At 72.3% G+C, this 113061-nt stretch carries 111 protein-coding genes, 2 tRNA genes and 3 pseudogenes (2 of these 116 only partly in view); 73 read left to right on the top strand and 43 right to left on the bottom strand.

Going from position 1 to position 113061, the window contains the following annotated elements; translation table 11 throughout:
* A protein-coding gene (locus tag AB0C02_RS00830; protein WP_203990634.1) for a DUF3117 domain-containing protein crosses the window boundary here: on the top strand, positions 1–55 show its 3' portion. 113 nt of this gene lie to the left of the window's left edge; 55 of the gene's 168 nt are visible here — the last part of the coding sequence; its start codon lies off the left edge, out of view; its stop codon occupies positions 53–55.
* Between the two features lie 144 nt (positions 56–199).
* Entirely contained in the window at positions 200–1660 is a 1461-nt protein-coding gene (locus tag AB0C02_RS00825; protein ID WP_357539701.1) for a leucyl aminopeptidase, read from the top strand.
* A gap of 67 nt (positions 1661–1727) precedes the next feature.
* Here the strand turns inward: AB0C02_RS00825 and AB0C02_RS00820 are convergent, their stop codons facing one another.
* Complete coding sequence (locus AB0C02_RS00820; protein ID WP_357540960.1) at positions 1728–2378, bottom strand: O-methyltransferase; 651 nt, start codon at positions 2376–2378, stop codon at positions 1728–1730.
* A gap of 227 nt (positions 2379–2605) precedes the next feature.
* Between AB0C02_RS00820 and AB0C02_RS00815 the strand changes: the two genes are divergently transcribed.
* Positions 2606–3901, top strand: coding sequence for a trypsin-like peptidase domain-containing protein (locus AB0C02_RS00815; protein ID WP_357539699.1), 1296 nt, complete (start codon positions 2606–2608; stop codon positions 3899–3901).
* 71 nt (positions 3902–3972) lie between these two features.
* Entirely contained in the window at positions 3973–4401 is a 429-nt protein-coding gene (locus AB0C02_RS00810; RefSeq protein ID WP_357539697.1) for a preprotein translocase subunit TatB, read from the top strand.
* Between the two features lie 15 nt (positions 4402–4416).
* On the opposite strand, the gene AB0C02_RS00805 is transcribed toward AB0C02_RS00810, so the two are convergent.
* Complete coding sequence (locus tag AB0C02_RS00805; protein ID WP_357539695.1) at positions 4417–5562, bottom strand: Mrp/NBP35 family ATP-binding protein; 1146 nt, start codon at positions 5560–5562, stop codon at positions 4417–4419.
* 125 nt (positions 5563–5687) lie between these two features.
* Here AB0C02_RS00805 and AB0C02_RS00800 point away from each other — a divergent pair, with 125 nt between their 5' ends.
* Entirely contained in the window at positions 5688–6557 is an 870-nt protein-coding gene (locus AB0C02_RS00800; RefSeq protein ID WP_357539693.1) for a PhzF family phenazine biosynthesis protein, read from the top strand.
* Positions 6558–6579: 22 nt separating this feature from the next.
* On the top strand, positions 6580–7095 hold the full coding sequence (locus tag AB0C02_RS00795) for a hypothetical protein (protein ID WP_357539691.1): 516 nt from the start codon (positions 6580–6582) through the stop codon (positions 7093–7095).
* Positions 7096–7098: 3 nt separating this feature from the next.
* On the opposite strand, the gene AB0C02_RS00790 is transcribed toward AB0C02_RS00795, so the two are convergent.
* Positions 7099–7803, bottom strand: coding sequence for an HAD family hydrolase (locus tag AB0C02_RS00790; protein WP_357539689.1), 705 nt, complete (start codon positions 7801–7803; stop codon positions 7099–7101).
* 108 nt (positions 7804–7911) lie between these two features.
* Here AB0C02_RS00790 and AB0C02_RS00785 point away from each other — a divergent pair, with 108 nt between their 5' ends.
* Together AB0C02_RS00785 and AB0C02_RS00780 are read left to right on the top strand one after the other, a co-directional pair.
* Entirely contained in the window at positions 7912–8865 is a 954-nt protein-coding gene (locus tag AB0C02_RS00785; protein WP_357539687.1) for a DMT family transporter, read from the top strand.
* Between the two features lie 77 nt (positions 8866–8942).
* Positions 8943–11126: an APC family permease gene (locus AB0C02_RS00780; RefSeq protein WP_357539685.1), complete on the top strand. Its 2184-nt coding sequence runs from the start codon at positions 8943–8945 to the stop codon at positions 11124–11126.
* A 3-nt stretch (positions 11127–11129) separates the two neighbouring features.
* Here AB0C02_RS00780 and AB0C02_RS00775 read toward each other — a convergent pair whose 3' ends face one another.
* A complete protein-coding gene (locus AB0C02_RS00775) occupies positions 11130–11429 on the bottom strand; it encodes a hypothetical protein (protein WP_357539683.1) in 300 nt (99 codons plus the stop codon).
* Positions 11430–11749: 320 nt separating this feature from the next.
* Positions 11750–12577 carry an SDR family NAD(P)-dependent oxidoreductase gene (locus tag AB0C02_RS00770; RefSeq protein ID WP_357540958.1) on the bottom strand — a complete coding sequence of 276 codons (828 nt, stop codon included), beginning with the start codon at positions 12575–12577 and terminating at the stop codon, positions 11750–11752.
* Positions 12578–12652: 75 nt separating this feature from the next.
* On the opposite strand from AB0C02_RS00770, the gene AB0C02_RS00765 reads away from it, so the two are divergent.
* Complete coding sequence (locus AB0C02_RS00765; RefSeq protein WP_357539681.1) at positions 12653–13609, top strand: CoA ester lyase; 957 nt, start codon at positions 12653–12655, stop codon at positions 13607–13609.
* A gap of 46 nt (positions 13610–13655) precedes the next feature.
* Here the strand turns inward: AB0C02_RS00765 and AB0C02_RS00760 are convergent, their stop codons facing one another.
* Positions 13656–14210: a DUF4190 domain-containing protein gene (locus AB0C02_RS00760; protein WP_357539679.1), complete on the bottom strand. Its 555-nt coding sequence runs from the start codon at positions 14208–14210 to the stop codon at positions 13656–13658.
* A gap of 117 nt (positions 14211–14327) precedes the next feature.
* On the opposite strand from AB0C02_RS00760, the gene AB0C02_RS00755 reads away from it, so the two are divergent.
* Positions 14328–15221: an SDR family NAD(P)-dependent oxidoreductase gene (locus tag AB0C02_RS00755; protein WP_357539677.1), complete on the top strand. Its 894-nt coding sequence runs from the start codon at positions 14328–14330 to the stop codon at positions 15219–15221.
* A 3-nt stretch (positions 15222–15224) separates the two neighbouring features.
* On the opposite strand, the gene AB0C02_RS00750 is transcribed toward AB0C02_RS00755, so the two are convergent.
* Positions 15225–15632, bottom strand: a complete 408-nt coding sequence (locus tag AB0C02_RS00750) for a DUF4190 domain-containing protein (RefSeq protein ID WP_357539675.1) — start codon at positions 15630–15632, stop codon at positions 15225–15227.
* Positions 15633–15810: 178 nt separating this feature from the next.
* On the opposite strand from AB0C02_RS00750, the gene AB0C02_RS00745 reads away from it, so the two are divergent.
* Positions 15811–17007, top strand: coding sequence for an acyl-CoA dehydrogenase family protein (locus AB0C02_RS00745; protein ID WP_357539673.1), 1197 nt, complete (start codon positions 15811–15813; stop codon positions 17005–17007).
* Positions 17008–17019: 12 nt separating this feature from the next.
* On the opposite strand, the gene AB0C02_RS00740 is transcribed toward AB0C02_RS00745, so the two are convergent.
* Positions 17020–17772: a hypothetical protein gene (locus tag AB0C02_RS00740; RefSeq protein ID WP_357539671.1), complete on the bottom strand. Its 753-nt coding sequence runs from the start codon at positions 17770–17772 to the stop codon at positions 17020–17022.
* Between the two features lie 36 nt (positions 17773–17808).
* The gene (locus AB0C02_RS00735; RefSeq protein ID WP_357539669.1) at positions 17809–18216 is read right to left on the bottom strand and encodes a CoA-binding protein; all 408 of its coding nucleotides are present in this window, start codon (positions 18214–18216) and stop codon (positions 17809–17811) included.
* A gap of 60 nt (positions 18217–18276) precedes the next feature.
* On the opposite strand from AB0C02_RS00735, the gene AB0C02_RS00730 reads away from it, so the two are divergent.
* Positions 18277–18663, top strand: coding sequence for a DUF393 domain-containing protein (locus tag AB0C02_RS00730; RefSeq protein WP_357539667.1), 387 nt, complete (start codon positions 18277–18279; stop codon positions 18661–18663).
* Positions 18664–18713: 50 nt separating this feature from the next.
* Here AB0C02_RS00730 and trxA read toward each other — a convergent pair whose 3' ends face one another.
* Positions 18714–19076 (bottom strand): thioredoxin, encoded by a 363-nt coding sequence (trxA, locus tag AB0C02_RS00725; protein ID WP_357539665.1) that lies wholly within the window; start codon positions 19074–19076, stop codon positions 18714–18716.
* Between the two features lie 548 nt (positions 19077–19624).
* Here trxA and AB0C02_RS00720 point away from each other — a divergent pair.
* From AB0C02_RS00720 to AB0C02_RS00675, 10 genes are all read left to right on the top strand, one after another.
* Positions 19625–20140 carry a MaoC family dehydratase gene (locus AB0C02_RS00720; protein WP_357539663.1) on the top strand — a complete coding sequence of 172 codons (516 nt, stop codon included), beginning with the start codon at positions 19625–19627 and terminating at the stop codon, positions 20138–20140.
* A gap of 79 nt (positions 20141–20219) precedes the next feature.
* Complete coding sequence (locus AB0C02_RS00715; RefSeq protein WP_357539661.1) at positions 20220–20711, top strand: hypothetical protein; 492 nt, start codon at positions 20220–20222, stop codon at positions 20709–20711.
* Between the two features lie 49 nt (positions 20712–20760).
* The gene (locus tag AB0C02_RS00710) at positions 20761–21384 is read left to right on the top strand and encodes an RNA methyltransferase (protein ID WP_357539659.1); all 624 of its coding nucleotides are present in this window, start codon (positions 20761–20763) and stop codon (positions 21382–21384) included.
* Positions 21385–21652: 268 nt separating this feature from the next.
* Positions 21653–21811 carry a hypothetical protein gene (locus tag AB0C02_RS00705; protein WP_357539657.1) on the top strand — a complete coding sequence of 53 codons (159 nt, stop codon included), beginning with the start codon at positions 21653–21655 and terminating at the stop codon, positions 21809–21811.
* A 6-nt stretch (positions 21812–21817) separates the two neighbouring features.
* Positions 21818–22693 (top strand): PH domain-containing protein, encoded by an 876-nt coding sequence (locus AB0C02_RS00700; RefSeq protein ID WP_357539655.1) that lies wholly within the window; start codon positions 21818–21820, stop codon positions 22691–22693.
* Between the two features lie 105 nt (positions 22694–22798).
* Positions 22799–23485: a SigE family RNA polymerase sigma factor gene (locus AB0C02_RS00695; protein WP_357539653.1), complete on the top strand. Its 687-nt coding sequence runs from the start codon at positions 22799–22801 to the stop codon at positions 23483–23485.
* Positions 23482–24741, top strand: a complete 1260-nt coding sequence (locus tag AB0C02_RS00690) for a hypothetical protein (protein WP_357539651.1) — start codon at positions 23482–23484, stop codon at positions 24739–24741. The genes AB0C02_RS00695 and AB0C02_RS00690 overlap by 4 nt, the downstream gene beginning before the upstream one ends.
* 55 nt (positions 24742–24796) lie before the next feature.
* Positions 24797–25663, top strand: a complete 867-nt coding sequence (locus tag AB0C02_RS00685) for a PHP domain-containing protein (protein ID WP_357539649.1) — start codon at positions 24797–24799, stop codon at positions 25661–25663.
* A 40-nt stretch (positions 25664–25703) separates the two neighbouring features.
* Positions 25704–26318 carry a MarC family protein gene (locus AB0C02_RS00680; RefSeq protein WP_357539647.1) on the top strand — a complete coding sequence of 205 codons (615 nt, stop codon included), beginning with the start codon at positions 25704–25706 and terminating at the stop codon, positions 26316–26318.
* Between the two features lie 143 nt (positions 26319–26461).
* Positions 26462–27307, top strand: a complete 846-nt coding sequence (locus tag AB0C02_RS00675) for a PD-(D/E)XK nuclease family protein (RefSeq protein ID WP_357540956.1) — start codon at positions 26462–26464, stop codon at positions 27305–27307.
* Positions 27308–27344: 37 nt separating this feature from the next.
* Here AB0C02_RS00675 and AB0C02_RS00670 read toward each other — a convergent pair whose 3' ends face one another.
* Positions 27345–28199, bottom strand: a complete 855-nt coding sequence (locus AB0C02_RS00670) for an oxygenase MpaB family protein (RefSeq protein WP_357539645.1) — start codon at positions 28197–28199, stop codon at positions 27345–27347.
* 78 nt (positions 28200–28277) lie between these two features.
* The gene (locus tag AB0C02_RS00665; RefSeq protein ID WP_357539643.1) at positions 28278–28709 is read right to left on the bottom strand and encodes a Fur family transcriptional regulator; all 432 of its coding nucleotides are present in this window, start codon (positions 28707–28709) and stop codon (positions 28278–28280) included.
* Between the two features lie 112 nt (positions 28710–28821).
* On the opposite strand from AB0C02_RS00665, the gene AB0C02_RS00660 reads away from it, so the two are divergent.
* Positions 28822–29304 (top strand): DUF2231 domain-containing protein, encoded by a 483-nt coding sequence (locus AB0C02_RS00660; protein WP_357539641.1) that lies wholly within the window; start codon positions 28822–28824, stop codon positions 29302–29304.
* A gap of 7 nt (positions 29305–29311) precedes the next feature.
* On the opposite strand, the gene AB0C02_RS00655 is transcribed toward AB0C02_RS00660, so the two are convergent.
* Complete coding sequence (locus AB0C02_RS00655; protein ID WP_357539639.1) at positions 29312–29716, bottom strand: hypothetical protein; 405 nt, start codon at positions 29714–29716, stop codon at positions 29312–29314.
* Positions 29717–29863: 147 nt separating this feature from the next.
* Between AB0C02_RS00655 and AB0C02_RS00650 the strand changes: the two genes are divergently transcribed.
* Positions 29864–30040, top strand: coding sequence for a hypothetical protein (locus tag AB0C02_RS00650; protein ID WP_357541043.1), 177 nt, complete (start codon positions 29864–29866; stop codon positions 30038–30040).
* A gap of 180 nt (positions 30041–30220) precedes the next feature.
* Here AB0C02_RS00650 and AB0C02_RS00645 read toward each other — a convergent pair whose 3' ends face one another.
* The 3 genes from AB0C02_RS00645 to AB0C02_RS00635 form a co-directional block, all read right to left on the bottom strand.
* On the bottom strand, positions 30221–30688 hold the full coding sequence (locus AB0C02_RS00645) for a flagellar biosynthesis protein FlgA (protein ID WP_357539637.1): 468 nt from the start codon (positions 30686–30688) through the stop codon (positions 30221–30223).
* A 215-nt stretch (positions 30689–30903) separates the two neighbouring features.
* Positions 30904–31248, bottom strand: coding sequence for an FmdB family zinc ribbon protein (locus AB0C02_RS00640; RefSeq protein ID WP_357539635.1), 345 nt, complete (start codon positions 31246–31248; stop codon positions 30904–30906).
* 97 nt (positions 31249–31345) lie between these two features.
* Complete coding sequence (locus AB0C02_RS00635) at positions 31346–31975, bottom strand: 5-formyltetrahydrofolate cyclo-ligase (protein ID WP_357539633.1); 630 nt, start codon at positions 31973–31975, stop codon at positions 31346–31348.
* 84 nt (positions 31976–32059) lie between these two features.
* Between AB0C02_RS00635 and AB0C02_RS00630 the strand changes: the two genes are divergently transcribed.
* The 6 genes from AB0C02_RS00630 to AB0C02_RS00605 all read left to right on the top strand — a co-directional run bounded on the left by AB0C02_RS00630 (position 32060) and on the right by AB0C02_RS00605 (position 38335).
* Positions 32060–34207, top strand: coding sequence for a diguanylate cyclase (locus AB0C02_RS00630; RefSeq protein WP_357539631.1), 2148 nt, complete (start codon positions 32060–32062; stop codon positions 34205–34207).
* Positions 34208–34216: 9 nt separating this feature from the next.
* Positions 34217–35170, top strand: a complete 954-nt coding sequence (locus AB0C02_RS00625; protein ID WP_357539629.1) for a UTP--glucose-1-phosphate uridylyltransferase — start codon at positions 34217–34219, stop codon at positions 35168–35170.
* The gene (gene glp, locus AB0C02_RS00620) at positions 35167–36480 is read left to right on the top strand and encodes a gephyrin-like molybdotransferase Glp (protein ID WP_357539627.1); all 1314 of its coding nucleotides are present in this window, start codon (positions 35167–35169) and stop codon (positions 36478–36480) included. Before AB0C02_RS00625 ends, glp begins: the two co-directional genes overlap by 4 nt.
* A gap of 32 nt (positions 36481–36512) precedes the next feature.
* Positions 36513–37121 (top strand): GNAT family protein, encoded by a 609-nt coding sequence (locus AB0C02_RS00615; RefSeq protein WP_357540954.1) that lies wholly within the window; start codon positions 36513–36515, stop codon positions 37119–37121.
* Positions 37122–37298: 177 nt separating this feature from the next.
* Positions 37299–38084 (top strand): hypothetical protein, encoded by a 786-nt coding sequence (locus tag AB0C02_RS00610; protein WP_357539626.1) that lies wholly within the window; start codon positions 37299–37301, stop codon positions 38082–38084.
* 177 nt (positions 38085–38261) lie between these two features.
* Positions 38262–38335, top strand: a tRNA-Ala gene (locus tag AB0C02_RS00605).
* A gap of 520 nt (positions 38336–38855) precedes the next feature.
* On the opposite strand, the gene AB0C02_RS00600 is transcribed toward AB0C02_RS00605, so the two are convergent.
* The 3 genes from AB0C02_RS00600 to AB0C02_RS00590 all read right to left on the bottom strand — a co-directional run bounded on the left by AB0C02_RS00600 (position 38856) and on the right by AB0C02_RS00590 (position 42084).
* Entirely contained in the window at positions 38856–40235 is a 1380-nt protein-coding gene (locus AB0C02_RS00600; RefSeq protein ID WP_357539624.1) for a hypothetical protein, read from the bottom strand.
* A 745-nt stretch (positions 40236–40980) separates the two neighbouring features.
* Positions 40981–41436, bottom strand: a complete 456-nt coding sequence (locus tag AB0C02_RS00595; RefSeq protein WP_357539622.1) for a GNAT family N-acetyltransferase — start codon at positions 41434–41436, stop codon at positions 40981–40983.
* Positions 41437–41553: 117 nt separating this feature from the next.
* Entirely contained in the window at positions 41554–42084 is a 531-nt protein-coding gene (locus tag AB0C02_RS00590; RefSeq protein WP_357539620.1) for a hypothetical protein, read from the bottom strand.
* 110 nt (positions 42085–42194) lie between these two features.
* Between AB0C02_RS00590 and AB0C02_RS00585 the strand changes: the two genes are divergently transcribed.
* Complete coding sequence (locus tag AB0C02_RS00585) at positions 42195–43406, top strand: helix-turn-helix transcriptional regulator (RefSeq protein ID WP_357539618.1); 1212 nt, start codon at positions 42195–42197, stop codon at positions 43404–43406.
* Positions 43407–43740: 334 nt separating this feature from the next.
* Positions 43741–43956, top strand: a pseudogene (locus tag AB0C02_RS00580) (hypothetical protein); the annotation flags it as partial.
* 102 nt (positions 43957–44058) lie between these two features.
* On the opposite strand, the gene AB0C02_RS00575 reads toward AB0C02_RS00580, so the two are convergent.
* Positions 44059–44253 carry a general stress protein CsbD gene (locus AB0C02_RS00575; protein WP_357539616.1) on the bottom strand — a complete coding sequence of 65 codons (195 nt, stop codon included), beginning with the start codon at positions 44251–44253 and terminating at the stop codon, positions 44059–44061.
* Positions 44254–44343: 90 nt separating this feature from the next.
* On the bottom strand, positions 44344–45009 hold the full coding sequence (locus AB0C02_RS00570; RefSeq protein ID WP_357539614.1) for a hypothetical protein: 666 nt from the start codon (positions 45007–45009) through the stop codon (positions 44344–44346).
* Positions 45010–45142: 133 nt separating this feature from the next.
* On the opposite strand from AB0C02_RS00570, the gene AB0C02_RS00565 reads away from it, so the two are divergent.
* Complete coding sequence (locus tag AB0C02_RS00565; RefSeq protein WP_357539613.1) at positions 45143–45706, top strand: hypothetical protein; 564 nt, start codon at positions 45143–45145, stop codon at positions 45704–45706.
* A complete protein-coding gene (locus AB0C02_RS00560; RefSeq protein ID WP_357539611.1) occupies positions 45697–45945 on the top strand; it encodes a hypothetical protein in 249 nt (82 codons plus the stop codon). The genes AB0C02_RS00565 and AB0C02_RS00560 overlap by 10 nt, the downstream gene beginning before the upstream one ends.
* Before the next feature lie 7 nt (positions 45946–45952).
* On the opposite strand, the gene AB0C02_RS00555 is transcribed toward AB0C02_RS00560, so the two are convergent.
* Positions 45953–46864, bottom strand: coding sequence for a LysR family transcriptional regulator (locus AB0C02_RS00555; protein WP_357539609.1), 912 nt, complete (start codon positions 46862–46864; stop codon positions 45953–45955).
* Between the two features lie 71 nt (positions 46865–46935).
* On the opposite strand from AB0C02_RS00555, the gene AB0C02_RS00550 reads away from it, so the two are divergent.
* Positions 46936–48105, top strand: a complete 1170-nt coding sequence (locus tag AB0C02_RS00550; RefSeq protein ID WP_357539607.1) for a TDT family transporter — start codon at positions 46936–46938, stop codon at positions 48103–48105.
* Between the two features lie 383 nt (positions 48106–48488).
* Here the strand turns inward: AB0C02_RS00550 and AB0C02_RS00545 are convergent.
* Positions 48489–48617, bottom strand: a pseudogene (locus AB0C02_RS00545) (LysR family transcriptional regulator); the annotation flags it as partial.
* A gap of 48 nt (positions 48618–48665) precedes the next feature.
* On the opposite strand from AB0C02_RS00545, the gene AB0C02_RS00540 reads away from it, so the two are divergent.
* Entirely contained in the window at positions 48666–49418 is a 753-nt protein-coding gene (locus AB0C02_RS00540; RefSeq protein ID WP_357539605.1) for a dihydrodipicolinate synthase family protein, read from the top strand.
* On the opposite strand, the gene AB0C02_RS00535 is transcribed toward AB0C02_RS00540, so the two are convergent.
* The 7 genes from AB0C02_RS00535 to AB0C02_RS00505 form a co-directional block, all read right to left on the bottom strand.
* Positions 49351–50301 (bottom strand): hypothetical protein, encoded by a 951-nt coding sequence (locus AB0C02_RS00535; RefSeq protein ID WP_357539603.1) that lies wholly within the window; start codon positions 50299–50301, stop codon positions 49351–49353. The genes AB0C02_RS00540 and AB0C02_RS00535 overlap by 68 nt on opposite strands.
* Before the next feature lie 71 nt (positions 50302–50372).
* Entirely contained in the window at positions 50373–51029 is a 657-nt protein-coding gene (locus tag AB0C02_RS00530) for a 4'-phosphopantetheinyl transferase superfamily protein (protein WP_357539601.1), read from the bottom strand.
* Positions 51030–51114: 85 nt separating this feature from the next.
* Positions 51115–51888: a peptidase gene (locus AB0C02_RS00525; RefSeq protein WP_357539599.1), complete on the bottom strand. Its 774-nt coding sequence runs from the start codon at positions 51886–51888 to the stop codon at positions 51115–51117.
* A 2-nt stretch (positions 51889–51890) separates the two neighbouring features.
* Complete coding sequence (locus tag AB0C02_RS00520) at positions 51891–53168, bottom strand: VWA domain-containing protein (protein WP_357539597.1); 1278 nt, start codon at positions 53166–53168, stop codon at positions 51891–51893.
* A 33-nt stretch (positions 53169–53201) separates the two neighbouring features.
* Positions 53202–56495 (bottom strand): glycosyltransferase, encoded by a 3294-nt coding sequence (locus tag AB0C02_RS00515; RefSeq protein WP_357539595.1) that lies wholly within the window; start codon positions 56493–56495, stop codon positions 53202–53204.
* Positions 56492–57058, bottom strand: a complete 567-nt coding sequence (locus AB0C02_RS00510) for a hypothetical protein (RefSeq protein ID WP_357539593.1) — start codon at positions 57056–57058, stop codon at positions 56492–56494. Before AB0C02_RS00510 ends, AB0C02_RS00515 begins: the two co-directional genes overlap by 4 nt.
* Before the next feature lie 380 nt (positions 57059–57438).
* Positions 57439–59130, bottom strand: coding sequence for a phospholipid carrier-dependent glycosyltransferase (locus AB0C02_RS00505; RefSeq protein WP_357539591.1), 1692 nt, complete (start codon positions 59128–59130; stop codon positions 57439–57441).
* An 84-nt stretch (positions 59131–59214) separates the two neighbouring features.
* On the opposite strand from AB0C02_RS00505, the gene rsmI reads away from it, so the two are divergent.
* Positions 59215–60063, top strand: a complete 849-nt coding sequence (rsmI, locus tag AB0C02_RS00500) for a 16S rRNA (cytidine(1402)-2'-O)-methyltransferase (RefSeq protein ID WP_357539589.1) — start codon at positions 59215–59217, stop codon at positions 60061–60063.
* 30 nt (positions 60064–60093) lie between these two features.
* On the opposite strand, the gene AB0C02_RS00495 is transcribed toward rsmI, so the two are convergent.
* Positions 60094–60972, bottom strand: a complete 879-nt coding sequence (locus tag AB0C02_RS00495; protein ID WP_357539587.1) for a hypothetical protein — start codon at positions 60970–60972, stop codon at positions 60094–60096.
* A gap of 138 nt (positions 60973–61110) precedes the next feature.
* Between AB0C02_RS00495 and metG the strand changes: the two genes are divergently transcribed.
* The gene (gene metG / locus AB0C02_RS00490; protein ID WP_357539585.1) at positions 61111–62913 is read left to right on the top strand and encodes a methionine--tRNA ligase; all 1803 of its coding nucleotides are present in this window, start codon (positions 61111–61113) and stop codon (positions 62911–62913) included.
* 70 nt (positions 62914–62983) lie between these two features.
* Here the strand turns inward: metG and AB0C02_RS00485 are convergent, their stop codons facing one another.
* The 4 genes from AB0C02_RS00485 to AB0C02_RS00470 form a co-directional block, all read right to left on the bottom strand.
* Positions 62984–63835 (bottom strand): alpha/beta hydrolase, encoded by an 852-nt coding sequence (locus tag AB0C02_RS00485; protein WP_357539583.1) that lies wholly within the window; start codon positions 63833–63835, stop codon positions 62984–62986.
* Between the two features lie 61 nt (positions 63836–63896).
* The gene (locus AB0C02_RS00480) at positions 63897–65120 is read right to left on the bottom strand and encodes a hypothetical protein (protein ID WP_357539582.1); all 1224 of its coding nucleotides are present in this window, start codon (positions 65118–65120) and stop codon (positions 63897–63899) included.
* A 69-nt stretch (positions 65121–65189) separates the two neighbouring features.
* A complete protein-coding gene (locus AB0C02_RS00475; RefSeq protein ID WP_357539580.1) occupies positions 65190–66950 on the bottom strand; it encodes a hypothetical protein in 1761 nt (586 codons plus the stop codon).
* Between the two features lie 16 nt (positions 66951–66966).
* Entirely contained in the window at positions 66967–67674 is a 708-nt protein-coding gene (locus tag AB0C02_RS00470; RefSeq protein WP_357539578.1) for a class I SAM-dependent methyltransferase, read from the bottom strand.
* An 80-nt stretch (positions 67675–67754) separates the two neighbouring features.
* Between AB0C02_RS00470 and AB0C02_RS00465 the strand changes: the two genes are divergently transcribed.
* Complete coding sequence (locus AB0C02_RS00465; protein ID WP_357540952.1) at positions 67755–68654, top strand: TatD family hydrolase; 900 nt, start codon at positions 67755–67757, stop codon at positions 68652–68654.
* A 37-nt stretch (positions 68655–68691) separates the two neighbouring features.
* Here AB0C02_RS00465 and AB0C02_RS00460 read toward each other — a convergent pair whose 3' ends face one another.
* Both AB0C02_RS00460 and AB0C02_RS00455 read right to left on the bottom strand, forming a co-directional pair.
* Positions 68692–69888 (bottom strand): hypothetical protein, encoded by a 1197-nt coding sequence (locus AB0C02_RS00460; protein ID WP_357539576.1) that lies wholly within the window; start codon positions 69886–69888, stop codon positions 68692–68694.
* The gene (locus tag AB0C02_RS00455; protein WP_357539574.1) at positions 69885–70391 is read right to left on the bottom strand and encodes a SigE family RNA polymerase sigma factor; all 507 of its coding nucleotides are present in this window, start codon (positions 70389–70391) and stop codon (positions 69885–69887) included. Before AB0C02_RS00455 ends, AB0C02_RS00460 begins: the two co-directional genes overlap by 4 nt.
* 116 nt (positions 70392–70507) lie before the next feature.
* On the opposite strand from AB0C02_RS00455, the gene rsmA reads away from it, so the two are divergent.
* The 5 genes from rsmA to AB0C02_RS00430 all read left to right on the top strand — a co-directional run bounded on the left by rsmA (position 70508) and on the right by AB0C02_RS00430 (position 75591).
* Positions 70508–71377 (top strand): 16S rRNA (adenine(1518)-N(6)/adenine(1519)-N(6))-dimethyltransferase RsmA, encoded by an 870-nt coding sequence (gene rsmA, locus AB0C02_RS00450; protein WP_357539572.1) that lies wholly within the window; start codon positions 70508–70510, stop codon positions 71375–71377.
* An 84-nt stretch (positions 71378–71461) separates the two neighbouring features.
* Positions 71462–72415 carry a 4-(cytidine 5'-diphospho)-2-C-methyl-D-erythritol kinase gene (locus AB0C02_RS00445; protein WP_357539570.1) on the top strand — a complete coding sequence of 318 codons (954 nt, stop codon included), beginning with the start codon at positions 71462–71464 and terminating at the stop codon, positions 72413–72415.
* A 233-nt stretch (positions 72416–72648) separates the two neighbouring features.
* The gene (locus AB0C02_RS00440; RefSeq protein WP_357539568.1) at positions 72649–74448 is read left to right on the top strand and encodes an ABC-F family ATP-binding cassette domain-containing protein; all 1800 of its coding nucleotides are present in this window, start codon (positions 72649–72651) and stop codon (positions 74446–74448) included.
* 94 nt (positions 74449–74542) lie between these two features.
* Complete coding sequence (locus AB0C02_RS00435) at positions 74543–75001, top strand: DUF4383 domain-containing protein (RefSeq protein WP_357539566.1); 459 nt, start codon at positions 74543–74545, stop codon at positions 74999–75001.
* A gap of 116 nt (positions 75002–75117) precedes the next feature.
* A complete protein-coding gene (locus tag AB0C02_RS00430) occupies positions 75118–75591 on the top strand; it encodes a DUF4383 domain-containing protein (RefSeq protein ID WP_357539564.1) in 474 nt (157 codons plus the stop codon).
* Between the two features lie 29 nt (positions 75592–75620).
* On the opposite strand, the gene AB0C02_RS00425 is transcribed toward AB0C02_RS00430, so the two are convergent.
* Together AB0C02_RS00425 and AB0C02_RS00420 are read right to left on the bottom strand one after the other, a co-directional pair.
* Positions 75621–76307 carry a TetR/AcrR family transcriptional regulator gene (locus AB0C02_RS00425; protein ID WP_357540950.1) on the bottom strand — a complete coding sequence of 229 codons (687 nt, stop codon included), beginning with the start codon at positions 76305–76307 and terminating at the stop codon, positions 75621–75623.
* A gap of 156 nt (positions 76308–76463) precedes the next feature.
* Positions 76464–77438, bottom strand: a complete 975-nt coding sequence (locus AB0C02_RS00420; RefSeq protein WP_357539562.1) for an acyl-CoA desaturase — start codon at positions 77436–77438, stop codon at positions 76464–76466.
* Between the two features lie 281 nt (positions 77439–77719).
* On the opposite strand from AB0C02_RS00420, the gene AB0C02_RS00415 reads away from it, so the two are divergent.
* From AB0C02_RS00415 to AB0C02_RS00320, 20 genes and pseudogenes are all read left to right on the top strand, one after another.
* A complete protein-coding gene (locus tag AB0C02_RS00415; RefSeq protein WP_357539560.1) occupies positions 77720–77977 on the top strand; it encodes a hypothetical protein in 258 nt (85 codons plus the stop codon).
* 72 nt (positions 77978–78049) lie between these two features.
* A tRNA-Gln gene (locus AB0C02_RS00410) sits at positions 78050–78121 on the top strand.
* A 104-nt stretch (positions 78122–78225) separates the two neighbouring features.
* Positions 78226–79758 (top strand): annotated as a pseudogene (gene glmU / locus AB0C02_RS00405) (bifunctional UDP-N-acetylglucosamine diphosphorylase/glucosamine-1-phosphate N-acetyltransferase GlmU); the annotation flags it as partial.
* Between the two features lie 54 nt (positions 79759–79812).
* Positions 79813–80793 carry a ribose-phosphate diphosphokinase gene (locus AB0C02_RS00400; RefSeq protein WP_357540948.1) on the top strand — a complete coding sequence of 327 codons (981 nt, stop codon included), beginning with the start codon at positions 79813–79815 and terminating at the stop codon, positions 80791–80793.
* 286 nt (positions 80794–81079) lie between these two features.
* Positions 81080–81784, top strand: a complete 705-nt coding sequence (locus AB0C02_RS00395) for a 50S ribosomal protein L25/general stress protein Ctc (protein ID WP_357539558.1) — start codon at positions 81080–81082, stop codon at positions 81782–81784.
* A 167-nt stretch (positions 81785–81951) separates the two neighbouring features.
* Positions 81952–82542, top strand: coding sequence for an aminoacyl-tRNA hydrolase (pth, locus tag AB0C02_RS00390; protein ID WP_357539556.1), 591 nt, complete (start codon positions 81952–81954; stop codon positions 82540–82542).
* 99 nt (positions 82543–82641) lie between these two features.
* Positions 82642–83475: an inositol monophosphatase family protein gene (locus AB0C02_RS00385; RefSeq protein WP_357539554.1), complete on the top strand. Its 834-nt coding sequence runs from the start codon at positions 82642–82644 to the stop codon at positions 83473–83475.
* 80 nt (positions 83476–83555) lie between these two features.
* Complete coding sequence (gene cysD, locus AB0C02_RS00380; protein ID WP_357539552.1) at positions 83556–84467, top strand: sulfate adenylyltransferase subunit CysD; 912 nt, start codon at positions 83556–83558, stop codon at positions 84465–84467.
* Complete coding sequence (locus AB0C02_RS00375; protein ID WP_357539550.1) at positions 84467–85783, top strand: GTP-binding protein; 1317 nt, start codon at positions 84467–84469, stop codon at positions 85781–85783. The genes cysD and AB0C02_RS00375 overlap by 1 nt, the downstream gene beginning before the upstream one ends.
* 351 nt (positions 85784–86134) lie before the next feature.
* Positions 86135–86590 carry a hypothetical protein gene (locus tag AB0C02_RS00370; protein ID WP_357539548.1) on the top strand — a complete coding sequence of 152 codons (456 nt, stop codon included), beginning with the start codon at positions 86135–86137 and terminating at the stop codon, positions 86588–86590.
* Entirely contained in the window at positions 86587–87603 is a 1017-nt protein-coding gene (pstC, locus tag AB0C02_RS00365) for a phosphate ABC transporter permease subunit PstC (RefSeq protein WP_357539546.1), read from the top strand. The genes AB0C02_RS00370 and pstC overlap by 4 nt, the downstream gene beginning before the upstream one ends.
* Before the next feature lie 9 nt (positions 87604–87612).
* Complete coding sequence (pstA, locus tag AB0C02_RS00360; protein ID WP_357539544.1) at positions 87613–88854, top strand: phosphate ABC transporter permease PstA; 1242 nt, start codon at positions 87613–87615, stop codon at positions 88852–88854.
* Between the two features lie 8 nt (positions 88855–88862).
* Positions 88863–90494: a phosphate ABC transporter substrate-binding protein PstS gene (locus AB0C02_RS00355; RefSeq protein WP_357539542.1), complete on the top strand. Its 1632-nt coding sequence runs from the start codon at positions 88863–88865 to the stop codon at positions 90492–90494.
* Positions 90491–92944: a hypothetical protein gene (locus AB0C02_RS00350; RefSeq protein WP_357539540.1), complete on the top strand. Its 2454-nt coding sequence runs from the start codon at positions 90491–90493 to the stop codon at positions 92942–92944. The genes AB0C02_RS00355 and AB0C02_RS00350 overlap by 4 nt, the downstream gene beginning before the upstream one ends.
* Positions 92945–93126: 182 nt before the next feature.
* Positions 93127–94233, top strand: a complete 1107-nt coding sequence (locus tag AB0C02_RS00345; RefSeq protein ID WP_357539538.1) for a hypothetical protein — start codon at positions 93127–93129, stop codon at positions 94231–94233.
* Between the two features lie 95 nt (positions 94234–94328).
* Positions 94329–95042 (top strand): hypothetical protein, encoded by a 714-nt coding sequence (locus AB0C02_RS00340; RefSeq protein ID WP_357539537.1) that lies wholly within the window; start codon positions 94329–94331, stop codon positions 95040–95042.
* 142 nt (positions 95043–95184) lie between these two features.
* Positions 95185–96075 carry a sortase gene (locus tag AB0C02_RS00335; RefSeq protein ID WP_357539535.1) on the top strand — a complete coding sequence of 297 codons (891 nt, stop codon included), beginning with the start codon at positions 95185–95187 and terminating at the stop codon, positions 96073–96075.
* Between the two features lie 14 nt (positions 96076–96089).
* Entirely contained in the window at positions 96090–96917 is an 828-nt protein-coding gene (locus tag AB0C02_RS00330; protein WP_357539533.1) for a phosphate ABC transporter ATP-binding protein, read from the top strand.
* Positions 96918–97058: 141 nt separating this feature from the next.
* Complete coding sequence (locus AB0C02_RS00325) at positions 97059–98297, top strand: Ig-like domain-containing protein (RefSeq protein ID WP_357539531.1); 1239 nt, start codon at positions 97059–97061, stop codon at positions 98295–98297.
* A 109-nt stretch (positions 98298–98406) separates the two neighbouring features.
* A complete protein-coding gene (locus AB0C02_RS00320; RefSeq protein WP_357539529.1) occupies positions 98407–99480 on the top strand; it encodes a DUF916 domain-containing protein in 1074 nt (357 codons plus the stop codon).
* A gap of 1 nt (position 99481) precedes the next feature.
* On the opposite strand, the gene galK is transcribed toward AB0C02_RS00320, so the two are convergent.
* Complete coding sequence (gene galK / locus AB0C02_RS00315) at positions 99482–100654, bottom strand: galactokinase (RefSeq protein ID WP_357539527.1); 1173 nt, start codon at positions 100652–100654, stop codon at positions 99482–99484.
* Entirely contained in the window at positions 100651–101634 is a 984-nt protein-coding gene (gene galE, locus AB0C02_RS00310) for a UDP-glucose 4-epimerase GalE (protein ID WP_357539525.1), read from the bottom strand. Before galE ends, galK begins: the two co-directional genes overlap by 4 nt.
* Before the next feature lie 84 nt (positions 101635–101718).
* Here galE and AB0C02_RS00305 point away from each other — a divergent pair, with 84 nt between their 5' ends.
* The 6 genes from AB0C02_RS00305 to AB0C02_RS00280 are packed head-to-tail and all read left to right on the top strand — an operon-like array spanning position 101719 to position 106272.
* Complete coding sequence (locus AB0C02_RS00305; protein WP_357539523.1) at positions 101719–102744, top strand: hemolysin family protein; 1026 nt, start codon at positions 101719–101721, stop codon at positions 102742–102744.
* A gap of 33 nt (positions 102745–102777) precedes the next feature.
* Positions 102778–103803 (top strand): tryptophan--tRNA ligase, encoded by a 1026-nt coding sequence (trpS, locus tag AB0C02_RS00300; RefSeq protein WP_357539521.1) that lies wholly within the window; start codon positions 102778–102780, stop codon positions 103801–103803.
* Between the two features lie 57 nt (positions 103804–103860).
* Positions 103861–104406, top strand: a complete 546-nt coding sequence (locus tag AB0C02_RS00295) for a 2'-5' RNA ligase family protein (RefSeq protein WP_357539519.1) — start codon at positions 103861–103863, stop codon at positions 104404–104406.
* Positions 104407–104464: 58 nt separating this feature from the next.
* Positions 104465–105400 (top strand): YhjD/YihY/BrkB family envelope integrity protein, encoded by a 936-nt coding sequence (locus AB0C02_RS00290; protein WP_357539517.1) that lies wholly within the window; start codon positions 104465–104467, stop codon positions 105398–105400.
* Complete coding sequence (locus tag AB0C02_RS00285; protein ID WP_357539515.1) at positions 105397–105768, top strand: GntR family transcriptional regulator; 372 nt, start codon at positions 105397–105399, stop codon at positions 105766–105768. The genes AB0C02_RS00290 and AB0C02_RS00285 overlap by 4 nt, the downstream gene beginning before the upstream one ends.
* A gap of 60 nt (positions 105769–105828) precedes the next feature.
* On the top strand, positions 105829–106272 hold the full coding sequence (locus tag AB0C02_RS00280) for a hypothetical protein (protein WP_357539513.1): 444 nt from the start codon (positions 105829–105831) through the stop codon (positions 106270–106272).
* 150 nt (positions 106273–106422) lie between these two features.
* Here the strand turns inward: AB0C02_RS00280 and AB0C02_RS00275 are convergent, their stop codons facing one another.
* Both AB0C02_RS00275 and AB0C02_RS00270 read right to left on the bottom strand, forming a co-directional pair.
* A complete protein-coding gene (locus AB0C02_RS00275; RefSeq protein ID WP_357539511.1) occupies positions 106423–108057 on the bottom strand; it encodes a glycoside hydrolase family 13 protein in 1635 nt (544 codons plus the stop codon).
* 138 nt (positions 108058–108195) lie between these two features.
* The gene (locus AB0C02_RS00270) at positions 108196–109269 is read right to left on the bottom strand and encodes a LacI family DNA-binding transcriptional regulator (RefSeq protein ID WP_357539509.1); all 1074 of its coding nucleotides are present in this window, start codon (positions 109267–109269) and stop codon (positions 108196–108198) included.
* A 198-nt stretch (positions 109270–109467) separates the two neighbouring features.
* Here AB0C02_RS00270 and AB0C02_RS00265 point away from each other — a divergent pair, with 198 nt between their 5' ends.
* The 3 genes in view from AB0C02_RS00265 to AB0C02_RS00255 are tightly spaced (each overlapping or abutting the next) and all read left to right on the top strand, a layout consistent with a single transcriptional unit that may run on beyond the window.
* Positions 109468–110718, top strand: a complete 1251-nt coding sequence (locus tag AB0C02_RS00265; protein ID WP_357539507.1) for a maltose ABC transporter substrate-binding protein — start codon at positions 109468–109470, stop codon at positions 110716–110718.
* Positions 110718–112358 carry an ABC transporter permease subunit gene (locus AB0C02_RS00260; protein WP_357539505.1) on the top strand — a complete coding sequence of 547 codons (1641 nt, stop codon included), beginning with the start codon at positions 110718–110720 and terminating at the stop codon, positions 112356–112358. Before AB0C02_RS00265 ends, AB0C02_RS00260 begins: the two co-directional genes overlap by 1 nt.
* A protein-coding gene (locus AB0C02_RS00255; protein ID WP_357539503.1) for a sugar ABC transporter permease crosses the window boundary here: on the top strand, positions 112355–113061 show its 5' portion. 166 nt of this gene lie beyond the right edge of the window; 707 of the gene's 873 nt are visible here — the first part of the coding sequence; its start codon is at positions 112355–112357; its stop codon lies off the right edge, out of view. Before AB0C02_RS00260 ends, AB0C02_RS00255 begins: the two co-directional genes overlap by 4 nt.

Genomic DNA, 113061 nt, shown 5'->3' with positions numbered 1-113061 from the left:
GACTCCCGACGAGGCCACCGCGCTCGGTGACGCGCTGAAGGCGGCCGTCGGCTGATCGAGAAGCGCTCCGCGCGGCGCGCGCCGCGCGAACGGTTCGTCCGTTCCTGAGCCACCGGCTCCGCCGGTGGCTCAGGAACTTCGTGGGCCCAGAGAGCGGCGACTGGTCCCGCTCTGCGAACTTTCGGAGGTGCGGTCCAGCGTGCTGGCCATTCGTCTGGTGAGCGAGCCCGTACGGCTCGACACCCTCGTCCTGCCCGTTCGTCCCGAAGGGCCGGACGCCCCGGCCGCCCTGGTCCCCACCGCCTCGCCGCCCGCCGACGACGTCCGGGCCGAGGCCACCGCGCTCCTGCCCGCCGCCCGGCTGACCGGCGACGCCGGCGAGGTTTGGGCGCAACTGCGCCCCGCCGGTACGCCGTCGCGCCTGGTCCTGCTCGGCGTCGGCGCGGGCGACGAACACGCGTGGCGAAGGGCGGGAGCGGCACTGGCCCGGTCCGCCAAAGATGAGATTTACATCACAGTGGCGCTGCCGGCCGACGGTGACACGGCGCTGCGCGGCCTGGTCGAGGGGCTGCTGCTGGGGTCGTACCGGTTCCGACTGACCGAGGCCGGCGCGGCACCCGCGCTGGCCGAGGTGGACGTCGTGGTGGCCGACCCGGGCGCGCTCGAGGCGACCCTGGCGACGGCCCGGGCCACCGCCGAGATGACCCGACTGGCCCGCGACCTGACCAACACCCCCTCGTCGACCAAGAACCCGGCCTGGTTCGCCGCCCAGGTCGAGGCTGCCACGGCCGCCCACCCGGACCTGCACCTGCGGGTCCGCGAGCCCGAGGAGCTGGCGGCCGAGGGCTTCGGCGGCATCCTCGCCGTCGGTGGCGGCTCGGCCAGCGGCCCCCGCCTCGTCGAGCTGGACTGGCGGCCGGCGGACGCGCGTACCCACGTGGTGCTGGTCGGCAAGGGGATCACCTTCGACACCGGCGGCATCTCCATCAAGCCGGTGCCCGCCATGAAGCTGATGCGCAAGGACATGGCCGGCGCCGCCGCGGTGGTCGCCGCGACCCTGGGCGCCGCCGCGCTGCGGCTGCCGGTGCGGGTCACCACGCTCGCGCCGCTGGCCGAGAACATGGTCAGCGGCTCGGCGTTCCGCCCCGGCGACGTCATCCGCCACTACGGCGGCCTGACCAGCGAAAGCACCAACTCCGACGCCGAGGGGCGGCTGGTGCTCGCCGACGCGATGGCGTACGCGGCGCGCGAGCTGCGGCCCGACCTGCTGGTCGACCTGGCCACCCTCACCGGTGCCAACGCGGTCGCGCTGGGCAAGCGACACGCCGCCCTCTACAGCGACAACGACCAGCTCGCGACCGACCTGCTGACCGCCGTCGAAGCGGCCGGCGAGCACGCCTGGCGGATGCCGCTGCCCACCGACTACGTCGAGTACCTGGGCAGCGAGGTGGCTGATCTGCACAGCTCCCCGGACCGGGGCGCCGGCTCGGTGGTGGCCGCGCTCTACCTCCGCGAGTTCACCGGTGACCTGCGGGAGCGCTGGGTGCATGTGGACATGTCCGCCCCGTCCTGGTCCGAGGACGAGCACGCCGAGCTGACCCGGGGCGCCACCGGCTGGGGCGTACGCGGGCTGCTGCGCTGGCTGGCGACGTTGGGCTGACCGGGCCGGCCGGCGACGACGCCGCGCCGCGACCTGGCGCCGTCGCCCGGCGCCGGCTGGTCAGAGGTCAGCTCCGGACGGCGGCGAGCAGGCCGTGCCCGACCGGCAGCAGGGCGGGGACCCAGTGCTCCGACTCCCGGATCGCCTTGATGGTCTCCCGGACGGTGACCGTGTCCACGTCGCGCGCGGCCGGGTCGCCGATCCGGCCGCCGGCGAAGGCGCCGTTGAGCGCGAGCACCCCGCCGGGCCGCAGCAGCCGCAGCGCGGCCTCCACGCAGGCGGTGAAGCCGGTCGCCTCCGCGTCGACGAAGACCAGGTCGTAGGCGCCGTCCGCGAGCCGCGGCAGCACGTCGAAGGCCCGGCCCGTGATGATCCGGGTACGCCCCGGCGGGAAGCCGGCCTCCACGAAGATGCGCCGGGCGATCCGCTGGTGCTCCACCTCCAGGTCGATGGTGGTGAGCACCCCGTCGGGGCGCATGCCGCGCAGCAGCCAGACACCGCTGACTCCGGTGCCGGTGCCGATCTCCACCACCGCGCGGGCGTTTCCGGCGGCGGCGAGCAGCCGCAACGCGGCCCCGGCCCCGGGCGTCACCGCGTCCACGCCCACCTCGTGGGCGAGACTGCGGGCCGTGCGCAGGACGAGATCTTCGGTGACGTACGCCTCGGCGAACTGGAGCGCCTGGGCCGTCGAGTTGCCGGAACTGGCGACCGTGGCGATGGGGCACCTCCGGGCGGCGGGAGTGGAACTGAGGGGTTGTTGACGTATGAGCCTAGAGGTGGGACCTGACGAGCGCAGCCGCGAGTCGGTTCGAGACGATCACGGCCGGGCAACCCATGACCCCGATTCGGGCATCCGTGCAATCCTGGACGGTGTCCCGGGTGGCACGTTCGGCCGGCTCCGCCGGCCCCGGCGCGGGACCCGCGGGAGGGACTGGGAGGCACGACGTGACCGACGGCTGGGACTGGCGCCGGCCCGGCGGGACCCCGACAGCGGCGGAAGCGCCGGTGCCCGGGAGCCCGTCGCAGGGCACCGGGGGCGACGCGCCCGCACCCTGGTGGTCCGACGCGCTCGCCGACCCGTGGCGCGATCCGTACGCGCCCGCCGCGGTGGTGGTTTCCGCCGCCCCGGCCGACGGTGGCAGCGAACCCGAACCGGTCAGCGATCCGGACGCGCCGGTCCGGCCCTGGCTGCGGCAGGTCGTGCTGGCCTCGCTGATCACGGCCCTGCTCGCCGGCTCGCTCGGCAGCGCCCTGACGTACGCCCTGCTGCGCGGCGGCCCCGGCGTGCCCAGCCTCGGCGCGCAGTCGGCGCAGGCCCCGGCGCTCGCCCAGCGCAAGCCCGAGTCGCTGGCCGGCGTCGCCGAGAAGGTCCTGCCCAGCGTGGTGACCGTCCGGGTGGCCAGCCTGGGTGGCATCAGCGAGGGGTCGGGCTTCGTGGTCAGCACCGAGGGGCACATCGTCACCAACGACCACGTGGTCTCCGGCGGCACCGGCAAGGTCACGGTGATCTTCAACGACGGCAGTTCGGCGTCGGGCACGGTGGTCGGCCAGGACCCGGAGTCGGACCTCGCGGTGATCAAGGCGGCGCGCAGCGGGCTGCGGCCGGTGGAGTTCGGCGACTCGGACGCGCTCGCCGTCGGCGACCCGGTGCTCGCCATCGGTTCGCCGCTCTCGCTGGCGAACACCGTCACCGCCGGCATCGTCAGCGCCCTGGACCGGACCATGCAGGCCAGCGAGCCGGGCGGCCCGACGCGCTACTACGCGGCGATCCAGACCGACGCGGCGGTCAACCACGGCAACTCCGGCGGCCCGCTGGTCGACGGCGCCGGGCGGGTGGTCGGGGTGAACTCCACCATCAAGTCACTGGTCGCCGACGGGCAGGAGGCCGGCAACATCGGGCTCGCCTTCGCCATCCCGATCAACCAGGCCAAGCGGGTCGCCCAGGACATCATCGGCAGCGGCAAGGCCCGGCGTACGGTGATCGGCGTCCAGGTGGGCGGCACCGGCGTGACGGGCGGGGGCGTACGCCTGGGCACCGTCGATCCGTCCGGGCCGGCGGCGGCGGCCGGGCTGCGCACCGGGGACGTGGTGCTCCGGCTCAACGGGCACCCGATGGCCGACCCGACCGATCTGGTGGCATTGGTCCGCAAATACGCCCCGGGCTCGGTGGTGGCGGTGGAGTACCAGCGGGGCACAACCCGGCAGAACACCTCGGTGACCCTCGCCGCAGACGCGAAGTGAGCGGCCCACACCCCTCCCGATCGGCCCCGTGGCGTGCGTAGTCTTGCCGTGACACGGACGAGGAGGCCGGTGTGTTCGAGAACCTCAACTGGTGGGAGATCGGTGCGCTGCTGCTTTTGGCGCTGCTGATCTTCGGGGACCGGCTGCCCAACGTGATCAGCGATGCTCTCCGGATGGTGCGTAACCTGCGCGCCATGGCCCGCAACGCCACCGGCGACCTGAGCCGCGAGCTGGGCACCGACATCCAGCTGGAGGACCTGCACCCGAAGGCGTTCATCCGCAAGCACCTGCTTAGCGAGGAGGACGAGCAGGCCATCCGGAAGCCGCTGCAGAGCATGTACGACGACCTGCGCTCGGACCTCACCGGTGTGCAGGAGGACCTGAAGGGCGTCGCCAAGGCGGCCGACCCGCGTACCAGCGACACCCGCCCGCTCACCGCGACCGGCGGCACCCCGTCTCCCGCCCCCGCGCCCCGCCCCAACTACGACGACGCCACCTGACCCCCCCCGGGGGGGTCAGCGGGCGCTGGGCTTGAGGCCGAGGGGCTTGCCGAGGAGGGACTCGCGGCGGACGGCGAGGCGGTCGGCGACCTGCATCAGGGCCTTGGCGGCGGGGGCGTCCGGCTGGGCCAGCACGATCGGGGTGCCGGCGTCGCCGCCCTCACGGACGCGGGTGTCCAGCGGGATCTGCCCCAGCACCGGCACCTGCGCGCCGATGGTCCGGGTCAGCGACTCGGCGACCGCCTCGCCGCCACCGGCCCCGAAGACCTCCATCCGCGAGCCGTCCGGCAGCTCCAGCCACGACATGTTCTCGATCACGCCGACCACCCGCTGGTGGGTCTGCAGCGAGATCGCGCCGGCCCGCTCGGCCACCTCGGCGGCGGCGGCCTGCGGGGTGGTGACGACCAGGATCTCCGCGTTCGGCAGCAGCTGGGCCACCGAGATCGCGATGTCGCCGGTGCCCGGGGGCAGGTCCAGCAGGAGCACGTCCAGGTCGCCCCAGTAGACGTCGGCGAGGAACTGCTGCAGTGCCCGGTGCAGCATCGGGCCGCGCCAGACCACGGCCGCGTTGCCCGGGGTGAACATGCCGATCGAGATCACCTTCACGCCGTGCGCCTGCGGCGGCATGATCATGTCCTCGACCCGGGTCGGGGCGCCCTCGGCGCCGAGCATCCGGGGCACCGAGTGGCCGTAGATGTCCGCGTCGACCACACCGACCGACAGGCCGCGGGCCGCCAGCGCGGCGGCCAGGTTGACCGTGACGCTCGACTTGCCGACGCCACCCTTGCCGCTGGCGACCGCGTACACCCGGGTGCGGGAGCCGGGCTGCGCGAACGGGATCACCGGCTCGGCGGTAGCGCCGCCGCGCAGCGTGGCCTGCAGCTGCTGGCGCTGCTCCGGGCTCATCACGCCGAACTCGATCTCGACGCCGGCCACGCCGGGCACCGCGCCCACGGCGGCGGTGATGTCGCTACGCAGCTTGTCCTTCAGCGGGCAACCGGCCACGGTGAGCAGCAACTCGACCCGGACGACGCCGTCCTCGCCGATCTCGGCGGAACGGACCATGCCGAGTTCGGTGATCGGCCGACGGATCTCCGGGTCGTTGACGGTGGCCAGGGCGGCCTGTACCGCGTCGGAGATGGTGCTGACGGGTGCTGACATGCCGCAATGCTACGTCGCTGGTCATCGGTGACCGCCGCTGGTGGGGCCGGTGTGAGCGGGTCGTTGGCTCCGACACCGAGGTTCGGCGTGCTCACGGCAGGAGCCCAAGGCCTAGTGTTACCACCATGTCGACCTTGGCCTACGAGATCGTGGACGTCTTCACCGACCGCCCGTTCGCCGGCAACCCGCTGGCCGTGGTGTTCGGCGCGGAAGGGCTCGCCACCGAACAGATGCAGTCGCTCGCGCTGGAGTTCAACCTGTCGGAGACGGTGTTCGTGCTGCCGCCGACCCAGGTCGGTGCGACGTACCGAGCGAGGATCTTCACGCCGGTCGAGGAACTGCCGTTCGCCGGGCACCCGAGTGTGGGCGCCGCAGTGACCGCCAGCCGTCGTGGGATGTTCGAGGCGGGCACGGTCACCCAGGAGTGCGGCGCCGGAGTGCTGCCGATCGAGGTGACCGCGACCGGAGCGACCCTCACCGGCGGAGCGCCCACGCTCGGCCCAGAACTCGACCCGGAGCCGCTGCTGGAGATGGCCGGGCTCGCCGCCGCCGACCACGCCGGCCCGGCACCCCGGGTCGCCGGCTGCGGCCTGGAGTTCCCCTACCTTCCGGTACGCCCCGACGCGGTGGCCCGGGCCAAGGTGAACCCGGTGACGGCCGAGCGGTACGGCGTGGAACACGTCAGCGTCTTCTCCTGGGACGCAGCCACGCACACCGCGCACGCCCGGGTCTTCGTGCCGGGGCTCGGCGTGCCGGAGGACCCGGCGACCGGCTCGGCCGCCCTCGGTCTCGGGGTCTGGCTGGTCGCCAGTGGGCTGCTGCCCGGCGACGGCCGCTCGGAGTACGCGGTACGCCAGGGCATCGAGATCAACCGGCCGTCCTCGCTGGCCTGCACGGTCACCGCGGCCGACGGAGTGGCCGTGGGCGCGACGGTCTCCGGCCAGGTGATGCCGGTGGCCCGCGGCGAGATCGCCGTCCCACCCTTCCTGGGCTGAGCGCGGTAAGAAGGAGGCCGGAGTGAGCGAAGAGGTGGGCGAGCGGATCGCGACGCCGCTGGTGGACGAGGCGGTGAAGAAGGCCGCCGTGGCATGGGTGTCGGTGGCCGGCGGCCCGGCGTACGCGTTGTGGTGCCTGCCGCTCGACGGCGCGCTCCTGGTGGTCACCGGCCCCGGTGAGCAGTCCGCTCCCGGGCTCGCCGACGCGGACGCGGCGGAGGTGACCCTGCGCGGCGACCACGGCGGCCGGATCGTCACCTGGCCGGCCCGGGTGACCCGGCTGCGCCCGGGCACCGAGGAGTGGGCGGCCGCCGCGCCGCTGGTCGCGGCGAAGCGGCTCAACGCGCCCGGCCCCGTCTCCGACCTGATGGGGCGCTGGGCCGCCGCGGACTGCGCGCTGAACCGGCTCACCCCGGCGGGCGCCCCGGTCGCCGGCGCCGACCTGCCGGCCGAGTCGCTGGCCGAGCAGCCCCGGGCGGCCACGGTGGTCCGCGCCACCCGTACGCCGTTCCGGCTGCACAAGGTCCGGCGCCGGTGACCGTCAGGCCGGTACCGTGCAGGGGACCGGGGTGAGCAGGTCGAGCACCTCGGCCAACGAGGTCAGTACCGGGCCGTGCCAGGACCGGTCGACGTTGAAGGCCAGGTGGTCGACCAGGTCCGGGGCGGCCAGCCGGGCCGCCGTCATGCCGGCCCGCACCGCCCCGGTGAGCTCCTGGCTGCCCCCGTCACCCACGTAGAGGCACTCGGCCGGGGCGAGGTCGAGCTGGCGGCACGCGGCCCGGTAGAGCGCCGGATCCGGCTTGCAGCAGCCCAGCTGCACTGAGAAGACGCACACGTCGAGTAGCGGCGCGACCGCCAGCTGGGGCAGGAACGCCGGCAGCTCGTGGGTGCAGTCGCTGATCAACCCGGTGCGTACGCCCCGCTGGCGCAGCGCGGCCAGCACCGGCACCGCCTCGGCGCGTACCCGGGTGTCGGCGCGTACCGCCCGGTGGCGGGAGGCGACGGCGGCGCGTACCGCCCGATCGGAGGGGTGGACGCCGACCTGGTCGCAGACCCAGCGCAGGGTTGCCTCGGCGTTGCCGAGCCGGCCGCTGGCGCGCTGGTAGTAGGTGCGGTCGAGCACCTCGGTCAGGGCAGCCGATGGGCAGCCGAGCAGCTCGGCGGTGGCCTGGTGGGCGGTGCCACGTTGGACGCTGCACGTGAGCGTGCCGAAGAAGTCGAACAGCACCGCCTGGTAGCTGGGCATGCGGGAGTGCCTCCGGGCGTCGAGGGGGAGGAGTCGCCGGGACGCGCATGATCGTAACGGAGCGCTGACTGCCCGTGGTGCCCGCCGAACGTGTGAGGATTGCTCTCCGTGCCTCCTGTTCCACAGCGTCCTCCGGTCAACGCGCTGACCCTCGGCGCGCTCGCGCTGGCCGTCACCGCCGTCTCGTCGTCCGCCCCGCTCGTCGCGTTCGCCGCCGCGCCCGCCCTCGCCGTCGCCTGCTGGCGGAACCTGCTCTCGACGGCGGTGCTCGGTCCCTTCGCGCTGGCCCGTCGCCGGGCCGAGTTCCGCGCGCTGACCGTCGGCGCCGGCCGGCGCGAGGGGTTGTACTGCGTACTCTCCGGGGTGGCGCTGGCCGCCCACTTCGCCACCTGGATGCCGAGCGCGAAGCTCACCACGGTCGCCGCGGCCACCGCGCTGGGCGCCACCCAGCCGGTGTGGCAGGGGCTGATCGCCCGCTGGCAGGGGCGACGGCTGCCGCTGGCGGCCTGGGCCGGGATCGGGGTGGCCGTGCTCGGCGCGGTGCTGGCTACCGGCGCCGACTTCACCGTCTCCGGCCGGGCCTTCGCCGGTGACCTGCTCGCCGTCACGGGTGGCCTCTTCGCTGCGGTCTACACCGCCTTCGGCGAACGTGCCCGGGCCACCATCAGCACCACCACGTACACCACCATCTGCTACGGCGTCTGCGCGGCGATCCTGTTGGTGGTGTGCCTGCTCGGCGGGGTGCCCCTGCACGGCTGGGCGCCGGGCACCTGGCTGGCGATCCTCGGCCTGGTGGCCGGTGCTCAACTGCTCGGCCACTCGATGTTCAACTACGCCCTGCACCGGGTCTCCGCCACCACGATCAGCGTGCTGATCCTGCTGGAGGCGCCGGGCGCGGCCCTGCTCGCCTGGGTCTGGCTCGGCCAGCTGCCCCGCCCGCTCGCCCTGCCCGGGCTGGCCCTGCTGCTGGTCGGCGTCGCCGTGGTCGTCCTCGGCGGTTCCCGGGCCGGACGCCGTACCGAACCGGTGCCGATTCCCGCCGACGCCACGTTGGCCGGCTGACGCGCCGTCCGGACGCGTCGCGGACCCACTTTGGCCATTTCGCCTCCCGACCGGCCGCTTTCCGTGACAGTGCGGGGGTGGGGAAGGGAGCGAAGCAGCCGGGTGGCCCCGAGCCGGACCGCGGCTCGCTGGTCACGCCCTCGGCCGAGTTCCCGCCGCTCGGCTCCGAGGAGCGCGCGGCGCTGAGCCGGATCGGGGAGCGCTGGCAGGTGGCGTGCCGCCCTGACCAGCTGCCCGTCGACCCGGCCCTGGGCCGTAACCGGCCCGGCCCGGCGCCAAGTCGGTTCGGGCGGCTGACCCCGATCGACATGTTCACCGTGGAGGAGCCGGGCGAGCTGCAGGCCGGCGCTACCGCCCAGGAGCCCGGCTCCCGGACCGCACGGGTGCTCTCCCGTCTGCGCCAGACGCTGTTCGGACCGCCACTGGCCAGCACCGCCGTCGTCTACGAGCGGATGCGCAAGCTCGTCGCCCTGCCGATCCTCTCCTCCGACCTGCTCAGCTCGGTGGCGTACGGGCCGGAGGCGATGCTGACCGTGCTGGTGCTGGCCGGCAGCAGCGCGCTCGGCCTCTCCCTGCCCCTGGCCGCAGTGCTGGTGGTGCTCATGATCGCGGTGGGACTCTCGTACCGGCAGACCATCCCGGCGTACCCGCACGGCGCGGGGTCGTACTTCGTGGCGGGGGACAACCTCGGCACCACGGCGGGACTCACGGCGGCGGCGGGCCTGATGCTCGACTACGTGCTCACCGTGGCGGTGTCGATCGCGGCGGGGGTGAGCGCGATCACCTCGGCGCTGCCCCGGCTCGCCCCGGCCACCGTGCTGTTCGGGGTGCTGGTGATCGCCGTGCTGCTCGCCGGGAACCTGCGCGGAGTGCGCACCGCCGGCAACATCTTCGTGCTGCCCACGTATGCCTTTGTGGCGGCGATCCTCACGCTGCTGCTGGTCGGCTACGCGCGCGCGGCGGGCCGGGGCTTCGCGCCGGTGCCGCCGCCCCCGGTGCCCACCACCGAGGGGCTGGGACTGCTGCTGGTGCTGCGGGCGTTCTCCTCCGGCGCGGTGTCGATGACCGGTATCGAGGCGGTGTCGAACGCGATACCGGCGTTCCGCCCCACCGAGTGGCGCAACGCCCGCACCACGCTTGGCTGGATGGTCACCATGCTGGTGGTGCTCTTCGCCGGGCTGATCGGCCTGATCCACCTGAACGGCCTGGTGCCCCGGCCGAACCAGACGATCCTGTCCCAACTCGGCCGGGTCACCTTCCCCACCGGCCCCTGGTACGCGATCCTGCAGGCCACCACCGCGCTGATCCTGCTGCTGGCGGCGAACACCGCCTTCAACGACTTTCCCCGGCTGCTCTTCTTCATGGCCCGCAACGGCCACGCACCCCGCCGGTTCCTGCACCTGGGGGACCGGCTGTCGTTCAACAACGGCCTGGTCGCCCTCGCCCTCGCCGCGACACTCATTTTCGTCACGTTCGGCGGCCAGACCCAGTCGCTGATCCCGCTCTACGCCGTCGGCGTGTTCCTCGCCTTCACCCTGTCGCAGGCCGGCATGGTGGTGCACTGGCGTCGCCACCGGGACCGGGGCTGGCGACGCCGGCTGCTGATCAACGCGGTCGGTGCCACGCTCTCCGGGGTGGTACTGGTGATCGCCGCGTTCAGCAAGTTCGCCGAGGGCGCCTGGGTGGTGGTGATCGCGGTGCCGCTGCTGGTGCTGCTCGCCCGCTGGATCCACCGCCACTACGCCAAGCTGAACCACGCCCTGGCGCTGCACACGCCGTCGCCCCCCGGGCCCGCATCAGGTGGCGCACCGCGCGGCCCCGGCGGGTCCGCCGAGGGCGAGGAGTTGCCCCAGGAGGTACGCCATCTGGTGGTCGTGCCGGTGGCTCGGCTGAACCGGGCGTCGCTGCGGGCCCTGGCGTACGCGGCGTCGCTGGGCCAGCCGACGCTGGCCGTGCACATCGCCCCCGAGGACGCCGAGGCGGACCGGTTCCGTGAGCAGTGGCGGGCCTGGGGCGACCACCTGCGGCTGGAGACCATCGTGTCGCCGTACCGGGCGGTGATCGGGCCGCTGGCGCACTATCTGGAGGCACTCCACACCGCCCGGCCGGAGCTGACGCTGACCGTGATCGTGCCGGAGGTGGTGCTGCGTCACCGCTGGCACCGGTTCCTGCACAGCCGCGCCGACCACCGGCTGCGCGCCGCGCTGGGCTCACTGCCCGGCGTGGTGGTCACCAGCGTCCCGGTCCACGTCGCCGACTGAGCGTCACAGGTATCCCGCGAAGTGCTCGGCCACCAGGTCGGCGACCGCCTCGGCGTTCCGGTCGCCGTTCACCTCGACCACCCGTACGCCGAGGTCCCGGGCCCGGGCCACGGCGTCGGCCGCGACCAGCTCGTCCCGGGCGATCCGGTTGCGCAGCGCCCGCTCCGGGTCGCTCACACCGGGGCGGCGGGCAGTGGCGCGGGCCAGCCGCACCAACTGGTACGCGCGGAACTCCGGTGTCGGCACCAGCACCACCATCTGCCGGTTCGACTCGACGATCGGGGCGACCGGCCTGTTGCCCACCAGCCTCGATCCACGTACGACGGCTCGTTACTGTCTGTCACATCACCGAGCGGTCCGCCGACGGGGCATGGCTGCCTTTGCTCTGCAGCCCTCCACGCAACAGTCACGCACCGTTCTCGGTTGCGTATATGGCTGCAGAGCAAAGTCGGGTGAAGGAGGGTTTGCCACCGGCTGCGCTGCGCGTGTTTCTGCTGGTCGCGTCGTTGAGGCGGCGGCAGTCTCGAACGCGGGTACACGCAGCGTTGTCACGTAGGGTGACTGAACGTCTCTGATGGCGACGGGTACCCACAGTTACGGCTCAGTAAGAAACAGCCGGTGGGTCATCCAACGTCGAGGCCCACAGCCCTCGCGCTGGCGGTCCACAGCCGGGCGGCCAGCTGCGGGTCGCGGGCCTTCGCCAGGGGCCGGCGCGGTCGACGGTTGTAGTAGTAGCCGCCGGAGGTCAGCCGGGCCGGGTCCTGGTTGGCCAGCCAGACCAGGGTCTCGGCGCCCCGCTCCGGGCTGCGGAAGGGCAGCAGGCGCATGCCGAGGGCGACCAGCGGGCTCTCGTTGCCGAACCGGGTGCGGACCACGCCCGGGTGGAACGAGTACGCCGGCACGTCCGGCCAGCGCCGGGCCGCCTCGGCGGCGAAGAGGATGTTCGCCTGCTTGCTGGTGCCGTAGGCGCGCATCGGCCGGTAGCGGCGCAGCGTCGCGTTGAGGTCGTCCGGGTCGAGGACACCGCTGCGGTGCGCCCCGGAGGCGGTCACCACCATCCGGCCGATCCGATCCCGCAGCAGGTTGCTGAGCAGGAACGGGGCGAGGTGGTTGGCCTGCATGCTCAGCTCGAAGCCGTCGACCGTGGTGACGGGCCGGAGCACGATCGCGCCGGCGTTGTTGGCGAGCACGTCGATCCGGTCGTACGCGGCGCGCAGCCGCTCGGCGAGCTGGCGTACGTCGTCCAGGACGGCGAAGTCGGCGCGGAAGAGTTCCGGCTGCTCGCCACGGGTGTCGCGGACCCGCTGCCCGGCGTCCCGGAGCCGGGCCGGATCCCGGCCGACCAGCACCACCTGGTCACCGCGCCGCGCCAGGTCGACGGCCGCGGCCAGCCCGATGCCCGAGCTGGCGCCCGTCACCACCACGGTACGGCGGTCCGTGAGATCTTCCACAGGTCCGTTCACCCCGGTCACGGCACAAGGTTACCGTGGCGTCACCATGACCTCTGGGATCGAAGGAGAGCACCCATGGCCGCTGTCGGTCGCCCCCGTCGGTCCTGCCTCGCCGTGCCCGGCTCCAGCGTCAAGATGCTCGGCAAGGCGCAGGGTCTCCCCGCGGACCAGGTCTTCCTCGACCTGGAGGACGCGGTCGCCCCGCTGGCCAAGCCGGATGCCCGCAAGAACATCGTCGCCGCGTTGAACGAGGGCGACTGGGCCGGCAAGACCCGGGTGGTCCGGGTGAACGACCTGACCACGCCGTGGACGTACCGGGACGTCATCGAGGTCGTCGAGGGCGCCGGCGCCAACCTGGACTGCATCATGCTGCCGAAGGTGCAGAACGCCGCCCAGGTCCAGTGGCTGGACCTGACGCTCACCCAGATCGAGAAGACGCTCGGCCTGGAGGTCGGCCGGATCGGTATCGAGGCGCAGATCGAGAACGCGGCCGGGCTGGTCAACGTGGACGCGATCGCGGCGGCCTCGCCCCGGGTCGAGACGATCATTTTCGGCCCGGCCGACTTCATGGCCTCGATCAACATGAAGTCACTGGTGGTCGGCGCGTTGATCCCGGACTACCCGGGCGACCCCTACCACTACATCCTGATGCGCATCCTGATGGCCGCCCGGATGCACGACCAGCAGGCCATCGACGGCCCGTTCCTGCAGATCCGGGACGTGGACGGGTTCCGTGAGGTGGCCAAGCGGTCGGCCGCGCTGGGCTTCGACGGTAAGTGGGTGCTGCACCCCGGCCAGATCGAGGCGGCCAACGAGGTCTACTCCCCGGCCCAGGCCGACTACGACCACGCCGAGCTGATCCTCGACGCGTACGACTGGTACACCTCGGAGGCGGGCGGAAAGCTCGGCGCGGTGATGCTCGGCGACGAGATGATCGACGAGGCGTCCCGCAAGATGGCGCTGGTGATCGCGGCCAAGGGGCGGGCGGCCGGCATGACGCGTACCTCGTCGTTCACCCCGCCCGCGCGGTGAGCGCCCTGGCCGGTGCCGCCCCGGGGGTCCGGGGCGGCACCGCGTTTCAGAAGGTGGGCGTGCTGCCGCTGGCCGCCCCGCCGGCGGCGATCGCGAAGATGATCAGCGCGACGTAGCAGGCGATCCCCAGCACCATCAGACCGGTGAGGATCCAGCCGACGATGATGGCGGCCTTCGCCAGCCCCTCGCCCTGCTCGCCGGTCTCCCGGATCTGCTTGCTGGCCACGTGCCCGAGGATCGCGCCGATCGGCGCGGTGGCGCCGCAGAAAACGCCGACCAGCGCCAGCACCAGCGCCACGACGGCCATGCTGTTGGTGCTGGTCGGCGGGGCGCCGTACACCGGGTAGCCGGGCACCGGGTACGCGGGCGGCGGGTAGCCGGGCGCCGCGTACGGGTCGCCCGCCGGCGGGTAGCCGGGGGCGGTGTACGGGCCGGCTGCGGGCGCGGCGCTCGGCTGCGTCCCGGCGTACGGGTCCGACGAGGTCGGCTGGCTCGGGATCGGGCTGCCGCTCATCGGCAGGGTCGGGTCGGCGGGCGGACTCGACTGCTGACCGGGCGCGGGCGGGTCCTGCCAACCGCCGGGCGGCGGGGGATAGCTCATCAGGTCATCTCCTGGTGTGCGCGGGTTTTGCCAGGGTAGCCAGTGGCGGGCGACGGCGAGATCCTCCTTTTTGAGTGCCGCGTTGCCCGGAACGTCCACAGCGGGCAGGATCTCGACATGACCTTTGACGCGCGCGGCGGTCGGTCGCGACGGGACGTGAGCCGCCCCGGAACGGCGCGGCGCACCCGCGGCAGCCTGCCGGCGGGCTCCACCGAGCAGGATGATCAGCCGGCACCGCTCACCGAGCCGGTCACCATGCGCCTGGACGGCCGGGTGGCGCTGGTCACCGGCGCCGGCAGTCCCGACGGCATCGGGTACGCGACCGCGCGCCGCCTCGCCGACCTGGGCGCCCGGGTGGCGATCGTCTCCACCACCCGGCGAATCCACGAGCGCGCCGAGGAGTTGGGTGTCACCGGCTTCGTCGCCGACCTCACCGACGAGTCCGAGGTGGGCGCGCTCGCCGACGCGGTGGCCGAGCAGCTCGGCGACGTCGAGGTGCTGGTCAACAACGCGGGCCTGGCCAGCCGGGCAAGCCCGGAGGTGCTGCGGCCGGTGGCCCAGCTCAGCTACGACGAGTGGCGCGGCGAGATCGACCGCAACCTGACCACCGCGTTCCTGTGCAGCCGGGCGTTCATCGGCGGGATGGCCGAGCGGGGCTGGGGGCGGATCGTCAACCTGGCCGCCACCGCCGGCCCGGTCAACGCGCTGCCCACCGAGGCCGCGTACGCGGCGGCGAAGGCGGGCGTGGTGGGGCTGACCCGGGCGCTGGCGATGGAGATGATCGCCGACGGGGTGACGGTGAACGCGGTCGCGCCCGGCACGATCCACACCGCGGCGTCCACCATGGCCGAGATCAAGCAGGGGCTCGGCACCCCGGTCGGCCGTCCCGGCGCACCCGACGAGGTGGCCGCGGCGATCGCCTTCCTCTGCTCGCCGGCCGCCTCGTACATCACCGGGCAGATGCTGGTGGTCGACGGTGGCAACAGCGTCCGGGAGGCCGAGTACCGCTGACCGTCAGCGGTAGGAGCCGTTGTCCGAGTTCGCCCAGATGACCAGGCCGATCCAGCCGCAGCAGACGAGCAGCCCGAGCGCGGTGAAGACGTAACTGAGGATCAGCCCCCAGCTGGCGAGCTGGCCGCCCTCCTCGCCGGTCTGCCGGATCTGCCGCTTGGCCAGGTGGCCGCAGACGATGCCGGCCGGGGCGAAGACGAAGGCGAAGACCAGCGACAGGATGGCCAGCACGTTCGGCCCGCCGCCGCGTGGCCCCTGCCCGGGCGGCCCGTACTGCCCGTACGGGGGCTGCGGGGCGTACGGCGGTTGTTGGCCCCACGGTGGCTGCTGCGGGTGCCCGTACGGCTGGCCGTAGGGCGGCGGCTCGTACGGCGATGGCGGCTGCTCCGGCTCACCGGGTGGTTGGCTCACGCCCGCTCGCCCCCTCCGTCGCAGGTCAACGGCCCTCTCTCTTGCGGACGCTACCCGCAGCGGTGAACCTTTTCACAGCGGTTGTGTGGACCGGGCACCTTGGCCTCGCCGATCGCGGGGCCGATACTTAGCGAGCGTTCAGTTACCCCTGGGTAAGGGGTTGACCCCGGAGGCGGAGATGGCCCGACTCGCCCAGACGCCCGGCCTGACCGACGTGCAGCGGTCGATCCTGGAGACCGTCCGCGAGTTCGCCGATCGGGAGATCATTCCGCACGCCCAGCGGCTGGAGCACGCCGACGAGTATCCCGCCGACATCCTCGACGGGATGCGCGAGATGGGCCTGTTCGGCCTCACCATCGCCGAGGAGTACGGCGGCCTCGGCGAGTCCCTGCTGACGTACGCCCTGGTGGTCGAGGAACTGTCCCGGGGCTGGATGTCGATCTCCGGCATCGTCAACACCCACTTCATCGTGGCGTACCTGATCTCCCAGCACGGTTCGGCCGAGCAGCAGGCGCGGCTGCTGCCGAGGATGGCCACCGGCGAGGTGCGGGGCGCCTTCTCGATGTCGGAACCGGAGTGCGGCTCCGACGTGTCGGCGATCAGGTCGAAGGCGGTCCGCGAGGGCGACACTTTTGTACTCAACGGCCAGAAGATGTGGCTGACCAACGGCGCGTACTCCTCGGTGGTGGCCACCCTGGTCAGGACCGACACCGGTGCCGACTCGGTCTACGGCAACATGAGCACCTTCCTGCTGGAGAAGCAGCCCGGCTTCGGCGAGACCGCGCCCGGCCTGACCATCCCCGGCAAGATCGACAAGATGGGCTACAAGGGCGTCGAGACCACCGAGATGGTGCTCGACGGGGTCACCGTTCCCGCCTCCGCCGTCCTCGGCGGCGCGGAAAAGATCGGTCGCGGCTTCTACCAGATGATGGACGGCATCGAGGTCGGTCGGGTCAATGTCGCCGCCCGCGCCTGCGGCATCTCCATCCGCGCCTTCGAACTGGCCGTCGCGTACGCCCAGCAGCGCCGGACCTTCGGCCAGCCTCTCGCGAAGCACCAGGCCGTCGCCTTCAAGCTCGCCGAGATGGGTACGAAGATCGAGGCGGCGCACGCCCTCATGGTCAACGCCGCCCGGCTCAAGGACGTCGGCCAGCGCAACGACGTCGAGGCCGGGATGGCCAAGCTGCTCGCTTCGGAATACTGCGCCGAGGTCGTCCAGGAGGCGTTCCGCATCCACGGCGGCTACGGCTACTCCAAGGAGTACGAGATCGAGCGGCTGATGCGGGAGGCCCCGTTCCTGCTCATCGGCGAGGGCACCTCGGAGATCCAGAAGACCATCATCTCCCGCGGCCTGCTCAAGGAGTACAAGCTCTGACCGGCGCGCCGCTCAACCGTCGGCGGGTGCCACGGCCGGCTCCGGCGGGGTGACCGGCAGGCCCACCGCCAGCACCTCCGGCCGCGACCGGAAATGCTCGATCGCGGCGACCAGCCGCTCCTCGGGCACTGCCGTATCCCGGCCGCCCACCACCGGTGCCGGCTCCAGGGAGACCCACTTCGCCGGCCGCAGCCGCACCCCGTCCACCCGGCCGTCCGACCTGTGCGGGGTGACCATGTCGATGTTCGTCCAGCCGTACGTCCGGCGGCCGTGCCGGATCCCGCTCGTGGTGAGCGCCAGCCGCCCGGTGAACCGGATCTCCTCGTAGACCACCCGCCCGATCCAGGCGGCGACGCCGACCGCGAGCAGCGGCCGCAGGAGCGCGGCCCACCGGGGCACCTCGGGAAACGTGCCGATCAGTCCCACCCCGATCGCGGCCGTCGCTGCCGTGTTTGCCACCAGGTCGGCCCAGCCGGCGAGGGAACGCCGCGCCACCAGGCCGGGCTCCACCGAGTGCCGGCCCGCCACCCGTGATCGCCACATCAGGCGGCCGTCGCGCCGGGGCCACCACCGCTGCGACAGCCACCGCCCACCAAGGAGTAGCCAAACGAAACAGCTGAGATCCAGCTGATGCCGTGACGGCAGCCGCAGTAGACCGTTGACCAGCGGCACCGCCACCGCTGCGGCGGTCGAGACGGCGAGCAGGCGGCGCGTCCAGAGGCCGTCGCCGGGCGAGGGCAGCCGGCCGAGCGAGGGGAGTGGCACACGCGCAGGGTACGGGCGCTGCCGAAGTTTTAGGGCTCAGCCGAGTCGACTGAGCCCCGCCGCCGCCCGCTCCACGATGAGACAGCGGTCCTCGATGTAGTCGATCCCCGCCTCCTCGGCGATCCGCCGCGCCTCTTCGGACACGATCCCGAGCTGCAACCACACCGCCGGGGCGCCGATCGCCGCCGCCTGCCGGACCACCTCGACCGCGTCCTGCGCCGGACGGAACACGTCCACCAGGTCGACCGGGTGCGGGATGTCGGCCAGCGACGGGTACGCCTTCTCGCCGAACAGTTCGTCCACCGTCGGGTTGACCGGGATGATCCGCCAGCCGTACCGCCGCATCTCCGCCGGCACCCGGTGCGCGGCCTTGCCCGGGTCGCGGGACGCGCCCACGACGGCGATCACGGCGGAGTCGGCGAGGATCTGCTGGGCTGTACGCACCCACAGACTCTAGTCCTGAGGGGCGCCCGGACGGGGGCGGGTCGGGTGCAGGATGGGGGCGTGGAGACGTCGACCTTTGTCTACGACGGTGACTGCGCCTTCTGCACGCGCTGTGTGCAGTTCATCGAGCGGCGGATCCCCACCGACGCGCGGGTGGTGCCCTGGCAGTTCGCCGACCTGGCGGCGCTGGGGCTGACGGAGGCCGAATGCGAGGAGTCGGTGCGGTGGGTGGGCGGTGACGGCTCCCGCGCCGCCGGCCCGGACGCCATCGCCAAGCTGCTCGGCGGCAGCGCGCCGCTCTGGCGGATGGCCGGGGCGGGGCTGCGCTTCCCGCCGGTGCGGACCGTCGCCTGGCCGGTCTACCGGTGGGTGGCCCGCAACCGGCACAGGCTGCCGGGCGGCACGGCCGCCTGCGCCCTGCCACGGGAGGTCCGGGAACGCCGATAGGGGTTAGACCGGCCGTCCGGGCCCCGGCGGGGGCCCGGACGGTTCAGAAGTCAGTGCTCGTGCGCGCCCATCTTCTGGCGAACCTCGTCCATGTCCAGCTTCTCGACCTGCTCGATCAGGTTCTCCAGCGCGGAGTCGGGCAGCGCGCCCGGCTGCGCGTAGACGATCACGCCGTCCTTGATCGCCATCACCGTCGGGATCGAGCGGATGTTGAACCTGGCCCCCAACTCCTGCTGGGCCTCGGTGTCGACCTTGCCGAAGACGATGTCCGGGTGCTTCTCGGACGAGCGCTCGTAGACCGGGGCGAAGCGCTTGCACGGACCACACCAGTCAGCCCAGAAGTCGAGCAACACGATGCCCTCGCGCTCGGTCACCTCTTCAAAGTTGGCCGTGGTCAGCTCAACCGTTGCCATTGCACTCTCCGATCAGCGCGGATTGCCTACGTCCAGTGAGAACCATGGTGGATGTCGTCCAATTCCCGTGACGTACGCGACGAAACGTACCGCTACGCCGCGGTCACGCTCCGGCCCATCGAGCCCAATCTGTCTTCCCGGATGTGTGGAACGCAAGTGCGGGCCGCATTTGCGTGACCGCCCGTGATGGGAGCGTTTCCAACGTGATCACGGCGAGTGTGCGCTACGGGACGGTAACTTGGTGATTGACAAGGAGCTATCCGAGCTGCGGAGATCGCTTGCGGAGTGATCAATGATTACTCAGCGTGTTGTCACAAAAAGATAAATGTGACGTCCGTCTCTGTTGGTACGGGCTCGCCGTACGGCAGAATCTCTCACATCAGAGCGTGGGCGGCGGGTGCCGGGGAGGGCCCCGCCGCTCATTGCGTCCGCCCTCGGATCGGTCCGGGCGTGACATTTCCTCGTCGGTAGCGCCCCCACCTCCGCCTTAACAAGCGGTAAGGCATGCTGGGCCGAACTCCATCGCCGCCCGTCCGAGGGGGACCAGGATGCAGTTCGGCCGCTACTACGAGGAGTTCGAGGTCGGCGCGGTCTACCGGCACTGGCCGGGCAAGACGGTCACCGAGTCTGACGACCACCTCTTCTGCCTGCTCACCATGAACCACCACCCGCTGCACATGGACGCCCACTACGCCGGGTCGGCGACCCAGTTCAAGCGCAACGTGGTGGTCGGCAACTACATCTACTCGCTGCTGCTGGGCATGTCGGTGCCGGACGTCAGCGGCAAGGCGATCGCCAACCTGGAGGTCGAGTCCCTGCGGCACGTCGCCCCTACCTTCCACGGCGACACCATCTACGGCGAGACGACCGTGCTGGACAAGCGGGAGTCCTCGTCGAAGCCGGACCGTGGCGTGGTGGCCGTGGAAACCCGGGGCTACAACCAGGACGGCACCCTGGTCTGCGTCTTCCGCCGCAAGGTGATGGTTCCCAAGAAGGAGTACGCGGCCGCGGGCGTGCCCGAGGGCGTCGACCCGGAGCGGCCCAGCTTCCCCGAGCCGCGCTGAAGCCGTTGTACGACGCCGGGCCCCTTTCCGATCCGCGCGGAAGGGGCCTGTTTCTCATTACCGGGCATATGCTGACGCCGTGAGCCACTCCGTCGCCGGAGAGCCGCCCTCTGCCGGACGTCGTGCCGCACCGCTGACCACCGCCGTCTACTCCGCGGCGGAGTGGGACCTGCTGACCGAACTGCCGGGTCGGGTCCTCGTCGCCGCCGCCGCGCCGACCCCCGGGCGTCCGCCCCGGGGAGTGGCCGCCGGGCTCGCCGGCCTGGACGCCGTGGCGGCCGGCCGGGGGTTCGACAGCGACCTGGTCCGCGCCGTGGTCTCCGCCATCTACGCCCGGCACGACGGCCCCGCCGACCGGGTCGACCAGCTCACCGACCTGGTCGACCTGCTCGCCGCCTGCCGCGCCGCGGTGCGGGTGCTCCGCCGACGCGCCGACCCGGCCGACTCGGCGGTCTACCGACAGTGGGTGGAGTCCGTCGCGGCCCGGGTCTGCCGGGTCGGCGACGCCGGGGCCAGCCCCGCCGACCGGCGCTTCCTCGACCGGCTCGCCAGCGCGCTCGACCTGCGCTGACCGGGGTCCTGGGCCGGCCGGCGCACCCAGGCCGTACCCTCTGGAAACCGTGACCGACGACCAGCTCGACGTGGGTGTGGGGCCGTGGCCCGGCGACCCGCCGGACGACCCGAGGTACGACCCGGAGCTGCTCGCCGAGGGCGACCGGCGCAACGTGGTGGACCGCTACCGCTACTGGCGACGGGAGGCCGTGGTGGCGGACCTGGACCGGCGCCGGCACGACTTCCACGTGGCCATCGAGAACTGGCAGCACGACTTCAACATCGGCACGGTGGTCCGCAACGCCAACGCCTTCCTCGCCGCCGAGGTGCACATCGTCGGGCGGCGACGGTGGAACCGGCGTGGGGCCATGGTGACCGACCGCTACCAGCACGTCCGGCACCACCCCACGATCGAGGAGTTCGTCGCCTGGGCGGCGGCGCGACAGTTGCCGGTGGTCGGCATCGACAACCTGCCCGGCTCGAAGCCGCTGGAGACGAGCGTCCTCCCGCGGCGTTGCGTGCTTCTCTTCGGCCAGGAGGGGCCGGGGCTGTCCGACGTGGCCCGAGCCGGCTGCGACCAGCTCTTCTCCATCGCCCAGTACGGCTCGACGCGGTCGATCAACGCCGGCGTGGCCAGTGGCATCGCCATGCACGCCTGGGTCCGCGCCTACGCCGGGCCGCCACCGGACTGACGCCATCCGCCGGACCCGCCCGCTGGTGCGCCGGGGCATCCCGCCCACTGGCGCGCCGGGCGTCAGCCACCCACTCCACTGTGGCTGACGAATTCCCGACCGATCGACGCGCGTACGCCGGCGAGGCTCGGGGATTGCGGCTTCATGCGATAGCCTGGCCGGCGAGTGCGGTCACCTCCGCGCAGATATTCACTGTACGACACCATGCTGATACTCTGGGTGCCACTGCGATAAACGCACCCGGTGCCGCGCGAGAGGATGGCCCGCCATGGTCAAGAAGGTCCTCACCTGGGCCGGCATCGCGTTCCTGGTTTTCTTCGTCGCCTACCGGCCCAACTCCGCCGCCGACGTCTTCAAGTCCCTCGGCGGCGGCATCATGGACATAGCCCAGGGCTTCGGTGACTTCTTCACCAGCCTGGTTGCCTAGCCGGCGATGGGAAGCCCCTCCGGTCCGCCCTTCGACCCGGACGATCCCGACTGGGAACGCCGGGAGCGCGACACCGAGCCCATTCCCCGGATCGACCCTGACGACGGACCCGGCCTCGGTCGCGGTGCCTCCCTCGGCGACGGTCCCGCCCTGTCCGACGACATCAACCTGGGTGACGGGCCGGCCTTCGCCGGTGAGGGCCGCTCCGGGCGGGCCTGGATCCGCGACCCGGAGGGTGGCTACCAGCCGCCGCAGATCTCCGAGGACGAGCTGGCCGGGCTGCGCGCCGATGCCTCGGGCATGTCCCCCCGCCGGGTGCTGCCGCTGGAGGACGAGCCCAGCTCGCTGGTGGCTCGCTATCTCTTCCCCACCGAGCGTTACCGGGGCGAGTGGAAGCGGCACTGGATCCACCTTGCCACGCCGATCCTCATCGGCATCGCGGCCACCTTCGTCCTCGGCTACCTCTCCGGCTTCCTCGCCGGGCGCAACGTCGGGGCGCTGACCACCGTCGCGGTGCTGCTCTGGTTCGCGGTGATGGGCTGGGTCGCCTGGCGGGTCGCCGACTGGTGGTACGACCGCTTCATCCTCACCAACAAGCGGGTGATGGTGGTCAACGGCATCATCACCCGCCGGGTGGCGATGATGCCGCTGGTCCGGGTCACCGACATGAAATACACCCAGTCGCCGACCGGCCGGGCGCTCAACTACGGCACCTTCGTGCTGGAATCCGCCGGCCAGGACCAGGCGCTCCGCGAGGTCAAGAACCTGCCCAACCCCAACGAGCTCTACCTGCGCGTCGTCGAAGAGATGTACGAGCCGCAGGCCGTCGAGGCGCGGTTGGGCAAGGAGGCGGACGAGGCCCAGGCGGACGACGGCGCCTGAAACTTTTCGTCCGAACATCGGATGAACTGCGCACCATTTGCCGTCGACCCGAGCCGTCCGGACGTGGCAGCCTGCCATGCAGGACGGGGGCGCGGAGGTGACACGGTGGCGAACAGGGATCCGCTGGAGGAGGAGTTCCGTGAGTTCGTCGCGGCCCGCTCCAACGCCCTGCTGCGTACCGCCTACCTGCTCGCCGGAGACTGGGCGACGGCCGAGGACCTGCTCCAGACCGCGCTGACCAAGACTTACCTGGCCTGGAAGCGTCTCGGCGGGATCGAGGCCATCGAGCCGTACGCCCGCCGGGTGCTGGTCAACACCTCGACGAGTTGGTGGCGGCGTCGCTGGCACGGCGAACGGCCGACCGAGGTGCTGCCCGAGCGGGCCGGGGTCGACGAGATCGAGCAGCAGCTCGACCGGGACGCCCTCTGGCGGCACCTGCAGGCCCTGCCGGCTCGGCAGCGGGCCGTGCTGGTCCTCCGTTTCTACGAGGACATGTCCGAGGCGCAGACCGCCGCCCTGCTGGAGATCTCCCCGGGCACCGTGAAGAGCCAGACCTCACGGGCGTTGAGCACGCTGCGCCGTCGGCTGGGCTCCGAGGCCGCCCTCGGCCTGCCGGCCGAGCAGGCGGCGGCACCGGACCCCGCGCCGCGCACGCAGCCGGCGCGGCGGGCGGTGCCACGGCCCGTTGGGCCACCGCCGGTCGCGCGCCCGCCGGTGATCCGGCCGGCCCCGATCCCCACCGGCCCGGCCCTCGCCCGCCCCGCCAACAGCGTGCCGGTGGAGACCCGATGAGCGCCCCCTGCGACAACCAGACGGGCGGCCCGGAGCGTCCATCTTTCGTGACCGACGACGAGCTGGAGCGGGCGCTGCGGGACGCCTTCGCCCGCCGGGTCGCCACGCCGCGACCGCTCGCCGCCGACCCGGCGGGTCTGGCCGTCCGGCGGGCCCGGCGGGTCGGCCGCCGCCGTACGCTGACCGGTCTCGCCTTGGCCGGGGTGGCCACGGCGCTGGTCACCACCGGCGTGGCCCAGCTCGGCGCACCGGCGGGCCGGGACGGCACGCCGATCGTGGTGCTCGGCGACCCACGCGGATCCTCGCCCTCCCCGCTGCCCGCCGAGTCCACCGCCGCGGCCCCCGCCGCCGGCCCGGTCCGCCCCGAACTCGACCTGATCGTCGGCTCCTGGCTCTACACCAACGGTGGCGAGCGGTGGGAGCTGACCGGGGTGAGCACGGTCGAGCGGGCGCAGCGCGTTCCCGACCGCGGGGGCTGGCTGCTCACCTCGGCGGTCACCGCGGCCGGCCGTACCCTTTGGTGGGTGCCGCCGAACGGCAGGCCGCCGCAGGTGCTGCTCGCCGGCGCGGACGCGATCGCGGTCGCTGCGGACGGGCGCCGGGTCGCCTGGCGTGACGGCGGCGAGGTCTTCGCCGCCGGCGCGGTCGCCGGGCAGCTTCTGGCGACCACCCGGGCGGCGGCCCCGGCGGGGGCCGTGCCGGTCGGCTTCGCCGGCGACACCGTCCTGATCCGGCAGCCCGGCCGGGGCGGTTTCCGCGTCTGGCACTCGCCGACCGAGGATCGGCTGGGCACCGTGAACCGGGACGTGCTCAACGTCTACGGTGTGCGCCCCGACGGCCTGGTGGTCGGTCAGGTCTCGGCCGGCACGCCCCGGCGGCCCTGCCTCGCTCTCCTCGACCCGGCCCGGGAGCTCGCCCCGGTCCGCACCGGTTGCGACCCGGAACTCGCCACCGACGGCCGTGGCGACGTCTCCGCCGACGGTCGGTGGCTGCTGGTGAACGGCGCGCGGAACGCAGCGCTCCTGGTCGACCTGGACGCACTCGGCTCCGGCGGGTCGGGCCAGTCCGCCGGGCCGGCGCTGACGGGGGTGGTGACGTGGACCCGGGCGGGCGCCGCCCTGCACGTCGACGCCGCCGGCGCGCTGGTCCGGGTACGCCCCGAGGAGGTGACGGCCGGCGAGCAACCCTTCTCCTCGCCGGTCGACGGGGTCGCTCCGGGTGACCGGCCGGTCGTGGTGGCCGACAGCCGCCCCTGACCGGTTGCCCGCTCGCCGCGACCGGCGGCGGCACCAGGCCGGTAGCGTCGGCGAGGTGACCGCTGCCGCCCGGATCGACCTGCACGCCCACTCCACCGCCAGCGACGGCACCCTCAGCCCGGCCGAGCTGGTCCAGGCCGCCGCCGACGCCGGCCTCGACGTCGTAGCGATCACCGACCACGACACCACCGGCGGCTGGGACGCCGCGGTCCGGGCGCTGCCGCCCGGGCTCACCCTGGTACGCGGCGCGGAAATCTCCTGCCGGTGGCACGGCGTCGAGCCGGCGATCCCGCTGCATCTGCTCGCGTACCTCTTCGATCCGACCGAGCCGGAGCTGGTCGCCGAGCTGGCCCGGGTCCGGCGCGCCCGGGAGGAACGCGGCGAGCGGATCGTACGGCTGCTGCAGGCCGACGGCATCGACGTGAGCTGGCCGGAGATCCTGGCCGGCGCGGCCGGCGGGACGGTCGGCCGCCCGCACATCGCCCAGGCGCTGATCCGGGTCGGGCTGGTCGCCACCACCAGTGAGGCGTTCGGGCCGGACTGGCTGGGGGAGCGGTACCGACTGCCCAAGGAGGACATCGAGGTGTTCCAGGCGGTGAGGCTGGTCCGGGCGGCCGGCGGAGTGCCGGTCTTCGCCCACCCCCGGGCCTCCCGGCGTGGGCGGATCGTGCCGGACGAGCTGATCGTCGCGCTGGCGGCGGCCGGGCTGGCTGGTCTGGAGGCCGACCACGAGGACCACACCCCGGCCGAGCGGGCGCACGTGCGAAGGCTCGCCGTCGAGCTGGGGCTGCTGGTCACCGGGGCGTCGGACTTCCACGGCACACACAAGACCGTCCAACTCGGCGCGTACACCACCGAACCGGAGGTGTACGAACGCCTCGTCGCCCGGGCCAGCGGAGTGACCCCGATCGCTTCGGGGTGATCCGCGTTTCGGCCCACAGCGGCACGGCTACCGTGTCCGGGTGGATCTCAAGCTCTTCGGCGCGGTCTTCGTGACCCTGCTGGTGATCGTCGACCCGCCCGGCATGCTGCCCATCTTCCTCGCGCTCACCGGCCCGCTGCCGGCCCGCGACCGGAACCGGGCCGCCTGGCAGGCCGTCGCGCTGGCGCTCGGGGTGATCGTGGTGTTCGCCGTGGCCGGGCGGACCCTCCTGGCCTACCTGCACGTCTCGCTCCCGGCCCTGCAGGCCGCCGGCGGACTGCTGCTGGTGCTCGTCGCGTTGGAGCTGCTGACCGGCAAGGCCGACGAACCGAGCCAGCAGAACACCTCCAACATCGCCCTGGTGCCGCTCGGCACCCCGCTGCTGGCCGGGCCGGGCGCCATCGTCGCCACCATGCTCTTCGTGCAGCAGGCCGCCGTGTTCACCGACTACCTCGCGATCGCCCTCGCTATCGTCGCGGTGATGGCCGCGGTCTGGCTGGCGCTGCGCTTCTCCGGTGGGATCGTCAAGATCCTTCGGCCGGGCGGCATCGAGGTGCTGACCCGGATCGCCGGCCTGCTGCTGGCCGCCATCGCGGTGCAGCTCATCGCCGACGCGGTGGCCGCCTTCGTGACCCAGTACCTCACCACGCACTGATTCACCGGCCCGCCGTCGCCCGGGTGTCGTACCCGGGTGGCAGGATCTCAGGCGTGCGACGACCCTTCCCGACCGGACGACCCACCGACGGCCGGCCGCCCCGGCCCCGCGCCGAGCAGGCCGAGCAGCTCGGTTTCGAGGGGATGCCGGAGCGCCTCTTCGTCTGCACGCCCAGCAAGCTCGGGGCGTACGCCGACTGTCCCCGGCGCTACCGCTACTCGTACGTCGACCGGCCGGCGCCGCCCAAGGGGCCGCCGTGGGCGCACAACTCGCTCGGCGCCAGCGTCCACACCGCCCTGAAGAACTGGCACGCGCTCGCGCCGGACCGCCGCCGCCCCGAGGTGCTGGCCACGCTGCTCAAGGGCACCTGGGTGCGCGAGGGCTACCGCGACGACGAGCAGGAGCGGGACGCCTTCCGCCGGGCGCTGACCTGGCTGGAGTCGTACGTGGCGGGGCTCGACCCGGCCGATGAGCCGGTCGGGGTGGAACGGGTGGTCGCCGTCAAGACCGGGGTGCTCGCGTTCAACGGCCGCGCCGACCGGATCGACTCCCGCCCCGGCCCCGACGGGCGGCCGGAGCTGGTCATCGTCGACTACAAGACCGGCCGCACCGGGCTGGACGCCGACGACGCCCGCGGCTCGCAGGCCCTGGCCCTCTACGCGTACGCGGCCGAGCGGGTGTTCCGCCGGCCCTGCCGCCGGGTGGAGCTGCACCACCTGCCCACCGGCGCGGTCGCCGCGCACGAGCACACCCCGGAGTCGCTGCACCGGCAGCTGACCCGGGCCGAGGAGACCGCCCGAGACATCATGGCCGCCGAGCGGGCGGTCGCCGACGGCGCCGATCCCGACGAGGCGTTCCCCGCCACCCCGGGGCCGCGCTGCGGCTGGTGCGACTACCGGCGGACCTGCCCCACCGGCGCCCAGACCCCCGGCAAGGACCCCTGGGCGGCCATGGACCGCCCCGCCGCGCCCGCAGCCGACCCGGACTGACCGCCCCGCCCCGCCCACGCGCGTGGGCGCGCCCGGGCTATGCGGCGGCGGTGAGGCGGGCGGCGCGGTCCTTGGCGGCCTGCTGGATCGGTCCCTCGCGGTAGCGGCGCGGCAGCGCCGCCAGGGCGAGCCGCAGCGCGCGGACGCTCAGATCCGCCGACAGCGCGGTGGTGGGCAGGCCCAGGCCGCCGTACAACCGGCGCGCCCAGGCCGGCAGCAGCGCCAGCGCGGTGCCGGCGATCCCCAGGTACGCCCATCGCGGCGGGCCGAGGTGCAGGCCGAGCCGCGCCGGCAGACTGAGCTTCCACGGGATCGGCGGGGCGGTCAGGAAGAGAGCCGTCTCCGCCGCCTCCTTCGTCATCCGTAGGTCCGGGCGGATCCGCCGGTAGTAGTCGGCGACCTCGGCGGCGGTGCCCGGCACCTCGGCCGGGTCGAGCCCGACCAGGGCCGCTGCCCGGCGCTGCTCGGTGTAGTAGGCGTCGACCTCGGCGTCGGTCAGGGCGAGCCCGGCACGGCGGGCGGTGCTGACGAACGACTCGACCTCGGTCACGTGCACCCAGCGCAGCAGTTCCGGCTCGTCGATCCGGAACTCCTCGCCGCTGGACGGGTCGGTGGCCCGCATCCGGGCGTGCAGCGTACGCAGCCGACGGCCGGCCGCCTCGGCCTCGGCCGTGGTGCCGTAGACCGTCGTCGCCACGTAGGTGGCGGTCCGGGCCAGCCGACCCCACGCGTCGGTGCGGTAGCTGCTGTTCTGGGCGACGCCGGCCATCGCCCGGGGGTGCAACGCCTGGAAGTAGAGCGAGCGCAGGCCGGCGACGATCAGGACCGGCTCCGCGTGCACCCGCCACGTGACCGATCCCGGACCGAACAGGCCGAGGTCATCGGTGTCCACCGCCCAAGAGTGCCATGCGCCGGCCGGTCCTCGTGCCCGCCGGATCGGCCCGTTTCCGGGTGTGATCCTGTTGAGGGCTCAGTTGTCGGCGTGGCGGCGGGCCTGGCACGCGGGGCAGAGACCCCAGAAGGTCACCTCCGCCTCGTCCACCTCGAAACCGTGCGCGGGCGTGTTCGGGTCGAGGCAGGGGGCGCTGCCGGTCGCGCAGTCGATGTCGGCGATCTCGCCGCAGCCCCGGCAGACCACGTGGTGGTGATTGTCCCCGACGCGTGCCTCGTAGCGGGCGGGACTGCCGGCCGGCTCGATGCGGCGGGAGAGGCCGGCGCGGGAGAGCGCGCCGAGCACGTCGTAGACGGCCTGGGTGGAGACCGAGTCGAGCCGCTCGCGGACCCGGCGGGTGATCTCGTCGACCTCCAGGTGACCGCCGGCGGCGAGAACATCCAGCACGGCGAGCCGCGGGCGGGTGACCCGTAGGCCCCTCGACCGGAGCAGTTCCTCACCGCTGGACATGAACTAATGACAGCACGTGCCTTCGGGGTGCGACAACCGAGCTGGGATGTGGGGTGGCCCGGGCCACAGGTCGTACGCTGGTCGCGTTTCGATCGACTCGCTGGAGGTGCCGGTGTTCACGGAAGTCAACGGCCTACCGCTGCACGTCCTGGTCGTACACGCCGTCGTGGTGCTGGCGCCGCTGCTGGCGCTGATCTCCGTCGCGTACGGGGTGCTGCCCTGGTGGCGGTCCCGGCTCGACTGGGCGGTGGCGGGCCTGGCCGTGGTGACTCCGATCGCCACGTTCGTGGCGAAGGAGTCCGGAGAGGCGTTCGAGAAGGCACAGCGGCAGCGGGGCCTCGGTGGCGAGTTCCTCAGGAAGATCGAGGAGCACTCCGAGTACGGCGACACCCTGTTCTGGTTCACCATCGGGTTGGCGGTGGCGGCGCTGCTGCTCCTGCTGGTGACCAGCGGTCTGCCCCGGGTGCGCACCCTGCCCCGCTGGCTGGCCCCGGTGCTGACCGGGATCGTGGTCGTCCTCGCGGCCTTCGCGCTGGTGTACGTCTACCTGGCCGGCGACAGCGGCGCGCAGGTCGTCTGGGGCGGAACGCTCTGACCCTGGGTCAGAAGATCACCCGCGAGCAGAGCAGACACATCAAAATCACCAGCACCACCCCGGCAGCCGCGCCGATGCCGTAGGTGAGCCGGCGGGCGTGCTGCTCCGCCCGGTCCATCGCGTCCATGTCCTGCGGCGGCAGTTGCCGGGGTGGAGCGGCCTGCACGTGTACGGGCGGCCGCCAGCCGGGCGGGGGCGGTGTGGTCGGCGGCGGGCCGGCATAGCCGCCGGCCGGCGCACCGCTGCCGGGCCAGCCGCCACCGCCGGGCCAGCCGCCACCGGCCTGCCGAGGCTGGCCGCCGGCGGTCGCCGGAAGCCCCGGCGGGCCGCTGCCGACTCCGCCCTTCGGCTGGTCCGGTGTCGGGCGTCGCCAGAACTCGTCGTCGGGAGTGCCACCGCTCGGCGTCGTCACGCCGTCCGACGCTACCAACGCCTTGGCCGCGCGGCCCGCCGGACGCGACGGGCGAGCCGGCCCGGGCGGAGCCGGGAATGGTCGAGGACGGGCTGGGCGCGCCGGACGGCGGCGCGCCGGACGGTTTCACCGGTATCCTTGCCGCTCGTGAGCGATCCCGGCATGCGTGGCGCACGCGGCGACGACGACCGCGTGGTCGACCTCAGCGACGATCTCATGGTGCTGCCCGAGCAGACCAGCGACGACACGGACCGCGGCTGGGGCGAGCGGTCCGGCGGCGACGACGACTGGCTGCTGGCCGAGCGCCCGCCGCACTGGGGCTGACCGCGCCGGGGTTGGCACCCCGCGACCGGGCTCGGTGGAAAGAGACAACTGGCGAGAGCGATATGCCTATCAGTCATATTTATGACTGACGGTCATACCGCTTCCGAGTCGTGTGCCTCTTGCGGCCCGACGCGCCGAGGCGCCGCGGGTCGCAGGCGCCGCCATGTGGCCCGGCGGGTCTCACTCGCGTACTACCACCGCGAAGCGGCTGCCCTCGGGCACCCCGACCGCCCGCTGCGCCTGCTCGGGTCGGAGCGCCAGGTAGAGCGCGGAGGAACCGTCGACCGCCCCGGCGCCCAGCACGTCGAGCACCAACGCCCGTGGGGCGAGCAGCGTCGCTTCCCCGGCCGCCTCGGTGGCCGGCACGACCAGCAGGTCCACCCGAGCGCCCGGTCGGAGCACCGCGAGGGCGGCTGGCTCGGCCAGCCGGACCGGTACGCCGACCGACCCGTCGGGCAGCGGTAGCGCGCCGCCGGGGCGGCCGTCGTCCGGCGACGAGGGACTCGCGGCCGGGGTGGGCTTGGCCGGGGACGCGTCGGGCGGGCAACCGGCGGAGGGCTGCAGTACGGCGACGGCCAGGCCGAGCAGCACCGCGACCAGCGCCACCCGGAGCAGGGTCCCGCCCCGGGGCAGCCCGCGCCACCGCACCGGCCGTAGTGATCCCTCGCCCGCCACCACCCGCGCCCCTCTCGCCAGCCGACCCGATGGACGCCGGCAGCGTACGGACGCAGAGCGGGCAGTCGCCGACCGAAGGCCCCAGCCTGTGGAAAACTCACCCGCCTGTGGATAACCCCCAATCCCCGCCCATTTCTGCTATCACCCGCACCCGGATGCTCTTGGCTGTCCGGGCGTGAGGCGCGGCGTCAGGAGGACGAGGACGAAGAGGAGGTGGTGGCGGCGGGGGTCTTCGTGGACGAGCCGCCGGTCGAGGTGGACGAGCCGTTGCTCGACCCGTTCGACGAGTTGCTCGTCGACGACGACTCCGACTTGGCCGGCTTGCTCGCGGTGTCCGTCTTGCTCTCGGAGCCGGAGGAACGTGAGTCGGTGCGGTAGAAGCCGGAGCCCTTGAACACGACGCCGACCGAGTTGAAGACCTTGCGCAGCCGCCCCTCACACGCGGGGCACTCGGTCAGCGGCTCGTCGCTGAAGGACTGCACCGCCTCGAGTTGGTGGCCGCACGCGGTGCAGGCGTACTGGTACGTAGGCACGTTCTCCTCCGGATCTGGCACGGCCGGTTGGCACTCGACGTAATCGAGTGCCAATGGTGCGTCATGGAACCCGGGTTCGTCCAGCGGAAGTGCGGAGTCAGACAACCGGTTCCCGGGTCAGCGTACGGAGGCCGTCGGTGGGGGTGATGACGGCGCGTACCGGGCGGTCGTGCGGCTGCGCCGGCACCGCCTCGACCAGCTCTCCGTCGTGCAGCAGGGCCACCGTCAGGGCCGACTCGGGCACCCGGGCCAGCACCCGGTCGTACGAGCCGCCGCCCCGCCCGAGTCGCCGCCCCCCGTGGTCCACGGCCAGGGCCGGGACGATCACCAGCTCGGCGGCCGCCACGGCGGCACGCCCCAGCCGGGGCCCGGTCGGCTCCCGCAGCCCCCGCCCGGCCGCGTGCAGCGACGCCGCGCCCGCGTACCCCGCCCAGTCCAGGTCCAGGTCGTCGCGGAGCACCGGCAGCAGCAGCTCCGCCTCCGGCGGGAGCGCCGCCCGCAGCACCTCCGGCAGGTCGCTCCCGCCCGGCTCCGAGCCGACCGGCACGTACCCGGTCATCCGGGCCGGGCGGAGCCGGCGTACCAGGGTGACCAGCTCGGCCTGGACGCGCGCCGCCGCCTCCGCCCGCCGGGAAGCGGACAGCGAGCGACGGTGGGCGAGCAACGCGACGCGCAACTCCCGTTTCGCAGCATGCGTCACATCCGCTTCATCCGAAAATTCCGGCACGCAACACTCCTGACGCCATGCTTGCCTCCCCGTCGCTCTGTGTCAGCATCGCAGCAAGAAGCGCAGAACTTCCGGGGAGAAGGCTTGACGCTACGCGGGCGGTTGACGGCGGCCTTCCTCGCGGTGGTGCTCGGCCCCGTCCTGCTCGGCGCCTTCTTCGTCGGATCGATGATGTCGGCCGTCGACCGCAGCCGGGCCACCGAGCGGCTGGGCCTGGCCGCCGCCGGGGTGCGTACCTCGGTGGACGCCCTCTGCCAGCAGTTGCGCGCGGCGGCCGACGCGGTCGCGCTGGTCACCGACGCCCCCGCCCGGCCCCGCGCGGCCGACCAGGTGGTGGCGCGCGGCCTGGCCGCCGCCGTGCTGATCACCGACACCGCCGGCCGGACCAGCTACGCCACCCCGGGTGGCCCGGACGGGCCCTGGCAGGACTGCGCCGACGCTCCGCCGGCCGCCGGTCCGGTCCGCGCGCTCGCCGCCACGGTTCAGCTCCGCGACGCCACCGGCGCCGACCTGGGCACGGTCGCCGCCGCCCAGCCCGTCGACCCGGCCTTCGTGGCGCGGCTCGCCGCGGTGACCGGCGTCGCGGTCACCCTCCTGGACGATCCCGCCGGCACCGACCGGGTCACCGAGACCGGCGACGGCCGGTACGTCCGCCGGCTCGGCCCGTCCCCGGGGCAGCCGCTGCCGCTGGTCCTCTCGGTCCCCGGCGAACGCCCGCCGGCCCTGTACGTCGTCCTGGTCGGCGCGGTGCTGCTCGCCGCGGCGCTGGCCGTGCTGGCCGCCGGGCGGCTGGCCCGGGTGACCACCCGGCCCCTGATGGAGTTGGCCGGGGCGGTGGACCGGGTGGCGCACGGCGACCTGACCGCCCGGGTGCCGGTCCGCAGCCGGGACGAGATCGGCCGACTGGCCAGGGAGTTCAACCGGATGACCCGGGAAACCGGCAGCTACGTGGCCGCCCTGACCAGCAGCCGGGACCAGTTGCGCGGCCACCTGGCGGTGCTCGGCGACACCCTGGCCAGCACCCACGACCTGCAACGCATCCTGCGGGTGATCCTGCACAGCGCGATCGCCGCCACCGGCGCCCGGGCCGGCGCGGTGCTGCTGCTCGACGGCGACGGGGTGCTCGTCGGCCGGTGTGTCGAGGGGCTGGACGGACGCTGGCCCACCGCCGACGGGTCCGACCCGGCGACGCTGCGGGTGCCGGTCGGCACCGGGGTGATCGGCACGGTGGCCGCCACCGGGGAGCCGCTGTGCGGCCGGGCGCCGGCGGACGCCCCGACCGGGGAGCCGACCTGCGAGACGTACATCGCGGTGCCGTTCGCCGCGCCCGGGACGGCGGACCTGGGCGGGCGCGCCGGCCCGGCCCGGCCCGGCCACCCGCCGGCCGACGACCTGGACCCGCCGCCCCGCGACCTGGAGCCGTCGTCCGGGGCGCTCGGCGTGCTGGCCCTCTACGACCGGCTCGGCGCGGACGAGTTCGACGACGACGACCTGATCACCCTGCGGACATTCGCCGGGCATGCGGCGGTGGCGGTGGAGAACGTCCGGGTGCACGAGGAGGCGCAGCGACTCTCTCTGACCGACCCGCTGACCGGGCTGTGGAACTACCGCTACCTCCGCGAGTCGATCCGGCGGGAGGTGGAGCGGGCGAACCGGTTCGGCCGGATGCTCAGCGTCCTCGCCCTCGACCTGGACCGGTTCAAGGACGTCAACGACACCTGGGGGCACGCCGCCGGGGACGCGGTGCTCGTGGAGTTCGCCCGCCGGGTGCGCGGCGAGATTCGCGAGGTGGACCTGGCGTTCCGGCAGGGTGGGGAGGAGTTCGTGGTGCTGCTGCCGGAGACCGACGCGCGCGGCGCGGCCATCGTCGCCGAGCGGCTCGGCGCGGTGGTGCGGGACCAACCGGTGCCGGTGAACGGGCACTCGGGGCCGGTCCGGGTGCCGGTGACGGTCTCCATCGGCGTCGCCGTCTATCCCGACCACGCCGCCACCGGCCAGCAGGTGCTCGACGCCGCCGACGACGCCCTCTACGCGGCGAAGTCCGCAGGGCGGGACAGCTACCGGCTGGCCCCGGCACCCGACTCGACGCCCACCCAGGAGATTCCGGTGGTGGCCGGGGCGGTCAGCCCACCCGACGGCCTGCCCCGGGCCGGCGCGGCGGACGCCGCGAGTGCGGGGCAGGGCGGCGCGTCTTCTGGTCCTCACCCGCCGCGGCAGAGCCGTGGCCGATAGTCTCGCGACATGTCGGAGCACTCAGCGAATCCCTCAGCGACGGCCGCGACCGGCCGTGCCCGCGCGGTGAAGGCGGTCATCCCGGCTGCCGGCTTGGCCACCCGGTTCCTGCCGGCCACCAAGGCGGTCCCGAAGGAACTGCTCCCGGTCGTCGACCGGCCGGTGCTGCAGTACATCGTCGAGGAGGCCACCCAGGCCGGCATCAGCGACGTACTGCTGATCACCGGGCGCGGGAAGACCTCAATGGTGGACCACTTCGATCGTCGTCCCGATCTGGAGGCCCGGCTCGAGAGCAAGCCCGAGGTGCTGGCCGCGGTGCGCCGCCCGAGTGAGCTGGCCGAGATCTACACCTGCCGGCAGCCCGAGCAGCTCGGCCTCGGCCACGCGGTCGGGTACGCCGAGTCGCACGTCGGCGACCAGCCCTTCGCGGTGCTGCTCGGTGACGAGTTCGTCAAGATGGACGAGCCGCTGCTGCCGGCGATGCTGGAGCTGCAGGCCCGCACCGGCGGCGTCGTACTGGCGTTCTTCGAGGTCGACCCGGCCGAGACCAAGCGGTACGGCATCGCCTCGGTCGAGCCGGCCGAGCCGGAGTTCAACGACATCGCCGACGTCGTCAAGGTCACCGGCATGGTGGAGAAGCCGAAGCCGGAGGACGCCCCGAGCAACCTCGCCGTCCTCGGCCGGTACGTGCTGCCGCCGCGGATCTTCGACGCGATCCGGCGTACGCAGCCGGGCAGCGGCGGGGAGATCCAGCTGACCGACGCGATGGAGCTGCTGCGTAACGAGGGGGTGCCGGTGCACGCCATCGTCTACCGGGGCACCCGCTACGACACCGGCATGCCGCTCGGCTACCTGCAGACCGTCGTCCAGATCGCCGCCGAGCGCGACGACCTGGGCGCCGAGTTCCGCAAGTGGCTGGCCGAGTTCGTCAACTCCGACGTGTCGGGCGGTCCCGGTAGATGACCGCGACGGCCGACGCCGAGGCGGCCGCGAACGAGTTGATGCCGCTCGCCGACTACCTGGGCAGCGTGCTGCGCAGGTTACGCGCGCTGCCTCCGCTCGACCTCGACCTCACCCAGGCGTACGGCAACGTCCTCGCCGAGGATGTCGTCGCACCGCACTCGTACCCCGCCTTCGACCAGGCGGCGATGGACGGGTACGCCGCGCGCTGGGAGGACATCTCCGGAGGGGGCCGGGGCCCGGGCTACGTCCCGGCCCCCTCCGGCACGCCCGGTGGTCGCAGCATCCGGCTCAACGTGGTCGGCGACCTGGGCGCGGCGAGTTGGCGCCCGGTCCGGCTCACCCCCGGCTCGTGTTTCTCGGTGGCGGCCGGCGCGCCGTTGCCGATCGCCGCCGACGTGGTCGTGCCCGTGGAGTGGACCGACCAGGGCATGGCCGCGGTGGAGATCTTCCGCGCCCCCAAGCGCGGGTACGGCGTCCGCCGCGCCGGTGAGGAACTACCCGCGGGTGCCCTGCTCGCCCGCGCCGGCACGTACGTCTCGCCGGCCCTGGTCGCCGTCTTCGCCGCCACCGGCATCGGGCACGTGGTGGTCCGGCCCAGCCCGCGGGTGGTCGTCGTGGCCACCGGTGACGAACTGGTCGACGTCGGCCGGGGCAGCCAGCCCGGCCAGGTGGTGGACACCAACTCGCATGCGCTGACCGCCGCCGCCGCCGAGGCGGGCGCGCTCGCGTACAGGGTGGGGATCTGCGACGACGACCCGGAGGCGCTGCGCGGCCTGCTGGAGGACCAGACGTTGCGGGCCGACCTGATCATCACCACCGGCGGCATCGGCACCGGGCCCGGCGACATGGTCCGCCGGATCCTGTCCCGCCGCGAGGGCGGCCGGGCCGGGCCGGTGACCTTCACAGAGGTGGCCCTCTATCCCGGAACGGCCCTCGGATTCGGTACGGTCGGCGCCGAGGAGGTGCCGGTGGTGTGTCTACCCGGTGAGCCCGGCGCGGCCCTGATCGGCTTCGAGGTGCTGGCCCGCCCGGCCATCGCGCTGCTGGCCGGCGCCGAGCCGGTGTTCCGGCCCAGTGTCCGGGCGCACCTGCTGGAGACGGTCTCGTCCCCCGGTGGGCTGCGCGAGTTCCGCCCCGCGCATGTGGCCGAGCGGCGCGGCGGCGGGTACACCGTCCAGCCGCTGGCCGGTGGGCCGTTCACCCTCGCCGGCCTGGCCGAGGCGAACGGCCTGCTGGTCCTCGGCGAGCGGGTCACCACCGCGGCCGCCGGGTCGACTGTGGACGTGCTGCTGCTGGACCGGCGTCGGTGAGTCTGTTTCGACGGCCGCCCGGTTGGCCGACGGTGCTGGTGGACGGTTCGGTGGTGCTGCGGCCCTACCGGCGCTCCGACGCGGCGGCCTGGTCGGAGATCCGGCGCGCCAACCGGGCCTGGCTGTCCCCATGGGAGTCCTACCTGCCCGGTAGTTGGGACGAGCTGAACTCGCCCACCGCCTTCCGCTTCGTCCACGCCGACCAGCGCCGGTCGGCGCGTACCGGCGACGGGATGCCGTTCGCCGTCTGCCTGCGCGAGGAGGGGCAGGAACGGCTGGTCGGCCACCTCAACGTGGGCAGCATCGTCCGCCGGGCGTTCTGCTCCGGGTACGTCGGCTACTGGGTGGACTCCCGAGTGGCCGGTCGCGGCGTGATCCCCACCGCGGTCGCGCTGGCCGTGGACCACGCGTTCGGCCCAGGCGGGCTGCACCGGATCGAGGTGAACATCCGGCCGGAGAACAAGCCGTCCCGGCGGGTGGTGGAGAAGCTGGGCTTCCGCGAGGAGGCCTACCACGTCCGCTACATGCACATCGACGGCACCTGGCGGGACCACATCGGATACGCGATGACCAGTGAGGAAGTGGTCGCCGAGGGCGGGCTGCTGGCCCGCTGGCACCGCGTACGTGACAGCCGCAGGTGAAGCGTCCCACCCGCCCCGCCCGGCGCGGCGTACGGCCAACCTTGTCGACGGCCCGTAACCTCAAGTAACTGCAAGCTGTGGCAAGCGCTGCGCGACCGCACGATCTGCGCCGTAAACGACGGACGACGGAACAAGGTGCGGTCGAGCGGCGCGGGCCCGAATCTGGTGACGGGAGGGGTGAGGGTGCCGACCTCGGTGCTCCTCGCCGTCCTCGCCGCCGCCGGCCTGCTCGCCCTCGCGCCGGCGCTGGTCCGCCGGTACGACGCCACCGAGCGGCTGGTGGCGGAGCGGGCGCAGTCGACGGCGCGGGTGCTTCAGCGCCGCCGTCGGCGTCGCACCGTGCCCGGACGACGACCGGTCCGGGCACCCCGCTCCCTCGTTGTCACCCTGAGTGAAGACGCTGACACGAAGGGTCTGTCTCCGCCCGTCTCCGCGCCGCCCGCCGCCCGCCGGTCGGGCCGGCTGCGGTCGGTGCCGCCCGCCCCGGCCCGGTCCCGTCGACGGAACCCGCCGAAGCGCCGTCACCACACCCCGGCGATCTACCGCCGGCGACGGGTGCTGGCCGCGCTGCTGCTGCTCAACTTCGTCGAGTTGATCGGCGTGGTGCTGGTCGGCCCCGGGTTCTGGATCAGCGTCTCGGTGACCGGCACCCTGCTCGTGACGTACGTCATGCACCTGCGGAAGCTGGCCTTGGCCGACCGTCGGCGGCGGCGCGCGGAGGCCCGGGAGGCGGCCTGGCTCGCCGCCCGCCAGGCCGAGGTCCGTCGCGAACAGGCGCGGCGCGCCGCGGCCCGCCGGGAGGCGCAGCGCCGGCTGGCCGCCCAGCGCGAGGCGGTCCGGCGTACGGCGATGGGCCTGGACCTCCCCGCCGACCTGCCCCGGGCGGCAAGCGGCGGCTCGGTCTCCTACCGCCGCGCTGGCGGCCTCCGCGGCCGCCCCTACCAGTCCGGCCGCGGCGCCTAAGCCCTCTCGGGGCTGGGTTTCGAGATCTTGGAAGGTTTGGGCCCCTCTGGTGGCCTTTTCCTGCCAAGATCTCCGCGCCCGGTGGGGCAGTTCGCGTTGGGGGTGGTGGACCTGTTAACCTTGGCGCCGGCCCGCCCGGTGGAAGCCGGGTGGGACCGACGCTGGCACGCCAGCGGAGGGGCTGTGGCGCAGACCGGTAGCGCACCTCGTTCGCATCGAGGGGGTCAGGGGTTCAAATCCCCTCAGCTCCACCCAGTTCAAAGGCCGTTTCCGCCAGCCGGAGACGGCCTTTTTCGATCTTGTGCAGCAGGAAAGTACAAGTCCACAGTCGGGCCAACTGCCTGGCAGCGTCCGGGAGAACTTCCGCGAGCGAATGAACAGGTGCTCACGCCGACGGCGGCGGGCACGACATCCCATCAGCGGTTTCGTCTCCCGACCACCGGCAGGGGCACGATCTGTCACTAGGACTGCGATGCGTCCTGCAACCGCGAGTGCTCACCCGCCAGCGGCTACCGGAGCCGAGTCTGCCGCAACCGACCCGGTAGCTCTCATTAGCAACCGTCTGGGACGAGGACGGCCGTCGGCGGGCTGGCCCGGACAGCCGTCCGAGGTCGCGGATACGGACGGACCTCACCGGACGATGCGCACAGAGCTCGTAAGCGAGGGGTCGTCGGTTTTGCGAATCCGGTCACCGCTGCCCCGCACACGTGGCGAAGCGCACGGCGGGCCCCGGAGGGGGCCCGCCGTGGCAGCTGGCTGGTGGTGTGCCGGTTATCTGGGTGGGAACTGCGACTTGGGGGCCGGTTCTGCGAGGTTGGCGGTGGGTGCCTCGGCGGTGAAGCCGATGACCGCGCAGTTGATGTCGACGCCGACCGAGCCGTAGGGTGTGGGCTCGCCGGTGGCCGGGTCGACGCCGGTCAGCAGGTCGGGTCGGGTGGCTGCCAGGTTGAAGACCTCGACCTCATCGGTTTGGCGGGTGTTGAGCCCCTGCTCGACGGCCTTCTCGGTCCACAGCCCGAGCTGCGCGTCCCACAGGGGGCTGTAGGCGTGGGAATGACGCGGGTCGGCCAGGGTCGGGAAGTCGCCGAACACGTTGAGCAGGTCACCGCCGTTGCGCAGCGCGTTGATCAGGCGCTCGTTGTCGGCGCGGGCGTCCTGGGAGATGTGCCCGTCTTCGGTCAGGTGGACGAAGCCTTGCGCCTCGGGGTTGTCGGCGCCGGTTTGGCCGTTGATAAAGCCGAACAGCCGCTCGCGGGCGGAGCCGAGGAAATCGTCACCCCCGTTGAAGGACGCCCTGTCCAGCGCGGGTACGAAGGTCGAGCGCTCCAGCACCGCGGTCAGCGGCTGACCGGCGTCGGTGCTGAGGTAGAGGATCGGCTGGCCGGCGTCGAAGCCCTTGACGAACAGCATGTCGACCCACGACTCGTTGAACTGGCCGGGCGGTGAGGGGGGCGCGATGTGCACGCCCAGGACCCGGTCGCCCGTGTCGGTGTGGTGCTTGACGTCGAAGTCGGGGCCGTCGCCGGTGGCCACGATCGGGGCGTTGTAGACGACGTTGGATCCCTTGATACGGATGAACGGACTGTAGCCTTCGTTGGCCACCGCCCCGGGCTGGAACTCGGCGAGCGGGAAGCCGTTGGGCCCCGGCTCCGCGACGCGGGTCGGGCTGAAGTCCGGCACCCCCTGGAAGTTGACCACCGCCGGTCCGAACCGATTCTCCTGCGGTGTGGGCGCGTCGAGGGTCACCGTCTGCACGCACTCCCTGCAGCCAATGGCGAGGTTGGCCAGCTTGGGCGCGAAGTTCACGCCCAGGTCATTAGCCAACCCCTCATCGGAGGCGTCCATCAGAATGAACCACACCGTTTCGCCGTCGGGGCCTCTGCCCGGGTACAGCGGTAGCCGCACCGACTCCTTGCTCAGATCGACCTGGATCGCGCTCCCCAAGGTCAGCTTGTCCCTGGGCAGCAGCCCGCTCAGCTGCCCCAGGCCCTCCGCTGCACCTGCCCGGCCACGGGTGGGCGGCGGGCCGTGGTCCCCGTCATGCCGGGGCCCGTCATCGGCGAAGACAGGCTCAAGGATGGGTGGTCCAGCGGCGGCCAGCACGGCAGTAGCCGCTAACACGGCCAGCCCGCCGATCCGTTTCCTTCGCATGATGCTCCTTCCGCAGCCTATGACGGCTAAGTGAGAAATCCTCCGATCCGGAGGCTATGTGAGGAAGCGTTAACATTTGCCCGGGAAGCGGCCAGTGCACCGAACAGGTGGTGGTGCGCGAAAAGCCATTCCAGCGGCACGGATCATGCAAGGGAGTCTGGACGGCTTCGAGGTGTAGTCAGTCTCGATCGTCCCCCGATGCGCCCCCAGACCCTGAGGGACGATGGGTGGTGGCTGGACTCAGCGGGACCAGACAAGATGGCGGGTCCATAGGTGCAGGGCCGGGCACAGATCGGGCACAACTGAGCGCGAGTAACGGCGGAAGATGCCGGAAACTGGCGGAAGGCCTTTCCCCAGGTCAGTGGGCATCTCCTGGGTAACGTGCCAGGTCGGAAAGCCGGGGCTCTAACTTCCAGCGGAAATGTACGAACCGGCCCTTGAGCTCTGCTAGCGAGAGTCCGTGTCGCCCTGAGCAGCCAAGCGAGCAGCCAAGCCGGCGAACATCAGAAATCCGGCCCCTGTGTCGGACATGGACATCCCCTTGTCGGTTCAAAGCGAAGGGTGAATGTATCAAGATCCCGCCGGGTGGCGGCGGGTGCAGATTGGGCGGCGAGGCGGCGACGACCTCGGTACGTTTGAAGCGTGACGATGCAGCCCCATTCCGGGGAGGCCTCCAGCTCCTGGCAGCCAAATCGATGGCTGACGTGATGCCGAGGCCCCCAGCCCGTTCCACCGCGACGTATCTTCAAAGGTCCAGCACGCCGACAGTCTGGCCACCACTGTGCTCGCCTGTTCTCCGGAAGCCCAGTTTCAAGTAGAACGTCTCTGGCCCTCCGGCGCGGGGCTCCCAGGTGACATATGCGCGTGTGCCGCCGCGGGCGCGGATCTGCGCGCACACGGCCTCGACGGCGAACCGGCCGTAGCCGTTTCCCTGAGCATCGGCCGCGATGTTCAGCCGCCATAGGCCGGAGCGTAGGTCGTCGGGATCACGGTCGGGATTCCACGGGATGTCGAGGAAGGCCATCAGAAAGCCGACCAGCCGGTCGCCGTCGTAGATCAGCCTTGGCCAAGCGTTGTCGGGGAAGACGTACGCCTCGGCCAGCGACTTGACCACCGGCTCGACCAGGTCCTCCTGATCGGGGCGCACCGACAGCGCCAGCGCCGCCTCGTAGTTCTTCGGGGTGATCCTCTCCAGTCGCATTTGGCGGACCGTAGCGGGCAGATGCGGCCCAGCGACCGGATTATTCGTGCCAGCCGAGGCGAGGCAGAGGGATGGCTGGGAGGCAGGTGAACAGCCAGCGACGGACCGTCGGTGTTGCTACAAGGCGTCCGGGTCGGGTCGCGCGCGTCTCCAGGCGTCCTCGAACGCCTCGGCACTGATCTGCATCGGAACGTACTGGGGATCGCGTAGGTCGATGGGCGAATTGAACGGCCAGTCATCGGTCCGGAGAGAGTCACCGTCGAGGCGTTGCTCGACCTCGCGCAGGCGGCGGCCGTCTGGTCCCAGCTCCGCGAGGTACACGACGCCGTCATAGTCCGGGGACGCGTCACGGAGATAGACCCGATAGCGGTTTGCGAGAACGCCGTAGCCGGGGAGGTCACGATGAGCCAGACGCTGTTCATGGAGATCCGCGAGCGGGCTGTCGGGCAGCGCGTCGAGGTCGACCTCGTCAAGCTCATCTGAGCCCATGGAATGCACGACCGCGTCATCGGTGACGACCTCGACCTCTGCGACAGCGTCGAGGATCTCCTCCGCTGACCGCGCCCAGACCCACCACCACAGGCCGCCCATGCCGTAGTCGTGGAGAACCAGGTAGCGGTTCTTGGCTGCGCTGCTCTGCTCGTTCACCGCGACAGTATGTCCAGCACGTCGCTGTACCGACACCGGCCGATCAGGGCTACCGTGAGCAGGACGGTGGTCGGATGGTCGGCGGTAGGAGTGCTACGAGGAGGTCCGGAATGGACCCAATGCCGGAGCTGACCTTCGGGCAGCGTCTCAAGCTCTACCGCGAGCGTTTGGGGAAGACCCGTGCCGTGCTCGGCGGCCTCGTAGGCCGCAGCGCCGAGTGGGTCAAGGCCGTCGAGAACGACCGCCTCCTGCCGCCACGCGTACACATGCTCGACCGGATCGCCCGTGCGTTAAAGGTGGACGTGTCCGCCCTGGTCGGGGAGTTGGGCGACCGGTCGGCGGCGGTGAACGGGCCGGAGCATCCCGCGCTGGCCGCCGTCCGTGACGCCGTGAACCGCATCCCGCTGTCCGACGGGTTGCAGCCGCAGCCGTTGGCGCAGATTCGCGAGCGGGTGACCGCTGCCTGGCGGGCCCGGCATCAGTCGTCGGACCACCGGACCGTGCTCGGCACGCTATTGCCCGATCTGATTCGGGACGCGCAGCGAGCCGTGTTGGCGTACGAAGGGGACGACCGTCGGCGGGCGCAGGCGGTGCTGGCCGAGGTGTTAGGCCTGGCCCAGATGTTCCTCGCCTATCAGCCTGCCGCCGAGGTGCTGTGGCGGGTCGCCGACCGGGCCATGATTGCGGCCCAGGAGTCGGCTGACCCGGAGGCGTTGGCTCGTGCCGGCTGGTTCCTGTGTCAGCTACATCGAGAGGCGGGGGACTGGGACACCGCGATGGCGGTGACGCTCGACGTGGTGTCGGCGCTCGAACCGCGTACGGCCGACGCGCACCCGAACCTGCTGGCGCTCTGGGGTGCCTTGCACTTCGAGGCCGCGTACACCGCCGCCCGGTCCGGTGAGGAGGGGCGTGCCTGGCGCTACTGGGACCTGGCGGATCGGGTGGCGCAGCGCCTGCCGGCCGACTTCTACCAGCCGCAGACCTCGTTCTCGCGGGTCATCATGGGCGCTCACGGCGTGACGATCGCCGTCGAGTTGCAGAAATCTGGCGAGGCCGTGCGCCAGGCCAACGGCGTCGACCCCGCCGCGATCCCGTCCCGGCCCCGGCGTGCTCGGCACCTGATCGAGGCCGCGCGAGGCCACCATGGCAGGGGCGACAGCGAGGCCGCCGTGGCGACGCTCCGGCGGGCGTACGAGTCGGCGCCGGAGACGATCCGCTTCAACGGGTACGCCCGACAGATCACTCTCGACCTGTTGGATGGGCCACGCTCGGTGCGGAACGACGTCCATGACCTCGCGCTCAAGGTCGGCCTCGTCGCCTGATCAACGGGTAGGAACCGTACCCATTTCGCCTCGCCACGCTGCGTAAATTCAGCCTCACGGGATGTGGCGGGACCGCTGCGCCCTCGCCTGATTGCCGCGTCCCGTTGAATCCACAGTGAGGGGATCGGATGCGGCGCGTGTCGTACGAGGAGTACCTGGTCGCGGTCGCGCTCACGCTTGCTCGGCGGCACCGGCCGGTCTGGTGCTGGCGGAGGTGGCGGTGGGCCTGCCGGTGTGGAGGTGACCTGCCCTGCCACGTCCGCCACCGCATCCCGATCCGCCGCGACCACTGGCCGACGGGAGGGCAAATGAGCGAAGAGCCCGGCGGTGGCCGGTGAGCACGCACGGGCCGGTGTTGCCGGTCTGGACCTGCGGCGGCTGCGGCGGGCCGTGGCCGCGCGCGACCCGGCGGCGTGAGCTGCTGGCGGAGTACGCGGACGCGCCCGTCTCCCTCGCGGTGTACCTGGGTGCGCAGTTCGTCCGGGCGTCGGAGGATCTGCACTGGCTGCCCGCCGGCGCGCTGCACCGGCGCTTCCTTGGCTGGGTGCGGTGTGCGTCCTGCGGGCCGGTGACGAGAAGTTCCACTACGCCGACGGCTCGCACCGGTGGATCCCGGTGCGCATCCGGCGCCTGGTCTGAGGCGGCAAGAGGATCATCTGGTGAAGTCGTCCGGGACGCCTCGGGTGTCCTCCTGGACGTGCTCGCCGGGCCGCTTGCCTCGGATCTCATCCTGCCGCGTCACGCGTTCCGTTTCCGACCGCTCGTTCTGGGCCATGTCGCCCGTGCGCGCCCGTGCCGGGCCGGCCAGCTTCTCGATTTTGTCCTTCGCCCGCTCGGTGAAGCTCATGTCGGCTCCCTGTCGTTGTGGCGAACCGGGGCGCTGTCCGCCCCTCCCGAGCCGGGTCCCCGCTCACGGGTGGGCGGAAACCCTGGTCAGCTACTGATTCGGCACCCGCACACCACGGAACCCGGGGGGTGGCAGACACATCGACTCGAACGCGTACTCCCATGGGCGGGGCGGCACCTGGAAGGTGATGTCGCGCGAATTCCCGTCAGCGGGGCGGACCGTTATCACCACCGGGACCGTCTCGTTCGGTACCGCCGTGGTGCAGTTGACCGTCACCCAGACGGTGAACCATCGCACCCCCGGGCGTACGAGATCGGGGTCGACCGCGCGGAGAGTGAGGTTGTCCGTCGAGGTGCGGATGTCGGTGACCTCCACCGGCAGCGGTCCGGAGTTCACCACGATCACCGATGACTTGATCCTGGCCAGCGACCCGTCCCGCTCGGCGCCGGTTATCTCGGTCTGCGGGAGGACGAACACGGAAGCGACCGACTCATCGGCCAGGCGCTGTTGCCGGGCCTGCCACCGGTAGGTGCCGACACCCGTCACGGCCGCCGCACCGAGGAGGAGAGCCAGGACCAGCAGCAGCGGGAGCCGCTTCGATCGAAGCGCCTGCCAGCCGTGCCGTTGCCGGTCCGGCTCTGGCTGTGCGGGCTGCTCCCACATCGTGCCCAGGTCGATCACCGATGCGTCCCGGCTGTCGGGCCGCTCATGAGCCGACCCGAACATCTGCCGTCCGTCGCCCGTCTGCTCCCGCACGTCGAGCACGCTACCCAACGCTTTGTCGTCCCTTGTGCTCGGCCGCGACCTCCCGAACAGCTCTGAATACCTCCAGCTACTGGTCGAAGTCGGCGGATAGACCTGCCTTGTCTGGCTCAACGAGACTGACGGCGTGAACTTGGGGAGCCGGAGTCGATTTTCGGTGCTGGCCGTCTGCATCCTGGTCGCCGCTGCGGTCGGCCTGCAGCAGGGCTGGAGGAAAGCGACGGTCGACCCGTCCGAGCCGCCTGCCGTGTGTCAACTCATCCGACCCGAGGTCTTCGACCTTCTCGTGCCCGGGCACGGGCCGCTCCGGAGCGAGGGTGCGGAGCAGAGCGTGCCCGGCACCCGCTCGAACACCTGCCTGGCCGAGAGTGCGTACGTGCTGGATGGAGCGCGGGCTTCGCTGTGGGTGGCGTTGGTCCGCTTCGGCCGGCACGACGGCCACGGCCCACGGTGCATCGACCGTGACGGGTCGCTCCCGATGGCCCTCAACCGGACGAACCACCGGGTCGCGCTCGGTGACGGCGCTGTCTATACCGTCTCGGGCGACCCCGTCACGGGCCAGGTCATCAACTTCACCGCCTGCCTTGGCACCTATCTCGTTCATGTCCGGTACGAAGCTGTCGGTGCGACGGACGCAGCCGTGGTCGAGTCGGCCACCACCGTGGCCCAGGAGGTGCTGTCATGGCTGTGATGGGGCCCCTCTGGGCAGGAGATCCGCCACCGCGTCGTCCCGCCGACCGGTGGGTGCTTCTCCGTACCTGGCTGTTCGGTCTGGCGGCGGTGTCGCTCGTCATCGCGGTGGGGTTTCTCGGCTGGCAGCTCGCCCGGCTCGCGGCGCCCACCGTTGTGCGAAGGCAGATCGACGTCATCGATGCGAACACCGAAGCGCCACCCCGGCCACACCTGCCCGCGTCTCCGTTCGAGCGATGACTAACCGCTATCGGTGCCGGCGGGCGATCGCGTGGAGGTCGCGGGCGGGGCCGGTGAGCTGCTGGCCGGCCGGCCAGGCCGCGCGGAGCTGGCGGTGCAGGGCGAGGCCGCTGACGGGTACGGGGGCCAGGGTGCCGGCCGCGAGTTCGGTGCTGACCGCCAGCGAGCTGAGTACGGCCGGCCCGCTGCCGGCGGCGACGGCGTGCTTGATCGCCGTGGTCGAGGAGAGTTCGAGCAGCGGGGCGGCGAGCGCGTAGATGTCGTGCTCGCGTAGGGCGGCCTCCAACGCGCGGCGGGTGCCGGAGCCGGCCTCCCGGGACACCAGCGGGGTGGCGGCGAGCTCGGTCGGGGTGACGCTGCGTCGCCGGCGGGCCCACGGGTGGGCGGGGGCGACGACGACGGTGAGCCGGTCCGTGGTGACGGTGTCCGCGTCCAGGCCGGGTGGCAGGTCGGGACCTTCGACGAAGCCGAGGTCGGCGTTCCCGGCGAGCAGCCGGGCGGCCACCTCCGTGGAGTTGGCGGCCTGCAGGGTGACGATGAGCTCCGGCTGCCGGGCGCGCAGCGCCACGAGCCAGGCCGGCAGCAGGTACTCGGCGATGGTCTGGCTGGCGGCGACGGCGAGCCGGCTCTCGTGCGAGCTGCGCAGGGTCTGGACGGCGGCGGCGAGCGAATCGGCGGCGTCCACGACGCCGCGCGCCCAGTCGGCGATCAGCGCTCCGGTGGGGGTGAGGACGGAGCCGCGCGGGGTGCGCTGCAGCAGGGTGAGGCCGAGGCGGCGTTCCAGGTAGCGGAGCCGGGCGCTGGCCGCTGGCTGGGAGATGCGGTGTTCCGTGGCGGCCTGTCCGATGCTGCCGAGGCGGGCGACCGACAGCAGCAGGTCGAAGCTGGTCAGGTCGGTCACCTGCGGCGGCAGAGGCATAAGAGCAGGTTATGGCTCGGTACGAGATCACCGCCTACCGGATCGGTCCGCGCGACCCGACAGTTGATCGCGTGAACAGCCTGCGCCACCCGCCCACGCTTCCTACCCGTCCACCCGAGGCCGCCGGGCCGCCGGCGCCGCTGTCGGCGCTGGCACGTCCGCGCGACGTGTTCGCATACCTCGGGCCGAACTGGTTCGCCTCGGTGATGGGCACCGGCATCGTGGCCACCGCCGCCGCTGGCCTGCCGGTGCGGCTGCCGGGGCTGCGGTTCGCCGCAACCCTGGTCTGGGTGGCGGCGGCGCTGCTGCTGGTGACGCTGGTTGTGGCCTGGGCGGTGCATCTGCGCCGGCACCGGGACACCGCGTTCGGGTACGCGGCCGACCCGGTCATGGCGCAGTTCTGGGGCGCGCCACCGATGGCGCTGATGACCGTCGGCGGCGGTGCGCTGCTGCTCGGCTCGGCCTGGATCGGCGAGTCCGCCGCCGTCACGATCGACCTGGTGCTGTGGAGCGCCGGGACCGGGCTGGGCCTGCTGACCGCGGTGGCCATCCCGTACCTGATGATGACCCGGCACCGGATCGGGCCGGACGCCGCGTTCGGCGGCTGGCTGATGCCGGTGGTCCCGCCGATGGTGTCGGCCGCCAACGGGGCGCTGCTCGTGCCGCACCTGCCGGCCGGGCAGGCCCGGCTCGACATGGTCATCGCCTGCTACGCGATGTTCGGCATCAGCCTGGCCGCCACCGTGATCATCCTGCCGCAGCTGTGGTCGCGGCTGGTCACGCATCGGGTCGGTGCCGCGCGGATGGTTCCCACGCTGTGGATCGTGCTGGGACCGCTGGGCCAGTCGATCACCGCCGCGCATCTGCTCGGCCGGGCCGCCGACGGTGTCCTGCCCGATCCGTACGCGGCCGGCGCGCAGATGTTCGCCGTGCTCTACGGCGTACCGGCCATGGGGTTCGCCCTGCTCTGGCTGGCCCTGGCGGCCTCGATCACCGTGCGCACCGCGCGTGCCGGGCTGCCCTTCTCGCTCACCTGGTGGAGTTTCACCTTCCCCGTCGGCACCCTGGTCACCGGCGTCACCGGCCTGGCCGCCCGATCCGGTTCGGCCATGCTGACGACCCTCGCCGTGCTGCTGTACGGGCTGCTGCTCGCCGCCTGGGCGACCGTCGGTACGCGTACCGTGCGCGGTGCCTGGCACGGGCACCTCTTCCTCCCACCCGCTGCGGCGACTGCCAGGTGAGGGTCAACTGTGGTCACGTTGAGTGACGGCAGGTCCGCCCGATGTCATCCACCCGGTCCGCCTTTGCTTTGCAGCCACGGACGCAACGGCAACGTACGGTTACGGTTGCGTATATGGCTGCAAAGCAAAGGCGGGTGAAGGAGTGTTCCGGCCTGGTCTTGCTTCACGGATTTCTGCTGGTGAGGCGGCTGGGCCGGCAGCGCCCTTGCGCCGGGCGTCGTCAAGGCCGTTACGCCTGGTGACAACAGGCTTTCAAGGGTGACTATCACCGAGAGTTATCGGCACCAGGGTTTCCATGAGCAGGTAGATCACGGTGGTCGCGGCTGGCGGCCCGGAGCGCCGTGATGCAGGCGGCCACCGCCGGGTGGTCGCCCGCGCCCTGCCAGGAGCGCGACGCCGGCCTCCCGTTGCAGCGCGGCGAGTTGCTGGGAGACGGCGGACGGCGTGTAGGTGTGCGCCTCGGCGACGGCTGCGATGGTGCCGAGCCGGGCCAGGTCCCGCAGCAGGCGCAGGCGGCGAACGTCACTTCAGCTTATGTATTCGTTCAGTAATCGGAACTGGTGCTTCACGGTGAGGCCGACGGCCTGGTCGTCCTGGGCACCACCGCCGAGCCGCACGCGCTCGTCGATGCCGAACAGCGGAAGGTGCTCGACGCCGTCGGCGCGGTCTGCCGCGAGCGCCGGGCGGGGCTTCTGGTCGGCGCGCACACCATCGACGCGCTGCGGGCGCTCGCCGAGCGGCCCGAGGTCACGGCGGCGCTCTGCCTGGTGCCGCCGTTCCTGCGGCCCGGGGAGGAGGCGGTACACGCCCATTTCGCCCGGCTGGCCGAGGCGTCCCCGGTGCCGCTGGTCGTCTACCACGTTCCGTACCGCACCGGGCAGCAGCTTTCCGTCGAGGCGCTGCGCCGGCTGGTCGGGCTGCCCAACGTGGTGGAGATCAAGCACGCGGCCGGCGGCATCGACGCGGACACCGTCGCCCTGCTCGCCGACCCGCCGCCGGGCTGTGCGGTGCTCGGCGGCGAGGACGCGTACCTCTCGGCGCTGCTCGCCCTCGGCGGACACGGCGGCATCGTCGCCTCGGCGCACGTCGCCACCGCCGACTACGCCGCGCTGGTCGCGGCCTGGCGGGCCGGGGACGTCGCCCGCGCCCGGCCGCTCGGTCACCGGCTCGCCAACCTCTCGGCGGCGCTCGCCGAACCCAAGCCTGACCCCGTGACAAGCGGAGGAAGCCGGGCCCCGTCTCGGCTCACGGCCGCCAGGAGCCGGCCGTCTCCAGCTGGTGCTCGTACTCCAGGGTGCCGTTGGTGTCCGTGACGTCGAAGACCAACTGGCCGGTGCGCTTACTGCCGGCGGCGAGGTTGACGCCCGAGCCGAGCAGCTTGCCGCAGCCGGAGAGGGCGCCCTCGAGGCCGTTTTCCTCGTTGCCGTTCGTGTCGATCCAGCTGAAGTAGAACGGGTTGATCGAGCCGGTGCCCTTGGTGACCTCGGCGGTGACGTCGGCGATCAGGTACAGCCCGTTCTTCGGCTCCGGCAGGTACGCCTTGCAGGCCTTGTTCTTGGTGTGGAACTTGCTGACGGTGATCTCGACGGTGCCCTGGTCGTCGGTGACGACCAGCGTCTCGCCCGGCTTCATGTTGAACGTCTCGCCGTCGGTCCGGTTCGGCCCCGGCGTCGACTCCGGCCCGCCTGTCGGGGTGTCGTCGAACGGGTCGGCGGTGACCCCCGAGGTGGGCAGGCTCTCGACCGCCTCCCGCGCCTTGTCGAACCCGTTGTAGACGGCGAAGATGCCCCCGCCGCAGCAGAGCAGCAGCAGGACCGCCGCCACGATGCCGACGATGATCCACACGTTCTTGTTGGACTTCTTCGCCGGTGGCGGCGCCCCGAACGGCTGGCCGGGTGCCGGCGGATACGGCCCGGGCGGATACGCGTCACCCGGCGGCGGGTACGGCCCGCCCGCGGCCGGCGGCTGCGGCGGGTACGCCGGCTGGGGTCCGCCGGAAACCGGCGGGTACGCCGGCTGGGGTGCCCCGAAGACCGGCGGGTACGGCGGCTGCGGTGCCCCGGAGACCGGCGGCTGCGGCGCGTACGGGTTGCCCGGCACCGGGGGCATCGGCGCGGTGGGGAACGCCTGGGTCGGCGGTTCCGCGGGCTGCTGGTTCGGGTCCTGCGGTCCGAACGGGGGCTGAGGGTGGCTCACCGGGCTCCTTGTCTGGGAGGGCTTCGGTCGGAACGACGGTACAAGCCGGGGGCAAACCGGCCAACAGGACGTCAGCGGGGTGGCAGGGCGGCGGCGCTGCGTACCAGGGCGGCGTCGACGGCGAACCGGCCGGCGATCGACGCCGGGGGGTCGGGCACCGGGGCCGCGTCGACCCGCCTCGGCGCGATCTGGGTGGTGAACGTCCCCGCGTCCGGGTCGAGCGTCACCCGGGCATCGTGGAAGTCCAGCCACGTCCCGACCAGCGGGTGCCAGACCTTGTAGACGGTTTCCTTGATGCTGAACACCACCGTCGGCCAGGAGACGCCGGCGGGCAAGCGGCCGAGCTCCGCCTCCTCCTCGGGCAGGCAGATCGCCCGGCGTACCCGTGGGGTGAGGTCCCGGTGCTGCTCGGCGTCCATCCCGACGGAGCGGAACTCGGCGGCGTGCGCGGCAGCGGCGGCGCAGTAGTCGCGGGTGTGGGTGATGGTGCCGACCACACCGGCGGGCCAGACCGGGGACCGGTCGGGTGCCGAGGTCACCGGGGTGGCCGGCAGCCCGAGCCCGGCCAGGGCCCGGCGGGCGCACACCCGGCCGGCGGTGAAGTCGCGGCGGCGGCTGGCCGCTGCCTGGTCGCCGAGGCAGGCCCGCTCGGCGGGGAGCAGCACACCGGACCAGTCCTGCGGCCCGGCCACGGCCACCGCGACCGTCGGCGGCAGGAGGTCACGCACGGCGGTGAAGGTACCGCAGAAACGCGCCGATCGTTGCCTCCGGTGGGCCGCCGCGCCCGCAGACGCGGCGGCCCACCGGGGGCTTTCAGGGGCGGCGGTGGCGCCGGGTGAGGGCGAAGCCGACCACGCCCGCCACGGCGGCGAGCACACCGCCGGCGGTGGTCCAGACCCAGCGCGAGCCGGGTTCCGGCAGCCAGTCGGTGAGGCTGGTCTCCTTCTCGGCGACCAGTTCGGGCGTCGGCTCGGCGGTGAGAACCGCCCCGGCCCGGGTGTTCGGCACCAGCGGGGCCTTCAGCTTTCCGTCGTCACCGGACACGCCGGCCTCGCTGTTCAGCTCGCCCATCAGGATCACGCGGATCGGCAGGCCCAGGTCTGCCTCGGGCAGGTCGGTCACCGCCAGCCGGACGTAGTAGGTGCCGGGCAGCGGGTCACCGGACCACGGCTCGGCCCAGGGCCGGACCCGGCGCAGCGTGCAGTTCACGCCGACGTGGGCCAGCGTCGCGTCGACGGTCGAGGTCTGCGCCCCGGCCGTGCAGGCCTGCCGGCGGCGCAGCCCGTCGAAGACGTCGATGGTCCAGGTGGATCTGCCGGTGCGGCCCTTCGGGAGCGAGACCGTGGTGCCGACCGTGTGGGTCTGCCCGGCCTCGGCGCGGAACGACCAGTAGAGGTGGTCGCCGCTGACCGCGTCCACCTCGACGGGCTGGCCGGGGGCGATGGCGGTGGCGGTCAGGAACGAGGTGCCGGCCGTGGTGACCGTGGTCGCGCCTGGCGAGGGCGTGGGCAACGCCGAGGCGGCGGTGGGGGCGAGGGTCAGCCCGGCGGCGGCCAGTGCCGCCACGGCCCGGATCAGCGTACGCATCCTCAGTTCTCCCTCCAGGTGGCGACCCACCAGCGGGTGAGCAGCCCGGCGACCAGCCCGGTGACCAGCCCGGCCAGGGTGAGCAGGAGCAGCAGGGACCAGCCGCGGCCGAGGTCCGGCCAGCCCGGGGCGGGGGAGGCGGCGACCACGTCGACGGTCAGCTCCAGCGGCATGCCCGGGGTGGCTTCGGTGCCGGGCTGGGGCGCGAACGAGTTGCTGACCACCAGGCACACCGTCCAGGCGGTCACGGTGCCGTCCGGGGCCGGGCTTGGGCCGTCCTCCGCTGTCGCGGACCAGCGCAGGCCCGTGGAGACCACGTCGATCCGTCCGCTGCTGGCGTCGACGCCCCGGACCAGTTCCCGCCCATCCCGGTCGGTGGCCCGCAGCAGTACGCCGTAGTCGGGGTTGACCGGCCGGTCCAACGCCACGCTGACCGAGGCGCGCAGTTCCTCGCCGGGGCGCACCGGCACCCGGTACCAGCGGTGCTCGGAGAACGCCTCCCGGTCGGTGTAGACGCCGGGGCCGAGCAGCGGCGCTTTGCGGCACTCGCTCGATCCGCCGACGACGGTCGGGGCGGCGGTGTAGGTGTCCGCGGCCCGGTCGACGAGCTGCTTGACCCGACTGGTCAGCTCGTCGGCGCTCTGCGCCGTCGTGTACGTGCCGCCGGTCGCGGTGGCGATGCAGAGCAGTTGCCGGCGTACCTTCTCGTCGGAGACGAGGCCCAGGGTGTCGACGACCAGCTTGGTGCCCTGGGCGGCCAGCTCGCGGGCCACCTCGCAGGGGTCGGGCGGGGCGCAGGTGTCCTCGCCGTCGGTGATCAGCACGATCCGGCGGGCGGTGCTGCCGGTGCCGAGGTCCTGTGCGGCGGAGCGGAGCGCCAGCCCGATCGGGGTCCAGCCGGTCGGTCGGAGGCTGGCCACGGCCGCCTTGGCCTGCGTACGGTCCACCGGGCCGACCGGCACGATCTGCTGGGTGTCCCGGCAGCCCTGCTTCTTGTCGTCGCCCGGGTAGGTGGCTCCGAGTACCCGGATGCCGAGCTGGGTCTCGTCCGGCAGCGCGTCCACGACCTCGTTGAACGCCTGCTGGGCGACCGAGATCCGGCTGCGCCCGTCGATGTCGCGGGCCCGCATCGAGCCGCTGACGTCGAGGACCAGTTCGACCTTGGGGGGTTCGGCGGTGGGTTCGCCCTCGTTGTCCGCCTTGGCGGGTGCGGGACCGATCAGCGCGGTCGTCGTCAGCAGTCCGAGAAGGACGGCCAACGATCTTCTCTTGTTGATCACCGGCCGAAGTGTAGTGAAGTCCACTTCGGACGGTCATCGGCGGGACCCCACCTCCTCCCGTGGCAGCTCGGCGCCCCGCGCCGGGCTGGCCGGCTGCCGGTCCGCGACGCCGGTGCCCACCGCACGCGACGGCCGCGGCCAGGGCAACACCCGGGGCCTGCGGCGGGCGCTGAGGTCCTCGATCCAGCCGAGCGCGAGCACCAGGCCGACGAGCATGACCAGGGCCGTCGCCAGGTAACCGACCTGCCCGAGCCGCCAGATCCCCAGCCGGTCGCCCACGACGAAGCAGACCGCGATGGCCGCGTTGTGCCAGAGGTAGATGGTGAGGGCCCGGCTGTTCAGGGCGGTGACCAGTCGATCGAGGGGGCGAACCCGCGCCAGCCAGCCCATCGGCGGGGCGACCCGCATCAGCACCAGCACGGCACCGAGCGACCAGAACGCCTGCGCCACCGGGACGTCGTTGAGGTCGAGTCCGTCGCCACGGTGCGTCGCCGCCCAGGCGGCGCCCGTGCCCAGGCACAGGGCCGCCAGGGCCAGCAGCCACGGCAGGCGCAGCCGTCGCAGCGAGCCGTCGCGGTGCGCGAAGCCGACGAGCCAGCAGGCGCCGAAGGTGGCCACGTCGGTCAGCACGGACACCACCCGGCCGCCGGCCTCCGGCGCCACGATCTGCGACAGCACCAGCCCGCCGAGTGGGACCAGCAGGCAGGGCAGCGGCCAGCGCCGGTAGAGCGCAAGCGCCGCCGGCGAGAGCACCACCAGCCAGAGGTACGTCACGAGGTACCAGAGCACGCCGGTGACGTCCGCGGCCCACTCGGTGCCGGGTGGCTGCACCACGGGTACCACCCAGGTCAGCAGGGTGGGCCAGGCGGGCCGGTCCGGCCAGCCGTGCCAGACCATCAGCGGCAGGAGCACGGCGGCGAGCGCCCAGAGCGAGGGCAGCAGGCGACGCACCCGGCCGCTCACCGCCCGGTCCGGCCTGCGGGCGAGCGACTGGGCCATCAGCGAGCCGCCGAGGGCGAACATCACGCCCATCGCCGGGAAGGCCCAGCTCAGCCAGGCCGCGCCGAACATGTGGTAGACGATCACCCGGCCCAGGGCCAGCCCGCGCAGCGTGTCGAACCACCGGTCGCGCCCGGCGCGCCCGGCGACGCTCGCCCGTTCGGCCGGGGCGGGTCGGCCCTCGGCGGCCAGGTCACCCGCCCGCTGCACCTTCCGCCAGCCCAACCGGGCGCCGGTCAGCGCGGTCGCCAGCGACCGGGCCAGCACCAGATACATCAGTTGCCGGTAGGCGAACTGCTGCAACGGCAGGCTGAGCAGCGGGCGCAGCGGTTCCCGGTCGAGCCGGAACGCCACCGCCGCGGTGATGCCCTGCATCAGCAGCATCACCAGCCAGGCGACGGCCGTTTGCGTCGAGTTCAGGAAGAAGAGGCCGTAGACGGCCATCAGGTCCAGCACCGGACCGAGCAGGGGCAGCGCCACCCCGAAGAGGGCGAGCATCGGCAGGCCGAACCGGCCGAACCGGCCCGATGGGCCCCGGTCACGGAACGCCCGGCGGTGCTTCCACATCGACTGCACGGTGCCGTAGCTCCACCGGTAGCGCTGGCGCCACAGATCTCCCATCGACGCCGGAGCCTCGGTCCAGGCCACGGCCCGGTCCTGATAGACGACCCGCCAGCCGGCCCGGACGACCGCCATGGTGATGTCGGTGTCCTCGGCCAGGGTGTCGCCGCTCATCCCGCCGGCCTCTACCAGGGCCCGACGGCGGAACGCGCCGATCGCACCGGGGACCGTCGGTATGCAGCGCAGGATCTCGTACAACCGGCGGTCCAGGTTGAAGCCGATGACGTACTCGATGTGCTGCCACCGGCCGAGCCGGCTCTGCCGATTGGCGACCTTCACGTTGCCGGCCACCGCGCCGATGCGCGGGTCGGTGAACGGTTCGATCAGCCGCCGGATGGCGTCCGGCTCGAAGACCGTGTCCGCGTCGACGGTGACGATGATCTCGTGGGAGGAGTACCGGAGTCCGGTGTTCAAAGCGGAGGCCTTGCCGCCGTTGGGCTTGCGGATCACCCGTACGTTGGCCAGCCCGAGGGCGTCGACGAGATCGGCGGTCCCGTCGGTCGAGCCGTCGTCGACCACGATGATTTCGATCTGTCGGTGGTCGTTCGCCACCAGTGAGCGGACCGTGCCGAGGATCCCGGCCCGTTCGTTGTACGCGGGCACGATGACCGACACCGGCGCGGTGGTCACGCCCCACGGCCACCGGTGCCGGCGGCGACGGCGGGCCAGTCGGATCGCGATGACGAGGAGCAGCAGCGTACGCGCCAGGATCAGGACGCCCACCGCGACGAACAGCAGGGACAGCATGCGGAGGAACAGGTCGGCCACCCGGACCGCCCAGGAGCCGGGGGCGGCCCGCCAACGGTCGAAGGTGGACGCGGGCACGTTGCCGTGGAGCACCGACTTGTCCGGGGCGGCCCGGTGCAGCCCGGCGCTGAGCGTGGTGAAGGTGTAGCCGCGTGCCGACATCTGCGGAATGAACCGCTCCAGGGCGGCGAGGGTCTGTGACCGGTCTCCGCCGGCGTCGTGCAGCAGGATCACCGCGCCCGCGCCGTCCGTCGGGGTCATGTTGCGCACGATCGCGTCCACCCCGGGTCGGGACCAGTCCTGGCTGTCGGTGTCGTTGACGGCGGTGAGGTAGCCGAGACGGCCCGCCTCCCGAACCACCGGCCAGTTGTCGTCGTCGATCGCGCTGGCCTGCGACGAGTACGGCAGCCGCAGCAGGTTGGTCCGCACCCCGGCCGCGTTGACGATCGCCTGTTGGGTCTGCGCGTACTCCAGCCGCCGTCGCCAGCCGGGCAGCAGGCTGGCGTCCGGGTGGGTGAAGGTGTGCACACCCAGTTCGTGCCCCTCGGCCACGGCTCGGCGGGCGAGTTCGGGGTGGCGCGCCACCTGGGAACCGATCACGAAGAACGTGGCCGGCGTCCGGTACCGGCGGAGGACGTCGAGCACCCGGGGTGTCCAGACCGGGTCCGGCCCGTCGTCGAAGGTGAGGGCGATGGTCCTCGCCGGCAGGCGGTAGGACCGTGGGTCGGCATCCCGGGTGTCGATCACCGGGCCGCCGGTCAGCACTCTGGCCGGGACGTGGGTCTGGTCCCCGTCCTCCCGGACCTGGTCGGGGGTGAACTTGGCGTTCGCGTACGCCTCGACCAGCAGGACGCTCACCATGACGGTGACCAGGGCCGCGCAGACGAAGCGGCCGGTGGTGAGGCCGCGCCGGCCGGTGCGGGTGCGGCGCGGCGGTTGGTGTCGGGTCGACCGGGTCACCCCGCGTCCCCGGTAGCAGGCTCGGGCACGGTCGGTGCCTCAGTGGCGGGGACGTCGGTGTCGGGTGCGGAGGGGGTGGTCGCCGTGGGGGAGGGCAACGGTGACGGGTCGCCGGTGGGTCGGGCGGTACGCGTCGGCGGTGTCGTGGGCGGCCGGCTGGTCCGGGGATCCGGCTGCGGCGTGACCGTCGGCGTACCGCTCCGCCCTGGGCCGGGGTGGGGTGTCGGCGTGGCGTCGCTGTCGGCCGGGATGGACTGCGTTTCACCGCCAACGGAGAACGGGCTGCCGACGGGCGAGGTCGGATCGGTCCGGCCGGTGCCTGCCGTGGCTTCGGCGGCCGGCGGTCGGGACGGCACCGGCACGGTCGGACCGGGCAGCAGGGCACTCGCGGCGATCGGAAGGTAGGCCAGGGACGCGGCGGCCGCCACGACGCCGGCACGTCGTACCTGTCGGCGGCGGGCACCGGTGACGTCGAGGAAGACCGGTCGGGCGGATTGGGGCGGCAAGTTGATGGGCTCGGCGTGCGCGGCACCCGGCCCGTCGAATGGAAGGTGAACGGCCACCGGGAGAGGCTATGTAGATGAATAGCGAGGTATGTCCAAATTTAGCGTGTCTGACGTGTGGGAATATTTCGCCATTCGCATATTAGGATTCCGGCCCCATGAAGTCGGTAACCGGTCGATCGTCGCTTTCGGTCGGGATAGCCCCAATGAGGACGATAGCTCCCGGCGGCCGGGTCGTCGCCGAGGGTGCAATCACCCTCGCTGGGCGTCTCGGCCGGAAATCTGACCGGAGGCGACCAGTTGTGCAGGTGAGGCCGGCTGGTTAAGCTTCACCTGCGCGCCCCAATCGCCCGCTTCCCCCGTGGCAGGCGATCGGGGCGCGTCTTTCGTGCGCCGGGGTCTGCCCGGCCCGGCCGCGCTCCGGCCGGGCCGCTCCCGGGTCAGATCCAGCGACCGTCCAGCCACATCCGGGCGGACCAGTCCGCGTACGTGATCGCCTTGGCGACGAAGATCGGGTAGAAGTAGGCGAAACAGAGCGCCACCAGCAGCACGTACGCGCCCGCGATGATCCCGCCCACCAGCCGGCGATCGGCGATGTCCCGCTCGTTTGGTGGCGATGCCGTGGCCGAAACGGCCGCTGGTGCCGGTGTGGCGATCGCGCCGAGCACGTAGGTCACCGCCAGCACCAGGAACGGCACCGCCGGGGCGGCGTAGAAGGAGAACATCGTCCGGCTGTCGAGGGCGTACCAGAACCAGGGCAGCAGGCCGGCGGCCACGCTGAGCAGGATCGCCCCGGCCCGCCAGTCCCGGCGGGCCAGCCCGAGCCAGGCCAGCGCCGCCAGCGCCGGCAGGAACGACCACCACAGCAGCGGGGTGCCCAGCAGCAGGATCTCGGAAGAGCAGCTCGGCGCGCCGCAGCTACCGTTGGGGTCGTAGTGGAAGGCGACCGGCCGGCCCAGCAGCAGCCACTGCCACGGCCAGGACTGGTACTTGTGCGGGGTCTCCAGCCCGGTGTGGAACTTGTACGCCTCGCTGTGGTATTTCCACAGGTTGAACAGGGGACCGAAAATCGGGTTGTCGCTCAGCCCCGCGCCCGGGTAGCGGCTGGCCAGGCGGTAGTAGCCGTCGTCGGTGAACAGCCAGCCCGACCAGGTGGCGAGGTACGTCCCGACCACCAGCACCCCGGCCAGCAGCAGCCAGGGCAGCTCGTCCAGCACGGCGTCCCGCCACGGGTGACGTACACCGGCCGACCGGCGTACGCCGACCTCCCAGAAAATCACCAGCAACGCGAAGGCCGGCACGAAGTAGACACCGCTCCACTTCACCGCGCAGGCGCAGCCGAGCAGCACCCCGGCGAGCAGCCGCCACCACGGCCAGTCCCGCCAGGTCGAGGGCGGTCGGCCGGCCCGCCCCGGCCGCGACGTATCGAGCCCCGCCTCCAGCGCCCGGGTCCAGCGGCGCCGTCGGGCGTCCCGGTCCAGCACCAGCGCGCCGAACGCGGCCAGCACGAACAGCAGCAGGAAGATGTCGAGCAGCGCGGTGCGGGAGAGCACCAGGTGGAAGCCGTCCAGGGCGAGCAGCAGCCCGGCCGTGCAGCCCAGGATGGTGGAGCGGAACATCCGCCGGCCGATCCGCACCAGCATCAGCACCGACAGGGTGCCGGCCACGGCCGCCGCGACCCGCCAGCCGAACTCCGGGGAGGTGGTGATCAGGTGCCCCGGCACGGAGATGTTCGTCTCCGTGTCCTGGTAGCCGAAGGCCCACTCGCCGAGCCCGATCAGCCACTTGCCCAGCGGCGGGTGCACCACGTACGCCGGGCCGTTGTCCTTGTAGTTCCACTCGACGCCCCGGGAAATCAGCCCGTACGCGTCCTTGGCGTAGTAGGTCTCGTCGAAGATCTTGCCCTTCGGGCTGCCGAGCCCGACGAAACGCAGGATCCCCGCGATCGCCACGACCACCGCGGTGGCCAGCCAGGCGTACCCGTCGAGGCGGGCGTCGACGGTGGCGAGCCTCCGCCGCACCGCGGCCGGGATCCCGCCCCCGCCGGTCGTCGGGGACCCGGTGGCCCGGTCGTCATCCGTCTGGTCGGCGGCGGACCCGCTCGCGCTCTGTGCAGTCGACGCACTCGTCACCCGGCGATCGTAGGCTGCGAACGTGCCCGGTGGCGCCTGTCGTCTCCGAGATTGGTACAGCTGTCGATGAAAGGGCCTGTTGAAGTGGGTGAAATGTCCGAGGTGGGACGCCTCGTACTGCTCGGCGCGCCGCTGGGTAACCCGGCCGACGCCTCGGCCCGGTTCCGCGAGGTGCTCGCCACCGCCGACGTGGTCGCCGCCGAGGACACCCGGCGGCTCACCCGGCTGGCCCGCGACCTCGACGTGGCCGTGCCCGGGCGGATCGTCTCCTACTTCGAGGGCAACGAGGAGCGGCGTACCCCCGAACTGGTCGAGGTGCTCACCGCCGGCTACACGATCGCCCTGGTCACCGACGGTGGCATGCCCAGCGTCTCCGACCCCGGCTATCGGCTGGTCCGGGCCGCCATCGACGCCGGCGTCCCGGTCACCGCGGCGCCCGGGCCCAGCGCGGTGACCACCGCGCTGGCCCTGTCCGGGCTGTCCTGTGACCGGTTCTGCTTCGAGGGCTTCCTGCCCCGCACGCCCGCCGCCCGTCGGTCCCGGCTGCGGGCCCTCGCCGCCGAGGAACGCACCCTCGTCCTCTTCGAGGCGCCGCACCGGATCGCCGGCGCGCTGGCCGACCTGGCCGCCACCTTCGGCCCGGACCGGCCCGCCGCGCTCTGCCGGGAGCTGACCAAGACGTACGAGGAGGTGGTCCGCCGACCGCTGGGCGAACTGGCCGAGTGGGCCGCGGCGGGCGACCCGCGCGGCGAGATCACCCTGGTCGTCGCGGGCGCGCCGCCGGTACCCGCGGCCCGGCCCGACGACGACACGCTGCGCGCCGCGGTGGCCGAGCGGGAGGCGTCCGGGCTGTCCCGGCGCGACGCGATCACCGAGGTCGCCACCGCGTACGGCCTCCGCCGCCGCGACGTCTACACCGTCGTGCACAGTTGAAAAGGCAGGGGCCCCTTGTTAACAGGGCGCCTACCAGGCGGCGGCGAGGAAACCGGCGGTGATCAGCAGCGGGCCGGCCAGGGCGGCGCCCACCGCCCAGCGACGGTGCCGCCGGTTCGGCAGTCGGGTGGCGCCGGTCCACCGGGCGATCCCGGCCGCGCAGCCCAGCACCAGCAGCAGCCCGAGCAGCCAGCGCAGGTGCCGGCCGATCCCGGCGTCCGCGTACGCGGTGCCCCCGTCCGGCCCGGTCATCCGGGCGGGCAGGGCGCTGCCGGTGGCGCTGCGCTCGGCCGGCACCCCGCTGACCCGTACCCCGTGGGCGACGAACCGCCCGCCGTCGGCCAGGAAGACCCCCCGGCAGCGCTGGGTCAGGCCACGGCCGGTGCAGTCGGTGATCACGACGGTCCCGTTGGTGGCGTGCCCCGCCGCCAACCACAGCGGCCCGGCGCTGACCCAGGCGAAAAACGCCGCGATCAGGCTCAGGGCGACCAGCACCGTCAGCGCCGGCAGCGGATCCGGCGGGTGGGACGAGCGGGACCGGCGGGACCGGAACAGCGGGCGGCCGGTGGACGACCGGTCCGCCCGCCGGCGCGGCTCCGCCCGTAGCGGCGTGCCGTCCCAGTGCACCTCCTCGATCGGCGCCCAGAAGATCCCGCCGTCCGGCGTGCCGCCCAGGGAGGGCTGCTGCCAGTGGGGCTGCCGGACCGGCACGCGGCGTGGCACCGCGTCCACCGGCGCTCCGGTGGTCGGTTCCACCTCCACCGGCGGGTCGGCCGGCTCCGCCCGCGGCTGCGGGGCGACCGCCCCGCGCGCCGCCGCCCCGGTCGCGGCCGCGGCGGCGGCCCCCGCCGGGTCGGCGGGTGGCCCACCCTGCTCCGGCGCCGCTGGTCTGCTGGTCACGCCGTTCATTTGACACCGGTACGCGGGGGCGCCCGGGCAGCTCAGGCCGCGTGTCGGCGACAAATCGGACGCCGTGTCGGGGTTGGTTGGTGGGACCGGCCCTATTGGTTCGCGGTCGACCGCAGGCAATCACTACGCTTGCTGCTCATGAGTCACGTTCTCGCCGCGGTCGCCTGGCCCTACGCCAACGGCCCGCGCCACATCGGCCACGTATCCGGATTCGGCGTTCCCTCCGACGTCTTCGCCCGGTACATGCGCATGGCCGGCCACGACGTGCTCATGGTCTCCGGCACCGACGAGCACGGCACCCCGATCCAGGTGCAGGCCGACGCCGAGGGGGTCACCCCGCGCGAGCTGGCCGACCGCTACAACCGGGTGATCGCCGAGGACCTGCAGGCGCTGGGGTTGTCGTACGACCTGTTCACCCGCACCACCACCCGCAACCACTACGCGGTGGTGCAGGAGCTGTTCCTCGGGCTGCACCGCAACGGCTACATCGTCCCGAAGGTCACCACCGGGGCCATCTCCCCGTCCACCGGCCGTACCCTGCCCGACCGCTACATCGAGGGCACCTGCCCGATCTGCGGCTACGACAGCGCCCGCGGCGACCAGTGCGACAACTGCGGCAACCAGCTCGACCCGATCGACCTGATCAACCCCAAGTCGAAGATCAACGGCGAGACGCCCGAGTTCGTCGAGACCGAGCACTTCTTCCTGGACCTGCCGGCCCTGGCCGACGCGCTGCGGCAGTGGCTGGGCACCCGGGAGGGGTGGCGGCCCAACGTGCTGCGGTTCTCAAAGAACCTGCTGGACGACCTCCAGCCCCGGGCCATCACCCGCGACCTGGAGTGGGGCGTGCCGATCCCGCTGGACGGCTGGCGCGACCGGCCCGACAAGCGGATCTACGTCTGGTTCGACGCGGTGATCGGCTACCTGTCCGCCTCCATCGAGTGGGCCCGCCGCACCGGCGACCCGGAGGCCTGGCGCAAGTGGTGGTCCGCCGACGGGGAGGGCAAGGACGCCAGCGCCTACTACTTCATGGGCAAGGACAACATCGTCTTCCACTCGGTGATCTGGCCGGCGCTGCTCGGCGGCTACTCCGGCCAGGGCGCCCGCGACGGCGAGCCGGGCGAACTGGGCCGGCTCAACCTGCCCACCGAGGTCGTCTCCAGCGAATACCTGACCATGGAGGGACGTAAGTTCTCCTCGTCCCGCAAGGTGGTCATCTACGTCCGGGACTTCCTGGAGCGGTACGACGCCGACGCGCTGCGCTACTTCATCGCGGTCGCCGGCCCGGAGAGCAACGACACCGACTTCACCTGGTCGGAGTTCCTCCGCCGCAACAACGACGAGCTGGTCGCCGGCTGGGGCAACCTGGTCAACCGCTCGGTCTCGATGGCGGCGAAGAACTTCGGCGCGATCCCGCCGGTCGACCCGGCCGGGCTCACCGAGGCCGACCAGGCGCTGCTCGCCACCGCACGGGCCGGCTTCGCCGTCGTCGGTGACCTGATCGCCAAGCACCGGCAGAAGCAGGCCATCGGCGAGGCGATGCGGGTGGTCGCCGAGGCCAACAAATACCTGTCGGAGCAGGCGCCCTGGAAGCTCAAGGGCGAGGACGACAAGCCGCGGATGGGCACCATCCTGCACGTCGCCCTGCAGGTGGTCAGCGACGCCAACACGCTGCTCACCCCGTACCTGCCGCACTCCGCACAGAAGATCCACGAGCTGCTCGGCGGCACCGGCGTGCACGCGCCGATGCCGGTGATCGAGGAGGTCGAGGACCTCGACGGCGGGCCGGCGTACCCGGTGCTGACCGGCGACTACACCGTCGGCACGCGCTGGGAGTCCGTACCCCTGGAGGTGGGCCGGCCGCTCGCGGCGCCGAAGCCGGTGTTCCGCAAGCTCGACCCGTCCATCGTCGAGGAGGAGCTGGCCCGGCTGGCCGGCTGACCGTACGCGTGGCGGCGCGGCCCGGAACACCGGGCCGCGCCGCCGGTACGCGCAGAGCCCGCGTGGGCTCTCAGGCGCGCGCCATCCGTGACGCGCCGATGAACTCCATGATCGCCTGGTTGACCTCGTTGGCGTGGGTCCACGGGGTGCCGTGCGGGGCGCCCTTCAAGGTGATCAGCTTCGCGTTGGGCAGCATCTGCCCCAACCGCTGCCCGGTCGCCGGATAGGGCAGCACCGCGTCCTTGTCGCCTTGGACGAGCAGCACGGGTACGTCGATCCGGGGCAGGTCGTTGCGGAAATCGGTCTGCCAGGCGTCCACGCAGTCGTGGGTGCCCTTGGCCGACGCCCGGACGCCGATCTCCCAGTGCCCCCGGAACGCCTCCTCGCTGACCCGCTTGCCCTTGTTCTCGTCATAGTTGAAGAAGGCCTGACAGAACTGGGTCATATAGGCGAACCGGTCGTTCAGGATCGCCTGCTGGAAGCCGTCGAAGAGACTCTTGTCGAGGCCCTCCGGGTTGTCCGGCGTCTTCAGCAGGAACGGCGCCAGCGGGGCCAGCTGCACCGCCCGGTCCACCCGGTTCGACCCGTACGAGCCCAGGTAGCGGGTGATCTCGCCGGTGCCCATCGAATGCCCGATCAGGATCGCGTTGCGCAGGTCCAGCTCGGTCATCAGCACGTCGAGGTCGGACGCGAAGGTGTCGTAGTCGTACCCGGTGGTCGGTTGGGCGGACGAGCCGAAGCCGCGCCGGTCGTAGGTGATCGTCCGGTATCCGGCGTTCAGCAGTGGGATGGTCACCTTCTCCCAGGTTGCCCCGTTGAACGGGAAACCGTGGATCAACACCACCGGCTGCCCGGAGCCGTGGTCCTCGTAGTACAGGTCGATGGGCGCGGAGTTCTCCGTGCCGACGGTGACGAAAGGCATGTCGGATCTCCTGAGCTGGGGTGCCGTGTCGGACCCCGGCGGATTCCCCGGCCGCCGTCGGTTATGCCCGCGGGTACGGCAGGTCCACCACCTGGTCGGCGGTCACCTCGGCGCCCGGCGCCCAGGTCTCGTAGATGCCCCGGTCGTGGCACTGCGCCCCGGTCACGGCCACCGCGTCCGGGTCCGGCCGGCGCAACCGCAGCCGCAGCCAGCCCGCCTCCTCCCGCAGCACGAGGCAGGGCACCCCACGCCAGGTGGCGTAGCGCAGCCGTCGAGCCGCCGACTCCACCGGGTACCGGGCCGCCCGGGTCATGGCCAGGACGCGGAAGCCGCCCGGCTGGTCGGCCACCGCCTCGTACTCGCTGCCGCCGTACGCGCCGACGAGCTGGGTGGAGCGGGGCGTGTCGCCGTTCGGCACGTACTCCTGATCGGGGGAGAGCCCGGGTACCGCGGACAGCAGGTGCCGCCACTGCGGGCCGACCATTCGCAGCCAGCCCCGCTGCTCCGCCTGGTAGGTATAGAGCACCACCTCCACCCCCTCCGCTGGGTAGGCGAGCAGCGCGGCGTTGGCCGGCATCGGCAGGTCGGCGAAGTCCCGGGTGATGAATTCCGGAATGAGCTGGGCGTTGCTCGGCACGAAGCCGGTACCGAGCACCGGCGGCCCGAGCCGGTCCCGGGGTGGTAGCGCGACCAGGCCCTGGTGCGCCGGTCCGGCCGGCACGTCGTAGTCGGTCGGGTCGGTGGCCCGCCAGCGCAGCGCGTACGCCACCTCGCCGCCCTCCCCGTCGCCGCGCAGCACCGCCAGCCCGGCCGGCGTACGCAGGTGCGCCACGTCGTGCTCCCGACAGCAGAAGCCGTGCGGCAGCCAGCCCCGCAGGTAGCCGGCGAGCTGGCGGGCGGACAGCACCTTCACCATCCGGGTACCCGGCCGGATCGCCGCCGAGCCGCGCACCGCCGCGAGCGTCGGGTCCCCGGCTGCCCCCGGCTGCTGGCTGAGCTGGTGCAGGTACGACCAACCGTGCTCGCGGTGCACCGGCATCAGCAGTGGCGCGTCCGCCTCCTCGGTCGGCGGCCTCCCGCCGTGCACCGCGCTCACCTCGGTCACGTGCACGAACTTCCGCCACGGATACGCCACCCCTGGCCGGGGCGCCCACTCGAAGCCGGGCACCTCCTCCGCGCTGAACAACTCGTACGCCGCGCCCCGGGCGATCTCCTCCGCCGGGTGGACGCGACCGTCGTACGTCACGTGCAGCCCGGTCCCGCTGGTCTGAGGGGTGACGATCACGAGCCGCACGGTAAGCGGAACAGATGTGTGGTGTGTGAACGCTCGGTGGCGGGCCGGGGAGTTCCCGCTTCAAAGGCGATAGAGCACCGCGCCGCCGATGTCCTCCCGGGTGATGCCGAGGCCGTCGACCGGCCGGCTGGGCACGCCCTCCCAGGGCGTACCGGGCAGGTAATCCGGTAGCACGAGCACGTCCTTCACGCCGATGCCGTGCAGGTACGCGATCGAGGTCTGGTCCGGGAAGGTGACGGTGGCCGCGCGGGTCTGCGCCTGGGTGGTCGGCTCGAATCCGGCCATGCCGTTGGCGATCCGTGGCCAGCCGTCGACCGTCCACATCATGTACTGAAGCTCGATCAGCCCGGTCGCGGGTAGTACCAGCAGCGGCTCGCGGGCCTGCGCGAACGCGGCTGGCGGCTGCGGCACCGGCGGGTGGGCGGTCTTGTTCACGCCCTCGCCGATCACAAGTAGCAGCGGGATGACCAGCGCGACGCGTGCCACGACGCGGCCGGCACCCTTGAGCATGCCCGCGTTGCGGGCCGCCTCGGTGACCGCGCCGGCAGCGAGGATGGCCAGCAGGAGGCTGGTCCAGATCATCAGCCGGCCCGGTGTGCGGAGCGCGTCCCAGCCGGGCAGGTGTTTGGAGAGCGTGAGGTAGCCGGGGTCGCCGTCGCCGCCCAGCGTCGCGCCCAGCCCGAGCAGTGCGGTGCCCATAGTGGCCACGGCCAGCATGATCCGGTGCCGAACCGAGAAGATCGAGAAGAACAGCCCGGCCGAGGCCAGCACGATCAGGCAGACGCCCGGCAGCAGCGCCATCTCCGGCGGCCACACGAGCTGCTCGCGGGCGGCGGCGTGCCGCTCGCCCCAGAACCACGACTCGCCGGGCGCGGTGAAGTATCCCTTCAGCGGCGGCGAGAACATGATCGTCCACTCCAGGCCACGCTTGCTGCCCGGGTTGAGCTCGTTGACCTTCAGGTACACCATCGCGATCGAGATCGTGACCAGCCCGAACAGCGAGCCGCCCACGAGGTCGGCGACGAGCAGCCTGCGCCCGAACGGCGGCCGGGCCTTCCTGCGCCACCACGACAACGCGTACGTGCCGGCGGCAACCAGGCAGACGCCGGCCAGGAAGTACACGAACGGCAGGCCGATGGCGAAGCCGAGGCTGACCTGCCACGCAGCGGTCAGCCAGCCGGCCACCACCCAGCCGGGCCGACGCTTGTCCGGCTGGTAGCCGCCGGTGAGCGACCAGCCGTGGCCGCGGGCCAGCATCGCGAGCGAGAGCGCGATCCCGCCGGTGGAGAGGATGTTCATGTGGCCGCCGTGCGCCAGCCGCCACGGCGAGAACGCCCACGCCACCCCGGCCACCGCCGCGCCCAGCCGGCCCGCGCCGAGCTGGCGGACCAGCGCGTACGCGCCGATGAACGCCAGCGCGTACAGCAGCACGTACAAGACGTTGTAGCGGACGATCGTCGCCTCGAGGCCGGAGCCGATGAAACCGGCCGGGGCGTAGCCGAGCAGCGTGTCCGTGTACGCGTACGTGTACCGCTCGGGATAGAACGTGTTCGAGTCCCACAGCGACAGCGGATCGGTCAGCAGTGCGTGCCCACCCCACGCGATCTGCCACGACTGCACGGTCGGGTCGCCGAGGTCACCCGGGATCGTGGACGCCGGGTGCTTCAGCGTCGGCCAGGTCAGCACCACCGCGAGCAGCAGGCCGCCGAGCACCGCGAGCGTCCACTCGTGCCGCAGCACCCGCCAGACGAGCGCGCGTCTCGGCCCGCCTTCCGGCTCGTCGGCGGTCTCGGGCGCGATCGCGGGCGCTGCGGATTCCATAGCAGTCGATGCTAGGTCAGGCGCCTATCCGGACGTGCACCACGCTGAACGCGTTCAGGTGCCAGCCGGGTACCCGGAACGGCCGCCAGCTCACCGCGACACCGTCGGCGCGGAAGACGTGTCGCACCTGGGCCAGCAGGGACGGGAAGTGGTTGCGGTGGTCGAGCGCGGTGACCACCTCGTACAGGTCGGCGATGCCCTGCCGGCGGGCGGCGAGACCGGAGGTGAGCGCCTTGCCCAACCGGTACACGACCCCCGGGTCGGTCGGGAGCAGGATCGTGACGGTGCCGCCGGGCGCGGCGACCCGGCGTATCTCGCGCAGTGCCGCGAACGGGTCGGTCAGGTGGTGCAGCAGGCAGGTCGCGATCACCCGGTCGAAACCGCCGCCCGGGTACGGCAGGTCGGACACGTCACAGGCCGCCACCTGTACGCGGGGATCCGCCGCCACCCGCTCGGTCGGGCGGGGCTGGCGCAGGTCGGTCAGCAGGTACTCGTCGAACTGGTGGCGCACGTACGGCACGTGCTCGCCGCAGTTGCCGCCCACCTCGAGCACCCGGGCGTACCGGACCTCCGGACCGTAGGGCGCCTCCATCGACCGGTGCAGGTAGCGCTCGAAGAACGACCCGTCCGCCGTCGCGGCCGTCGTGGAGTAGTGGTCCTCGTACCACCGGGTCAGCAGATCGTGCGCGTTCTGCCCGAGAGCGGTGCCGTCGCGTGGAGACATGGCAGTCCCTAGGGGCGAGGGGTGGCCGAATTCGTCCGAACGCTACCGGGTCGTACCAGGTGACGTACAAGCGGTGTGTGATGCTGGCCCCGATGACCGAGCAGACCGAAACCCGCAAGCAGCGGGCCGCCCGCCGGGCCGGGGAGTTCCCGCCCGCCCCCGAGGCGCTGCCCGTTTCCGTGCTGGACAGCCACACCCACCTGGACATCACCGTCGGCGAATACGGTGTACCCGGCGGCGGACCCGCCGACGACCCGGTCGGCGCCGCCATCGCGGTGGCCGCCGGTGTCGGGGTGGACCGGCTGGTCCAGGTCGGCGTGGACGTCGAGTCGTCCCGCTGGGGCGCCGACGTCGCCGAGCGTTACGGCGCTGTGCTGGCCACCGTGGCGCTGCACCCGAACGAGGCGCCCCGGCTGGCCGGCCTGGACGAGGCGCTGCGCGAGATCGAGTCCCTCGCCGCCCGCGACCGGGTACGCGGCGTCGGCGAGACCGGGATGGACTTCTTCCGTACCGGGGACGAGGGGCGGGCCGTGCAGGAGGAGAGCTTCCGGGCGCACATCGCCATCGCCAAGCGGTACGGCAAGACCCTCGTCATCCATGACCGGGACGCGCACGCCGACGTGCTGCGCATCCTCGACGACGAGGGCGCCCCCGACACCGTCGTCATGCACTGCTTCTCCGGCGACGCCGAGTTCGCCCGCCAGTGCGTACGCCGGGGGTACCTGCTCAGCTTCGCTGGCACGGTCACCTTCGGCAGTGCCGGGGCGCTCCGCGAGGCCGCCACCGTCACGCCGGTCGACCAACTGCTGGTGGAGACCGACGCCCCGTACCTGACCCCGATGCCGCACCGGGGCCGGCCCAACGCGTCGTACCTGATCCCGCTGACCGTCCGGTCCCTGGCCGAGGCCACCGGCACCGGACTCGACGCACTCTGCGCCGCCATCTCCGCCACCGGCAACCGCGCCTTCGGCCCGTGGTGAGAGGAGGGCCCCCTATCAAGGTGGCCCTCCTCTCACGTCAGCCGGTTTGGCCGCGTACGAGCAACCATTCCACGCCGTCGGCGACGTCGGTGATCACCTCGCGATCGCCGCTGCGCAGGTCGAGTACCTCCACCGCGTGCGGCGCGGGACCCCAGTAGTGCACCAGCACCGCGCCCTCGGCAATCGCCGAGACGAGCTCCCGGGACTGACCCCCGAGCGGGGCCCACTCGTCGCCGCCGACCGCCCGGCCCGACCGGACGTCCGCGTCCGGAACGGGCAACCGGAACCGGGCGCGAACCGAGCCGTCGGTCAGATCGACGCGGACCACGTCCCAAGGGGATGCGAGCGCGTGCCGCACGTGCATCACCTGGAACAACACGCTGGTTTCATCGGCGGCGAGCACTGGGAAGCCCGACAGCTCCTTGTCCGGCCCGAGTAGGTCGGATGTGTCGATCCGGACGTTACGGGTGGCGCCAGTGGCGTCGATGATCCGCAACTCGAACGGGTCACCGTCCGCACGCGTCCCGGTGGGCCCGAACACCGCTGCGCCGTCTCTGGTCACCCCCGCCAGCGGTCGCCGCTCGCCGGCCGGCAGCGTCACCGGCACCTCCCGCGCGTCCGCTGGCGACAGGAGCGCGGTGACGTCCTCGTAGCTGGCGTCGGCCAGGGCCGCCCAGCGGCTGTCCGCCGACCAGCCGACCACCCGCCGGGTTCCCGTCGGCAACATCCGGACGGCCGTGAGGTCACGCAGGACGTACCGACCCTCGGCGTCGGGGTAGGACAGCCATCGCCCGTCCGGCGACAGCGTCGGCACCCGGGGGGCCGTCGCTGACTTCGGCCCCGGTCCGGGAAGCTCGTACACCCGGCCGTCCTCGGTGACGAGCCGGGGGGCGCAGGATCGGGCGCACCGGCCGTACAGGACCGAGCCGGCGCCAACGGCCCGGTCGGTGGGCAGCGGCGTGGCCTTCCCGTCGTCCCTGCCCACGGTGGCCGGCAGCCACGGCAGGGGAACGGCCAGCGCGGGGCGGTCGGCGGCGACGATCGGCACGTCGCCACCGGATGGTGCCGTCGCCGCCACGACCCCGATCACGGCCAGCACCCCCGCCAGTGCCGCCACCGGCGCACCTTGCACCACCCGACGCCGACGGCGGGCCGCGCGCAACACCTGCCCGCCGACGTCGTAGCACGGCACCTCGGCGGCCGTCGTATGGAACAGCTCCCGCAGATCGTTCATGCCACAACCTCCAGTTCGGCGAGTTCGGGTGCGATGGCCCGCAGGCGGGCCAACGCGTGGTGGGTCTGACTCTTGACGGTGCCGACCGAGCAGCCGAGCAGGTCGGCGGTCTCCTGCACCGAACGGTCCTCGTAGAAGCGCAGCACCAGCAGCACCCGCTGACGGCTGGTCAGCCGGCCCAACGCCGCCCACAGGACCACCCGGCCGACCGTGTCGGCGGCGTCATCCGGCCGGGGCCGCTCCGGCATCTCCCCGACCGGGTCGATCCTCAGCCGGCGCCACCGGCGCCACCGGCTGGTGGCCTCGTTGACCATCACCCGCCGGACGTACGCCACCGGATCGTCGTAGCCGGAGATCCGGCGCCAGCGCACGGCGCTCTTCGTCAACGCGGACTGCAACAGGTCCTGGGCGTCGGCGTGGTTGCCGACCAGCAGATAGGCCAGCCGCGACAGGGTCGCAGTGTTGCTCCTGACGAACTCCGACAGGCCTTCGAAGGCATCCATCAGCGCCTCCTTTCGGACCTACACACGATCCACGCCCCCATCCGGTTGGTGGGTACGCCGCTTTCTGTCGGACCTGACCCGTCGGGCCGGGGCCACTGGCCGTAGGCTCTGGTTTCGTGACCGGTCTCCTCGGCCCGGCGGAGATCCGGGAGCTCGCCGCGCGTCTCGGCGTGACGCCGACCAAGAAGCTCGGCCAGAACTTCGTGCACGACCCGAACACGGTCCGCCGGATCGTCACCACCGCCGGCCTCGCCCCGGAAGACGTGGCGCTGGAGGTCGGCCCCGGGCTCGGCTCGCTCACCTTGGCCCTGCTGCCGGTGGCCGCGCACGTGCATGCCGTGGAACTCGACCCGGCGCTGGCCGCCGCGTTGCCGGAGACCGCAGCCCGGTTCGCCGGCCCGAACGCCGACCGGCTCACCGTGCACCCGGCCGACGCGCTGCGGGTCACCGCCGCCGACCTGGCCGACCCCGCCCCCACCGCGCTGGTAGCGAACCTGCCCTACAACGTGGCCGTGCCGGTGGTGCTGCACCTGCTCGCCGAGCTGCCCACCCTGCGCCACGGCCTGGTGATGGTGCAGAAGGAGGTAGCCGACCGGCTCGTCGCCGGTCCCGGCTCGAAGGTGTACGGCATCCCCTCGGTCAAGCTCGCCTGGTACGCACGGGCCAGGGCCGCCGGCAAGGTGCCGCCGAACGTGTTCTGGCCGGTGCCGAACGTCGACTCGGGGCTGGTCGCGTTCACCCGGCGCGAGCCGCCCCGCGTCGATGTGCCACGGCAGGCCGTCTTCGCGGTGATCGACGCGGCGTTCGCGCAGCGCCGCAAGACCCTCCGCGCCGCACTGGCCGGCTGGGCCGGCGGCGCCGACCGGGCCGCCGCGGCGCTCACCGCCGCCGGCGTCGACCCGAGCGCCCGCGGCGAGTCGCTGACCGTTGAGCAGTTCGCCGCCGTCGCCGCGTCGGCCCCGGCCGTTCCCGCCGTCGCCCAGTAGGCTGGCGCCGTTGCCCGACCCCGCCGAGGAGCTGATCGTGGAAAAGCCGTTCGACATCCGGCTGCGTGTCCGGGACATCGCCCGGTGACCGAGGCCTGGCGACCGGACGACGAGGAGGAGCAGCGGCGCGGGGCCAGCGGGCCGGTCAAGGTCCGGGTGCCCGCCAAGGTCAACCTGCACCTCGGGGTGGGGCCGCTGCGCCGCGACGGCTACCACGAGCTGAACACCGTCTACCACGCGATCTCCATCTATGACGAGCTGACCGCCCGCCGCGGCGACACCCTCACCCTCACCATGGAGGGTGAGGGCACCGGTGAGCTTGCCCTCGACGACACCAACCTGGTGATCCGGGCCGCCCACGCCCTCGCCGGCTACGCCGGCGTTCTGCCCCACGCCCGCCTGCACCTGCGCAAGCACATCCCCCTGGCGGGCGGGCTGGCCGGCGGCAGCGCCGACGCCGCCGCCGCGCTGGTCGCCTGTGACGCGCTCTGGGGCACCGGTCTGTCCCGCGACGAACTGGCCGGCATCGCCGCCGACCTCGGCTCCGACGTGCCGTTCCTGATCCACGGAGGCACCGCGCTGGGCACCGGCCGGGGGGAGGCGGTCAGCCCGGTGCTGGCCCGCCCCACCTCCTGGCACTGGGTGGTGGCGGTGGCCGATGGCGGCCTCTCCACCCCGGCCGCCTACCGGGAGCTGGACCGGCTGCGCGACGCCGGCACGGCCGGCGCACCGCTCGGCAGCACCGACGCGCTGCTCGCCGCGCTGCGCCAGCGCGACCCGAGGGTGCTCGCCGCAGCCCTCGGCAACGACCTGCAGGCCGCCGCGCTGGCCATGCGCCCGTCACTGGCCGACACCCTCAAGGCGGGGGAGTCGGCCGGCGCGCTCGTCGGCATCGTCTCCGGCTCCGGCCCGACCTGCGTCTTCCTCGCCACCGACGCGGCGGACGCCGAGCGGATCGCCGCCGAGCTGGCGGCCGCCGGGGTGTGCCGGGAGGCCCGCGTCGCCCACGGCCCGGTCGCCGGCGCCCGCATCGTCTGACTCCGCCTCGACGCGCCCTCCACATCCTCCGCACCGGGCGGCATGATCGACACGGTTTGCGGCAAGGTGTGGTCAAATCCGACGGCGAGACCACACCTTGCCGCAACCGGAGTTGATCATGCGGCCCGGGGGCGCGGGCCGGGCGCGGGGCGGAAGGCCGCGTACCCTGAGAAGCGGGCGTCCCCAGGTGCCGACCGCGGCACCGGGACGCCTTGATCATGAGAGGTGGGGGAGTGGCCAACATCGTCAACCTGGACCGGGTGTCCAAGGGGTACGGCGCCGCCGGGCCGCTGCTCACCGACGTCTCACTCGGCCTCGACGACGCCGACCGGGTCGGCGTGGTCGGCCTCAACGGCGCCGGCAAGTCCACCCTGCTGCGGCTGCTCACCCGCACCGAGGAACCCGACGACGGCCGCGTCACCCACCGCCGCGACCTGCGCGTGTCCTGGCTGCCGCAGAGCCTGCAGCTCGCGCCCGAGGCCACCGTCCGCGACGTCGTCCTCGGCACCGCCTGGCTCGGCGAGAGCATGGGCGCCGAGCACGAGTGGGCCGGCGACGCCGGCGTCCGGGCCATCCTCGACGGCCTCGGCATGCCCCACCTCGGCCTCGACGCGCCCGTCGGCCCGATGTCCGGCGGCGAGCGCCGCCGGGTCGCCCTCGCCGCGCTGCTGGTCCGCGACGCCGACCTGCTCATCCTCGACGAGCCCACCAACCACCTCGACGTCGGCGGCGTCGACTGGCTGGCCAAGCACCTGGTCACCCGCAAGGGCGCGCTCGTCGTGGTCACCCACGACCGGTGGTTCCTCGACGCCGTCTGCACCGCCACCTGGGAGGTCGCCGACCAGACCGTCCGGGCGTACGAGGGCGGCTTCGCCGCCTGGACCCTCGCCCGGGTCGAGCGGCAGCGGGTCGCCGCCGCCACCGAGGCCCGCCGGCAGAACCTGCTCCGCAAGGAGATCGCCTGGCTGCGCCGCGGCCCGCCCGCGCGTACCTCCAAGCCGAAGTTCCGCATCGACGCGGCCAACGCGCTCATCGACGACGTCCCGCCGCCGCGCGACACCATGTCGCTGCAGCGGCTCGCCACCGCCCGGCTCGGCAAGCAGGTGTACGACCTGGACCAGGTCACCCTGCACGCCGGCCCGAAGGAGATCCTGCACGACGTCACCTGGCAGGTCGGCCCCGGCGACCGGGTCGCCATCCTCGGGCGCAACGGCGCCGGCAAGACCACCCTGCTGCGGATGCTCGCCGGGATCACCCGCCCCGACGGCGGGCGGTTGGCCACCGGGCAGACCGTGCGACCCGCATTCCTCTCCCAGGAACTCGCCGAACTCCCCGGCCACCTGCGCGTCCTGGAGGCCGTCGAGGAGGTGGCCCGGCGGGTCCAGCTCGGCGACCGGGAGATCAGCGCGGCCCAGCTCGCCGAGATCTTCGGCTTCGACGACCGGCGGCTCTGGACCCCGGTCAGCGACCTCTCCGGCGGCGAGCGCCGGCGGCTGCAACTGCTCCGGCTGCTCGCCGGCGAGCCCAACGTGCTCCTCTTCGACGAGCCCACCAACGACCTGGACACCGACACCCTCGCCGCGCTGGAGGACCTGCTCGACTCCTGGCCCGGCACCATCGTCGTGGCCAGCCACGACCGGTACCTGATCGAACGGGTCACCGACGTGGCGTACGGGATGTTCGGCGACGGGCGGCTGGTGCACCTGCCCGGCGGGGTCGACGAGTACCTGGCCTGCGCCGCCGCCGGCCGAGGCCCGGCGCCCGCCGACCTCACCCCGGCGGCCGGTGCCCCGGCCCGTGAGGGCATGTCCGCCGCCGAGGTACGCAACGCGAAGAAGGAACTCGGCAAGCTGGAACGGCAGATCGCCAAGCTGGAACAGAAGGAGGCCGACCTGCTCGACCAGCTCGCCACGCACGCCACCGACTACGCCAGGGTCGCCGAGCTGGACGCCCAGCTGAAGGAGTTGCGGGCCGAGCGGGAACGCACCGAGGAGGCCTGGCTGGCCCTCGCCGAGGAGCTGCCGGCCGGCTGACCCCGCCCCCGGGTGGGGGGTGTGCGGCGTCACAACCCGTCGTGCGGGACAATCGCTGGCGACCCCTCATCCGAACGGTCTTGGAGACGCAGAGATGGCCCACACCCCCGTCAACCACCCCGCGCGGCCGGTCTACCGGGCGATCGGCGGGCTCGTTGGTCTGTACTTCGTCGTCTTCGGCGTGATCGGCACGATCACGACCGCCGGCAACGGGGCGTTCGCCCAGGACCAGACCCTCAAGGTCCTCGGCCAGGGCACCAACCTCGGATTCTCGTTGCTCTCGATCGTGCTCGGGGCCGCGATCCTGGCCGGCGTCGCGATCGGCCGCAACCTTGATGTCGCCATCAACCAGTGGCTCTCGTACGCGCTGATGGTCCTCGGCCTGGCCGAGCTGGCGTTCCTGCACACTGACGCCAACATCCTCAACTTCTCGATCATGACCGTGATCGTGGTGCTGACCCTCGCCATGGTGCTCCTGATGGCCGGGATGTACAGCAAGGTCGGCACCGAGGAGGAGAAGGAAGCCTGGCAGAAGGCCCGGCTCGTACTCTGACCCCCGTCCCGCCCCGAAAGGCCCGGCTCGTGCCGGGCCTTCGGCGTTTCCGAAGACGGGCACAGCCAGCGCGGGTGACAATCTCCACCAAATGCCCACATCGGCTGGAGGGTCCCATGGCGCATATCCCGGTGAACCACCCCGCACGGCCGGTCTATCGGGTCCTCGCCGGGCTCATCGGGGTCTACATCCTGGCGTTCGGCGTCTACGGGGTCGTCCTCACCTGGGACAAGGGCCTCTTCGGCCGAGGCAGCGACTGGGCACTCGGCCTCCGGACCAACCTGGCCTTCTCCCTGGTCTCCGTCGTCTTCGGCGCGTTCCTGCTGATCGGAGCGTCCCAGCGCGGAAACCTCGGCCACTACATGAACCTGACCGCCGGGGCGGTCTTCCTGTTCACCAGCCTGCTCATGATGTCCCTGCTCCAGACGTCGGCGAACTTCCTGAACTTCTCGATGTCCACCGTCATCGTGTCGATGCTGTTCGGGCTGGTCCTGCTCGGCACCGGGCTGTACGACAAGGTCGGTCCCCCCGAACACGGTGACGTCGAGCGCGAGCGCCGCCTACACCCGGTCGCCGAGCGCCATCGCTGACCGTCGGCCGCTCAGCCCGACCCGACGCCTCAGCCCGGCTTGCGCAACGTGATCAGACCCGGCTTCGCCTCCAGGTGCGACAGACCGTTCCAGGCCAGGTTCACCAGGTGCGCCGCCACCGTCTCCTTCCGCGGCCTGCGCACCTCCAGCCACCAGCGCCCGGTCAACGCCACCATGCCCACCAGCGCCTGCGAGTACAGCTCGGCCAGCTTCGGGTCGTAACCCCGGCTGGAGAACTCCGCGCCCAGGATGTGCTCCACCTGGTGCGCCACGTCGTTCATCACGCTGCTGAAGTTGCCCGTCGCCGACATCAGCGGCGACTCCCGAACCAGCACCCGGAACCCGCTGGTCTCCTCCTCTATGTACGTCAGCAGCGTCAACGCGGCCTGCTCCAGCAGTTCCCGTGGATGGCCTGCGGTCAGGGCGGTGGTGACCCGGTCCAGCAGCGACCGGACCTCCCGGTCCACCACCACCGCGTACAGCCCCTCCTTGCCGCCGAAGTGCTCGTACACCACCGGTTTGGAAACCTTGGCCCGGGCCGCCACCTCCTCGATCGAGGTGGCGTCGAACCCGCGCTCGGCGAAGATCTGCCGGGCGATCGAGATCAGCTGCTCGCGGCGCTGCGCCGCGGACATCCGTACCCGGGACGCGGGCTTCACCGCCGGGACGGCCCGCCGCCGAGCAGCGCCCGACCCCTTGCCCGGACCGTCGGTCATCTCGTCACCTCGCCGGCGCTCGGTGCCACCCTGCTGGGGGATCTGCCCGCTCATCGCGGCACCTCGCTGATCCGCGCGGGCGGATCGCCGGGCCGGCGGCACTGAAGCTCGGTCACCCGGCCATCCTGCCAGGCCGCCACGCCGCCGGCCGGCCGATCACCGCCCCGGCCCGGCCGCCCCGGTCCGCTCCGACGCCGCCAGCTTCGCGGAGAGGCGCTCCGGTTTCGGCCACCGGACCGCCCACGCCGCGCCGGTTTTCTCCAGCAGCCAGATCACCCGCGCCGACGGGTCGAGCTGGCCCCGCAGCACCCCGTGCCGCGCGCTGGTCGGCTCGGCATGGTGCAGGTTGTGCCAGCTCTCCCCGAACGAAAGCAGCGCTAGCGGCCAGAAGTTCGCGGCCCGATCCCCCTGGCGCATCGCGAACGGGCGCTCCCCGTAGACGTGACAGACCGAGTTGATCGCCCAGGTGACGTGGTGCAGCAACGCCACCCGGACCAGCCCGCCCCAGAAGAACGCGGTCAGCGCGCCCTGCCACGACCAGGTGAACAGCCCGCCCATCGCCGCCGGTACGAGCATCGAGATCGCCACCAGCGGCGGGAAGAGCCGGTCGACCCGCCGGGTGGCCGGATCGGCGAGCAGGTCCGGGGCGAACCGCTCGCGGTTGGACAGTTCCCGCTTGAACAGCCAGCCGATGTGCGCGTGGAACAGCCCGCGGGTCAGCCCGCGGACGCTCTCCCCGAACCGCCACGGCGAGTGCGGGTCGCCCTCCAGGTCGGAGAAGGCGTGGTGCCGGCGGTGATCGGCCACCCACTGGATGACCTCGCCCTGCACCGCGAACGAACCCGCCACCGCGAGCGCGGCGCGTAGCCACGGCTTCGCCTTGAACGAGCCGTGGGTGAAGTACCGGTGGTAGCCGACCGTGACGCCGAAGCCGGAGAGCAGGTACCAGAAGGTGGCCACGATGAGGTCGCTCCAGCCCAGCCAGCCGCCCCAGGCCATGGGGACGGCGGCGAGCAGGGCGAGGAACGGGACGACCACGAAGCCCCACAGGGCGATCAGGATGCCCCGGGACTGGTGGCCCTCGGTCAGCGGCTTGGGTCCGGTGTTCGGGCCGGTCAGGGCGGTCGACATGGCACCTCCCGGGAGGACTGGTTACGCCTACGTCACCGTAACCAGCGACCGGCCGGGCCGTATCGGACAGTTAGGATCACGAATGTCCCTCTGTCGTACGCCTGTTCTGCTGGTGTGAGGGCACGAAGTCGAAGCCCTGGCGGCGGGACGACCACCTGCAGTTCATCAACAGCGATCCGTGTTTCCACCCTAGGTGGGCGGGGCGGGCCGGCGGCATCCTCGCGCTCTTCCTGCGCTTCCTGGCAGCGTGCGGCATTGATCGAGGAGTGCCCACATACCGGGTGAGCATCCACGAGTCGGCCGACGCCGAGGCGGCCGTCCGTTGGTGGGTAGAGAAACTTGGGCTCCCCGCCGACCGCTTCATGCGCTCGACCATCAAGCGGCATGGGGTGGCTACGGCGCGTCGAAACACGGGCAGCGACTACCACGGCTGTCTGGTGATCAATGTGCCCGCGAGCCGTGAGCTCTACTGGCGGATCGAAGGGCTGGCTACCGAGATTTTCGCAGCCGCTGGGGGGACCGGGTCGGCGAGGGGCTGAGGTCGGGCAGAGCGGCGGCCAGATGCGGGCAACCTTGGAGCGGAGGCGAGGCGCTAAGCTGTGACGGACCCTTCGGCCGTGGTGTAATTGGCAACACCCGGGTCTTTGGTACCCGTGTTTCAGGTTCGAACCCTGGCGGCCGAGCAGTTTTCTGTTGCCGACGCCCCTTATTGGGGTATTCGGCAGCATCCACGGCGCTCTGGTTAGCATGGCCGCGAGAGTGTCGTCGTCCCGACGGGAGCCACGTCGTGCCCCAGACCCGCCTCCGCACCGTCGTCGTGCTTGCCGCCGGTGAGGGCAAGCGGATGAAGTCGGCCCTGCCCAAGGTGCTGCATCCGCTGCTTGGTCGTACCCTCCTCGGACATGTGCTGGCCGCGGCGGCGCCGCTGGCGGCGGACCGCACCGTGGTCGTGGTCGGCCACGGCGCCGACCAGGTTCGGGCGCACCTGGCCGAGGTCGCCCCGGAGGGCATCCCGGTGCTCCAGGAGCGGCAGCTCGGCACCGGGCACGCCGTCCGGATCGCGCTCGACGCGGTGCCGGACGTCGCCGGCACGGTGGTGGTGCTCAACGGAGACGTGCCGCTACTGCGGCCGGAGACCGTGGCGGCCCTGGTCGAGGCGCACGAGAGCGTGGGCGCGGCGGCCACCGTGCTCGCCGCCCAGGTGCCCGACCCGACCGGCCTGGGCCGGATCGTGCGCGACACCGAGGGCCGGCTGGAGCAGATCGTCGAGGAGCGCGACGCGACCCCGGAGCAGCGCGCGCTGCGGGAGATCAACGCGGGTATCTACGCGTTCGACGTGGCACGGCTGCGGGACGCGTTGGGCAAGCTCTCCACCGACAACGACCAGGGCGAGGAGTACCTGACCGACGTCTTCGGTCTGCTGCGGGACGCCGGCGAGCCGGTGGCGGTGCACTGCGCCCCGGACCACGTGGAGACGCTGGGCTGCAACGACCGGGTCGAGCTGGCCGGGCTGCGTCGGCTGCTGCGGGACCGGGTGAACGAGGGCTGGATGCGGACCGGGGTGAGCATTCTCGACCCGCACACCACCTGGATCGACGTGACGGTGACCGTCGAGCGGGACGCGGTGATCGACCAGAACACCCAGCTCCAGGGCGTCACGGTGGTCGGCGCGGGTGCGGTCGTCGGCCCGGACACCACGTTGGTCGACACCACGGTCGGTGCGGACGCCTGCGTGCTGCGCAGCCACGCCGTGGGCGCCGAGGTCGGTCCGCAGGCCAGCGTCGGGCCGTTCGCCTACCTGCGACCGGCCGCTCGGCTCGCCGAGAAGGCCAAGGTGGGCACGTTCGTCGAGGTGAAGAACTCCGAGGTGGGGGCGGGGGCCAAGGTGCCGCACCTGTCGTACGTGGGGGACGCGACGATCGGGGCGAAGGCGAACATCGGCGCGGCGACGATCTTCGTGAACTACGACGGCGTGAACAAGCACCACACCACGGTCGGGGAGGGCGCCTTCGTCGGCTGCGACACGAACCTGATCGCGCCGGTCGAGGTGGGTGCCGGGGCGTACGTGGCGGCGGGCAGCGCGATCAGCCAGGACGTGCCGCCGGGGGCGCTGGGGGTGACCCGGGCGCCGCAGCGCAGCATCGACGGCTGGGTGGCTCGCAAGCGGCCCGGCACGGTCTCGGCCGAGGCGGCGGAGCGCGCCCGGCGGGCCGCTGAGGATGCGTCGTAGGGAGCCGGGGCCGCAAGGGAAGGTGACTGAATCCACGAGGGTGCCGAGTCGGTGGGCGGCTCGGTGAACCCGGGAGATACTGCAACCGAACAGCCCCCGGCCGACGCCGCCGGGAACCGCCGACAAACGGGAGCAGACGGGCCCATGGGCAGCATCGTCGCCGAAAACCGCAAGAGCCTGATGCTCTTTTCCGGACGCGCTTTTCCGGAGCTGGCCACGGAGATCGGTGAGGTGCTCGGCGTCGCGCCGACGCCGGCCGACGCGTACGAGTTCGCCAACGGCGAGATCTTCGTCCGGTACAAGGACTCGGTGCGCGGTTCGGACGCCTTCGTGGTGCAGTCCGTGACGCACGGGGTCAACACCTGGGTCATGGAGACCCTGATCATGGTGGACGCGCTGAAGCGCGGCTCGGCGAAGCGGATCACCGTGGTCCTCCCGTTCTACCCGTACGCGCGGCAGGACAAGAAGCACCGGGGTCGGGAGCCGATCTCGGCGCGGCTGGTGGCCGACCTGCTGAAGACCGCGGGGGCGAACCGGATCCTGACGGTGGACCTGCACACCGCGCAGATCCAGGGCTTCTTCGACGGCCCGGTGGACCACCTCTTCGCGATGGACGTGCTGGCCGAGTACGTGGAGCACAAGTACGCGGGCCGGCCGATGACGGTGGTGGCGCCGGACTCGGGCCGGGTGCGGGTGGCGGAGCGCTGGACGGACCGGCTGGGCGGCTGTCCGCTGGCCTTCATCCACAAGACCCGGGACCCGCTGAAGCCGAACCAGGTGGTGGCGAACCGGGTGGTCGGTGAGGTCGAGGGCCGGGTCTGCCTGATCGTCGACGACATGATCGACACCGGTGGCACGATCGCCAAGGCCGCCGACATTCTGAAGGCTTCCGGCGCGGCGGATGTCGTGGTGGCGTCCACCCACGCGTTGTTGTCGGACCCGGCGACCGAGCGGCTGAAGAACAGCCCGATCAGCGAGGTCGTGGTGACCAATACGCTGCCGCTGCCGCCGGAGAAGCAGCTTGACAAGATCACCGTGCTGTCGATCGCGCCGCTGTTGGCCCGGGCGATCCGGGAGGTCTTCGACGACGGTTCGGTGACCACGCTTTTCGGTGGTCTGAGCTGAGGTGTCGCTTTCCCCACCGGCTGCCGTCAGAGGGCGGCCGGTGGTCGGGCGAGTCGGCTCTGACGGTGATACGGGGACTGCCGGCAGGCTCGGAATTCGCTCGGGTAGACTAGTGCGGTTGCCACGGCGAGGGTGCCCTGCGGGCCGCTGAATAAGCGCCGCACGGAGGCGCCGTCATCGACGCGGTGCTCCGGGCAGTCGACCATGACGCATGAGCCCCAGCGAGCCCCTCGCCCAGCACCGCCAGACGACAAGCCGCCAGCAGCGAAGCATCAGGAGTTCTCCCGTGTCCGAGGTAAAGATCAGCGCCGAGCCCCGTACCGAGTTCGGCAAGGGTGGTGCCCGTCGTACCCGCCGGGCCGGCAAGGTGCCCGCCGTGCTGTACGGCCACGGCGAGAAGCCCAAGCACATCGCGCTCCCGGCGCGTGAGTTCGCCGCCGCGATTCGTAAGGGTGGGGCGAACCAGCTCTTCGCGATCGAGGTCAGCGACGGCACCCAGGTGCTGGCGCTGCCGAAGGCGATCCAGCGTGACCCGATCCGGGACACCTTCGAGCACGTCGACCTGCTGCTGGTCCGCCGTGGCGAGAAGGTCACCGTCGAGGTGCCGGTGGAGCTGACCGGTGAGGCCGCGAAGGACACCCTGATCGTGCACGACCACGACACCCTTTCGGTGACCGCCGACGCCACCAAGGTGCCGGACCACCTGGAGGCCTCGATCGAGGGCGCCGAGCCGGGCGTCCAGGTCACCGCCGCCGACGTCGAGCTGCCGGCCGGTGTCGAGCTGGTCGCCGACCCGGAGCTGCCGGTCGCCACGGTGACCGCCGCTCCGACCGCCGAGCAGCTCGAGGCCACCCTCCCCGAGGTCGAGGTGGCCGAGGAGGAGATCGAGGCCGGGGTCGGCGAGGAGACCGAGTCCTCCGAGGGCGCCGAGGCCGGCGTTCCGGCCGCCGCTGGTGGCGAGGAGAGCGCCGAGGCGAAGACCGAGGGCTGATCCGGTCCGTAGGCTGTGCGACAGGCGTCCCCGGTTTTTCGGGGGCGCCTGTCGGCGTGTCGGGACGGTTGGCGGTTGGCGGTCCGGGCGGACGACGGGCTCCAGGGCGTGGCGCGGCGGTGGACGCGCCGAGCTGGAGTCGTCGGAATTGACGGAAGGGGCGTGGCGTGACGGACGAGGCGGGGCCGTGGCTGGTGGTCGGCCTGGGCAACCCCGGCCGGGAGTACGCGGGTAACCGGCACAACGTCGGCTTCATGGTGGCCGACCTGCTGGCCGGCCGGTTGGGGGCCAGGTTCGGGCGGCACCGGCGCGTGGTGGCGGAGGTGGCCGAGGGGCGGCTCGGGCTCGGCGGCCCGAAGCTGGTGCTGGCGAAGCCGCTGACGTATATGAACCTTTCCGGCGGCCCGGTGGCCGGGCTGGCGCAGTTTCACAAGATCCCGCCGGGGCGGGTGATCGCCGTGCACGACGAGTTGGACATCCCGTATGGGCAGGTGCGGGTGAAGTGCGGCGGTGGCGAGGGCGGCCACAACGGCCTGCGTTCGATGTCGAAATCGCTGGGCACGAAGGACTACGTGCGGGTGCGGTTCGGTGTCGGCCGGCCGCCGGGGCGGCAGGATCCGGCGGACTTCGTGCTGTCGGACTTTTCCTCGGTGGAGCGCAAGGAGTTGGAGTTCCTGGTCGACCGGGCGGCGGACGTGGTCGAGTCGGTGGTCACCCGTGGGGTGGAGCCGACGCAGAACCTTTACCACGGCGGGTGAGTTCCGGGCGGGGTGTGCCCGGTGCGGCTGACCCGGGCCGGTAGTCTGCGCCTTCTGGCGTGGCGGTGCCGGCGACGGCGGGCGACGGGAGCATGAGTCATGGGCAGTCCTCCGATGATCGACGGTGCGTTCGCCCGGTGGTTGGCGGCCCGGGCCGGGCAGGCGCTGGTGAACCTGCGCGCGGAGCTTGGCTTCGCGGATCCGGGCGCGTTGAGGTCGGCCGGGGACAAGGTCTCGCACGACCTGATCCGCACCGAGCTGGCGAGGTGGCGGCCCGCGGACGCGGTGCTGTCGGAGGAGGACGAGGGCTCCCGGCTGGCCTGGACGGCCGAGGTGAGCCCCGACGCGGTGTCCCGGCTGACCGCCGACCGGGTGTGGATCATCGACCCGCTGGACGGCACCCGGGAGTTCGCCGAGGAGGGCCGGTCGGACTGGGCGGTGCACGTGGCGCTCTGGGCGCGGCACGCGCCGACGCCGCACGGGCTGGTCGCGGGCGCGGTGGGGCTGCCGGCGCAGCACCGGGTGCTGGGCACGGACTATCCGCCGGCGTACCCGCCGCTGGTCCTGGGGGCGGGGGGCGCGGGCGGCGGGCGGGCCATCCGGTTGGCGGCCAGTCGTAGCCGTCCGCCGGTCTTCCTGACCGATCTGGCGGAGGACGTGGGCGCTCATCTGGTGCCGATGGGCTCAGCGGGCGCGAAGATCGCCGCTGTGGTCACCGGTGAGGTCGATGCGTACATCCACGCCGGCGGTCAGTACGAGTGGGACTCGGCCGCTCCGGTCGCTGTGGCGACGGCTACCGGACTGCACGCTTCCCGGATCGACGGTTCTGCGCTGAGATACAACGATGCCGACCCTCGCCTGCCTGACCTGCTGGTCTGCCGGAAGGATCTCGCCGATCGGTTGCTTGCGGCGCTGCAACGCCATTGCGGGTAGCCTGAGGTTCTTCTTTACGAGTCCGACCGGAAAGGTCTGGAATCCCTGATGTGCGGATCCGAGCGAATCGAGTTCGTGTCATGACGTCTCCCGCCGCGTACCAGGTCTCCCACCTCGACGCGCTGGAGGCGGAGAGCGTCTTCGTGATGCGCGAGGTGGTCGCCGAGATGGAGCGCCCGGTGCTGCTCTTCTCCGGCGGCAAGGACTCGATCGTGATGCTCCGGCTGGCCCAGAAGGCGTTCGCGCCGGCCAACATCCCGTTCCCGGTGATGCATGTGGACACCGGGCACAACTTCCCCGAGGTCCTGGACTACCGCGACCGGCGGGTCGCCGAGCTGGGCCTGCAGCTCATCGTGGCCAGCGTGCCGGAGGCCCTGGTCAAGGGCCTCGTGCGCGAGTCGGCGGACGGGATGCGCAACCGGATCCAGACGCCGGTGCTGCTCGATGCGGTGGAGAAGCACCGCTTCGACGCGCTCTTCGGTGGCGCGCGCCGGGACGAGGAGAAGGCCCGGGCCAAGGAGCGGGTGTTCAGCTTCCGGGACGAGTTCGGGCAGTGGGACCCGAAGAACCAGCGCCCGGAGCTGTGGGCGCTCTACAACGGCCGGCACCACCCGGGCGAGTCGATCCGGGTTTTCCCGCTCTCCAACTGGACCGAGCTGGACGTCTGGCACTACATCGCCCGGGAGCGGATCCCGCTGCCGTCGATCTACTACGCGCACGAGCGCGAGGTGATCGAGCGCGACGGCATGCTGTACGCGGTCAACGAGTTCTTCCGGGCGCGCGCCGGTGAGGAGCCGTTCAAGGCCCAGGTGCGGTACCGGACGGTGGGCGACGCCTCCTGCACCGCGGCGGTCAGCTCGGAGGCCGACACGGTGGAGAAGGTGATCGAGGAGGTGGCCGCCACCCGGATCACCGAGCGGGGCGCGACCCGCGGCGACGACCGGGTCAGCGAGGCCGCCATGGAGGACCGCAAGCGGGAGGGCTACTTCTGATGAGCGCAGAGACGCTGGCACCGGACGCGACGGACGCCGGGGCCGGGTCGGAGGCCCGGCCGATGGACCTGCTGCGGTTCGCCACCGCCGGCAGCGTCGACGACGGCAAGTCGACCCTGATCGGCCGGCTGCTGTACGACACGAAGTCGCTCTTCACCGATCAGCTTGCCGCCGTCGAGGCGGTCAGCGCGGCCCGGGGCGACGAATACACCAACCTGGCGCTGCTCACCGACGGCCTGCGCGCCGAGCGGGAGCAGGGCATCACCATCGACGTGGCGTACCGCTACTTCGCCACGCCGCGGCGGAAGTTCATCATCGCCGACACCCCCGGGCACATCCAGTACACCCGGAACATGGTCACCGGCGCGTCGACCGCCGATCTGGCGCTGATCCTGGTGGACGCGCGCAAGGGCCTGGTGGAGCAGTCCCGGCGGCACGCGTTCCTCTGCTCGTTGCTGCGGGTGCCGCACCTGGTCCTCTGTGTCAACAAGATGGACCTGGTCGACTGGTCGCAGGAGGTGTTCGAGCGGATCGCCGACGAGTTCACCGCGTTCGCCGCGAAGCTCGACGTGCCGGACCTGACCGTGGTGCCGATCTCCGCGCTGCGGGGCGACAACATCGTCGCCCGCTCGGAGCACATGCCCTGGTACGACGGCCCGTCGCTGCTGCACCACCTGGAGCGGGTGCACATCGCCTCCGACCGCAACCTGGTCGACGTGCGCTTCCCGGTGCAGTATGTGATCCGGCCGCAGTCCACCACCGTCACCGACTACCGCGGCTACGCGGGCCAGGTGGCCTCGGGCGTGCTCAAGCCGGGTGACGAGGTGATGGTGCTTCCGTCGGGCTTCACCAGCCGGATCGCCTCGGTGGAGACGGCCGACGGCCCGGTGGAGGAGGCGTTCCCGCCGATGTCGGTGACGGTCCGGCTGGCCGACGAGATCGACATCTCGCGCGGTGACATGATCTGCCGGCCGAACAACGCCCCGGCGGTCGCGCAGGACATCGAGGCGATGGTCTGCTGGCTGGACGAGACCCGCCCGTTGCAGCTCGGCGGCAAGTACGCCATCAAGCACACCACCCGTTCGGCGCGGGCGATCGTGCGTGGCCTGCACTACCGGCTGGACATCAACTCGCTGCACCGCGACGAGACGGCCGGCGAGCTGCGGCTCAACGAGATCGGCCGGGTCCGGCTGCGTACCACGGTCCCGCTGCTCGCCGACGAATACCGGCGCAACCGCACCACCGGTGGCTTCATCATCATCGACGAGGCGACCAACCGCACCGTCGGCGCCGGGATGATCGTCGAGGCCGGCTAACCGCAGCCCCACCTCTGTCGCCGGCTGGGCATGGCCTGATGGCCATGCCCAGCCGGCCTTCACTGTTTCCGGGGCCAACGGAGATATTGGTGGGGAAGTGCTCCTGGCGGGGCCGGGTTCCTCCAAGATTCGTCGAGTGCTTCGCCGTCCGGCGCCGTGAGCTGCCCGTTCGCCGTGGGGTCTGGTCGCACCGGTCAGTCGGTGCTGACAAATGGTGGATGTCTCCTCACGCGTTGTTCACCTGCCGCATGTCCGGCGGAAGTCGACGGATGCGGCGGACGACATCCGACTTCCCGAATCTGTTTCCGTCGCGTCCTGGGGATGAGCGGTTACAGGTGAGGGAGGGTGCTGGTGCAAGTCGCGCGCTTTGTGTTCCTGACCATGCTGCCGTCCACCGGTACGCAGGGCGATCCGCCCGGCGGTGTGGTGTGGATGCTGGTCTCGCCGAACAACCGTACGCTCGGGCGGGGCTTGAGCCTGCACCGCAGCTACGCCGACTGCCGCGACGCCGTGCTGCGGCTTCGCGAGGGTGGGCCGCGCTGCCGTCCGGTGCTGAGCAATGTGGAGGCGACCGGCCAGTGGACCTGGCGGGTCGAGCTCGATGGCCGGCAGGTCGCCATGGCCAGCCGCTCCTACCTGCGGATGCGGGAGTGCAGCTACAACCTGGAGCGGTTTCTGGCGGTGCTGCCCGCCGCTGAGGTGGTGCCCGGCACCCGCGCCGTGCGGCGGGGGCGCTGGCACGGCGACCCGGGCGCGGGCGAGGGCGAGACCCGGCCGGGCGCGTCGTTGCGGCAGGTGGCCCGATGAGCGCCACCACCCTGCCGGTCGCCGGCGAGGCGCCGCCCGACCGGCCGCGCCGGCTCCGCCAGCGGCGTAGCCCGGCCGACCTGCTGTTCCGTGGCGGGGTCCGCACCGCGGGGATCCTCGTCCTGCTCGTCATGACGATGGTCGGGGTGTTCCTGGCGTACCGGGCGATGCTGGCCCTGCGGAAGGCCGGTCCGGCGTTCCTGACCACCCAGACCTGGGAGCCGGACTCCGGCGACTTCGGCATCGCCGCGGTGCTCACCGGCACCGTGCTGATCGCCGCGGTGGCGATCAGCGTGGCGGTGCCGCTGGCCACCGGCACCGCGCTCTACATCTCGGAGTTCGCGCCCCGGCGGCTGCGGCGTACCCTGATCAGCCTCGTCGATCTGATGGCCGCGGTGCCCAGCGTGGTCTACGGCCTGTGGGGCGCGTTCCTGCTGCAGGGGCAGGTGATCGGCCTGTCCCGCTGGATCTCCACCTGGTTCGGCTGGATTCCGCCGTTGCGGGTGCCGGGCGCCGATCCGGGCGACCCGCTGTCGCCGGCCGCCGCGTACACCTCGTCGACCTTCATCGCCGGCCTGGTGGTCGGTCTGATGATCACACCGATCGTGTGCTCGGTGATGCGCGAGGTCTTCGCCCAGGCGCCGGTGGGGGAGCGGGAGGGCGCGTACGCCCTGGGTGCCACCCGCTGGGGCATGATCCGGTCGGTCGTGCTCCCCTTCGGCCGGGGCGGGATGATCGGCGGCACGATGCTCGGCCTGGGCCGGGCGCTCGGCGAGACCATCGCCGTATACATGATCATCTCGCCGGTCTTCGCCATTCAGCCGCACCTGCTGGCGAACGGGGCGAACAGCGTCTCGGCGCTGATCGCGCTCCGCTACGGCGACGCGTCGGCGGTCGGTATCTCCGCCCTGATGGCGGCCGGGCTGGCCCTGTTCACGCTGACCCTGGTGGTCAACTTCATCGCCTCGTCGATCATCGCCCGGAGCCGGTCGGGCGCCGCAAGTGACGCCTGAGGAGAGTCGATGAGCACCGACACACTGCCGCCCGCGGTCGCCGCCGAGCCACCGCCGACCGCCACCACCACCCTGGTGGTACGCGAGGCGTACCCCGCCGGGCCGGAACCGCGTCGGCGCACCAGCGGGGTACGGGGCACCGACGTGCTCGCCCTGCTCGGTGCCGCGGCGGCGGCGCTGGCTCTGACCAGCCTGGTCTTCGTCCGGCTGGCCCCGTTCGACGGCCTGCTCGGCTTCGTCGTGCTGGCCTGGCTGGCCTTCATCGGCTGCTACGCGTTGCTGGTCTCGCTGGACGAGGACGGGCCCACCGTCCGCGACCGGACGGTTGCCGTCGTCGTGCACAGCCTGGCCCTCCTGCTGCTGCTCGCCCTCGTGGTGGTGGTCGCCTATCCGGTGAGCCGTGGCGCGAAGGCCATCTTCTGGCACGGCAACTTCTTCACCGAGGACCTCTCCTCGGCCGGCCCGCTGCTTCCGCTGGATCGGGGCGGCATCCTGCACGGGATCGTCGGCACCCTGGAGCAGATCACCATCGCCCTGGTCATCACCATCCCGCTCGGGCTGGCCAGCGCCGTCTTCCTCAACGAGGTGCCCGGGCGGTTCGCCCGGGTGGTGCGGACCGTCTCCGAGGCGATGACCGCGCTGCCGTCCATCGTGGCCGGCCTGTTCATCTACGCGACCGTGATCCTCATGCTCGGGATGGGCCGGTCAGGCTTCGCCGCCGGCCTGGCGATCACCGTGATGATGCTGCCGATCGTCATCCGCGCCGCCGACGTGGTGCTGCGGCTGGTCCCGGGCACGCTCCGGGAGGCGTCGCTCGCACTGGGTGCCCCGCAGTGGCGTACCGCCCTGTTCGTGCTGCTGCCGACGGCCCGTCCGGGGCTGGCCACCGCGGTGATCCTGGGGACCGCCCGGGGCATCGGGGAGACCTCACCGGTGCTGCTCACCGCCGGTTTCGCCGACGGTATGAACCTGGACCCGCGGCACGAGCCGCAGGTGTCCCTGCCGCTGATGACGTTCAAGCTGGTCGGCTCCGCCTCGGAGTACGACGTGGCCCGCGGCTTCGGCTCCGCCACCGTGCTGCTCGGCCTGGTGCTGCTGCTGTTCCTGCTCGCCCGCCTGGTCGGCGGTCGGGGCCCCGGCCAGCTCACCCGGGGCCAGCAGGCCCGCCGCGTGCACGCCTCCCGCCGCGATGCGCTCCGGTACGCCCGCCGCGTACCCGCCGCTCCCGAATCCGGATCCACCCCAGAGTGAGGACACCCATGTCGACCCGCGCCGGCCGCCGCGTCACCGCGGCGGCCCTGGTCACCGCGGTGCTGGCGGCCGTCATCGGCTTCGCCACCCCCGCCTCGGCCGCGAAGTACGTGCCGATCAACGGCGCCGGCTCCACGTGGAGCGAGATCGCGATCCGCGAGTGGAAGTCGAACGTCTACAAGAACGGCCTCAAGGTCACCTACAACGGTCTGGGCTCCTCCGACGGCCGTAACCAGTTCCGCAACGGCACCGTCGACTTCGCCGTCTCGGAGATCCCGTACGGGCTGCGCGACGCTGGTGCCGGCACCAGCGACCCGCCCCCGGCCCGTGGCTTCGCGTACATGCCGATCGTCGCCGGTGGCACCGCGTTCATGTACCACCTGAAGATCGGTGGGAAGCGGGTGACCAACCTGCGGCTCTCCGGCGATGTCCTCACGAAGATCTTCACCCGGAAGATCACCACCTGGGACGATCCGCAGATCAAGGCCGACAATCCCGGGCTGGCCCTGCCCGCCCGGAAGATCGTGCCGGTGGTGCGCTCCGACGGCTCCGGCACCACCGCCCAGTTCAGCCTCTGGATGAGCACCCAGTATCCAAACCTGTGGAACGACTGGTGCCGGCGTAACAACCGGGCCACCCCGTGCGGGGTGACCTCGTACTACCCGTACCCCACCGACGGCTCGGTGGTCGCCCAGGCCGGCTCGCTCGGCGTCGCCGGTTACGTCGCCCAGGCGCTCGGCGAGGGCTCGATCACCTACGTCGAGTACGCGTACGCCAACGGATCCGGCTTCCCGGTCGCCAAGGTGCTCAACGCCGCCGGCTACTACGTCGAGCCGACCAAGACCAGCGTGGCGGTCGGCCTGCTCGGCGCGGGTATCGACAAGGACCTGACCCAGAAGCTGGAGGGCGTCTACAACAACACGGACAGGCGGACCTACCCGCTGTCGTCGTACTCGTACATGATCCTGCCGACGAAGCTGGAGAACGGCTTCAACGAGAACAAGGGATACACCCTCGGCGAGTTCGCCAAGTACTTCCTCTGCGAGGGGCAGCAGTCCGTCGGCGGACTGGGCTACTCGCCACTGCCGAAGAACCTGGTCGAGGCGGGGATGACACAGGTCCTTCAGATCCCCGGGGTGAGCCCCGACAAGAAGGACATCGCCAACTGCCACAACCCGACCTTCGGGCCGGACGGGTCGAACGCGCTGGCGAAGACCGCGCCGTACCCGCCGGAGTGCGACCACAAGGATGCGCCCACCCAGTGCTCGACCGGCACCGGCGGCGCCCGGCAGGAGACCCCGACCAAGGGCGGGCAGGGCAGCACCGGAGGGTCCGGGACCGGCGGCACCGGCCAGAGCGCCAGCCCGGCGGCGACCACTCCGGGTGCCGTGGCGACGACGGGCCCGCCGGCCGCCGGTGGTGAACAGGCCGATCCGGACACCGGCGCGGTGGCCGGCGACGGCGGTGCTGGCGGCGGACAGTACGTCGACGGCGTGCCGGTGGCCCTGCGGGCCGAGGACGGCTCCGGGCTGGCCCGGGTGCTGATGATCCTCTCCGGCCTGCTGTTGGTGCTGGTCGTGGTCGGCCCGCCGTTGCTGTCCCGGTCGCTGGGCCGGCGCGACGAGGGCGGTTCGCGATGACCCGCCGCGCGCTCGCCCTCGCCGTGCTGCTGTTCGCCCTCGTCGGGTTGGTCACCGTGGACGTGCGGCCGCCAGCCGCCACCGCCGCCGTTGACGACGAGCAGGACCCGGTGACCGACTCGGCGATGACCGTGCACGGCTTGCCCGGCGAGTTCGGCGACGACTTCACCGGCCTGACCATCACCGTCGCCCAGACCAAGGCGCTGACCAGCCAGGGCGTCGTCGTCAGCTGGACCGGGGGTAAACCGAGCGTCCGCCGCGGCGATGACCCTGCCGCGACCAACTACCTCCAGCTCATGCAGTGCTGGGGGCCCGACCCGGCCGCCCCGGACTTCCGGGAGACCTGTCAGGTGGGTGGCAGCTCCGTACCGGCCCGGGCGCCGTCCGCGATGGACCCCCGGTGCTCTGACGAGGTTGGGAAGCCCTGCGAGAGCCTGCCGATGGATGCCCAGATGGTGCCGTTCCGGCCGGTAGAGGGCAAGCCCACCCCGCACGGCGGTGCGGCCCAGCCGTGGCCGCGCAAGGCGTGCGGCCCGCCGGAGTTGAAGGTCACCTGCCCGTCGACCGAGGCGGACGTCCTCGCCGACTACTACAGCGTCTACACCACCAACGAGATCCCCAAGGCCGTCACCGCCGCCGACGGCACCGGCCGGGTGGTCTTCGAGATGCAGACCGATGTCGAGGCGCCTCATCTGGGCTGCGGCAGCCCCGGGCACCTGACCTGCTGGCTGGTCATCGTGCCCCGGGGCGACCACGACCGGTCCAAGAACCCGACGGAGCAGATCGAGGGGAGTCCGCTGGGTGCCCGCGTGTTCCAGGACGCGATCCCGGTGCCCCTGCAGTTCCAGCCGGTCGGGGCGTTCTGCTCGCTGGAACGGGCGGAACGGCGCACCACCGGGACGGAGCTGGTGGCCGGCGCGATGCTGTCGTGGCAGCCGGCGCTCTGCGAGAACGACGGCCCGGTCTTCGGCTACTCGACGGCCGCGGACGACAACGCCGGACGCCAGGTGCTGGCACCCGACGGCCCCGGCCTCGTCTTCACCAGCGACCCGGTGGTGTCGCCACCGGACGGGCCACGGCTGGTACACGCCCCGGTCGCGCTCTCCGCCGTGGTGATCGCCTTCAACATCGACTTCCGGGTCGACCCGGGCACGACCGACAGCCGCGCCGGAAGAATGCTCCGCGAGGTGAACCTCACGCCGCGGCTGGTCGCGAAGCTGTTGACCCAGTCCTACAAGCGGGATATTCCCGGCAGCAATCAGCAGGTGTACGAGTACCTGCAGGACAATCCCCGCACCCTCCGGCTGGATCCGGAGTTCATCGAGGCCAACCCCCAGTTCGACGGCTTCACGGCCATCGCCACCTTCGACGGGTTGATGGTGCCCATCGGCAACTCGGCCATCGCCCGGGAGGTGTGGCGGTGGATCCTCGCCGACCCGGACGCGCGCGCCTGGCTGGAGGGCAAGCCCGACGAGCACGGCATGGTGGTCAACAAGGAGTATCTGCCACTCTTCGCCACCGGCTCGGCCCCGACCAACTTCCCGCGCGAGGACCTCAACTGCGACACCCCGCCGAAGCAGGACAAGTACTGCGCGCTGGACCTGCGCCCCTACCAGGGATCGTTCGCCGAGGCGGGATACCAGACGCTGCGCGCGGACGCCAAGAACCGCACGTCCTGGGATCCGAACGCCTTCCCCAAGGCGGCGTACAAGGCGTTCCCGCCGCAGCAGGTGACCCAGCGGTTCGCGGCCTCGATCACCGACGCGGCCACCGCCGCCCGGTACGGGCTGTTCACCGCCCGGCTGCGTAACCGGGCCGGGGAGTTCGTCGCGCCCACCGACCAGTCGGTGCTGGCCGCTGCGGCCGCGACGGTGCCCAGCGGCACCGCCGGCGTACGGGAGATCGACCCGAAGGCCAGCATTCCCGGCGCGTACCCGCTCGGGATGGTCACCTATGCCGTCGGCGACACCACCGAGGAGCAGGCGGCCCGTCGGGACTACGCCAACCTGATCCGCTACGCCGTCGGCACCGGGCAGAACCCCGGCGTCCAGCGGGGACAGCTGCCCGGCGGGTACGTGCCGCTGCCGGACGGGCTGCGGGCTGAGGCCCGGGCCGCCGCCGAGGCACTGGAGAAGGCGAAGCCGATCGTCTCCCCGACGCCCACGCCGCCGGAATCGGGCGGCACCGGCTCGCCGGGTGAGAGTGCGGGACCGGGTTCGACGCCGGAGAGCGCCGTGCCCGCCGACGGCGCTCCGCCGGTCGCCGCGCCGGCCACGCCGGTCGCGCCGGCCCTCCCGTCGAGCACGCCGGTGGCGGCACTCACCCAGGGGCAGCCGCTCGGTTCGATCCGGTACGCCCTGCTCGGCGCGCTCGGTCTCGGCGCGGTGGCCGCGCTCGCCGGCCCGGCGGTGCGCCGGATCGGGCGACGGCGCGCCGGGGGCCGGTCGTGACCGTCCCGGCCCCGCCCCGGCCAGCCCGTTCATCCGGCGTGCATGTTGGCGAGGCATTACGGGACAAAACGTTCTCCCGCGCGCGGTATCGAGGTCCCAGCCGCCGTGGCGAGCATGAGTGCTGCCCAGGGCCGACCGGCACTGGACAGCCCAACCCCGTGTGGAGCGGAAAGGGAGACAGCATGAAGCTGACACAGATCACCCGGGCGGCGGCGACGACGCTCGGCGCGTTGATGGTGGCCGTCGCGGTAGGCGGGCCGGCGTACGCCGACCCCGCCCCCGCCACGGACTACCGGGTCCTGGCCGGCGTCGGCTCCGACACCACTCAGGACGTCATGAACGGTCTCGGTGAGGCGATCACCGGCGCCGGCGGCGCCAAGATTGTCGCGTCCTGGGACGCCCGGGGCAGCGCCCAGATCAAGACCAAGGCTGCCAACTGCCAGTTCCCCCGCCCCGACGGCTCCGGCGCGGGCCGCACCGCGCTGCGCGCCTCCGAGGGGGAGAGCGGCGGCATCTACCAGGGCGCCAACGTCCTCGGGTGCGTCGACTTCGCGCGCTCGTCCAGTGCTCCCTCCGGCACGCCCGGCACCACCGGGCTCTACACCTACGTCTCCTTCGGCGTGGACGGCGTCACCTACGCGATCAGCGCCGACAGCGATCTGCCCAGCAACCTCACCCTGGTCCAGCTCCAGCGGATCTACCGGTGCCTGACCACGAAGATCAACGGCGTCACGGTGACCCCGCTGCTCATCCAGTCCGGCTCCGGCACCCGCTCGTTCTGGAACAGCAAGATGGGCATCTCCGAGTCGGAGATCAGCGCCGGTGACTACCCGTGCCTGCAGAGCCTCGGTGACACCGTGCAGGAGCACGACGGTCGGGTGCTCAACAACAAGCCGAACTACCTGGTGCCGTTCTCCATCGGTCAGTTCATCGCGCAGGAGAACGCCGGCCGGACCGTCGGCGGCGTCCTGGTCAACGTGCAGGACCGGCGCGGCCAGGCGACGCTCGGGAAGATCAGCGGCGTTGGTCCGCGGACCGGCGCCGGCGGCTTCACCGGCAGCCTCAACATCAACTTCCCGCTCACCCGGGACGTTTACAACGTGATCCCGACCTCGCGGCTCAGCAACCCGACCGTGGCCAGTACCTTCCTCGGTGCCAACTCGGCGGTCTGCACCCGCCAAGAGGTGATCAACGCCTTCGGCTTCGGGTTCCGCGCCTCGACCGGCAGCCAGCCGGCCGACCTGCTCCAGCAGGGCTGCGGCGACGCGTACCTGAAGGCCAACGGCTGAGCCGTACCCCTCGAGGGGTCCGGTGTGACAACGGTGGCCGGACGCCCCGCCCTGGGGCGTCCGGCCACCCTGCGTATTTGACGAGAGGTGTCCTCATGCGACAGTCGACAACCCTGACGGCGGTGCTGACCGGCCTGCTGCTGGCCGTGGTGGCCGCCGGCCCGGCGTACGCGGCGGACCTGGGCACGTTGACGATCACGCCGACGAGCGGGTCGGTGGGTTCGGGGGTGGACGACGCGACGCCGATGTTCACCTCGGCGACGACGTCGGCGGCCTGCCCGACCGGTTACGGCACGAACGCGGTGGCGAAGGTCGGTCCGGTCGGTGGTCCTTACCACCTCCTGAACAAGGTCGGCAGCGACAACGACTACGACGCGGGTGCGTTCTCGCTGGGGACGAACCGGTCGATGGCCAAGGCGTTGGGCGCGGTCCCGGCCAACGGCAACTTCGAGATCGTGATCCAGTGCTCGGGCGAACTCCTCGGGGATCACCCGAACTACTTCCGGGCGCCGATCACGGTCGCGGACGGCACCTGGTCCGCGTCGACCCAGCCCGTGCCGCCCGGCGGATCGTCGGGCTCGATGACCCTGCGGGTCGAGGTGGCACCCGCCCCGGGCGGCAGCGGCTCGCCCACCCCCAGCACCGGACCCACCGACGGCTCGGACGGACCCGACTCACCCGGCGGCGGCCCGCTGCCCGTCACCGGTCTGGCCATCGGCGCGGTGGTCGCCGCCGGGCTGCTGCTGGTCGGGGTCGGTGCGGTCCTGCGCGCCACGGCTCGCCGCCGGCGAGCCGACCTCGTCGGCTGACCCGGAGGCAACCGTGACCACCACCCCGCTCGCCGCGCCCGCGTCCCCGCCGACGCCGACGCCCGCGCCCACACCCGCGCCGACGCCGACCCCTGCGCCCACGCCCACGCCCACGCCTGCGCCTGTGCCCACGCCTGCGCCTGTGCCGACGCCTGCGCCTGCGTCGACGCGGCCCGCGCCCCGCCCGGCCGGCGGGCCACAGGTCGTCGCTACGGCGCTGACGCTGCTCGCCGTGCTGCTGCTCGGCTTCGTGGCACACCTGACGCTGATCAGCAGGTTGCAGTACGCCCGCGACCAGCAGACCGCCTACGCGGACCTGCGGAGCGAACTCGCCAACGCCACCGCGCCCACCGGTCAGGTGGACCAGGACGGCCGGCTGCTCGCCCCCGGCACCCCGGTCGCGGTGCTGCGCATCGAGCGACTGAAGCTGCGGCAGGTGGTCTTCGAGGGCACCTCCGGCGGCGTGCTGACCGCCGGCCCCGGACACCGGCGGGACACCGTGCTGCCCGGTCAGCCCGGCACCAGCGTGCTGCTCGGCCGGCGGGCCGCGTACGGCGGCCCCTTCGCCGACCTGGACCTGCTGAGCACCGGCGACATCATCACCGTGGCGACCGGCCAGGGCCAGCACACCTACCGGGTGCAGTCCGTCCGCCGCACCGGCGACCTGGCGCCGCCGCCGCTCGCCCCCGGGGCCGGCCGGCTCACCCTGATCACCGCCGACGGGCAGCCGTACCTGCCGCAGGATCTGCTCCGGGTCGACGCCGAGCTGATCTCGCCGCCGCAACAGGTCGGCTCCCGGCCGCTGACCGCGGCCAGCCTGCCGGCCGCCGAGAAGCCGATGGCCACCGACCCGGCGGCCTGGACCCCGCTGCTGCTGTGGTGCCAGGCGCTGGCCGCGGCCGCGCTCGGCTTCGCCTGGCTGCGTACCCGCTGGGGGCGGTGGCAGTCGTGGGTCGTCGGCGTACCCGTCCTCGCTGCCCTGGGCGCCGCCGCCGCGGACCAGATCGCCCGGCTGCTGCCGAACCTGTTGTGAGAAGAGAGGCCGTCATGACCATCTCCCCCGAGCTGACCCGGCTGGACCTACCCGACCTGCCGCCCGTCAGCGGCCACCTCGACGCCCGGAACGTCTCGGCATGGTTCGGCGGGCACAAGGTGCTCGACCGGGTCTCGCTCACCATGCCGGCCGGGCAGGTCACCGCGCTGATCGGTCCCTCCGGCTGTGGCAAGTCGACCTTCCTGCGCACCCTCAACCGGATGCACGAGCTGGTGCCCGCGGCCTCGCTCGCCGGCGAGGTGCTGCTGGACGGCGAGGACATCTATCACCCCGCGCGCCGGCTCACCGATGCGCGACGGCAGATCGGGATGGTGTTCCAGAAGCCCAACCCGTTCCCGGCGATGTCCATCTACGACAACGTGCTCGCCGGCCTGCGGCTCACCGGAGTACGGGCCGACCGGCGCAGCAAGGACGATCTGGTGGAGGAGTGCCTGATCAAGGCCGGACTGTGGAAGGAGGTGCACGCCCGGCTGCGACAGCCCGGCGGGGCACTCTCCGGCGGCCAGCAGCAACGCCTCTGCATCGCCCGGTCGCTGGCCATCCGCCCCCGGGTGCTGCTGATGGATGAGCCGTGCTCGGCCCTGGACCCGACCTCCACCCGGCGGATCGAGGAGACCATCGCCGAACTCGCCAGCGAGGTCACCATCGTCATCGTCACGCACAACATGCAGCAGGCCGCGCGGGTCTCCCAGCGGTGCGCCTTCTTCCTCGCCGAGCAGGGCGTACCCGGAGTGATCGTCGAGCACGGCCCGACCGACGCGATGTTCTCCCACCCGCAGGACAGCCGCACCGCCGACTACGTGCACGGCCGCTTCGGCTGACCCGGCCCACGGTCACCGCGAATTCGCCTCGCGCATGTCCGGCGTAAGAGTTGGCCTGTCCACCGGGTCACTGGCCAGCCGAAGTCTGGTCTCCGGTGCCCGTCGGGCACCGGCGTTCACTTCGAGCAGAGGAAGTGATTCATGAAGGCTCCGTCCTCCCGCGCGGCCCGAGCGGCCGCGCTGCTGGGAGCGGCAGTGCTCTCCTCAGTGGCGGTGGTCGGGGTGTCCAGCCCGGCGTTCGCCGCCGACCTGGGCACGTTGACGATCACGCCGACGAGCGGGTCGGTGGGTTCGGGGGTCGACGACGCGACGCCGATGTTCACCTCGGCGACGACGTCGGCGGCCTGCCCGACCAACTACGGCACGAACGCGGTGGCGAAGGTCGGTCCGGTCGGCGGTCCGTACAACAACCTGAACAAGATCGGCAGCGACAACAACTACGACGCGGGTGCGTTCTCGCTGGGGACGAACCGGTCGATGGCCCGGGCGCTGGGTGCGGTCCCGGCCAACGGCAACTTCGAGATCGTGATCCAGTGCTCGGGTGAGATCCTCGGGGACCACAAGGACTACTTCCGGGCCCCGATCACCGTCAGCAACGGCATCTGGAAGCTGGCCGGCGCGGTGACCGCCGAGCCGACCACCACCGCCCTGACCGTCGCCCCGGCCGGCACCGCCGCGTACGGCGCGCCGGTCACCCTGACCGCCACGGTGACCCCGTCGGCGGCGACCGGCACGGTCACCTTCAAGCGCGGCGCCAGCACCGTGGGCACCGTACCGGTCTCCGGCGGCACCGCCAGCGTGACCGCCACCGACCTGCCGATCGGCACCCTGTCGCTGACCGCGGTCTTCACCCCGGCCGGCAACGACTACGCCGGTTCCACCTCCGCCGCGGTGTCGTACCAGGTCACCGCGCCGGTCGGCGGTTCCACCGGTTCGCAGACCATCCTCGCCGACGTCGCCCCGGGCGCCTTCTCGCTCGGGCTCGCCGGTGACACGGCCAACCTGACCGGCGGGGTGGTCGGTGGGCAGGCCACCGGTGCGCTGAACAAGGCCACGGTGACCGACCTGCGCGGCACCAACGCCGGCTGGAACCTGGTCGGCCAGGTCCAGGACTTCGTCAACGGCAATGCCCAGATCCCCGGCGACAACCTGGGCTGGACGCCGAACGCGGCGAAGGTCGACGCCTCCGGAAACGTGGTGGCTGGCGCCACCGCCGCCCCGGGCGCCGGCACCGGCCTCGGCTCGGCCCACACCCTCTGCAAGGCCGACTCCGGCACCAGCGCCGGTGTCTTCGCGTGCGGGGCCGGGCTGACCCTGACCATCCCGGACTCGGCCGCCCCGGGCAGCTACGCGGCGACGCTCACGCTGACCCTGGCCTGATCGACCCGGACACCACGCGGAGGTGCCGCACCCTCGGTCCCCGGACCGCTGATGCGGCACCTCCCGCACCGCACCTGCCGCCCGCAACCCAGCAGAGACGGAGTTCCGCATGTCCCGTCGTACCCGGGCCGCGTCGTCGCTGATCGCGGTACTGGCCGCCGGCCTGTTCGCCGTGCCCGCGCCGGCGCACGCCGCCCCCGCCGCCCCCGCCGCCCCCGCGCCCGCTTCCGGCACCGCGCCTGCCACGCCCGCTTCCGGCACTGTGCCCGCCTCCCAGGGCGGGGCCACCGGTGCCGAGCTGCGGTGGGCGGTGCAACCGACGAGCGGTCCGGGTGCCCCCGCCCGGAGCGTCTTCCAGTACGAGAGCGGGGCCGGCACCCACGTCGACGACCGGGTCGCCATCAGCAACCTCAGCGACCGGCCGCTCACCTTCGCGGTCTACGCCACCGACGCCTACAGCACCGCCGACGGCGCGTTCGCCCTGCTGCCCGCCAGTGATCCGCCGACCGACCTGGGCACCTGGATCAAGCTGCCCCGGCGGTCCTGGACGGTGCCCGCGGGCAAGCGGCTGGAGATCCCGTTCCGGCTGACCGTGCCGGACCGGGCCACTCCCGGCGACCACGCGGCGGGGATCATCGCCGCCGTCACCGAGCGCCACACCGACGCCCAGGGCCAGCAGGTCAACCTGGACCGCCGGGTGGCGGCCCGGGTCTATCTGCGGGTGGACGGCGAGCTGGCACCCGAGGTACGCATCGAACAGCTGGAGACCGCCTACCGGACCCCGGGCGTGCCGTTCGTCGACGGTCGGCTGTCCGTGCGCTACCGGGTCCGCAACACCGGCAACGTCCGACTGACGGCGGGCGATGCGGCGGTACGCGTACGCGGGCCTCTCGGCGTCACGCTCGCCGAACCGCAGCGGGTGGCCCTGCCCGAGCTGCTGCCCGGCGGGGAGGTCGTGCTGGAGCGCGACGTCGACGCCTGGCCGATGGGCCGGCTGGACGCGGTGGTCACGGTCAACCCGATCACCGCCGAGGGACGGTTGCCGGCGACCAGCCGCTCGGCCGGCACCTGGGCGGCGCCCTGGTCCACCATCGGGGCGCTGCTGATCGTGGCCGCGCTGGTGGCGCTCGGCTGGCTCGCCTGGCGGCGCCGGCGGGTGCTCGACGAGCCCGAGGAGGACTGAATCAGTCGAGGCGGGTGACGCCGCCGGTCGGGAAGACGGTGACCGGGCCGGGGGCGGCGAAGCCGCGCTCGGCGTACGCGGTGGCCACGGCGGCCGCCACGGCGTCGGCGGCGGACGCCTCGATCAGGGCGAGTACGCAGCCGCCGAAGCCGCCGCCGGTCATCCGGGCGCCGTACGCCCCGGCGGCCAGGGCCGCCTCGACCGCGATGTCGACCTCCGGCACGGTGATCTCGAAGTCGTCCCGCATCGAGGCGTGCGAGGCGGTCAGCAGCGGGCCGACGTCGCCTATCAGGCCGGCCCGCAGCAGCACGGCCGTGTCGAGCACCCGCTGGTCCTCGGTGACCACGTGCCGGACCCGGCGGCGGGTCTCGTCGTCGGGCAGCTTCGGCAGCGCCGCGTCGAGGTCGGTGATGTTCACGTCGCGCAGGGCCGGCACCCCGAGGGTCCGGGCGGCCCGCTCGCAGGACCTGCGGCGGGCGGCGTACTCCCCGTCGGCGTGCCGGTGCGGGGCGCGGCTGTCGATCACCAGCATGGCCAGCCCGGCGAGGGCCAGGTCGAACGGGATCTGCTCGATCTCCTCGGTGCGGCAGTCGAGGAGGAGCGCGTGCCCCGACCGGCCACGGATCACCGCGGACTGGTCCATGATCCCGGTGGGCGCGCCGACGTAGTCGTTCTCGGCGCGCTGGGCGAGCCGGGGCCACCGGTCGGTGGGCAGGTGCAGCCCGCCCAGGTCGACCAGGGCGGCGAGCACCGCCGCCTCGATGGCCGCCGAGGAGGAGAGCCCGGCGCCGACCGGCACGTCGGAGGCGACGGCCAGCCGCGCGCCGGGAACGGTGTGCCCGGCGGCGCGCAGCGCCCAGACCACCCCGGCCACGTACGCGGCCCAGCCGGTTACCCGGCCGGGCTCGTCGACGTCGGCCGGGCCGAACTCGACCGGGGCGGCGTCCAGCTCCGACCAGACCGTCCAGCGTGCGTCGTTCCGGGACGTCGCGGCGACCACCGTACGCAGCGGCAGCGCGAAGGGGAGCACGAAGCCGTCGTTGTAGTCGGTGTGCTCGCCGATCAGGTTGACCCGGCCGGGAGCCGCCCAGCGGCCCGCCGGCTCACCGCCGTACCGCTGCCGGAAGCCGGCGGTGGCGCGGGCCGCGACGTCGGCCGGCGGCGCGGCGGTCACCGCCGCCCCAGCACGTGCTCTCGGTAGAAGGCCCAGGCGTCGCCGACCATGTCGTGCAGGGTCGGCTGCTTCGGCACCCAGCCCAGTTCCTCGCGGGCCAGCGCGGACGAGGCGACCAGCTCGGCCGGGTCGCCCTCGCGGCGGGGGGCCACCTCGACCGGTACGGGGTGGCCGGTGACCTCGCGGACCACCTCGATCACCCGGCGGTTGGTGAAGCCGTTGCCGTTGCCCAGGTTGTAGATGCGGTGCCGTCCGGGCGTGGCGGCGTCGAGCGCCAGCAGGTGCGCGCGGGCCAGGTCCGCGACGTGGATGTAGTCGCGGATGCAGGTGCCGTCGACGGTGGGGTAGTCGTCGCCGAAAAGCTGCAGCTTCTCGCGCCGGCCGGCGGCCACGTCGAGGGCGAGCGGGATGAGGTGGGTCTCCGGGTCGTGCCGTTCGCCGAGGGCGCGCCCGTCGTGCAGGTACGCCCCGGTGACGTTGAAGTAGCGCAACGAGACGGCGGCCAGGTCGTACGCGATCGCCTCGGAGGTGAGCGCCATGTCGACGGCCAGCTTGGTCGCCCCGTACGTGTTGGTGGGGGCCTTGACGGCGGTCTCCGGGATGGGTAGCTCGGTGGGGTTGCCGTAGACGGCGGCGGTGGAGGAGAAGACCAGCCGGGGCACCCGGGCGGCGCGTACCGCGTCGATCAGGGCGAGCGAGCCGACGGTGTTGTTCTGCCAGTAGAGCTCCGGCTTGACCATCGACTCGCCGGCGGCGATCAGCGCGGCGAAGTGCAGCACGCCGTCGAAGCCGGCGTCGGGGGTGAGCACCCGGGCGGCCTCGTGCACCGAGAGGTCGACGTGGGTCGCCTCGGGGGCGAGGGCCTCCCGGTGGCCGGTGCGCAGGTCGTCCAGGACCGTCACGTCGTGGCCGTCGTCCAGCAGCATCCGGGTCACGACGCTGCCGATGTAGCCGGCGCCACCGGTGACGAGCAGTTTCACGTCGATCCTCCTGCCTGGCCGCGCCCCGCGGCGACCGTCCACGATCACCCTACGGCTGTCGCGTCCGCTGTCTACCATCCTTCTATGCGGGAGGCAGGCGGCCGCCGGCTCCGGCGACGACCGCCGGGGCGGGCGCGACGCGAGCCGGGTCCGGTCGCCCGGACCGTCGCCCGGCTCGTGGTCCGCGCCGCCGACGGCGCGACCCGGCTGGTCACCGATCTGCTCGGGGCCAGCCCGACGGCCGGCCGGGAACGGATCAGCGAGGCCGAGCTGCGCGACCTGGTCGCCGCGAACACGGTGCTCGACCCCGACGAGCGGCGGATCATCGACGAGGTGCTGGTGGCCGGGGCGCGCCTGGTCCGCGAGGTGATGGTGCCGCGTACCGAGGTGGTGTTCCTTTCCGTCGGGCTCACCGTCGCCGAGGCGGAGCGGCTGGTCCGGGCCGAGACGCACACCCGCTACCCGGTGGTCGACGGCACCCACGACGACGTGGTCGGCTTCGTCCACCTGCGGGACGTGCTGCTCCGGCCCGAGCACGGCAGCGGTGCCAGCATCTGTGCGCTGACCCGCGAGGTGAAGCGACTGCCCGGCAGCAAGCGGGTGCTGGCCGCGCTCACCGAGATGCGCCGGGAGGGGCACCACCTGGCCGTGGTGGTGGACGAGTACGGCGGCACGGCCGGCATCGTCACCTGCGAGGACCTGATCGAGGAGCTGGTCGGGGAGATCCACGACGAGGACGAGGCCCCGCCCGACCCGACGGTCGCCGGCCTGCCCGCCGTCGTCGACGGCCGACTCAACCTGGCCGACTTCGCCGACCGCACCGGGGTGCCGCTGCCCGCCGGGCCGTACGAGACGGTCGGCGGCTTCGTGATGGCCGCCCTGGGCCGACTCCCGGTCGCCGGGGACGAGGTGCCGGTGGTTCCCGCCCGGGACGGCCCGGCCGGACCCGCCCCGGACGACCCGCCGGGTGGCTGGCTGCTGCGGGTGCTCGCGCTGGAGGGGCGGCGGGTGTCCCGGCTGGCAGTCTCTGCCGCGCGCCTGCCCGAGCCGCGACGCGAGGTCACGGCCCGGGTGACGTCCGCCGAGAGGCGATCCACCGGCCCGTCATGACGCGTCCCGGGTCGGGCTGACAGAATTGCCGGCATGTCCGACGTACCTGCCCGCCCCCGCGTCTTCTCCGGCATCCAGCCGACGGCCGACTCGTTCCACCTCGGCAACTATCTGGGCGCGGTGCGGCACTGGGTGGCCCTGCAGGAGAGCCACGACGCGTTCTACTGTGTGGTCGATCTGCACGCGATCACGGCCGGCCACGACCCGAAGGTGCTCAAGCAGCGTTCCCGGGTCGCCGCCGCGCAGCTCCTGGCCGTCGGCATCGACCCGGAGCGCAGCACCCTCTTCGTCCAGTCCCAGGTTGCCGAGCACTCCCAGTTGGCCTGGGTGCTCGGCTGCATCACCGGTTTCGGTGAGGCCAGCCGGATGACCCAGTTCAAGGACAAGTCGCTGAAGCAGGGCAGCGAGCGGGCCAGCGTCGGCCTCTTCACCTACCCGGTCCTGATGGCCGCCGACATCCTGCTCTACCAGGCCAACGCGGTGCCGGTCGGCGAGGACCAGCGCCAGCACCTGGAGCTTTCCCGCGACCTGGCCCAGCGGTTCAACACGCTGTTCGGGCCGACCTTCACGGTGCCCGCGCCGCACATCGTCAAGGACACCGCGAAGATCACCGACCTGCAGGACCCGACCGCCAAGATGTCGAAGTCGTCCTCCTCGCCGGCCGGCATCATCGACCTGCTGGACGACCCGGCCCGCTCGGCCAAGAAGATCCGCTCCGCGGTCACCGACACCGGCCGCGAGATCGTCTTCGACGCGGTGGGCAAGCCCGGCATCGCCAACCTGCTGAGCATCTACTCGGCGCTCTCCGGCCGCAGCATCGACGACCTGGTCGCCGCCTACGACGGCAAGGGCTACGGCGATCTGAAGAAGGACCTCGGCGAGGTGGTCCGGGAGGCCCTCACCCCGATCCAGGAGCGCACGCGCACCTATCTGGACGATCCCGCCCAGCTCGACAAGCTGCTCGCGCAGGGCGCGGAGAAGGCCCGGGTGGTCGCCGCGGAGACGATGCGCACCGCGTACGACCGGATCGGCTTCTTCCCTCCGCTGCAGTCGCGGTAGCGGCCGGGCACGTCGGAAAGAGATACGAAGCCGGTGGCCGGAGGGGTGGCGGGGAGCGTGGACAGCAGGGACGGGGTGCCGGACGCCGGCGACACCATCGAGATCGGGATCGCGGTGGACATCCCCGAACCGTGGGGCGAGATGCTCACCCGCCGCCGGGTCGAGGCCGGCGATCCACAGGTCGTCCCGGCGCACGTCACCCTGCTCGGGCCTACCCAGATTCCGGCGCGGGCGCTTCCCGCCGTCGAGGAGCACCTGGCCCGGGTGGCCGCCGCGCACCTGCCGTTCGCCCTGCACCTGCGGGGTACCGGGACGTTCCGCCCGGTCACCCAGGTGGTCTTCGTGGCCGTGGCGGCCGGGATCAGCGAGTGCGAGCTGCTCGCCGCCGCGATCAACTCGGCCCCCGAGCTGCACCGGGAGGCCCGCTTCCCGTACCACCCGCACGTCACGGTGGCCCAGGACGTCCCGTCGGAGGCGCTCGACAAGGCGTACGAGGACCTGGCCGATTTCTCGGCGCTGTTCCAGGTGGAGGCGTTCACCCTCTTCTCGCACAGCGGGGCGACCCGGTGGCAGCCGCGCGGCGACTTCCGGTTGGGCGGTTGAGCGCCTGCGCCCGGTCGGCCGTTCCTCGTCCCGACGCGGGATCGGCGAGGATGACGTGGTGAACCTGTTCGGCCGGGTCGAGGCCGCGTTCGACCGCCGGATCGACGTGGCGCGCGACCGGCTGCCGGCCTTCGATCACCTGTGGCGGGCCGGGACGCTCTACACCGACGTGCTCGCCGGCCGACTCGCCGCGGCGATCGCCTACTACGGCTTCTTCGCGGCCTTCGCGCTCGCCCTCGTCGGATACGCGGCCTTCGGCGCGATCCTGAAGGACAACGACGAGGCCAGTCGGGCTGCGGCGAAGTTCCTCGAGAAGAACCTGCCCTTCCTCGAACCGCAGCAGATCGCGGAGAGCAGCAAAACCGTCGGGGTGGTCGGCCTGATCATCCTGATCTTCACCGGGGTCGCCTGGGTGGAGGCGATCCGCTCCTCGCAGCGGTTGATGTATGGCCTCAACCAGCAGCCCGGCAACCTGGTGGTGCGCCGCCTGGTCGACCTGGGGGTGCTGGTCGCGGTCTTCGTGCTGCTCGGCATCTCGGTGGCGGCTGTGGACGCGTTGGAGTCGCTGCTGCGCTTCCTGCTGCGCAGCACCGGGTCGATCGGCCTGACCACGGTCAGCGCGGTGCTCAGCGTCCTGGTGAACGTGGTGCTGGCCGGGGCGCTGCTGGTGGCGGTGCCCCGGCTGCGGATGAGCCGCCGCCGGCTGCGTCCGGTGGTGCTCGTGGTCGCGGTCGGCATCACCCTGCTCAACACGGTCGGGCGCTACTACGTGGTCCGCACCGAGCGGAACCCGGCGTACGCGGTGGTCGCCACTGCGGTGGGGCTGCTGCTCTACCTCTACCTGCTCAACCAACTGGTGCTGTTCGGGGCGGCGCTGGCTGCGACCAGCCGGTACGGCCGGGTGGTGGACCTGGCCGAGGGCCGCACGGCCCGGGAGGTGGACGTGGAAGCCGACGAGGTGACCGAACCCGGCACTCCGGGAGGGGCGGGATGACCACGCGGATCCGGATCGACCAGGGCTCGGCGGTGCCCCCGTACGAGCAGGTGCGCGGGCAACTCGCCCGGATGATCGGGGATGGCGGGCTGCCGGTCGGCACTCGGCTGCCCGCGGTCCGGCAGCTCGCCGCCGACCTGGGTCTGGCGGTGAACACCGTGGCCCGGGCGTACCGGGAGCTGGAGGGGGCCGGCCTGGTGGAGACCCGGGGTCGGCACGGCACCGTGGTGGCGCCGGGCCGCGACGACGCCGTCGACCGCCTGCACCGCGCCGCCACCGACTATGCAGCCGAGGCGGCTCGCCTGGGTGTCCCGCCGGACCGTGCCCTCGCCCTCATCCGGGCCGCCCTGTCCACGACCCGGACGTAGGAAAGGGCAATTGGTGTGAATGCCGCGCATGTTCCGGGCGAGACCGACCATGATGAGGCCGTGGGCGCGCTCGTGACACTGGACCTGCCGGACGACTCGCCGATGCTCGGCCTGCCGTGGATCATCACCTTCGGTCCGCTGGGCGACGCCGACGAGTGGGAGCCGGTGGTGTGCGGCCCGTACGAGCGACCGCACGCGCTCGCCCTGGCCGAGGCGGTGGTGGCCGAGGCGCAGTTGATGGCGGTGGTCGAGCCGCTGCTGCCGGCGCTGACGCCGGAGGAGATCCGGGGCGAGATCGCCGCGGCGCAGCTCGCCGCCGAGGACGAGGCGGCGAGCGTCGACCAGGCGGACCTCTACGGCGACTTCGAGGACACCATCGACGAGGAGCTGGAGCTGGCCGCCGAGCGGGAGCCGGCACCGACGCCGACACCGGTGCCGAGCCGGGACGAGGTACGGGCCGGCTTCGCCCGGATCGCCGAGCTGCTCACCGGCAAGGAGGGCTGAGCGGCCGTCCCAGCTGGACACCGGCGCCTCGGGAAGCGGACTCCCCGAGGCGCCGGCGCCACCTCACCCCCCACCACAAGGGGTCGGTAGCCCAGTCGCCCGTCGGCGCGGAGCACAACGGACGACCAGGTCAATGGCGGGTTACCCGGCTCAGCGCCGTTCGAACCACGCAGCCGCGTCCACCGGCAGGACGTGCCCGTCGCCCCGCTCGGTGAGGTCGGCGCTGGCGACGATCGGCCGGCCGTAACCGGTGACCGTGGCCTCGGCGCCGCTGATGTTGACGACACAGGTCAGCTCGACGCCCCCGGCGGCGCGGCGGAACGCCAGCACCCCGGGCTCGGTCTCCAGCCAGGTGATGCCGTCGAGGCCGGCCAGCGCCGGGTTTTCCCGCCGGATCCGCAGGGCGGCCCGGTAGAGCTCCAGCGTCGAGCCGGGCACGCCCGCCTGGGCGGCCACCGAGAGGCTGCGCCAGGTCGCCGGGGCCGGCAGCCAGCTCAGCTCGCTGCCGGCCGGCCCGAAGCCGTACGGGGCCAGCTCGCCGCTCCACGGGATCGGCACCCGGCAACCGTCCCGGCTCTCGCCGGTGCGCAGGAACGCCGGGTCCTGGCGCAGCTCGTCGGGCAGGTCCAGCACTTCCGGCAGGCCCAGTTCCTCGCCCTGGTAGACGTAGGCGCAGCCGGGCAGCGAGAGCATCAGCAGGGCGGCGGCCCGGGCGCGGCGCAGGCCGACCTCGCCGTCGCCGTACCGGGTGACGTGTCGCTGCCGGTCGTGGTTGGAGAGCACCCAGGTGGTCGGGGCGCCGACGATTGTCGACTCGGCGAGCGCGGTGTCGATCACCTTGCGGAACGAGTCGGCCGACCAGGTGGCGTCGAGGAAGTCGAAGCTGAACGCCTGGTGCAGCTCGTCCGGGCCGATGTAGCGGGCGAGCCGCTGCGGGGTCTCCGCCCACGCCTCGGCCACCGCCATCCGTCCGCCCGGGTAGCTGTCCAGGATCGGCCGCCAGGCGCGGTAGATGTCGTGCACCTCGTCCTGGTCGAAGTACGGCAGCCGGCCCTTGCCCAGCAGTTCGGACTGGCGCTGGCCGGTGGTCATCGAGTTGAAGCCGACGTCCGGCAACCCCTCCGCCTTGATCATTCCGTGCGCCACGTCGATCCGGAAGCCGTCCACGCCCCGGTCGAGCCAGAACCGCAGGACGTCCTCGAACTCCGCGCGCACCTCCGGGTGGCGCCAGTTCAGGTCGGGCTGGGCCGGGTCGAACAGGTGCAGGTACCACTGGCCGTCGGCGACCCGGGTCCAGGCGGGGCCGCCGAAGATGCTCTCCCAGTCGTTCGGCGGCAGCTCGCCCGCCTCGCCCTTGCCCTCGGCGAACAGGTACCGCTCGCGCTCGGGGGAGCCGGGGCCGGCGGCGAGCGCCGCCTCGAACCAGGGGTGCCGGCTGGACGTGTGGTTGGGCACCAGGTCGACGATGATGCGCAGGCCCAGGGCGTGCGCGTCGGCGATCATCGCGTCGAAGTCGGCGAGGTCGCCGAAGAGCGGGTCGACGTTGCGGTAGTCGGCCACGTCGTAGCCGGCGTCGATCTGGGGTGAGGTGTAGAAGGGGGTCAGCCAGAGGGCGTCCACACCGAGGTCGCGCAGGTGGGGCAGGCGCTCCTGGATGCCCCGGAGGTCACCGACCCCGTCGCCGTTGGCGTCGGCGAAGCTGCGGACGTAGACCTGGTAGACGACCGCGGATCGCCACCAGTCGTCGTCGGAGGTCAGCGGCGTGGGATGGGTGGCGGCGGTCATGGGTGACGAACCCCGTTCTCTGGCGCGGTACGACGGCGAACCCCCGCGTCGGCGTGGCTGACGGGTAGGGGCATCTGAGCAGGATGCCGCCGGAGCGCTGCAAGAGTCAAGCAAATCTTGCGCAAGAAATGCTGTGATTTAGGCCGGGATGACGAGCGAGGAGGGCGCCGGGCGCTGCGGCTTGGCGCCGGCGCCGGCCTGGCGTACCACTGCGGTGGAGCCGCGGACCACCAACTCCGGCCGGAACAGATACTCGGAGTGCGGGGCAGGATGGCCGTTGATCTCGTCGACCAGGGCCCGCACCGCGGCCACCGCCATGGCGATGACCGGCTGGCGCACGGTGGTCAGCGGCGGGTCGGTGAAGGCCATCAGCGAGGAGTCGTCGTACCCGACCACGGAGACGTCGCCGGGGACCGACAGGCCGCGCTGGCGGGCGGCCCGGATCGCGCCGAGCGCCATCAGGTCGGAGCCGCAGATCAGGCCGGTCACCCCGCGTTCGATCAGCCGGCCGGCGGCTGCCTCGCCGCCCTCGACGCCGAAGAGGGAGAGCTCGGTGAGCCCGTCCAACTCCTCGTCGGACACGTCGGTGAGGCGCTGCATCGCGCCCGTGTAGCCGCCGACCCTGCGCTGCACCGGCACGAACCGGTCCGGGCCGGTGATCAGGCCGATCCGGCGGTGGCCCAGGGCGACCAGGTGGGCCACCGCGAGGTCGGCGGCCTCCCGGTCGTCGCAGGAGACGAAGGGCGCCGGGATGTTCGGCGCGTAGCCGTTGATCATGACGATCGGCAGCGGCCGGGCGATGAGCGCCCGGTACCGGTCGTGGTTGGCGGCGGTGTCGGCGTGCAGGCCGGAGACGAAGACGATGCCGGAGACCTGCCGGTCCAGCAGCAGCTCGACGTACTCGTCCTCGCGGACCCCGCCGGGGGTCTGGGTGCACAGCACGGGAGTGAAGCCGCTCTGCGCGAGCGACGACTCGATCACCTGGGCGAAGGCCGGGAAGATCGGGTTCTCCAGCTCCGGCACCACCAGGCCGACCAGCCCGGCACTGCGCTTGCGCAGCCGGGCGGGGCGCTCGTAACCGAGCACGTCGAGGGCGGTCAGGACGGCCTGCCGAGTCTCGGGAGCCACTCCGGGGCGGTCGTTGAGCACCCGCGACACCGTGGCCTCGCTGACGTCGGCCTGTTGGGCGATGTCGGACAGACGAGCGCGCATGGCGGCACTTTAGCTTACGGGCAAGTTCTTGCGTACACTGTTGCAAGCCCTTCCATTCTCTGCAACGTCTTGCTAACGTGCCCGCAACATGCGAGAGCAGCGGCGCATCACCCAGCGCCGGTCAGCAAGAAACTTACAGAGGTTTCCACTGGCGGGCCGTCCGTCCCCCGGCGGGCCGCCATGACGACAGGAGTACCGATGCGCATCCGTACCACGGGTGTGGTCGCTGTCCTCGGCCTGGCGCTCGCCGCCTCCGGCTGCGGTGGCAGCGGCAACGACAAGCCGGCTGCCAAGGAGTCCGGCAAGGCGACCGGCGGCAAGCTGGTCATCTGGGCCGACGACAAGCGGACCGAGGCCCTCAAGCCGTTCGCCGAGGCGTTCGGCCAGGAGAATGGCGTCACCGTCGAGGTCCAGGCCGTCTCCAAGGACCTGCAGACCAACTTCGTCACCGCCTCCCAGCAGGGCAGTGGCCCGGACGTGGTGGTCGGCGCGCACGACTGGATCGGCAACCTGGTGCAGAACGGCGCCATCGACCCGGTGCAGCTCTCGGCCGAGCAGAAGAGCGCGTTCAGCGAGGTCGCCGTGAAGGCGGTCAGCTTCAACGGCCAGCTCTACGGCGTGCCCTATGCGCAGGAGAACATCGCGCTGATCCGCAACACCGAGCTGGCCCCCGAGGCGCCGAGCACGATCGAGGAACTGGTCGAGACCGGCAAGAAGCTCAAGGCTGAGAAGAAGGCCAGCGAGATCCTCTGCCTGCAGTCCGGCCAGAACGGCGACGCCTACCACATCTACCCGCTCTACACCTCCGGCGGTGGCTACCTCTTCGGCACCGACGCCAACGGCGACTACGACCCGACCGACCTGGGCGTGGGCAAGCCGGAGTCGATCGCGGCCTTCCAGAAGATCGCGAAGCTCGGTGAGAAGGGCGACGGCGCGTTGAAGCGCTCGATCACCGGTGAGAACTCCATCGCCACCTTCACCGGCAAGAAGTGCGCCTTCCTGGTTTCCGGCCCGTGGGCCATCGGCGACGCCAAGAAGGCCAACATCTCCTACGACATCTCCCCGGTCCCCGGCTTCGCCGGCGGCGCGGAGGCCCAGCCGTTCGTGGGCGTCCAGGCGTTCTACGTCGCCGCCAAGGGCAAGAACAAGGCCCTGGCCCAGGAGTTCGTCACCAACTACGTGACCAAGCCCGAGCTGGCCGTGGCCCTGTACCACGCCGAGCCGCGCCCGCCGGCGCTGACCGCGGCGCTGGACCAGGTCAAGGGCGAGGACCCGGACCTGGCCAAGTTCGCCGAGGCCGGCAAGAACGGCCAGGTGCTCCCGGCGATCCCGGCCATGGCCGCGATCTGGGACCCGTTCGGCAAGGCTGAGGCCGCCATCATCGGTGGCGCCGACCCGGCCAGCACGATCACCGCCGCCGGCAAGACCATCGCCGGTCAGATCAAGTAATGAACACGCCGCTGTCCGGCTCGGGGCCTGCCACGCAGGCCCCGGGCCGGGAGCCCGGTCGCCGCGGGCTCCCGCGCACGCCCCGTACCGCGCAGCACCACGCGCCGATCACCGCGACCGGTCTCGTCGTCAAGGTGGTCCTGCTCGGCCTGGTGGCCGGGATCGCGATCTGGGCGGCGTTCCCGCTGATCGAGGCCGAGCACTGGGTCGGGCTGGCCATCCTGGCAGCCACCACCGCCGGCCTGTTCTACCTCTACCTCACCCGCCGGCACGTCCCGGCCAAGTACCTGGTCCCCGGCACGCTCTTCCTGATCGCCTTCCAGGTCTTCCCGGTGCTCTATACCGCGAGCACCGCGTTCACGAACTTCGGCGACGGCCACCGCGGCAGCAAGGACGACGCGATCGTCGCCATCCAGACCTCCTCGGTCAAGCAGGTCCCCGGCTCCACCGAGTACTCGCTCTCCATCGCCACCACGGGCGACCCGGCCGCCGGCCCGCTGGTCTTCCTGCTGAGCGACCCGAAGACCCACGAGGTCTCCGCCGGTGACGCGGGTGGGCTGCGCAAGCTCGACGCCGGCCAGGTCACCGTCAGCCCGACCGGCAAGGTCACCGCCGCCGACGGCTACACCGTGCTCAACTTCGGCCAGGCCAGCCTCCGCAGCCAGGAGATCACCGACCTGATCGTGCCGACCTCCTCCGGCGCCATCCGGTCCAACGGCCTGTCCCGCGCCTACGAGGGCACGGCCCTGCGGGCGTACGACGCGGGCTGTGACTGCATCACGGACAGCGAGACCGGCAAGACCTGGACCGCCGACCCGGCGAGCGGCTCCTTCGTCGCCGCCGACGGGGACCGGCTCGCCCAGGGTTGGAAGGTCAACGTCGGGCTGAAGAACTTCAGCCGGGTGCTGACCGATTCGAACATTTCCGGCCCGTTCTTCGGCACGCTGCTCTGGAACTTCGCCTTCGCGATCGGCTCGACCGGGCTCACCTTCCTGCTCGGCATGGGTATCGCGCTCGCCCTGCACTCGCCCCGGATGCGCGGCACCAACCTCTACCGGGTGCTGCTGATCCTGCCGTACGCCATGCCGTCGTTCGCGATGCTGCTGGTCTGGCGGGACATGTTCAACACCGACTTCGGCCTGGTCAACAACCTCTTCGGGCTCGGCGTCGACTGGTTCGGCGGGGCGTGGACGGCCCGCGCGGCGGTGCTGCTGGTGCAGCTCTGGCTGGGCTATCCGTACATGTTCCTGGTGACGACCGGTGCGCTCCAGGCGATCCCCCGGGAGCTGACCGAGGCCACCTCGGTCGACGGCGCGACGCCGTGGCAGTCGTTCAAGACGGTCACCCTGCCGCTGCTGCTGGTTGCGCTCTCGCCGCTGCTGATCGCGTCGTTCGCGTACAACTTCAACAACATCAACGCGATCTGGCTGACCACCGAGGGCGGACCGTTCCCGGCGGACAACCCGACCAACGGCGCGACCGACCTGCTCATCACCTACACCTACCGGTTGGCCTTCGGCGCCCAGGGCGCCGAGTTCGGCATGGCCGCCGCGGTTTCGATCTTCATCTTCGCGATCGTGGCCACGGTGTCGGCGATCAGCTTCCGGCGTACCCGCAAGCAGGAGGAGGTGTACTCGTGAGCAGCCAGATCTCCGGGAGGGCGCGGCGCCGCTGGTTCACCCAGGTGGGCTGGCGGCACGTCGTCGGAGTGGTGGCGGTGGCGTTCAGCCTCTTCCCGATCCTGTTCGTGCTCTCCGCGGCCCTCAACCCGCTCGGCACCCTCTCCTCGACGGAACTGCTGCCGACCGGGGCGTCGTTCGAGAACTTCGCGAACCTGTTCCACAAGACCGCGTTCGCCCACTGGTTCCTCAACTCGCTGCTGATCGCCGGGACGGCCGCCTTCATCTCGATCTTCCTGTCGGCGCTGGCCGCGTACGCGTTCTCCCGGATGCGTTTCGCCGGGCGGCGGATCGGGCTGCTCGCGCTGCTGCTGATCCAGATGTTCCCGCAGTTCCTGGCCATCGTGGCGATCTTCCTGATCTTTACGACGGTCACCGACCTGTGGCCTGCGATCGGCTTCAACACCCCGTGGGGCCTGTTCCTGCTCTATATGGGTGGCGCGCTGGGCGTGAACACCTGGCTGATGAAGGGTTTCTTCGACACCCTGCCGAAGGAACTGGACGAGTCGGCCACCATGGACGGTGCCTCGCACGCGCAGGTCTTCTTCCGGATCATGCTGCCGCTGGTGGCGCCGATTCTGGCGGTGACCGCGCTGCTGTCGTTCATCGGCACGATCAACGAATTCATGATCGCCAACGTGTTCCTCACCAACACCGAGTCGAA

It is taken from the genome of Micromonospora sp. NPDC048999, assembly GCF_040649295.1.
Lineage (GTDB): Bacteria > Actinomycetota > Actinomycetes > Mycobacteriales > Micromonosporaceae > Micromonospora.
The sequence above is the reverse complement of the archived record's forward strand: the minus strand, read 5'-3'. Positions and strand labels throughout refer to the sequence as shown.

Bases quoted from the DNA above. Each gene is read 5' to 3' on its own strand.
- AB0C02_RS00805 (WP_357539695.1), bottom strand. From the start codon at position 5,562: ATGTCAGCACCCGTCAGCACCATCTCCGACGCGGTACAGGCCGCCCTG.
- AB0C02_RS00800 (WP_357539693.1), top strand. From the start codon at position 5,688: ATGTCGACCTTGGCCTACGAGATCGTGGACGTCTTCACCGACCGCCCG.
- AB0C02_RS00790 (WP_357539689.1), bottom strand. From the start codon at position 7,803: ATGCCCAGCTACCAGGCGGTGCTGTTCGACTTCTTCGGCACGCTCACG.
- AB0C02_RS00765 (WP_357539681.1), top strand. From the start codon at position 12,653: ATGGCCGCTGTCGGTCGCCCCCGTCGGTCCTGCCTCGCCGTGCCCGGC.
- AB0C02_RS00760 (WP_357539679.1), bottom strand. From the start codon at position 14,210: ATGAGCTATCCCCCGCCGCCCGGCGGTTGGCAGGACCCGCCCGCGCCC.
- AB0C02_RS00755 (WP_357539677.1), top strand. From the start codon at position 14,328: ATGACCTTTGACGCGCGCGGCGGTCGGTCGCGACGGGACGTGAGCCGC.
- AB0C02_RS00745 (WP_357539673.1), top strand. From the start codon at position 15,811: ATGGCCCGACTCGCCCAGACGCCCGGCCTGACCGACGTGCAGCGGTCG.
- trxA (WP_357539665.1), bottom strand. From the start codon at position 19,076: ATGGCAACGGTTGAGCTGACCACGGCCAACTTTGAAGAGGTGACCGAG.
- AB0C02_RS00720 (WP_357539663.1), top strand. From the start codon at position 19,625: ATGCAGTTCGGCCGCTACTACGAGGAGTTCGAGGTCGGCGCGGTCTAC.
- AB0C02_RS00705 (WP_357539657.1), top strand. From the start codon at position 21,653: ATGGTCAAGAAGGTCCTCACCTGGGCCGGCATCGCGTTCCTGGTTTTC.
- AB0C02_RS00700 (WP_357539655.1), top strand. From the start codon at position 21,818: ATGGGAAGCCCCTCCGGTCCGCCCTTCGACCCGGACGATCCCGACTGG.
- AB0C02_RS00690 (WP_357539651.1), top strand. From the start codon at position 23,482: ATGAGCGCCCCCTGCGACAACCAGACGGGCGGCCCGGAGCGTCCATCT.
- AB0C02_RS00675 (WP_357540956.1), top strand. From the start codon at position 26,462: ATGCCGGAGCGCCTCTTCGTCTGCACGCCCAGCAAGCTCGGGGCGTAC.
- AB0C02_RS00665 (WP_357539643.1), bottom strand. From the start codon at position 28,709: ATGTCCAGCGGTGAGGAACTGCTCCGGTCGAGGGGCCTACGGGTCACC.
- AB0C02_RS00625 (WP_357539629.1), top strand. From the start codon at position 34,217: ATGTCGGAGCACTCAGCGAATCCCTCAGCGACGGCCGCGACCGGCCGT.
- glp (WP_357539627.1), top strand. From the start codon at position 35,167: ATGACCGCGACGGCCGACGCCGAGGCGGCCGCGAACGAGTTGATGCCG.
- AB0C02_RS00600 (WP_357539624.1), bottom strand. From the start codon at position 40,235: ATGCGAAGGAAACGGATCGGCGGGCTGGCCGTGTTAGCGGCTACTGCC.
- AB0C02_RS00595 (WP_357539622.1), bottom strand. From the start codon at position 41,436: ATGCGACTGGAGAGGATCACCCCGAAGAACTACGAGGCGGCGCTGGCG.
- AB0C02_RS00585 (WP_357539618.1), top strand. From the start codon at position 42,195: ATGGACCCAATGCCGGAGCTGACCTTCGGGCAGCGTCTCAAGCTCTAC.
- AB0C02_RS00575 (WP_357539616.1), bottom strand. From the start codon at position 44,253: ATGAGCTTCACCGAGCGGGCGAAGGACAAAATCGAGAAGCTGGCCGGC.
- AB0C02_RS00560 (WP_357539611.1), top strand. From the start codon at position 45,697: ATGGCTGTGATGGGGCCCCTCTGGGCAGGAGATCCGCCACCGCGTCGT.
- AB0C02_RS00555 (WP_357539609.1), bottom strand. From the start codon at position 46,864: ATGCCTCTGCCGCCGCAGGTGACCGACCTGACCAGCTTCGACCTGCTG.
- AB0C02_RS00525 (WP_357539599.1), bottom strand. From the start codon at position 51,888: ATGCGTACGCTGATCCGGGCCGTGGCGGCACTGGCCGCCGCCGGGCTG.
- AB0C02_RS00495 (WP_357539587.1), bottom strand. From the start codon at position 60,972: ATGAACGGCGTGACCAGCAGACCAGCGGCGCCGGAGCAGGGTGGGCCA.
- metG (WP_357539585.1), top strand. From the start codon at position 61,111: ATGAGTCACGTTCTCGCCGCGGTCGCCTGGCCCTACGCCAACGGCCCG.
- AB0C02_RS00485 (WP_357539583.1), bottom strand. From the start codon at position 63,835: ATGCCTTTCGTCACCGTCGGCACGGAGAACTCCGCGCCCATCGACCTG.
- AB0C02_RS00475 (WP_357539580.1), bottom strand. From the start codon at position 66,950: ATGGAATCCGCAGCGCCCGCGATCGCGCCCGAGACCGCCGACGAGCCG.
- AB0C02_RS00470 (WP_357539578.1), bottom strand. From the start codon at position 67,674: ATGTCTCCACGCGACGGCACCGCTCTCGGGCAGAACGCGCACGATCTG.
- AB0C02_RS00465 (WP_357540952.1), top strand. From the start codon at position 67,755: ATGCTGGCCCCGATGACCGAGCAGACCGAAACCCGCAAGCAGCGGGCC.
- AB0C02_RS00460 (WP_357539576.1), bottom strand. From the start codon at position 69,888: ATGAACGATCTGCGGGAGCTGTTCCATACGACGGCCGCCGAGGTGCCG.
- AB0C02_RS00455 (WP_357539574.1), bottom strand. From the start codon at position 70,391: ATGGATGCCTTCGAAGGCCTGTCGGAGTTCGTCAGGAGCAACACTGCG.
- AB0C02_RS00435 (WP_357539566.1), top strand. From the start codon at position 74,543: ATGGCCCACACCCCCGTCAACCACCCCGCGCGGCCGGTCTACCGGGCG.
- AB0C02_RS00430 (WP_357539564.1), top strand. From the start codon at position 75,118: ATGGCGCATATCCCGGTGAACCACCCCGCACGGCCGGTCTATCGGGTC.
- AB0C02_RS00425 (WP_357540950.1), bottom strand. From the start codon at position 76,307: ATGACCGACGGTCCGGGCAAGGGGTCGGGCGCTGCTCGGCGGCGGGCC.
- AB0C02_RS00420 (WP_357539562.1), bottom strand. From the start codon at position 77,438: ATGTCGACCGCCCTGACCGGCCCGAACACCGGACCCAAGCCGCTGACC.
- AB0C02_RS00400 (WP_357540948.1), top strand. From the start codon at position 79,813: ATGGGCAGCATCGTCGCCGAAAACCGCAAGAGCCTGATGCTCTTTTCC.
- AB0C02_RS00385 (WP_357539554.1), top strand. From the start codon at position 82,642: ATGGGCAGTCCTCCGATGATCGACGGTGCGTTCGCCCGGTGGTTGGCG.
- cysD (WP_357539552.1), top strand. From the start codon at position 83,556: ATGACGTCTCCCGCCGCGTACCAGGTCTCCCACCTCGACGCGCTGGAG.
- AB0C02_RS00375 (WP_357539550.1), top strand. From the start codon at position 84,467: ATGAGCGCAGAGACGCTGGCACCGGACGCGACGGACGCCGGGGCCGGG.
- pstC (WP_357539546.1), top strand. From the start codon at position 86,587: ATGAGCGCCACCACCCTGCCGGTCGCCGGCGAGGCGCCGCCCGACCGG.
- pstA (WP_357539544.1), top strand. From the start codon at position 87,613: ATGAGCACCGACACACTGCCGCCCGCGGTCGCCGCCGAGCCACCGCCG.
- AB0C02_RS00355 (WP_357539542.1), top strand. From the start codon at position 88,863: ATGTCGACCCGCGCCGGCCGCCGCGTCACCGCGGCGGCCCTGGTCACC.
- AB0C02_RS00350 (WP_357539540.1), top strand. From the start codon at position 90,491: ATGACCCGCCGCGCGCTCGCCCTCGCCGTGCTGCTGTTCGCCCTCGTC.
- AB0C02_RS00345 (WP_357539538.1), top strand. From the start codon at position 93,127: ATGAAGCTGACACAGATCACCCGGGCGGCGGCGACGACGCTCGGCGCG.
- AB0C02_RS00340 (WP_357539537.1), top strand. From the start codon at position 94,329: ATGCGACAGTCGACAACCCTGACGGCGGTGCTGACCGGCCTGCTGCTG.
- AB0C02_RS00330 (WP_357539533.1), top strand. From the start codon at position 96,090: ATGACCATCTCCCCCGAGCTGACCCGGCTGGACCTACCCGACCTGCCG.
- AB0C02_RS00325 (WP_357539531.1), top strand. From the start codon at position 97,059: ATGAAGGCTCCGTCCTCCCGCGCGGCCCGAGCGGCCGCGCTGCTGGGA.
- AB0C02_RS00320 (WP_357539529.1), top strand. From the start codon at position 98,407: ATGTCCCGTCGTACCCGGGCCGCGTCGTCGCTGATCGCGGTACTGGCC.
- AB0C02_RS00305 (WP_357539523.1), top strand. From the start codon at position 101,719: ATGCGGGAGGCAGGCGGCCGCCGGCTCCGGCGACGACCGCCGGGGCGG.
- trpS (WP_357539521.1), top strand. From the start codon at position 102,778: ATGTCCGACGTACCTGCCCGCCCCCGCGTCTTCTCCGGCATCCAGCCG.
- AB0C02_RS00285 (WP_357539515.1), top strand. From the start codon at position 105,397: ATGACCACGCGGATCCGGATCGACCAGGGCTCGGCGGTGCCCCCGTAC.
- AB0C02_RS00275 (WP_357539511.1), bottom strand. From the start codon at position 108,057: ATGACCGCCGCCACCCATCCCACGCCGCTGACCTCCGACGACGACTGG.
- AB0C02_RS00270 (WP_357539509.1), bottom strand. From the start codon at position 109,269: ATGCGCGCTCGTCTGTCCGACATCGCCCAACAGGCCGACGTCAGCGAG.
- AB0C02_RS00265 (WP_357539507.1), top strand. From the start codon at position 109,468: ATGCGCATCCGTACCACGGGTGTGGTCGCTGTCCTCGGCCTGGCGCTC.
- AB0C02_RS00260 (WP_357539505.1), top strand. From the start codon at position 110,718: ATGAACACGCCGCTGTCCGGCTCGGGGCCTGCCACGCAGGCCCCGGGC.